This window comes from Pseudomonas akapageensis (assembly GCF_011355085.1).
GTDB lineage: Bacteria > Pseudomonadota > Gammaproteobacteria > Pseudomonadales > Pseudomonadaceae > Aquipseudomonas > Aquipseudomonas akapageensis.
Map to the genome: position 1 here is coordinate 170042 of NZ_VXCP01000002.1, position 113595 is coordinate 283636.

105 protein-coding genes and 1 tRNA gene (2 of these 106 only partly in view) are annotated in these 113595 nt (G+C 60.5%); 61 read left to right on the forward strand and 45 right to left on the reverse strand.

What is annotated here, in order from left to right; all coding sequences use genetic code 11:
• Window positions 1-97: the 5' end (the start) of a CopD family protein gene (locus F2S13_RS02660; protein WP_166358786.1), read on the reverse strand. Its footprint begins 368 nt before the window's first position; the window shows 97 of its 465 coding nt (coding positions 1-97); the start codon lies at window positions 95-97; its stop codon lies off the left edge, out of view.
• 96 nt (window positions 98-193) lie between these two features.
• Between F2S13_RS02660 and dinG the strand changes: the two genes are divergently transcribed.
• The 6 genes from dinG (at window position 194) to F2S13_RS02690 (ending at window position 8615) form a co-directional block, all read left to right on the forward strand.
• Window positions 194-2338: an ATP-dependent DNA helicase DinG gene (gene dinG, locus F2S13_RS02665; protein ID WP_166358788.1), complete on the forward strand. Its 2145-nt coding sequence runs from the start codon at window positions 194-196 to the stop codon at window positions 2336-2338.
• An 81-nt stretch (window positions 2339-2419) separates the two neighbouring features.
• Entirely contained in the window at window positions 2420-4795 is a 2376-nt protein-coding gene (locus F2S13_RS02670; protein ID WP_166358790.1) for a beta-agarase, read from the forward strand.
• A 106-nt stretch (window positions 4796-4901) separates the two neighbouring features.
• Window positions 4902-6047, forward strand: a complete 1146-nt coding sequence (locus F2S13_RS02675; RefSeq protein WP_343047041.1) for a serine hydrolase domain-containing protein — start codon at window positions 4902-4904, stop codon at window positions 6045-6047.
• Window positions 6048-6179: 132 nt separating this feature from the next.
• Window positions 6180-7202, forward strand: coding sequence for an OmpA family protein (locus F2S13_RS02680; protein WP_166358794.1), 1023 nt, complete (start codon window positions 6180-6182; stop codon window positions 7200-7202).
• An 18-nt stretch (window positions 7203-7220) separates the two neighbouring features.
• Window positions 7221-7868 carry a pyridoxamine 5'-phosphate oxidase gene (gene pdxH, locus F2S13_RS02685; protein ID WP_166358796.1) on the forward strand — a complete coding sequence of 216 codons (648 nt, stop codon included), beginning with the start codon at window positions 7221-7223 and terminating at the stop codon, window positions 7866-7868.
• A gap of 282 nt (window positions 7869-8150) precedes the next feature.
• Window positions 8151-8615, forward strand: coding sequence for an outer membrane lipoprotein (locus F2S13_RS02690; protein ID WP_166358798.1), 465 nt, complete (start codon window positions 8151-8153; stop codon window positions 8613-8615).
• 74 nt (window positions 8616-8689) lie between these two features.
• Here the strand turns inward: F2S13_RS02690 and nhaA are convergent, their stop codons facing one another.
• Window positions 8690-9871, reverse strand: a complete 1182-nt coding sequence (gene nhaA, locus F2S13_RS02695) for a Na+/H+ antiporter NhaA (RefSeq protein WP_166358800.1) — start codon at window positions 9869-9871, stop codon at window positions 8690-8692.
• 215 nt (window positions 9872-10086) lie between these two features.
• Here nhaA and F2S13_RS02700 point away from each other — a divergent pair, with 215 nt between their 5' ends.
• A complete protein-coding gene (locus tag F2S13_RS02700) occupies window positions 10087-11181 on the forward strand; it encodes a PLP-dependent cysteine synthase family protein (RefSeq protein ID WP_166358802.1) in 1095 nt (364 codons plus the stop codon).
• Window positions 11182-11220: 39 nt separating this feature from the next.
• Here F2S13_RS02700 and F2S13_RS02705 read toward each other — a convergent pair whose 3' ends face one another.
• From F2S13_RS02705 to F2S13_RS02715, 3 genes are all read right to left on the reverse strand, one after another.
• Entirely contained in the window at window positions 11221-12831 is a 1611-nt protein-coding gene (locus tag F2S13_RS02705; RefSeq protein WP_166358804.1) for an NAD(P)/FAD-dependent oxidoreductase, read from the reverse strand.
• Window positions 12832-12956: 125 nt separating this feature from the next.
• Window positions 12957-13628, reverse strand: coding sequence for a COG3650 family protein (locus F2S13_RS02710; protein ID WP_166358806.1), 672 nt, complete (start codon window positions 13626-13628; stop codon window positions 12957-12959).
• A gap of 64 nt (window positions 13629-13692) precedes the next feature.
• Window positions 13693-14292 carry a short chain dehydrogenase gene (locus tag F2S13_RS02715; RefSeq protein WP_166358808.1) on the reverse strand — a complete coding sequence of 200 codons (600 nt, stop codon included), beginning with the start codon at window positions 14290-14292 and terminating at the stop codon, window positions 13693-13695.
• A gap of 105 nt (window positions 14293-14397) precedes the next feature.
• On the opposite strand from F2S13_RS02715, the gene F2S13_RS02720 reads away from it, so the two are divergent.
• The gene (locus F2S13_RS02720) at window positions 14398-15306 is read left to right on the forward strand and encodes a LysR family transcriptional regulator (RefSeq protein WP_166358810.1); all 909 of its coding nucleotides are present in this window, start codon (window positions 14398-14400) and stop codon (window positions 15304-15306) included.
• Here the strand turns inward: F2S13_RS02720 and F2S13_RS02725 are convergent.
• The 9 genes from F2S13_RS02725 to F2S13_RS02765 all read right to left on the reverse strand — a co-directional run bounded on the left by F2S13_RS02725 (window position 15303) and on the right by F2S13_RS02765 (window position 23104).
• Entirely contained in the window at window positions 15303-15800 is a 498-nt protein-coding gene (locus F2S13_RS02725; RefSeq protein ID WP_166358812.1) for a DoxX family protein, read from the reverse strand. The two genes, F2S13_RS02720 and F2S13_RS02725, sit on opposite strands and share 4 nt — an antisense overlap.
• On the reverse strand, window positions 15797-16567 hold the full coding sequence (locus F2S13_RS02730; RefSeq protein WP_166358814.1) for an HvfC/BufC N-terminal domain-containing protein: 771 nt from the start codon (window positions 16565-16567) through the stop codon (window positions 15797-15799). Before F2S13_RS02730 ends, F2S13_RS02725 begins: the two co-directional genes overlap by 4 nt.
• Entirely contained in the window at window positions 16564-17451 is an 888-nt protein-coding gene (bufB, locus tag F2S13_RS02735) for an MNIO family bufferin maturase (RefSeq protein WP_166358816.1), read from the reverse strand. The genes F2S13_RS02730 and bufB overlap by 4 nt, the downstream gene beginning before the upstream one ends.
• Window positions 17452-17480: 29 nt before the next feature.
• The gene (locus F2S13_RS02740; RefSeq protein WP_166358818.1) at window positions 17481-17792 is read right to left on the reverse strand and encodes a BufA1 family periplasmic bufferin-type metallophore; all 312 of its coding nucleotides are present in this window, start codon (window positions 17790-17792) and stop codon (window positions 17481-17483) included.
• Window positions 17793-18106: 314 nt separating this feature from the next.
• Window positions 18107-18808, reverse strand: coding sequence for an ABC transporter ATP-binding protein (locus F2S13_RS02745; RefSeq protein WP_166358820.1), 702 nt, complete (start codon window positions 18806-18808; stop codon window positions 18107-18109).
• Window positions 18809-19576, reverse strand: a complete 768-nt coding sequence (gene livG, locus F2S13_RS02750; protein WP_166358822.1) for a high-affinity branched-chain amino acid ABC transporter ATP-binding protein LivG — start codon at window positions 19574-19576, stop codon at window positions 18809-18811.
• The gene (locus tag F2S13_RS02755) at window positions 19573-20829 is read right to left on the reverse strand and encodes a high-affinity branched-chain amino acid ABC transporter permease LivM (RefSeq protein WP_166358824.1); all 1257 of its coding nucleotides are present in this window, start codon (window positions 20827-20829) and stop codon (window positions 19573-19575) included. The genes livG and F2S13_RS02755 overlap by 4 nt, the downstream gene beginning before the upstream one ends.
• A complete protein-coding gene (gene livH / locus F2S13_RS02760; RefSeq protein WP_166358826.1) occupies window positions 20826-21749 on the reverse strand; it encodes a high-affinity branched-chain amino acid ABC transporter permease LivH in 924 nt (307 codons plus the stop codon). Before livH ends, F2S13_RS02755 begins: the two co-directional genes overlap by 4 nt.
• Before the next feature lie 227 nt (window positions 21750-21976).
• The gene (locus tag F2S13_RS02765; RefSeq protein ID WP_166358828.1) at window positions 21977-23104 is read right to left on the reverse strand and encodes a branched-chain amino acid ABC transporter substrate-binding protein; all 1128 of its coding nucleotides are present in this window, start codon (window positions 23102-23104) and stop codon (window positions 21977-21979) included.
• A gap of 334 nt (window positions 23105-23438) precedes the next feature.
• Between F2S13_RS02765 and F2S13_RS02770 the strand changes: the two genes are divergently transcribed.
• Window positions 23439-23744 carry a DUF2288 domain-containing protein gene (locus F2S13_RS02770; protein WP_166358830.1) on the forward strand — a complete coding sequence of 102 codons (306 nt, stop codon included), beginning with the start codon at window positions 23439-23441 and terminating at the stop codon, window positions 23742-23744.
• 152 nt (window positions 23745-23896) lie between these two features.
• On the opposite strand, the gene F2S13_RS02775 is transcribed toward F2S13_RS02770, so the two are convergent.
• Window positions 23897-26077: a hypothetical protein gene (locus F2S13_RS02775; RefSeq protein WP_166358832.1), complete on the reverse strand. Its 2181-nt coding sequence runs from the start codon at window positions 26075-26077 to the stop codon at window positions 23897-23899.
• 200 nt (window positions 26078-26277) lie between these two features.
• Here F2S13_RS02775 and F2S13_RS02780 point away from each other — a divergent pair, with 200 nt between their 5' ends.
• Window positions 26278-27174 (forward strand): NAD(P)-dependent oxidoreductase, encoded by an 897-nt coding sequence (locus tag F2S13_RS02780; RefSeq protein WP_166358834.1) that lies wholly within the window; start codon window positions 26278-26280, stop codon window positions 27172-27174.
• On the opposite strand, the gene F2S13_RS02785 is transcribed toward F2S13_RS02780, so the two are convergent.
• Window positions 27065-29353 (reverse strand): putative bifunctional diguanylate cyclase/phosphodiesterase, encoded by a 2289-nt coding sequence (locus F2S13_RS02785; protein WP_166358836.1) that lies wholly within the window; start codon window positions 29351-29353, stop codon window positions 27065-27067. The genes F2S13_RS02780 and F2S13_RS02785 overlap by 110 nt on opposite strands.
• Window positions 29354-29673: 320 nt before the next feature.
• Here F2S13_RS02785 and F2S13_RS02790 point away from each other — a divergent pair, with 320 nt between their 5' ends.
• Entirely contained in the window at window positions 29674-31011 is a 1338-nt protein-coding gene (locus F2S13_RS02790; RefSeq protein WP_166358838.1) for a spinster family MFS transporter, read from the forward strand.
• Window positions 31012-31143: 132 nt separating this feature from the next.
• Here F2S13_RS02790 and rapA read toward each other — a convergent pair whose 3' ends face one another.
• On the reverse strand, window positions 31144-33990 hold the full coding sequence (rapA, locus tag F2S13_RS02795; protein ID WP_166358840.1) for an RNA polymerase-associated protein RapA: 2847 nt from the start codon (window positions 33988-33990) through the stop codon (window positions 31144-31146).
• Between the two features lie 165 nt (window positions 33991-34155).
• On the opposite strand from rapA, the gene F2S13_RS02800 reads away from it, so the two are divergent.
• From F2S13_RS02800 to F2S13_RS02820, 6 genes are all read left to right on the forward strand, one after another.
• Window positions 34156-34494, forward strand: coding sequence for an aspartate-semialdehyde dehydrogenase (locus tag F2S13_RS02800; RefSeq protein WP_166358842.1), 339 nt, complete (start codon window positions 34156-34158; stop codon window positions 34492-34494).
• A 138-nt stretch (window positions 34495-34632) separates the two neighbouring features.
• Window positions 34633-34800, forward strand: coding sequence for a hypothetical protein (locus tag F2S13_RS02805; RefSeq protein ID WP_166358844.1), 168 nt, complete (start codon window positions 34633-34635; stop codon window positions 34798-34800).
• 133 nt (window positions 34801-34933) lie between these two features.
• On the forward strand, window positions 34934-35050 hold the full coding sequence (ccoM, locus tag F2S13_RS29590) for a cytochrome c oxidase subunit CcoM (protein ID WP_281354531.1): 117 nt from the start codon (window positions 34934-34936) through the stop codon (window positions 35048-35050).
• Between the two features lie 243 nt (window positions 35051-35293).
• A complete protein-coding gene (locus tag F2S13_RS02810; RefSeq protein WP_166358846.1) occupies window positions 35294-37282 on the forward strand; it encodes an FUSC family protein in 1989 nt (662 codons plus the stop codon).
• Entirely contained in the window at window positions 37269-37475 is a 207-nt protein-coding gene (locus tag F2S13_RS02815) for a DUF1656 domain-containing protein (protein WP_166358848.1), read from the forward strand. The genes F2S13_RS02810 and F2S13_RS02815 overlap by 14 nt, the downstream gene beginning before the upstream one ends.
• 11 nt (window positions 37476-37486) lie before the next feature.
• On the forward strand, window positions 37487-38341 hold the full coding sequence (locus F2S13_RS02820) for an efflux RND transporter periplasmic adaptor subunit (protein ID WP_166358850.1): 855 nt from the start codon (window positions 37487-37489) through the stop codon (window positions 38339-38341).
• Window positions 38342-38368: 27 nt separating this feature from the next.
• On the opposite strand, the gene F2S13_RS02825 is transcribed toward F2S13_RS02820, so the two are convergent.
• Together F2S13_RS02825 and F2S13_RS02830 are read right to left on the reverse strand one after the other, a co-directional pair.
• On the reverse strand, window positions 38369-39127 hold the full coding sequence (locus F2S13_RS02825) for an SDR family NAD(P)-dependent oxidoreductase (protein ID WP_166358852.1): 759 nt from the start codon (window positions 39125-39127) through the stop codon (window positions 38369-38371).
• Window positions 39128-39202: 75 nt separating this feature from the next.
• The gene (locus F2S13_RS02830; RefSeq protein ID WP_166358854.1) at window positions 39203-40120 is read right to left on the reverse strand and encodes a LysR family transcriptional regulator; all 918 of its coding nucleotides are present in this window, start codon (window positions 40118-40120) and stop codon (window positions 39203-39205) included.
• 125 nt (window positions 40121-40245) lie between these two features.
• Between F2S13_RS02830 and F2S13_RS02835 the strand changes: the two genes are divergently transcribed.
• The 7 genes from F2S13_RS02835 (at window position 40246) to F2S13_RS02865 (ending at window position 47189) form a co-directional block, all read left to right on the forward strand.
• Complete coding sequence (locus F2S13_RS02835; protein WP_166358856.1) at window positions 40246-41004, forward strand: 5-oxoprolinase subunit PxpA; 759 nt, start codon at window positions 40246-40248, stop codon at window positions 41002-41004.
• A 60-nt stretch (window positions 41005-41064) separates the two neighbouring features.
• A complete protein-coding gene (locus F2S13_RS02840; protein ID WP_166358858.1) occupies window positions 41065-41310 on the forward strand; it encodes an acetyl-CoA carboxylase in 246 nt (81 codons plus the stop codon).
• A gap of 10 nt (window positions 41311-41320) precedes the next feature.
• Entirely contained in the window at window positions 41321-42691 is a 1371-nt protein-coding gene (locus F2S13_RS02845) for an acetyl-CoA carboxylase biotin carboxylase subunit (protein WP_166358860.1), read from the forward strand.
• On the forward strand, window positions 42691-43563 hold the full coding sequence (locus F2S13_RS02850) for a 5-oxoprolinase subunit B family protein (protein ID WP_166358862.1): 873 nt from the start codon (window positions 42691-42693) through the stop codon (window positions 43561-43563). The genes F2S13_RS02845 and F2S13_RS02850 overlap by 1 nt, the downstream gene beginning before the upstream one ends.
• Entirely contained in the window at window positions 43560-44531 is a 972-nt protein-coding gene (locus F2S13_RS02855; protein ID WP_166358864.1) for a 5-oxoprolinase subunit C family protein, read from the forward strand. Before F2S13_RS02850 ends, F2S13_RS02855 begins: the two co-directional genes overlap by 4 nt.
• A gap of 113 nt (window positions 44532-44644) precedes the next feature.
• Entirely contained in the window at window positions 44645-45961 is a 1317-nt protein-coding gene (locus tag F2S13_RS02860) for a purine-cytosine permease family protein (RefSeq protein ID WP_166358866.1), read from the forward strand.
• Between the two features lie 163 nt (window positions 45962-46124).
• Window positions 46125-47189 (forward strand): MBL fold metallo-hydrolase, encoded by a 1065-nt coding sequence (locus tag F2S13_RS02865; protein WP_166358868.1) that lies wholly within the window; start codon window positions 46125-46127, stop codon window positions 47187-47189.
• Here F2S13_RS02865 and F2S13_RS02870 read toward each other — a convergent pair.
• The gene (locus tag F2S13_RS02870; RefSeq protein WP_166358870.1) at window positions 47182-48060 is read right to left on the reverse strand and encodes a formate/nitrite transporter family protein; all 879 of its coding nucleotides are present in this window, start codon (window positions 48058-48060) and stop codon (window positions 47182-47184) included. The genes F2S13_RS02865 and F2S13_RS02870 overlap by 8 nt on opposite strands.
• A 141-nt stretch (window positions 48061-48201) precedes the next feature.
• Between F2S13_RS02870 and F2S13_RS02875 the strand changes: the two genes are divergently transcribed.
• Window positions 48202-49194 (forward strand): diaminopimelate epimerase, encoded by a 993-nt coding sequence (locus tag F2S13_RS02875; protein ID WP_166358872.1) that lies wholly within the window; start codon window positions 48202-48204, stop codon window positions 49192-49194.
• Between the two features lie 199 nt (window positions 49195-49393).
• Here F2S13_RS02875 and F2S13_RS02880 read toward each other — a convergent pair whose 3' ends face one another.
• The 6 genes from F2S13_RS02880 to F2S13_RS02905 form a co-directional block, all read right to left on the reverse strand.
• The gene (locus tag F2S13_RS02880; RefSeq protein WP_166358874.1) at window positions 49394-49867 is read right to left on the reverse strand and encodes a DUF2306 domain-containing protein; all 474 of its coding nucleotides are present in this window, start codon (window positions 49865-49867) and stop codon (window positions 49394-49396) included.
• 41 nt (window positions 49868-49908) lie between these two features.
• Window positions 49909-51696, reverse strand: a complete 1788-nt coding sequence (locus F2S13_RS02885; RefSeq protein WP_166358876.1) for an acyl-CoA dehydrogenase C-terminal domain-containing protein — start codon at window positions 51694-51696, stop codon at window positions 49909-49911.
• Window positions 51697-51843: 147 nt separating this feature from the next.
• Window positions 51844-54453 carry a winged helix-turn-helix domain-containing protein gene (locus F2S13_RS02890; protein WP_166358878.1) on the reverse strand — a complete coding sequence of 870 codons (2610 nt, stop codon included), beginning with the start codon at window positions 54451-54453 and terminating at the stop codon, window positions 51844-51846.
• A gap of 203 nt (window positions 54454-54656) precedes the next feature.
• Window positions 54657-55841 carry an acetyl-CoA C-acyltransferase gene (locus tag F2S13_RS02895; RefSeq protein WP_166358880.1) on the reverse strand — a complete coding sequence of 395 codons (1185 nt, stop codon included), beginning with the start codon at window positions 55839-55841 and terminating at the stop codon, window positions 54657-54659.
• 58 nt (window positions 55842-55899) lie between these two features.
• On the reverse strand, window positions 55900-58011 hold the full coding sequence (locus F2S13_RS02900; protein WP_166358882.1) for a 3-hydroxyacyl-CoA dehydrogenase NAD-binding domain-containing protein: 2112 nt from the start codon (window positions 58009-58011) through the stop codon (window positions 55900-55902).
• A 41-nt stretch (window positions 58012-58052) separates the two neighbouring features.
• The gene (locus F2S13_RS02905; RefSeq protein ID WP_166358884.1) at window positions 58053-59855 is read right to left on the reverse strand and encodes an acyl-CoA dehydrogenase; all 1803 of its coding nucleotides are present in this window, start codon (window positions 59853-59855) and stop codon (window positions 58053-58055) included.
• A 179-nt stretch (window positions 59856-60034) separates the two neighbouring features.
• Here F2S13_RS02905 and F2S13_RS02910 point away from each other — a divergent pair, with 179 nt between their 5' ends.
• From F2S13_RS02910 to F2S13_RS02945, 8 genes are all read left to right on the forward strand, one after another.
• A complete protein-coding gene (locus F2S13_RS02910) occupies window positions 60035-61102 on the forward strand; it encodes a M4 family metallopeptidase (protein ID WP_166358885.1) in 1068 nt (355 codons plus the stop codon).
• 24 nt (window positions 61103-61126) lie between these two features.
• Window positions 61127-61426, forward strand: a complete 300-nt coding sequence (locus F2S13_RS02915; RefSeq protein WP_166358887.1) for a protealysin inhibitor emfourin — start codon at window positions 61127-61129, stop codon at window positions 61424-61426.
• A gap of 65 nt (window positions 61427-61491) precedes the next feature.
• A tRNA-Val gene (locus F2S13_RS02920) sits at window positions 61492-61568 on the forward strand.
• A 113-nt stretch (window positions 61569-61681) separates the two neighbouring features.
• Window positions 61682-62374, forward strand: a complete 693-nt coding sequence (locus F2S13_RS02925; protein ID WP_166358889.1) for a UPF0149 family protein — start codon at window positions 61682-61684, stop codon at window positions 62372-62374.
• Window positions 62375-62550: 176 nt separating this feature from the next.
• Window positions 62551-63219: a YecA/YgfB family protein gene (locus F2S13_RS02930; protein ID WP_166358891.1), complete on the forward strand. Its 669-nt coding sequence runs from the start codon at window positions 62551-62553 to the stop codon at window positions 63217-63219.
• A 148-nt stretch (window positions 63220-63367) separates the two neighbouring features.
• The gene (locus F2S13_RS02935) at window positions 63368-63607 is read left to right on the forward strand and encodes a type II toxin-antitoxin system RelB/DinJ family antitoxin (protein WP_166358893.1); all 240 of its coding nucleotides are present in this window, start codon (window positions 63368-63370) and stop codon (window positions 63605-63607) included.
• Window positions 63597-63899, forward strand: a complete 303-nt coding sequence (locus F2S13_RS02940) for a type II toxin-antitoxin system RelE family toxin (RefSeq protein WP_166358895.1) — start codon at window positions 63597-63599, stop codon at window positions 63897-63899. Before F2S13_RS02935 ends, F2S13_RS02940 begins: the two co-directional genes overlap by 11 nt.
• A 107-nt stretch (window positions 63900-64006) precedes the next feature.
• Window positions 64007-64708 (forward strand): DUF6933 domain-containing protein, encoded by a 702-nt coding sequence (locus F2S13_RS02945; RefSeq protein WP_166358897.1) that lies wholly within the window; start codon window positions 64007-64009, stop codon window positions 64706-64708.
• Between the two features lie 188 nt (window positions 64709-64896).
• Here the strand turns inward: F2S13_RS02945 and F2S13_RS02950 are convergent, their stop codons facing one another.
• Window positions 64897-65202, reverse strand: a complete 306-nt coding sequence (locus tag F2S13_RS02950) for a Rho-binding antiterminator (protein ID WP_166358899.1) — start codon at window positions 65200-65202, stop codon at window positions 64897-64899.
• Window positions 65203-65734: 532 nt separating this feature from the next.
• Between F2S13_RS02950 and F2S13_RS02955 the strand changes: the two genes are divergently transcribed.
• From F2S13_RS02955 to F2S13_RS02970, 4 genes are read left to right on the forward strand one after another with little or no spacing between them, the layout of a single operon-like run.
• On the forward strand, window positions 65735-66631 hold the full coding sequence (locus F2S13_RS02955; RefSeq protein WP_166358901.1) for a nitrilase family protein: 897 nt from the start codon (window positions 65735-65737) through the stop codon (window positions 66629-66631).
• 11 nt (window positions 66632-66642) lie between these two features.
• Window positions 66643-67866: a hypothetical protein gene (locus F2S13_RS02960; protein WP_166358903.1), complete on the forward strand. Its 1224-nt coding sequence runs from the start codon at window positions 66643-66645 to the stop codon at window positions 67864-67866.
• A 35-nt stretch (window positions 67867-67901) separates the two neighbouring features.
• Window positions 67902-68891, forward strand: coding sequence for an asparaginase (locus F2S13_RS02965; RefSeq protein ID WP_166358905.1), 990 nt, complete (start codon window positions 67902-67904; stop codon window positions 68889-68891).
• Window positions 68867-69127: a plasmid stabilization protein gene (locus tag F2S13_RS02970; RefSeq protein WP_178118972.1), complete on the forward strand. Its 261-nt coding sequence runs from the start codon at window positions 68867-68869 to the stop codon at window positions 69125-69127. Before F2S13_RS02965 ends, F2S13_RS02970 begins: the two co-directional genes overlap by 25 nt.
• Here F2S13_RS02970 and F2S13_RS02975 read toward each other — a convergent pair whose 3' ends face one another.
• Together F2S13_RS02975 and F2S13_RS02980 are read right to left on the reverse strand one after the other, a co-directional pair.
• The gene (locus F2S13_RS02975) at window positions 69128-69841 is read right to left on the reverse strand and encodes an HNH endonuclease (protein ID WP_166358907.1); all 714 of its coding nucleotides are present in this window, start codon (window positions 69839-69841) and stop codon (window positions 69128-69130) included.
• A 107-nt stretch (window positions 69842-69948) separates the two neighbouring features.
• Window positions 69949-70566: a BRO-N domain-containing protein gene (locus tag F2S13_RS02980; protein WP_166359203.1), complete on the reverse strand. Its 618-nt coding sequence runs from the start codon at window positions 70564-70566 to the stop codon at window positions 69949-69951.
• A gap of 394 nt (window positions 70567-70960) precedes the next feature.
• On the opposite strand from F2S13_RS02980, the gene F2S13_RS02985 reads away from it, so the two are divergent.
• From F2S13_RS02985 to F2S13_RS02995, 3 genes are all read left to right on the forward strand, one after another.
• On the forward strand, window positions 70961-72175 hold the full coding sequence (locus F2S13_RS02985; RefSeq protein ID WP_166358909.1) for a DNA cytosine methyltransferase: 1215 nt from the start codon (window positions 70961-70963) through the stop codon (window positions 72173-72175).
• The gene (locus F2S13_RS02990) at window positions 72172-72819 is read left to right on the forward strand and encodes an Eco29kI family restriction endonuclease (protein ID WP_166358911.1); all 648 of its coding nucleotides are present in this window, start codon (window positions 72172-72174) and stop codon (window positions 72817-72819) included. The genes F2S13_RS02985 and F2S13_RS02990 overlap by 4 nt, the downstream gene beginning before the upstream one ends.
• A 135-nt stretch (window positions 72820-72954) precedes the next feature.
• Window positions 72955-73605, forward strand: a complete 651-nt coding sequence (locus F2S13_RS02995; protein ID WP_166358913.1) for a GIY-YIG nuclease family protein — start codon at window positions 72955-72957, stop codon at window positions 73603-73605.
• 100 nt (window positions 73606-73705) lie between these two features.
• On the opposite strand, the gene F2S13_RS03000 is transcribed toward F2S13_RS02995, so the two are convergent.
• The 4 genes from F2S13_RS03000 to F2S13_RS03015 all read right to left on the reverse strand — a co-directional run bounded on the left by F2S13_RS03000 (window position 73706) and on the right by F2S13_RS03015 (window position 82199).
• Window positions 73706-74134 (reverse strand): very short patch repair endonuclease, encoded by a 429-nt coding sequence (locus F2S13_RS03000; protein WP_166358915.1) that lies wholly within the window; start codon window positions 74132-74134, stop codon window positions 73706-73708.
• A 373-nt stretch (window positions 74135-74507) separates the two neighbouring features.
• On the reverse strand, window positions 74508-77243 hold the full coding sequence (locus F2S13_RS03005) for a TrlF family AAA-like ATPase (protein ID WP_166358917.1): 2736 nt from the start codon (window positions 77241-77243) through the stop codon (window positions 74508-74510).
• 447 nt (window positions 77244-77690) lie between these two features.
• Window positions 77691-78938: a ribonucleotide-diphosphate reductase subunit beta gene (locus F2S13_RS03010; RefSeq protein ID WP_166358919.1), complete on the reverse strand. Its 1248-nt coding sequence runs from the start codon at window positions 78936-78938 to the stop codon at window positions 77691-77693.
• 381 nt (window positions 78939-79319) lie between these two features.
• Complete coding sequence (locus F2S13_RS03015) at window positions 79320-82199, reverse strand: ribonucleoside-diphosphate reductase subunit alpha (RefSeq protein WP_166358921.1); 2880 nt, start codon at window positions 82197-82199, stop codon at window positions 79320-79322.
• A gap of 704 nt (window positions 82200-82903) precedes the next feature.
• Here F2S13_RS03015 and F2S13_RS03020 point away from each other — a divergent pair.
• Genes F2S13_RS03020 through fhuF form a run of 3 tightly spaced genes read left to right on the forward strand, consistent with a single transcriptional unit; the run spans window position 82904 to window position 85902 of the window.
• The gene (locus F2S13_RS03020) at window positions 82904-83656 is read left to right on the forward strand and encodes a response regulator (RefSeq protein ID WP_166358923.1); all 753 of its coding nucleotides are present in this window, start codon (window positions 82904-82906) and stop codon (window positions 83654-83656) included.
• Entirely contained in the window at window positions 83657-85258 is a 1602-nt protein-coding gene (locus tag F2S13_RS03025; RefSeq protein ID WP_166358925.1) for an ATP-binding protein, read from the forward strand.
• Window positions 85216-85902, forward strand: coding sequence for a siderophore-iron reductase FhuF (gene fhuF, locus F2S13_RS03030; RefSeq protein WP_166359204.1), 687 nt, complete (start codon window positions 85216-85218; stop codon window positions 85900-85902). The genes F2S13_RS03025 and fhuF overlap by 43 nt, the downstream gene beginning before the upstream one ends.
• A gap of 4 nt (window positions 85903-85906) precedes the next feature.
• Here fhuF and F2S13_RS03035 read toward each other — a convergent pair whose 3' ends face one another.
• Together F2S13_RS03035 and F2S13_RS03040 are read right to left on the reverse strand one after the other, a co-directional pair.
• Window positions 85907-86611 (reverse strand): 4'-phosphopantetheinyl transferase family protein, encoded by a 705-nt coding sequence (locus tag F2S13_RS03035; protein ID WP_166358927.1) that lies wholly within the window; start codon window positions 86609-86611, stop codon window positions 85907-85909.
• A gap of 91 nt (window positions 86612-86702) precedes the next feature.
• A complete protein-coding gene (locus F2S13_RS03040; protein WP_166358929.1) occupies window positions 86703-87494 on the reverse strand; it encodes a dienelactone hydrolase family protein in 792 nt (263 codons plus the stop codon).
• A gap of 141 nt (window positions 87495-87635) precedes the next feature.
• On the opposite strand from F2S13_RS03040, the gene F2S13_RS03045 reads away from it, so the two are divergent.
• From F2S13_RS03045 to F2S13_RS03060, 4 genes are all read left to right on the forward strand, one after another.
• Entirely contained in the window at window positions 87636-88241 is a 606-nt protein-coding gene (locus F2S13_RS03045) for a hypothetical protein (protein ID WP_166358931.1), read from the forward strand.
• 117 nt (window positions 88242-88358) lie between these two features.
• Window positions 88359-89036 carry a response regulator gene (locus F2S13_RS03050; RefSeq protein ID WP_166358933.1) on the forward strand — a complete coding sequence of 226 codons (678 nt, stop codon included), beginning with the start codon at window positions 88359-88361 and terminating at the stop codon, window positions 89034-89036.
• Window positions 89033-90379: an ATP-binding protein gene (locus tag F2S13_RS03055; protein ID WP_166358935.1), complete on the forward strand. Its 1347-nt coding sequence runs from the start codon at window positions 89033-89035 to the stop codon at window positions 90377-90379. The genes F2S13_RS03050 and F2S13_RS03055 overlap by 4 nt, the downstream gene beginning before the upstream one ends.
• Window positions 90380-90669: 290 nt before the next feature.
• Entirely contained in the window at window positions 90670-91986 is a 1317-nt protein-coding gene (locus F2S13_RS03060; RefSeq protein WP_166358937.1) for a dicarboxylate/amino acid:cation symporter, read from the forward strand.
• A gap of 137 nt (window positions 91987-92123) precedes the next feature.
• Here F2S13_RS03060 and F2S13_RS03065 read toward each other — a convergent pair whose 3' ends face one another.
• On the reverse strand, window positions 92124-92618 hold the full coding sequence (locus F2S13_RS03065; protein WP_166358939.1) for a SprT family zinc-dependent metalloprotease: 495 nt from the start codon (window positions 92616-92618) through the stop codon (window positions 92124-92126).
• 129 nt (window positions 92619-92747) lie between these two features.
• Window positions 92748-93347 (reverse strand): Yip1 family protein, encoded by a 600-nt coding sequence (locus F2S13_RS03070; protein WP_166358941.1) that lies wholly within the window; start codon window positions 93345-93347, stop codon window positions 92748-92750.
• Window positions 93348-93661: 314 nt separating this feature from the next.
• On the opposite strand from F2S13_RS03070, the gene ttcA reads away from it, so the two are divergent.
• The 7 genes from ttcA to F2S13_RS03105 all read left to right on the forward strand — a co-directional run bounded on the left by ttcA (window position 93662) and on the right by F2S13_RS03105 (window position 100372).
• The gene (gene ttcA, locus F2S13_RS03075) at window positions 93662-94489 is read left to right on the forward strand and encodes a tRNA 2-thiocytidine(32) synthetase TtcA (protein ID WP_166358943.1); all 828 of its coding nucleotides are present in this window, start codon (window positions 93662-93664) and stop codon (window positions 94487-94489) included.
• Between the two features lie 120 nt (window positions 94490-94609).
• On the forward strand, window positions 94610-95230 hold the full coding sequence (locus F2S13_RS03080) for a CDP-alcohol phosphatidyltransferase family protein (protein WP_166358945.1): 621 nt from the start codon (window positions 94610-94612) through the stop codon (window positions 95228-95230).
• Window positions 95231-95242: 12 nt separating this feature from the next.
• Entirely contained in the window at window positions 95243-97000 is a 1758-nt protein-coding gene (locus tag F2S13_RS03085) for a bifunctional alpha/beta hydrolase/class I SAM-dependent methyltransferase (protein WP_166358947.1), read from the forward strand.
• Window positions 96997-98364, forward strand: coding sequence for a phosphatase PAP2/dual specificity phosphatase family protein (locus F2S13_RS03090; RefSeq protein ID WP_425500207.1), 1368 nt, complete (start codon window positions 96997-96999; stop codon window positions 98362-98364). Before F2S13_RS03085 ends, F2S13_RS03090 begins: the two co-directional genes overlap by 4 nt.
• Window positions 98354-98800 carry a hypothetical protein gene (locus F2S13_RS03095; protein WP_166358951.1) on the forward strand — a complete coding sequence of 149 codons (447 nt, stop codon included), beginning with the start codon at window positions 98354-98356 and terminating at the stop codon, window positions 98798-98800. The genes F2S13_RS03090 and F2S13_RS03095 overlap by 11 nt, the downstream gene beginning before the upstream one ends.
• A gap of 19 nt (window positions 98801-98819) precedes the next feature.
• The gene (locus F2S13_RS03100) at window positions 98820-99440 is read left to right on the forward strand and encodes a lysophospholipid acyltransferase family protein (protein ID WP_166358953.1); all 621 of its coding nucleotides are present in this window, start codon (window positions 98820-98822) and stop codon (window positions 99438-99440) included.
• Window positions 99440-100372 (forward strand): phosphatidate cytidylyltransferase, encoded by a 933-nt coding sequence (locus F2S13_RS03105; protein WP_166358955.1) that lies wholly within the window; start codon window positions 99440-99442, stop codon window positions 100370-100372. The genes F2S13_RS03100 and F2S13_RS03105 overlap by 1 nt, the downstream gene beginning before the upstream one ends.
• 13 nt (window positions 100373-100385) lie before the next feature.
• On the opposite strand, the gene F2S13_RS03110 is transcribed toward F2S13_RS03105, so the two are convergent.
• From F2S13_RS03110 to arsC, 4 genes are read right to left on the reverse strand one after another with little or no spacing between them, the layout of a single operon-like run.
• Window positions 100386-101057, reverse strand: a complete 672-nt coding sequence (locus F2S13_RS03110) for a DNA-3-methyladenine glycosylase I (RefSeq protein ID WP_166358957.1) — start codon at window positions 101055-101057, stop codon at window positions 100386-100388.
• Window positions 101058-101073: 16 nt separating this feature from the next.
• A complete protein-coding gene (locus F2S13_RS03115) occupies window positions 101074-101490 on the reverse strand; it encodes a DUF2069 domain-containing protein (protein ID WP_166358959.1) in 417 nt (138 codons plus the stop codon).
• Complete coding sequence (wrbA, locus tag F2S13_RS03120; RefSeq protein ID WP_166358961.1) at window positions 101483-102088, reverse strand: NAD(P)H:quinone oxidoreductase; 606 nt, start codon at window positions 102086-102088, stop codon at window positions 101483-101485. Before wrbA ends, F2S13_RS03115 begins: the two co-directional genes overlap by 8 nt.
• The gene (gene arsC, locus F2S13_RS03125) at window positions 102085-102438 is read right to left on the reverse strand and encodes an arsenate reductase (glutaredoxin) (RefSeq protein ID WP_166358963.1); all 354 of its coding nucleotides are present in this window, start codon (window positions 102436-102438) and stop codon (window positions 102085-102087) included. The genes wrbA and arsC overlap by 4 nt, the downstream gene beginning before the upstream one ends.
• A gap of 125 nt (window positions 102439-102563) precedes the next feature.
• On the opposite strand from arsC, the gene F2S13_RS03130 reads away from it, so the two are divergent.
• From F2S13_RS03130 to F2S13_RS03135, 3 genes are all read left to right on the forward strand, one after another.
• Complete coding sequence (locus F2S13_RS03130) at window positions 102564-103028, forward strand: TlpA disulfide reductase family protein (RefSeq protein WP_166358965.1); 465 nt, start codon at window positions 102564-102566, stop codon at window positions 103026-103028.
• 102 nt (window positions 103029-103130) lie between these two features.
• Window positions 103131-103433 carry a transposase gene (locus F2S13_RS29320; RefSeq protein WP_246237713.1) on the forward strand — a complete coding sequence of 101 codons (303 nt, stop codon included), beginning with the start codon at window positions 103131-103133 and terminating at the stop codon, window positions 103431-103433.
• Complete coding sequence (locus F2S13_RS03135; protein ID WP_246237715.1) at window positions 103430-104266, forward strand: IS3 family transposase; 837 nt, start codon at window positions 103430-103432, stop codon at window positions 104264-104266. Before F2S13_RS29320 ends, F2S13_RS03135 begins: the two co-directional genes overlap by 4 nt.
• A 118-nt stretch (window positions 104267-104384) precedes the next feature.
• Here F2S13_RS03135 and F2S13_RS03140 read toward each other — a convergent pair whose 3' ends face one another.
• The 4 genes from F2S13_RS03140 to F2S13_RS03155 form a co-directional block, all read right to left on the reverse strand.
• Entirely contained in the window at window positions 104385-104807 is a 423-nt protein-coding gene (locus tag F2S13_RS03140; protein ID WP_166358967.1) for an META domain-containing protein, read from the reverse strand.
• Window positions 104786-105223, reverse strand: a complete 438-nt coding sequence (locus F2S13_RS03145) for a hypothetical protein (protein ID WP_166358969.1) — start codon at window positions 105221-105223, stop codon at window positions 104786-104788. The genes F2S13_RS03140 and F2S13_RS03145 overlap by 22 nt, the downstream gene beginning before the upstream one ends.
• Window positions 105224-105265: 42 nt before the next feature.
• The gene (locus F2S13_RS03150) at window positions 105266-106255 is read right to left on the reverse strand and encodes a 2-hydroxyacid dehydrogenase (protein WP_166358971.1); all 990 of its coding nucleotides are present in this window, start codon (window positions 106253-106255) and stop codon (window positions 105266-105268) included.
• Between the two features lie 65 nt (window positions 106256-106320).
• Window positions 106321-109074, reverse strand: coding sequence for a response regulator (locus tag F2S13_RS03155; protein WP_166358973.1), 2754 nt, complete (start codon window positions 109072-109074; stop codon window positions 106321-106323).
• 188 nt (window positions 109075-109262) lie between these two features.
• On the opposite strand from F2S13_RS03155, the gene F2S13_RS03160 reads away from it, so the two are divergent.
• From F2S13_RS03160 to rlmD, 4 genes are all read left to right on the forward strand, one after another.
• Window positions 109263-109982 (forward strand): response regulator transcription factor, encoded by a 720-nt coding sequence (locus F2S13_RS03160; protein WP_166358975.1) that lies wholly within the window; start codon window positions 109263-109265, stop codon window positions 109980-109982.
• A gap of 1 nt (window position 109983) precedes the next feature.
• On the forward strand, window positions 109984-111348 hold the full coding sequence (locus F2S13_RS03165) for a histidine kinase sensor domain-containing protein (protein ID WP_343047105.1): 1365 nt from the start codon (window positions 109984-109986) through the stop codon (window positions 111346-111348).
• 104 nt (window positions 111349-111452) lie between these two features.
• Entirely contained in the window at window positions 111453-112355 is a 903-nt protein-coding gene (gene cysM / locus F2S13_RS03170) for a cysteine synthase CysM (protein WP_166358977.1), read from the forward strand.
• Window positions 112355-113595 carry the 5' portion of a 23S rRNA (uracil(1939)-C(5))-methyltransferase RlmD gene (gene rlmD, locus F2S13_RS03175; protein WP_166358979.1) on the forward strand. It continues 112 nt past the right edge of the window, so the window shows 1241 of its 1353 coding nt (coding positions 1-1241); it begins with the start codon at window positions 112355-112357; the stop codon falls past the right edge of the window. Before cysM ends, rlmD begins: the two co-directional genes overlap by 1 nt.

The window sequence follows — 113595 nt, forward strand, 5'->3', positions numbered from 1 at the left end:
CCGCTGGCCGCAGGATCATCCAGGCGAAGAACATGCCGCCGACCCAAATCAGGGCTGCCAGAACATGCAAGGTGTAGGGGATAGCAAAGGGGGTCATGCAGGATCTCCGTTCAGCGCTCGATTCAATAGCGGGGTATGATAGCGGCCCATCCGAAACACTGAAAATTTATCCAGGCTTGCGCGCCCCAGAATCATGATCAGTAACGAACTCAAATCCCAGATCCAGGGCGCCTATTCGCGTTTTCTCGAAGCCAAGAGCCTCAAGCCTCGCTACGGCCAGCGTTTGATGATTGCTGAAGTCGCCAAGGTGCTGGGCGATATCGAGTGCGACGATGAAGGCCGGCGCAGTGGTGATCCTGCCGTGGTTGCCGTCGAGGCCGGTACCGGTACCGGCAAGACCGTGGCCTACAGCCTGGCGGCGATTCCCGCCGCCAAGGCCGCGGGCAAGCGCCTGGTCATCGCCACGGCCACCGTCGCCCTGCAGGAGCAGATCGTCCACAAGGACCTGCCTGACCTGATACGCAACAGCGGGCTGAACTTCAGCTTTGCCCTGGCCAAGGGCCGGGGTCGCTACCTGTGCCTGTCGAAGCTCGACATTCTCCTGCAGGAAGGTCACGCACAGAGCGCCACGGCGCAGCTGTTCGAAGAGGAAGGCTTCAAGATCGAGGTGGATGAAGCCAGCCAGAAGCTGTTTACCAGCATGATCGAGAAGCTCGCCGGCAATAAGTGGGACGGCGACCGCGACAGTTGGCCCCAGGCCCTGGAAGACCAGGATTGGGCGCGCCTGACCACCGATCACAGCCAATGCACCAATCGCCATTGCCCGAACTTCCAGCAATGTGCCTTCTACAAGGCCCGTGAAGGCATGGGCAAGGTCGATGTCATCGTCACCAACCATGACATGGTCCTGGCCGACCTGGCCCTGGGCGGCGGCGCCGTGCTGCCGGACCCGCGCGACACCATGTACGTGTTCGACGAAGGCCATCACCTGCCGGACAAGGCCATCGGCCACTTCGCCCACTACACGCGCCTGCGCTCCACCGCCGACTGGCTGGAGCAAACGGCCAAGAACCTGACCAAACTGCTGGCCCAGCATCCGTTGCCGGGTGACCTTGGCAAGTTGATCGAGCAGGTTCCCGAGCTTGCCCGGGAGATCAAGACTCACCAGCAGTTCATGTTCAGCGCCTGCGAGCAATTGGCCGACTTCAAGGCCGGTGAAGACATGGAAGGCCGCGAACGCCCGCGTCATCGTTTCGTCGCAGGTGTCGTGCCCGAACACATGCGCGAGATGGGTATCGAACTGAAGAAGGGTTTTTCTCGCCTGACCGATCTTTTCACCCGTCTTACCGAATTGCTCAAGGAAGGCATGGATGGCGAGGTCAACATCGGCATCGCCAGCCATCAGGCGGAGGAGTGGTACCCACTGTTCGGCAGCTTGCTGATGCGCGCCCAGGGCAACTGGGAGCTGTGGACGGCCTTCACTGCCGAAGACCCGGAAGACAGCCCGCCCATGGCGCGCTGGTTGACCCTGGCCGAAAGCGGGGCGTTGTTCGATATCGAAGTCAACGCCAGCCCCATCCTTGCGGCCGAAATGCTGCGGCGCAATCTGTGGAACGTTGCCTACGGCGCCCTGGTGACCTCCGCGACCCTGACCGCGCTGGGCAAGTTCGACCGCTACCGCATGCGTGCCGGGCTGCCCAAGGGCGCCGTGACCACTATCGTGCCGAGCCCTTTCCATCACGCCGACGCCGGCTTGTTGCGCGTGCCGGACCTGCGCGCCGACCCCCGCGATGCCGCCGCCCATACCGCAGCCATCATCCGCGACCTGCCGGACCTGGTCGAAGGCTCCCGTGGCACCCTGGTGCTGTTTTCATCGCGCAAGCAGATGCAGGACGTATTCGACGGGCTTGACCGCGATTGGCGCAAGCAGGTCTTCATCCAGGGCAATCTGTCCAAGCAGGAAACCCTGAACAAGCACAAGGCGCGCGTCGACGGCGGCGATTCCAGCGTGCTGTTCGGCCTGGCCAGCTTCGCCGAAGGGGTCGACCTGCCTGGCGCCTATTGCGAGCATGTAGTCATTGCCAAGATCCCCTTTGCAGTGCCGGATGATCCGGTCGAGGCGGCCCTGGCCGAATGGATCGAGGCACGCGGCGGCAACCCCTTCATGGAAATTGCCGTGCCCGACGCTTCGTTGCGTCTGATCCAGGCCTGCGGTCGCCTGCTGCGCACCGAGGAAGATCGCGGCACCATCACCTTGCTTGACAGGCGAGTCGTCACGCAACGCTATGGCAAGGCTATTCTCAATGCCTTGCCGCCGTTTCGCCGGGAAATTTCCTGACGCGCCACGGCATCAATCCCTCGGGGCGTTGTCTATTCACTGCCATTTAACGCCCGAGCCATCAAGGAGAGCTGGATTCATATGATTTGCCGTTCGCTGCCCGCTGTATTCGCACTGCTTTTCGCCGCCCCGTCATGGGCGGCGCAGCAGACGCTGTTCAACTTCGTTCGCCCGGCTGATGTGGTAAAGGTGGCGACCGAGGATGCCAGCCTGCCACAGCAAAACGCGGAGCAGACGGCCGAAGGCGAAGTGTTGCGCCGGGTCGTGTTCAATCCGGTCGAGCGTCCGAGCCTGCGCCTGACGCCGCAAAATGGCGCGTGGGACTGGACTGCGGCCAGCGCCATGACATTGCGTATCCAAAGCGCGATGAACTGGGCGGTGACTGTGGATGTGACCATCCAGAGCAGCGACGGCAAGACCCTGACCAGCCGCGTCGACCTCCCGGCCGGCCCGGCGCAGACATTGCTGGTGCCATTGCGCGCCAATTCACCCTTGAGCCAGGGCATGCGTGCCGGCCCGCCCATGCCCTGGCAGCAGGAGGGGCAGCGCCTGTTGCTGGCCAGCAGTGCCGGCGAACTGGACTTGAGCAAGGTGGTTTCGGTGACCCTGTCGATGAACAAGCCGGCCGTGGCCCAGAGCATCCTGCTGGAACGCTTTGGCGTGCAGGAGGGCGATGAGCTGCAAAAAGCGGCCTACAACGCGATTGCCGATGGCTATGGCCAGTACTCGAGGGGCAAATGGCCGGAAAAGGTCGGCAGCGACGAACAGCTAAAGGCCGCGGCGAGCAAGGAGCAGCAACAACTCAAGACCTGGCTCGCCGAGCGCGCTAAACAACCGTTGGACAAGTTTGGCGGCTGGATCCTGGGCCCGGGGTTTGAGGCCAAGGGCTTCTTCCGTACCGAAAAGCGCGATGGTCGCTGGTACCTGGTCACGCCCGAAGGCCATCCTTTCTATTCGCTGGGAGTCAATGCCGTTGCAGCCGATGGCGGCAAGACCTATGTCGGCGGGCGCGAGTGGATGTTCTCGGCCCTGCCCCAGGGTGAAGATCCCTTGGCCCATTACTACGGCGAGGGTGACAACCGCGATGGCAACGGCTCCTCGAAAGACCGGGGCTATGCCAACGGTCGCTGGTACGACTTCTACGCGGCCAACCTGGCCCGCGCGTACGGCCAGCCCTGCGTGAAGCCCGAAATGCCCAAGGCAGTCGGCGCAGAGGCCGCCAAGGTCGATGCCGTACCGGCCGAAACTACCGGCGAGAAACCCGCAGTCGCGCCGTGCCCAGCACCGGCTTTCGATGCCAAGCGCTGGCAGTCCCATACCCTCGACCGTTTGTTGGCCTGGGGCTTCAATACAGTGGGTGACTGGAGCGATCCGAGCCTTGTGCCAGATACCCGGGTGCCTTACACCTTGCCGCTGTCGATCGTCGGCGATTACGCCAGTATCAGCACCGGGGCCGACTGGTGGGGCGGCATGCCGGATCCTTTCGACCCGCGCTTTGCCATGGCCACCGAGCGGGCCGTGGCCATCGCTGCCCGCGATCATCGTGATGACCCCTGGCTGGTGGGCTATTTCGCGGATAACGAACTGGCCTGGGCCGGCCCCGGCGACGATCCGAAGTCGCGCTATGCCCTGGCATATGGCACCTTGCGCCTGACCACCGATGTACCGGCCAAGCGAGCATTCCTCAAGCAGTTGCGCGACAAATATCGTAACCAGGAGGGGCTGTCCAAGGCCTGGGGGATCGACCTGCCGGCGTGGGAGCTGATGGAAGACCCGGGGTTCGAGCCGCCATTGCCGAGTGCCGAACACCCCGAGATCGAAGCCGACTTCAAATATTTCCAGCAGGTATTCGCGGAAACCTACTTCAAGACCATTTCCGATTCACTGAATTGGCACGCGCCCAATCATTTGTTGTTGGGTGGCCGTTTTGGCGTGAGCACGCCTGAAGCCGTCGACGCCTGCGCGAAGTTCTGCGATGTCCTGAGCTTCAATTTCTACACGCCCAAGCCGCAGGATGGCTACGATTTCGCCCGCTTGAAAACACTGGATAAACCTGTGCTGGTCAGCGAGTTCAATTTCGGCTCGCGTGACCGTGGGCCGTTCTGGCCGGGCATGATGGAAGTCGCCAGGGAAGAGGACCGTGGCTCCGCTTATGCGGCGTTCCTCAAGGCGGCGGTGAGCGAACCGTCGATCGTCGGCGCGCACTGGTTCCAATACCTCGACGAACCGGTGACCGGGCGTTTGCTCGATGGTGAGAACGGGCACTTTGGTCTGGTCGGGATTACCGATGTGCCGTTCCAGGGCTTTGTCGGCGCCGTGCGCAAGAGCAATCTGCAGACCGTGCAGCAGGTGGGCAAGATCGCTGCGACCGCAACGCCGGGTGGCGATATCAGCCCGGACAAGGGTACCGATGAGGAGCCTGAAGATAACGCCGACCAGGCTGGTTCAGAACAGTGAAGGGCCAGCAGTCGATTGACCGCTTGGCACGCGTCTGTTCACAAAACCTGCAAGGGCTGGAACAATGCCCGCCACTTTGAAAAATGGTAGTGCAGGGAGTCACCAGGTGCAGATTCAGGGCCATTACGAGCTTAAGTTCGAAGCCGTGCGCGAAGCCTTTGCCACGCTGTTCGATGATCCGCAAGAGCGTGGCGCCGCGTTGTGTGTCCAGATCGGCGGAGAAACCGTGCTTGATCTCTGGGCCGGTACCGCCGACAAGGACGGGAGCGAGGCATGGCACAGTGACACCATTGCCAACCTGTTCTCCTGCACCAAGACCTTTACTGCAGTCACCGCGCTGCAACTGGTCGCCGAAGGCAAGTTGCAACTGGATGTACCGGTCGCCCGCTATTGGCCAGAGTTTGCCGCGGCCGGCAAGCAAGCCATCACCTTGCGCCAGTTGCTCTGCCATCAGGCAGGCTTGCCGGCGCTGCGTGAGCTGTTGCCGGCCGAAGCCTTGTATCAATGGCAAACCATGGTCGATGCGTTGGCTGCCGAAGCTCCCTGGTGGACGCCGGGGCAAGGGCATGGCTACGCCGCCATTACCTACGGTTGGTTGCTCGGCGAATTGATCCGCCGCGCCGACGGGCGCGGTCCGGGAGAGTCGATCGTGGCCCGGGTGGCGCGGCCGCTCGGCCTTGATTTCCATGTGGGGCTGGCCGATGCAGAATTTCATCGGGTTGCCCATATCGCTCGAAGCAAGGGCAACATGGGTGATGAAGCGGCCCAGCGCCTGCTGCAGGTCACCCTGCGTGAACCTGAGGCCATGTCCACGCGCGCCTTCACCAACCCGCCATCGATCCTGACCAGTACCAACAAGCCAGAATGGCGACGCATGCAACAACCAGCCGCCAATGGGCATGGCAATGCGCGCAGCCTGGCCGGTTTCTACAGCGGCTTGCTCGATGGCAGCCTGCTGGAGGCCGAACTGCTCGATGAGCTGACCCGCGAACATAGCGTCGGCGCCGACAAGACCCTGCTGACCCAGACCCGTTTCGGCCTGGGCTGTATGCTCGATCAACCCCAGGTGCCCAATGCGACTTTCGGCCTCGGTGCCAAGGCATTTGGCCACCCGGGTGCCGGTGGTTCGGTCGGTTTTGCCGATCCCGAACATGACCTGGCCTTCGGTTTCGTGACCAACACGCTGGGTCCGTACGTCCTCATGGACCCTCGGGCGCAGAAGCTGGTGCGGGTGTTGGGAGGCTGCCTGTAATCGAATTAGTGGCCTGTGTGGGCCACTAGCCGACGACCTGCTGGAACCGACTGGTTTTTGTGTTTTCAAATCATTTACTTATGCGAGCCGCTCGGCTCGTTTTTCCGTTCATTTTCAAGGTGTGAAAGTCTGATGTCCTCACATAAATCGCTCGCTCTTGCGTTCTGCCTGGTCGCTGCAGGTTGCGCCCAGACGCCACAGCACGGTGGTGCTGGCAGTGGTCCGTCCTGGTGGCCTTTCGGTGCCGATAAAGTGGCCGACAAGGAGGTCAAGGGTGCAGCGAAGGATGGGGGCGCCAAGGCTGATGCCAAACCCGCGGCTCCCGCTCCAGCTCCCGCTCCGGTTGCCAAGGCCCAGACGGCCAAGGCTGACGACGGCAGCCGCTGGTGGTGGCCGTTCGGCGCCAAGAAAGAAACGACCAAGGCAGTGCCGATGCCCGACCCGAAAGTCACTCAGGCCTGGCTCGACAGCTATGAGCCGCGTATGCGTGAAGCGATCAAGGACAGCAAGTTCGAACTGGAGCGTCACGATAACGCGCTGATCATCATCGTTCCTGTCGATAGCTCGTTCAACCCGGATCGGCCAGCCATGCTGTTGCCAAACTCCCTCGGCCCGATCACTCGGGTAGCCAAGGTCATCGAGAGCGACCCCAAGACTGCCGTGCTGGTATTGGGCCATGGCGACTCCAGTGGCGCAGCTGCGGCTGCCCAGAAGACGAGCCAGGAGCGGGCGCAATCGGTTGCCGCGATTTTCCGCCTCAGCGGTTTGCAGCGTGATCGCATGTCGCTGCGTGGCCTGGGCTCGGACATGCCACGTGCAGCCAACGACAGCCAACAGGGCCGCGCGTTGAATCGTCGGGTAGAAATGGTGGTGACACCGCAGGACACCATGCGGGCGCTGCTGAGCAAGTACAATATGCCTGCCCCGGCGCCAGTTGCACCGGTTGCGGCCAAGCCCGAGGCGAAGGCTCCGGAGAAAACTCCGGCCAAGGCCGCCACCAAATCCACTGCCAAGGCCGCCCCGGCCAAGAAAGCCAGTACGGCGAAGAAGGCTGCTCCGACCAAGTCCACGGCTGCGAAGAAATCCACCGCACCTGCCAAGAAGGCTTCGGAAACGAAAAAAGCTGAGCCGGCTGCTGCGGCGAAGACCAACTGATAGCAAAGGAACGCTGTAATGACCCAGACCCTGGCCGCCATGCGCCGTGAATATGCCCGCGATGGCCTGACTGAAGAACAGGCCCCAGCCGAACCGTTCGAGCTGTTTCGCAAATGGTTCGAACAGGCGGTCAAGACCGAGCAGTTGCCGGTCGAGGCCAATTCCATGGTGCTGGCCACGGTGGACCAGGACGGTCGACCGCATTGCAGGGTCCTGTTGCTCAAAGGGCTGGACGACCAGGGTTTTACCTTTTTCACCAACTACGATAGTGCCAAGGGGCAGCAGTTGGCGGTCAACCCGTTTGCGGCGATGACCTTTTTCTGGCCGGCCCTGGAGCGTCAGGTGCGCATCGAAGGCCGGGTGGAAAGGGTCACGCCGCAAGAGTCCGATGCCTATTATCAGGTGCGACCGCTGGGCAGTCGCCTGGGTGCCTGGGCTTCTCCGCAGAGCCAGGTGATTGCCGATCGGGCCGAGCTCGAAGGGTTGCTCAAAAGCACCGAGCAGCGTTTCAGCGATGCGCAGCCTCATTGCCCCGAGCATTGGGGGGGCTATCGCCTGTTGCCCGAGCGCATCGAGTTCTGGCAGGGGCGCCCCAGCCGCTTGCATGATCGCCTCAACTATCGCCTACAGGACAATGTCTGGCAGCGCGAGCGCCTGGCGCCTTAATCGGCGGCCAATGAAAGGGCCAGATCCCGCTCCATCCAGCGTTTGATCCGGACAGGGAGCCCACCGCGGAACTACAGACCTGCCACGGTGGTCGCTGTTATCATGGGCGTAGTCCATATAAATCGTCGCGCATGTCGCTGGCCGATGCGGTACAGCGGCAACGTTTGCAAGATTGAAGCAGCCTGTACTAGAGCTGAATGGAAGCGAAATTTATACAGCTCGTGTCGTGACAGCTGTCAAGACGCGGAGTTTAATGAATATCTGTCTTATGGAGATGATCCAATGCGTAAATCCGTATTGCTGCTTGCGTCCTTGAGCGCAATGTCGCTGTTGTTGGGTGGCTGTGCCTCGAACCTGAGCGGTGAATCCTATTCCCGTAGCGAGGCGCGCCAAGTGCAGACCGTGCGCATGGGCACGATCGAAGCGTTGCGCCCGGTGAAAATCGAAGGCACCAAGACCCCGATCGGTGGTGGTGCGGGTGCGATCGTTGGTGGCGTGGCTGGCAGCTCTGTGGGTGGCGGCAAAGGCAGCGTCGTCGCTGCCGTCATCGGTGCCGTGGCCGGCGGCCTGGCCGGTTCTGCCGCTGAAGAAGGTTTCACCCGTACCCAGGGTGTGGAAATTACCGTGCGTGAAGATGATGGCAGCATGCGTGCCTATGTACAGCAGGTTGCGGAAAACGAAGTCTTCCGCGTTGGCGAGCGTGTACGAATCATGTCGGTCAACGGCACCAGCCGCGTAGCGCACTGATTCAACCCCGCTTCAAAACGAAAAAACCCCGACACAGCCTTGGCTGGTCGGGGTTTTTTCGTTTCAGGAGCCGGTCAGGCGGAAGCGTTTTTCCGGCTGGCCATGGCCGTGATTGCGTAGCCCAGCACGGCGGCGATGAACGAGCCGGTCAGAATACCCATGCGGTCCATGCCGGCGTACGGGCTGACGCCGGGTTCAAATGCCAGCGAACCGACGAACAGGCTCATGGTGAAGCCGATGCCGCAGAGTATCGCAACCCCCAGAACCTGCCCCCAGTTGGCGCCTGTCGGCAAGGCGGCGATGCCGATCTTGACGGCAAGCCAGGTCAGGCCGAAAACACCCAGGGCCTTGCCCACCACCAGGCCGATGGCAATCCCCATCGGAACGTGGTGGGTGAAGCTCTCCAGGGTGACCCCGGCCAGCGAAACCCCGGCGTTGGCGAAGGCGAACAGCGGCAGGATGCCAAAGGCCACCCAGGGGTGCAGGGCATGCTCCAGATTCAAGAGGGGGGAAGGTTCGGCATTGCGGGTGCGCAACGGGATGCACAGGGCCAGTGTCACGCCAGCCAGCGTCGCATGCACGCCACTCTTGAGCACGCAGACCCACAGGATCAGGCCGATGATCATGTAGGGGCCGAGCTTGACCACGCCCAACCGGTTCATCGCCACCAGCGCGACCAGGCAGGCCGCGGCCAACATCAACGACAGGCTCGACAGCTCGCCCGAGTAGAACACGGCAATGACAATGATCGCCCCCAGGTCATCGATAATGGCCAGGGTCATGAGAAACAGTTTGAGCGAGGTCGGTACACGCTTGCCCAACAGGGCCAGTACACCCAGGGCGAAAGCGATATCGGTCGCCATCGGAATGGCCCAGCCGGCTACCGCTGGCGGGTTGTCCTTGTTCAGCGCCCAGTAGATCAGGGCCGGCACGACCATGCCACCAATGGCCGCCGCGCCCGGGAGGATCACCTGCGCTGGTTTGGACAGATGGCCATCGACCAGCTCGCGCTTGACCTCGAGGCCAATCAGCAGGAAGAACAGGGCCATCAGGCCGTCGTTGATCCAGAGCAACAGTGGCTTGGCAATTTTCAGCGCGCCAACCTGGGTCACGACCGGGGTATCGAGCAGGCCGTTGTAAAGGAACGACAGCGGTGAGTTGTTGATAATCAGGGCAAGGGCCGCAGCTGCAATCAATAACAGACCGCTGGCAGCTTCCAACTGAAAGAAACGTGTGAAAGTGCTACGCAGAGGCAAGTTCGCTCTCCATCCATTGAGTTGAGGAGGACACCCTAACCCGTACCGTTAGTTGTTAAAACAAAAGTTATATTCTATTTTGTTATAAGCGGGTAAATGAGCTTCCGACGCGAAGAGCCTAGCAGTTGGGCGGGATATTGGTGGCTGACTGTGCCTGTGTCGGTTGTAGGAATTTTCCTAAACTGGTTGTTTGGCACTCAACGGATATTTTCATCATGGGCGAAAACCGCAAGTGGGCGCTTGAAGCGATCCGCATCATCGAAGCAGATTTCCAGCGCAGTGCCGACACGCACCTCATTCCCTTGCCGTTATCGGGCTTCCCCGGTATCGAGTTGTATTTCAAGGATGAGTCCAGTCATCCCACCGGCAGTCTCAAGCATCGCCTGGCGCGCTCGCTGTTCCTGTATGCCCTGTGCAATGGCTGGCTGCGCCCCGGTGCGCCGATTATTGAAGCGTCCAGCGGCTCGACGGCGATCTCCGAGGCGTACTTCGCCCGCTTGTTGGGCCTGCCATTCATTGCCGTGATGCCAGCGACCACCTCCAAAGAGAAGATTGCCCAGATCGCCTTTTACGGTGGCCAGAGCCATCTGGTCGAAGATCCAACGCAGATCTATGCCGAATCCGAACGCCTGGCCCGGGAAAGCGGCGGCCACTTCATGGATCAGTTCACCTACGCCGAACGCGCCACCGACTGGCGGGCGAACAACAACATCGCCGAATCGATCTTCTCCCAACTGCGCCTGGAGCGGCATGCCGAGCCCAGTTGGCTGGTCTCTAGCCCCGGAACCGGTGGCACCACGGCCACCCTGGGGCGTTACGTGCGCTACCGACAGCACTTTACCCGCGTGCTGTGTGCCGACGCCGAGCGTTCGGTTTTCTTTGACTACTACCAGAGCGGCGATGCCAATCTGAGCCTGGACTGCGGCTCGCGCATAGAGGGCATAGGCCGGCCACGGGTAGAGGCTTCGTTCTTGCCGCGCGTGATCGATGCGATGGTCAAAGTGCCCGATGCCTTGTCGCTGGCGGCCATGCATTACCTGGCAGGGCGCCTGGGGCGGCGGGTCGGCGGGTCGAGCGGGACGAACCTGATCGGCGCGCTGATGGCGGCGCAGCAGATGAAAGAGGCAGGGGAGAGTGGATCGATCGTGGCGATCCTCTGCGATGGAGGGGATCGCTATGCCACGACCTATTACGAGCCAGGCTGGCTGCAGGCCCAGGGATATCAGCTGGATCCGTTGATAGCCCGGGTCAAGGCCTGCGCGGAACAAGGCGATCCTTTGCCTGAAACGGTGTTGCGCGCGGGTATCTGAGCTGGGATCGGCACAGCCCCTGGCTGTGCCGATCGGCGATCAGTCCTTGAGGCCGAGCATGCTGCAGGCCACGGCTTCGGCGATGCGAATGCCATCGACCCCGGCCGAGAGAATCCCGCCGGCATAGCCTGCACCTTCGCCGGCCGGAAACAGTCCCTTGACGTTCAGGCTCTGCAGCGTTTCGTCGCGGGTAATGCGCAGCGGCGATGAAGTCCGGGTTTCGATGCCGGTCAGCACGGCGTCGTGCTGACCGAAACCGCGGATCTGCTTGTCGAAGGCCGGCAGGGCCTCGCGGATGGCCTGGATGGCGTAGTCCGGCAAGGCCAGCGCCAGATCACCCAGGGCGACACCGGGTTTGTAGGACGGCTCGACACTGCCCAGTTCAGTGGAAGGCTTGCCGGCCACGAAGTCGCCGACCAACTGCGCCGGCGCTTCGTAGTTGCTGCCGCCCAGCACATAGGCGTGGGATTCGAGGCGTTCCTGCAGTTCGATCCCGGCCAGCGGACCGCCCGGGTAATCTTCGGGTGTGATTCCGACGACAATCCCCGAGTTGGCGTTGCGCTCGTTACGCGAATACTGGCTCATGCCGTTGGTCACGACCCGGCCAGGCTCGGAGGTGGCCGCGACCACGGTACCGCCCGGGCACATGCAGAAGCTGTAGACCGAACGACCGTTGCTGGCATGGTGCACCAGTTTGTAATCGGCGGCGCCGAGTTTCGGGTGGCCGGCGTATTTGCCCAGGCGTGCCTTGTCGATCAACCCCTGCGGGTGCTCGATACGAAAGCCGATGGAGAAGGGCTTGGCTTCCATGAACACGCCGCGACCGTGCAGCATGCGGAAGGTATCGCGAGCGCTGTGGCCCAGTGCCAGGACCACATGGCGCGAGGCGATCTGTTCGCCGTTTTCCAGGACCACACCCTGCAGCTGGCCGTCTTCGATCAGTACATCGGTGACCTTTTGCTGGAAGCGGATCTCACCGCCCAGGGCCTGGATCTCGTGGCGCATGGTCTCGACCATGCCGGTCAGGCGGAATGTACCGATGTGCGGCTTGCTGACGTAGAGAATTTCTTCCGGGGCGCCGGCCTTGACGAACTCGTGCAGCACCTTGCGGCCGTGGTGCTTCGGATCCTTGATCTGGCTGTACAGCTTGCCGTCGGAGAAGGTGCCGGCGCCGCCTTCGCCGAACTGCACGTTCGACTCCGGGTTGAGCACGTTCTTGCGCCACAGACCCCAGGTGTCCTTGGTGCGCTGGCGAACTTCGGTGCCGCGTTCGAGGATGATCGGTTTGAAGCCCATCTGCGCCAGCAGCAAGCCGGCAAAAATCCCGCAGGGGCCGAATCCGACCACTACCGGGCGCTCGGTCAGGCCTTCCGGAGCATGGCCGACAACCTTGTAGCTGACGTCCGGCGCCTGGTTGACGTTGCGATCTTCGCTGAACTTGCGCAGCAGCGCGGCTTCATCGCGCACGCTCAAATCGATGGTGTAGATGAAGTGCAGTTCGCTCGACTTCTTGCGCGCATCGTAGCTGCGCTTGAACAGGGTGAATTCCAGCAGTTCATCATCGGCAATCCCCAGGCGTTGCACGATGGCAGGCCGCAGGGCTTCGTCAGGATGATCCAGTGGCAACTTCAGTTCAGTGATTCGTAACATGACAGGGTCCAATATCCGGGCCACAGGGGCGCCCCGGCAGCTTTACACGAACCGGCAATTATAAGCTGTAAACCCTGTCTGCCGTCAGGATAAAAACGCGCGGCGCTGATGGTCGGTCGGCGTCCTCACTCGTTGCGCGAGCCGCCGTAGTAGGCACAACCGCGCTGGGTCTGGCCGTTGACCCGCAGTTCGGCACTCAGGTGCTGCACGCTGCCAGTGACGCTGTCGACACAGCGTTGGGGGGCGACCCACAGTTCGATGCGCTGGTCGTTGGCTTCGCTGGTCAGGTTGAAGCGCCCGTCGGGCAACTGTTCTTCCAGATAAGGCAAGGCCAAAGGCTGCTGGCCTTCACGTTCCAGGACCATGCCCATGCCGCTGACTTTCAGGTTCCAGTTCGGCGCGTGGCCGCTGGCGCGCAGGGTCAGGCGCTTGAAGTTGGGGTCTTCGCAGGCATTGGTCGAGCGCTCGATGCGATAGACCTGTTGCAGGTTGAGCTGGCCATCGTTGCCGCCGGACTTGCTCGCGGAAAAACTGCCGAGCAGGTCGACGAAGATCGTGCCGGGCTTGCTGGCCTGGGCCGAGGCTTCCTGCAACACGCCGGTGTTGCCACTGTCATTGACCACGAAGCGCCGTTGTTCCTGGCACGGCTGGAACAACAGGTGACCGCCTTCGCCCTTGAGTACACCCTGCATGCGGGTCATGCCGGCGGTGGAATTCGTCGGTTTATCGGCGAACATCTGGCAGCCGGTGAACAAGGGCAGCAAGGCAACGAGCAGTAGGGAACGGGCAGCGCGCATCAAATGGTCTCCTGAGAAGTGTCGCCACGTTACTCAGGCTGCCCGCCGATCACAAGGGTGTCGTTCAGCCAACCCGGTAGGTTTGACCGGTTTGAAGGCCCTCCACGCTCTTGGCATAGGCAAGCGCCACATCGGCTGCCGGGACCGGCTTGAACCCGCGGAAATACGGCGCGTAGCTGCCCATTGCCTCAACCAGCACGTTCGGGCTCACTGAGTTGACGCGCAGGCCGCGTGGCAATTCGATCGCAGCGGCGCGAACGAAACTGTCCAGGGCGCCGTTGACGAGCGCAGCCGAACTGCCGCTGCGAATGGGATCATGGCTGAGAACACCGGTGGTCAAGGTAAAGGACGCGCCGTCATTGGCGAATTCGCGGCCGATCAGCAGCAGGTTGACCTGGCCCATGAGCTTGTCCTGCAGGCCCAGTGCAAAGTCTTTCTCGGTCATGTTCTCCAGTGGGGCGAAGGTCACGTTACCTGCTGCGCAGACCAGTGCATCGAACTTGCCGGTTTGTTCGAACAGCCGGCGAATCGAGGCGCTATCGCTGATATCGACGTGGAAGTCGCCGCTGGTGCGTCCGATGCGCACGATCTCGTGACGTGGCGCCAGTTCTTCGGCTACCGCCGAACCGATGGTGCCGTTGGCGCCGATCAACAGGATTTTCATTGAGCCATTCCTCAAGTAAGCGGGGTGAGCCATCAGTTTAGGATGGTTTTTTATTGGGATAAGCGTACTAATGGGCAACCTTTGGTTTTCGTTTGGAAACAATCCATGAGCGAACTGGACGACCTGGCGGCCTTTGCGGTGTTGATGGAGGCAGGCAGCTTCACCCTCGCTGCGCAGCAATTGGGCTGGAGCAAGGGCCAGCTGTCCAAGCGCATCAGTCATCTGGAAGCCAGTCATTCGGTGCAATTGCTGCATCGCACGACCCGCCGCCTCAGCTTGACGGCAGCCGGCGCGGCACTTTTACCCCAGGCCCAGGCGCTGGTCTTGCAGGTAGAGCGTGCACGCCAGGCGCTGGCCCGGCTCAAGGACGAGTTGGCCGGCCCCGTGCGCATGACCGTGCCCGTCTCGCTGGGTGAGGCTTTCTTTGAAGGGTTGCTGCTGGAGTTTTCCGTCGAGCATCCGGAAATCCAGATCGAACTGGAGCTCAACAACGCGTACCGGGACTTGCTGCGCGATGGCTTCGATCTGGCAATTCGCTCGAACGTGGCCAATGACGAGCGGCTGGTGGCCAGGCCCCTGTTAGCCATGCAGGAGGTCACCTGCGCCAGCCCCGCCTACCTCGCGCAGTACGGAGAACCGCTTACCCCGATGGACCTTGCAGAACACCGTTGCCTGCTCAACAGCCACTACAGCGGACGGGAAGAGTGGCTGTACCACCAGAGCCATGAGTTGCTGCGCGTTCGAGTCTCGGGGACGTTCGCCAGCAATCATTACAGTCTGCTGAAGAAAGCTGCTCTCGTAGGCGCCGGGATCGTTCGCCTGCCGTCCTACATGTTGCCCGCCGAGGTTGGCGATGGGCGCTTGAAGTGGCTGCTGCGGGACTATCAGACCCGCAGCACGCCGATGTTCCTGGTTCACCCCTATCAGGGCGGCATGCCCAAACGAGTTCAGGTGTTGGCCGACTATCTGGTGAGCGGGTTTCATCGCAGCACCCAGGTGCTGGAAAATCTTTAGCGTCGGGCTATCAAGTGATCGATTGAAATCACACCCGGTCCACGGGCCATCAGGTACAACAGAACGGCAGCCCAGGTGCCATGAGTGGGGTAGGCATCGGGATAGACGAATGTCTGGATGACCAGGGTCATGCCGAGCAACGCCAGTGCAGAGAAACGCGTCGCCAGGCCAATCAGAATCAGGACCGGGAAAACGTGCTCGGCAAAGGCCGACAGGTGCGCTGCCAGTTCTGGCGACAGCAAGGGGACGTGATACTCGTTCTTGAAAAGGTAAGTGGTCGAATCGGCCAGGCGCGGCGCGCCAAATTCAAACGTGCCACCGATCAGGTCGACGGCAAAACCCTCCACCTTGGTCTGTCCGGATTTCCAGAACACCGCCGCAATGGAAAAGCGAGCGATGAACGCAATCAGGCTATGGGGTATCGCCTCGAACAGCGCGAGGGTGCGTTTGACGATACAGGTGGGGTGGATGCGGGTCTCAATCTGGGTAGTCATGGTCTGGCCTTTTCTTCTGTGAGCAGTTGGGTAATGACGTTTTTGCTGATCAGCAGGGCCAGGCACTGGCCCAAATCGAAGCTGGAGCTGGCGTGCCCCTCCAGGTGGGCAGCTCGGCCCAGGGGCAAGCCGGCCTGCAGGGCCTGAATGAAAGCGCACGTGCCGGTATCCAGTGCCAACAGCTCGACTTCCAGGCCGCAGCGCAGCACCAAGGCGCGCTCGGGCAGACAGGGGTCGACCTTCGTGATGTCACCTCCCGGCTGGTGCGCCTCCCAGAGAGAACACACGGCGTAGTCAGACGGCAGAATGGAAAGGCTGGGGTGCAAGCCAAGGCGCAGCTCGGCCAGCTCCTCGGGCTGTGCCATCAATTCGGCAAGTAGTTCGAGACTGACCGCCTGGCTGTCGCAGGCGTGATAGGCGCGTACGCATAGCCGCTCCAGGCGTGCGACGTCGGCAAGGTAAGGCAGGCCGGCTGCCGGTGTGAAGGTTTCGATAAAGGCGGCGAAGTCTTCGCCATAGTCCACCAGCGAGCGCGACCGGGGCGGATGAGCCTGCACGAATGTCAGGGCCATGGCGTTGAAGAACGCTTCGCCAACCAATTGCGCCACCACCGGGTAGCTGTCGGCCAGGGCGTCCAGCATTGAGCTGAACACGTTGTTGCGGTAGATCGTAAAGCGGCTTGCAGGCGATGGACTGCTGAAGATCTCGGGGAGCCTGGTGTACGAACGGTCGAACAGGGCTGAGGTAAATTCGCCTTGCAGGCTCATGACTGCACCTCGCAAGCCTCGATCAGATCTTGTGCCAGGCGCGCTTGGGCCAGAAGAAAGTGCATGGGCGGTAGATCATTGTCCCACTCGATCAGCGTCGGCACTGGCCCGACGCGCTGGAGTAGCAGGCGGTACAGGGCCCAGACCGCGTCGTCGATGGGGGTCGAGTGGCTGTCGATGAGCAGGCGCTGGCCGGTGTCGTCGGCATCTTCGCTGAAACCTGCCAGGTGCACTTGCCCCACTGCCTGCAGGGGCAGGGCGTCGAGATACGCCAGCGGATCACTGCCGTGATTGATGCATGTGACATAGACGTTGTTGACGTCGAGCAGCAGGCCGCAACCGGTCCGGTGTACGACCTGGCAGATAAAGTCGGTTTCATCCAGGGTCGAGGCCCTGAACTGCAGATAGGTGGCTGGATTTTCCAGCAGCAGGGGCCGCCCCAGTGTGTCCTGCACTTGTTCTATATGGGCGCAGACACGATTCAGCGTGGGCACATCGTAGGCGAGCGGCAGCAAATCATTGAGAAACAGCGGGCCATGGCTGGACCAGGCCAGGTGCTCGGAAAATACCTGCGGCGGGTGTCGCTCCAGCAGGCGTTTCAGGCGTAGCAGGTGGTCGTGGTCCAGTGCGGATTCTGCGCCGATGGACAACCCGACCCCATGTATAGAAAGTGGATATTTTTCGCGAAGCAAACCCAGGTAGTGATGAAAGGGTCCACCCTCGACCATGTAGTTTTCGGCATGGATCTCAAGAAAACCAATGTCCGGGCATGTGTCGAGCAGGCTGCGAAAATGTTCGGGCTTGAGCCCCAGCCCGACACGGGCTGGTAGCTGGCAAGCGGCCTGAGCGGGTCGATGCAGGGTGGGAGCGGCTGGATGGGGCATGATCGCGTCTCAGGCCAGACTGGGGAGGATCAGGACTTGGCCTTGAAGGCAGCCATTTGCCCGAAGCCGGTAGGCGAGGTGGTGCTCGCGGTTTTTTCGCAGGTGCCCTTGGGGACCAGCTTCCAGGCATCGGCCTGGTGATCCATTTTCGACGTGCCGGCACAACTGGTGCCTGCGCCTGCAGCGCAGTCGTTTTTACCCTTCATGGCAACGCCAAAGCATTTTTCCATGTCGTCGGCGGCCTGGGCCGCGGGGATCACGCTCAAGCTCAGGGCCGAGCCCAGGGCCAGTGCCAGGGCAGCGGTGGAGAGGGACAGGCCGAGGGTGTTTTTGCTGTTCATGGTAGTGCTCCGGTGGTCAGTTCAGGATGGGCGCGACACGGGGAATGTGTCGCTTGCCTGCATGACTAGAGAGCGATCTGGTTTATCTGTTACAGGAGGGGGGGAATTTATTTATGCTCGGCATACCTCGATTGGCGTAGCCGCTGCCGCGAGGCTGCGCTGGAGACCCGCAGGGGCTCCCCGGCGATCTTGAGATCCTGCGCCTGCTTCGCAGGCGAGCGCAGCCTGCGGCAGCGGCTACAGGTTCCGCGTTCCGATTTAGATTGGCGGAGCAAAAAAAAACGGCCCGAAGGCCGTTTTTTCAAAGCGTGGCATCAACCACCCAGATAGGCATCGCGTACCTTCGGATCGTTGAGCAGCGCTTCGCCGGTGCCCTGCATGACCACGCGACCGTTCTCCAGCACGTAGGCACGGTCGGCGATTTTCAGGGCCTGGTTGGCGTTTTGCTCGACCAGGAACACGGTCACCCCATCACGGCGCAGCTGTTCGATGATGTCGAAAATCTGCTGGATGATGATCGGTGCCAGACCCAGCGACGGCTCGTCGAGCAGCAGCAGCTTGGGCTTGCTCATCAGCGCACGGCCGATGGCGAGCATCTGCTGTTCGCCGCCGGACATGGTGCCGCCGCGCTGGTTGAAACGCTCCTTGAGGCGCGGGAACAACTGCAGGACCTTGTCCATCTGTTCCTGATAGTCGCCCTTGGCGGTGAAGAAGCCGCCCATGGACAGGTTCTCTTCGACAGTCAGGCGGGCGAACACCCGGCGGCCTTCCGGCACGACGGCAATGCTCTTGCGCATGATCTGTGCCGAGTCGAGCCCGACCAGCTCTTCGCCCATGTAGCGGATATGGCCGCTGTGGGCGCGAGGCGAACCGCAGAGGGTCATCAGCAGGGTGGACTTGCCGGCACCGTTGGCACCGATCAGGGTGACGATTTCGCCCTGGCGGATTTCGACGTTGACGCCGTGCAACGCCTGGATCTTGCCGTAGAAGGTGGAAACGTTTTCGAACTGCAGCATTTACGCTTCCCCCAGGTAGGCTTTGATCACTTCAGGGTTATCCCGGATCTGCTCCGGCGTGCCGTTGGCCAGAGGGGTGCCCTGGTTGATCACGAAGATGTGGTCGGAGATGCTCATGACCAGTTTCATGTCGTGTTCGATCAGCAGCACGGTCACGTCATGCTCTTCGCGCAGGGTGCCGATCAGCGCCTTGAGGTCTTCGGTTTCCCGCGGGTTGAGGCCGGCGGCCGGTTCGTCGAGCATGAGGATCCGCGGACGGGTCATCATGCAGCGGGCGATCTCCAGGCGACGCTGTTGGCCGTAGGCCAGGGTGCCGGCGGGACGGTTGGCGAATTCCTTGAGATTGACCTTTTCCAGCCAGAACTCGGCAAATTCCATGGCCTCGCGCTCGCTGCGGCGAAACGCCGGCGTCTTGAACAGGCCTGACAGGAAGTTGGTGTTCAGGTGGCGGTGCTGGGCAATCAGCAGGTTTTCCACGGCGGTCATTTCCTTGAACAACCGCACGTTCTGGAAGGTCCGCACCACGCCTTTGCCGGCGATCTTGTGGCCGGGCAGGCCTTCGATCGCTTCGCCGTTGAGCTGGATGCTGCCGGCGGTGGGTTTGTAGAACCCGGTCAGGCAGTTGAACACGGTGGTCTTGCCGGCGCCGTTAGGGCCGATCATCGACACCACCTGTTTCTCTTTCACGCTCAGGGCGACGTTGTTGACCGCCAGCAAGCCGCCAAAGCGCATGCTCAGGCCATTTACTTTGAGAATCTCTCTGCTCATTTACGCAGCTCCATGTGAGGACGTTGCATGGGCAGCAGACCTTGTGGACGCCAGATCATCATCAGCACCATCAAGGCGCCGAACATCAACATGCGGTATTCGCTGAAGTCACGCATCAGCTCGGGCAGCAGGATCATCACGACCGCCGCCAGGACCACGCCCAACTGCGAGCCCATGCCGCCCAGCACCACGATGGCGAGGATGGTGGCCGACTCGATGAAGGTGAACGACTCCGGTGTGACCAGCCCTTGACGCGCAGCGAAGAAGCTACCGGCGAAACCGGCGAAGCAGGCACCCAGGGTGAAGGCCGACAGCTTGATCACGGTCGGGTTCAGGCCCAGGGCACGGCAGGCGATTTCGTCTTCGCGCAAGGCTTCCCAGGCACGCCCGATCGGCATGCGCAGCAGGCGGTTGATCACGAACAGGGCGAACAGCGCCAGCAACAGTGCAACCAGGTAGAGGAAAACGACCTTGCTGACCGGGTTGTAGGTCAGGCCGAAGAACTCGTGGAAGGTCTGCATGCCTTCGGCGGCCGTTCTGTCGAAGCTCAGGCCGAACAGCGTTGGCTTGGGAATGTTGCTGATGCCGTTCGGTCCGCCAGTGAGGCCGGTCAGATTGCGCAGGAACAGACGGATGATTTCGCCGAAGCCCAGGGTCACGATCGCGAGGTAGTCGCCACGCAGACGCAGCACCGGGAAGCCGAGCAGGAAGCCGAATGTCGCAGCCATCAGTCCGGCGATGGGCAGGCAGATCCAGAAACTCAGACCGTAGTAGTGCGAGAGCAGGGCATAGCTGTAGGCGCCGACGGCGTAGAAACCGACGTAGCCCAGATCGAGCAGGCCGGCCAGGCCGACCACGATGTTCAGGCCCAGGCCGAGCAACACGTAGATCAGGATCAGCGTGGCGATGTCCACCGCACCGCGGGAGCCGAAGAACGGCCACACCAGCGCGACGACGATCAAGCCCATGATGACCCAGCGCTGGGTTTTGGGCAGGGTCATGAAGTGGCTGACCTTGGGCGAAACCAGAGGGCCTCTCTGCCCGGACCGCATCAGGTTGTTCCACTGGTTGTCGAACAACACGCGCAGGAACATCAGCACCGAGCAACCGGCAATGATGGCCAGCGTTGTAGGACTGGCACCTTCCACGACGAGGCTGATGCCGGCGATGGACAGTTTCAGGCCGAGTACCGGGTAAGCGACTGCCCATACCAGCAGGGCGCTGAACAGCGCCTGTTTAAGATTGCGAGTCATACTTTCTCAACCTCCGGGCGGCCCAGCAGGCCGGTTGGCCGGAACAACAACACCAGAACGAGAAGGCCGAAAGCCACCACGTCTTTGTATTGATCACCGAAGATATCGGCGCCGAAGGCTTCGGCCACCCCCAGCACCAACCCGCCGAGCATGGCGCCCGGAATGCTGCCGATGCCGCCCAGAACTGCCGCGGTGAAGGCCTTGAGGCCCACCAGGAAACCGGCGTTAGGGTTGATCACGCCGTACTGCATGCTCAGCAGCACGGCCGCCACGGCCGCCAGGGCGGCACCGATGACGAAGGTCAGGGCGATGATGTTGTTGGTGTTGATGCCCAGCAGGTTGGCCATCTTGATGTCTTCGGCACAGGCCCGGCAGGCTCGCCCAAGACGTGAGCGCGAGATGAACAGGGTGAGACAGAGCATCACCACCAGGGTCACCACGAACACCAGAATTTGCATGTATGAGATCAGCACTTCATGTGCGCCACCCGGACCAAAGGTAAAGCTACCCGGGATCAGGTTGGGGATCGATTTGTCCTTGGAATCCTGCGACAGCAGCACGGTGTTTTGCAGGAAAATCGACATGCCGATTGCCGAGATCAATGGAATCAGGCGGTTACTGCCCCGCAGAGGGCGGTAGGCGATTCGTTCGATACTGTAGCCATAGGCACTGGTGACAACGATGGTCGCCAGAAAAGCGGCGGTCATCAACAGCGGCAGAGAATGGATACCCAGCATGGCCAGTCCGGCAAGGACAATGAAAGCCACGTAGGAACCGATCATGTAGACCTCGCCATGGGCGAAGTTGATCATTCCAATGATGCCGTAAACCATTGTGTAGCCAATGGCTATCAAGGCATAGGTGCTGCCAATGGTCATCCCATTAACCAGCTGTTGGAAGAAGTGATAGATCTCAGGCATTACAACGCTCCTAAAAACCTGATACGCATTTCACTGGTGGAGTCATGTCCCAGCCCGTGGTGTGTGGTCTGTGGCCACCTTCGCACGAGCGTTTGCCAGCGAACCGCTGGTGACGGTTTTAAGATTTTCAGGTAAGTCAGATCCCGGATCGCGGGACCCTGACCCATTAACCTCGTAAAACAAAGCCCACTGCTTGCGCAGTGGGCTCTATTACTCATGGAACCTGCTTACTGAGGCGAAACTTCAGTCTTTGGTTTACCGAAATGCCACTGATAGACCACGAACTTGAAGTCCTTCAGGTCGCCCTTGTCGTCGAACGACAGGTCGCCAGTTGGGGTCTTGAAGGTGCCTTTGTGAATGGCTTCAGCCACCTTGGCGGTGTCTTCGCTCTTGGCGGCCTTGATGCCTTCGGCGATCACTTCGACTGCCGAGTAGGCCGGGAACACGAACGGACCGGTCGGGTCCTGCTTCTTGGCGGCGAACGCGTCAACCAGTGCCTTGTTGGCTGGGTCCTGGTCGAAGGATTTCGGCAGGGTCACCAGCAGGCCTTCGGATGCGTCCTGGGCGATCTGCGAGATGGAGTCGTTACCGACGCCTTCAGGCCCCATGAACTTGGCGTTCAGGCCTTTTTCCTTGGACTGGCGCAGGATCAGGCCCAGCTCCGGGTGGTAGCCGCCGTAGTAGACGAAGTCGACGTTGTTCTGCTTCAGCTTCTGGATGATCGAGGAGAAGTCCTTGTCACCGGCGTTGAGGCCTTCGAACACGGCAACCTTGACGCCTTTGCCTTCGAGGGTTTTCTTCACGGCGGTGGCGATGCCTTCACCGTATTGCTGTTTGTCATGCAGCACAGCAACGATTTTCGGTTTTACGTGATCGGCGATGTAGTTGCCGGCGGCAGGGCCCTGGGCGCTGTCCAGACCGATGGTGCGGAACACCATCTTGTAACCACGGGTGGTGATGTCCGGGCTGGTGGCAGCCGGGGTGATCATGATCACGCCTTCGTCTTCGTAGATGTCCGAAGCCGGTTGAGTGGAGCTCGAGCACAGGTGACCAACAACGAATTTCACGCCATCGTTGACCACTTTGTTGGCGACGGCCACGGCTTGTTTAGGGTCGCACGCGTCGTCGTATTCCTTGGCTTCGAGCATCTTGCCGTCGACGCCGCCCTTGGCGTTGATCTGCTCGATGGCCATCTTGGCGCCGATGAACTGCATGTCGCCGTACTGAGTGACCGGACCGGTTTTCGGGCCGGCGATGCCGATCTTGATGGTGTCGGCTGCGAACGAATGGCTGGCAACCCCGGCCAGTACCATTGCGGCAAACAGCTTGGAAATCTGCTTAGTAGCCTTGTTCATTAGTGCTCCAATCATCTGTTGTAGTTTTTATAGTCCTGGCGACCAAGGCTACAGGACCGGATCAGCAATACCACACCTATCCCGGTCATCCCCCCGGTAACTGTACCGGTACAGTGTAGAGCGCCGATTTATCGCTTGAAAAGCTGGCGGCCGGGGGCAAAACACATAGGCGTCGCTTAATTGACAGAAAGATACAAAAAAGCGGCAGGTATTGCACTGATCAGGGTGCAATCCTTGGCTTTTACGAACCGCTCGATCAATCACTTATTTGAAACCGGGTTTTTCTGCAAAAATAGGGACCAAAGAAAGCGTCAGATTATTTTTGGTGAAACCCATGACAGAACAACCTAGCACCCTCTATGCCAAACTGCTCGGCGAAACTGCAGTCACTACCTGGGAATCGGTGCAGCGCTTTTTTGCCCGCAGTGCCCTATTGTGGGTCGAACCCAGTCTGGATCTGATCGAGGTGGCACAGGCCGTCGCCGAGAACCGCCATGAGCAATTCGTTGCCTGGCAGGCCGCCGGGGCCGTGGGCAAGCTGTCTGATACGAAGGCGGCAGAGCTGAACGAGCATCGTCCGGAAATTTGGGCAGTGGTGGTTTCGCCCTGGGTCCTGATTCAGGTCAGGGAGAAATCCTGAGTATTTGCACCATCATGGTGCGCCAAACTATTGTCCATAACAGTCATGGTGCGTGACTGGAAAGTCAATAAGTGGTGCTCGGTAACAGTCAAGTTTACAAAGAGCGCGAGCGGTAACAGTTTGATCAACTAGTCAACGCTCGCGGGGCTCTTTCAATAGTCGGTTTTTCCGGTGTGGCTGTTCAACGAAATGACCTTGGTCTTGCCGATCCGGTGACGGTAGATCTCGCGCAGGTACTTCACCGCTTTTTTGACGCATTCGCGCGACAGGCGAATATCGTTGATCGACACGAACTTGCTCTTGTCATTGATCAGCTCGCGGTATTTCTTCTCGTACATCGGTTTGATCGCATACCAGTTGGTATCGAGGATCTTGGCCGGGTTCTCGAATTCATTGAGCAGTTCGTCGATACGATCTTCATCGAAGTCTTCGCCGATGATGAAGTCCAGGATCGAGTTGTCCAGCGTATCGTCGAACCGGTACGGAGGACGGGCAAAGCAACGCTTGATGAAGGCCACGATCAGTGTCAGGAAATCATCGGACAGGCACGGGCTCTTGGCGATCAGGGTCGTCAGCGACAGGTTGGCCGAGGCACCGATCACCAGCGCATAGCGTTTGAGCGTGGTGTTGGGGAACAGGCTGTTGAGGTGGGTCTTGAGCCGGTTCAAGTCCATGTACGACAGCTTGTAATCCTTGGGCAGGGAAACGATCGACACCACCGAAGAGCAATTCTTGAAGAAGTGCAGGTCATGCAGGGCCGCGGCGTCGTAGCCCGAGGCCTTGTATTGCTCCAGGGCTGCGCGGTAGCGCGTGGACTCGATCGGCAGCAGGCTGATGCCTTCGATGGCCTGGGTGACCTTGTTGAAGTGCGGCAGATCGATGGAGCGGAAGAACAGATCGTCGATGTTGAGTGCCGGCTGCTCCTTTTCGAACACTTTGAACTTGTCCGAGACCTGCGCCGGCTGTTCCGGTACGACAGATTCCGCATAGGCGATGGCTACCGGTCCGGCCAGGCTCATGAACAGGTCGTTGGCGTCCAGGCGGATGGTTTCGCCGATATCAATGCCGGCACGACGGAAATAGTTCTGGTCGTAGTCGGTGGTCACCGCCTGCGCGGTCAGGATGTTGAAGATCTGTTGCGAGATGTACTGGTTGGCGTGCTTTTCCATCGCATTGACATCAATATTCTGGATGTTGCCGTCATCGCTTTCTTCGGCGTAGCGCATGATGTCGTTGGAAATCAGCATCATCGCGTTCCAGGGGCGAATGCGGCCCATGACGCTGGCTTCGCTACTGTCTTCGTTGTCGAAGTTGTAAGAAAAGTCCCATTCTTCAGACAGATATTTGCACAGAAGCCGACCGGCGTTGATGTGCAGGGCTTCGGACATTTCACTGCGATGATCGGAAATATTCGGCAGTACGCAGATGCCACTGGTGAAAATCGGCTCGAAAACAAACGAGTGCCCACTCTTGCTGTCATTCTCGTCGGCAGGCTTTGTGTCGAATGTCTTGTTCATGTACGAGTACTGCTGAGCCAGGCCGAACTCCGAAGCCATGCCTGAACCGGTACCGCCACCGGCGCTGAAAATATAGAAATACAGCCGTGACTGGTTGGCCTTGATCCCGCAGGAGTCGATCAGATAGGAATGGATCAGCTTCCAGTCGGCGCTGGAGAAGCGCTGGGTTTCCTTGTTCAGGATAATCTTGGCCAGGTATTGGCCAAGGATCGGCGCGTTACCGGCGCCGCCGGCATGGACTTCCGACAGGTCCATGATTTTCATTTTGCTGTAGTCGTTGATAAAGCCGCTTTTCTCGCCTTTGCGCGAGAAGCGGATGCGCCCGGCGATATCCTTGTCCAGGTCGCCCAGCATGACCAGTGGCTCGACCAGAAAGACCGGCTTGCTCGCCTTGTTCTGCACCAGGCGCAGATTGTTGCGGATCCACCGCGCCGGGCTGTAGTCCCTTTCGGTGATGCGGTCTTCGTTGTTGAATTCGTTGAGGTAGAACTTGCGGGCGTTGTACACCAGTTCTGCCACATCCAGCGCAATGTTCGAACCGCAGCGGCCCAGACCGATCAGGCAGACCGATGGAAATTGCTGGTCGCGGCGCAGTTCGCCGGTATCTTCCAGGTGGGCGGCATGCGGGAACACCAGGTCGCGCAGACCGTCGAGATTGTCGAGGATGCGCTGGATATCGGGTTCGGTGTAATACAGGTATTGCTGCGGGTTGAGCGGACGTGCGCTGTAGAGTCCTTTCGAGCCTGTAGGTTGGTGCATGGCAGAGGACAGAATCAACTCGGATACCGCGTTGGCAGGATTATTCTTGGAGGTCATTTTGCGCCATGTGCCTGGACTGGATGGCCGACCGAATGGATATCATCAAGCCATCACTTTGTGGGATTCGCGACTTTACAGCGCGTGTTTCGCTTGAGCGATAGGGTTCCACCCTAGTGGTATATAAGGGGATGCCTTGCCAAGCCTATGTAATAAATCGTCCAATCGAGCCGGTTCTTTAATTCACAAAGGAGCTTTTGATGAGCGCTGCGTTGCCTTCGCTGGCTTTTGCCGGTATCGGATTGATGGGGTTGCCCATGTGTCGTCGATTGTTGGCGGCCGGTTATCCGCTGACGGTATGGAACCGTTCACCGGACAAGTGCGCGGAGCTGGTGGCGGCCGGTGCACGTCAGGTCCACAGTCCCGCCGAACTGTGCCAGGCGGCTGACGTGGTGCTGTTGTGCCTGGCCGATACCGCGGTGGTACGTGATGTGGTTTTCGGCCCGCAAGGTGTGGTCGAAGGTGCCCGTGCCGGGCAACTGTTGATCGATCTGTCCAGCCTGGAACCTACCGCTACCCGTGAAATGGCGGCGCAACTGGCGACGCAAAAGGGCATGCACTGGCTCGATGCACCGGTTTCCGGCGGTACGCCGGGTGCCGAAGCCGGCACCCTGGCGATCATGGTGGGCGGCGAAGCGGCGGACGTGGCGCGGGCCCGGCCGATCCTGTTGGCGTTGGGCCAGCGTGTGACGCACATGGGCGGCGTGGGGGCAGGGCAGGTGACCAAGGCCTGCAATCAGATGATCGTGGCCTGCAACGCGCTGGTGATTGCCGAAGTGGTCGCTCTGGCAGAACAGGCGGGCGTCGATGCGAGCTTGATCGCCGAAGCGCTCGCCGGTGGTTTCGCCGACTCAAGACCCTTGCAGATTCTGGCGCCGCAAATGGCCGAGAGCCGTTTCGAACCGGTCAAATGGCATGTCCGTACCCTGTTGAAGGATCTGGACACTGCCGTGAAGTTCTCCCGTGAACAGGGTTCGGCCACGCCGATCAGCGGACTGGCTGCGCAATTGATGCGACTGCATGGTAGCCAGGGTTTCCTGCAAAAAGATCCCGCGACATTGATCCATCTGTACCGTGGCCAGGATAAAACCGAGTGAAGTCGAGGCGTTCGACGCTTGTGCTGCGGTTGAGCAGATCGAGGATCGGCCGCAGGTGACGCAACGGAGCTGGCCTGCTGAGCAGGTAGCCCTGGACAAAGTCGCAGCCGTGTTGCTTGAGAAACGCATATTGCTCGGAGGTCTCGACTCCCTCGGTCACCACCTGCAGGTGCAGGGTGTGCGCCATGACGATGATCGCCTGGACAATATTCATGTCTTGCGGTGACTTGGGAATGTCCTGGATAAAGGAGCGATCGATCTTCAGGGTGTCGAGGGGCAGGCGTTTAAGGTAGGCGAGCGAGGAGTAGCCGGTTCCGAAGTCATCGATCGACAGCGAAACGCCCAGGGCACGGATTCTGGACAGCAGCTTTGCTGTGGTGTTGATGTTGCCCATCAGGGCATTTTCGGTGACTTCCAGTTCCAGCCGATGAGGTTCAACGCCGGCCGAACGCAGGGCGTCATGAACTTCATCGGGAAGTTCTTCGCGACACAGGTTCAGCGCTGAGCAGTTCACAGTGATTTTCAATTGCTCGCAGCCGATGTGACTCAGAAAACTCAGGTCCTGACAGGCGCGACGCAGGACCCAGGTGTCGAGTTTGACGATCAGGCCGTTGGCTTCGGCGACCCCGATGAAACGGTCCGGGCTGAGCAGGCCATGTTGTGGATGCTCCCAGCGGATCAGGGCTTCGAGTTTGGCCACCTGGCCGGTATGCAGGTCGTAGATGGGCTGGTAGTACAGCTCCAGGCCTGTATCTTCGACCAGCGCCGAGCGCAATTCTTCTTCGAGCTGCAATTCCAGGGTGGCACGGGCCTTGAGGTTGGAGTTGAAGAAATTCAGGTTGTTGCGGCCACTGCCCTTGGATTGGTAAAGCGCAAGGTCGGCGTTTTTCAGCAGCTCATCGCAGGTCGTTCCGTCATCGGGGAAAACGCTGATGCCGATGCTGGTGGTCATGACCATATGCCGTCCAACCAGGACGATGGGTTCCTTCATCTTCTGCATGATGCGTTGAGCCATGTGCTGGGCTTCCTCTCGGTTGCTCAGGCTGAAGAGGATGCAGAACTCGTCACCGCCGAAACGGGCGACCACATCGTCATGGCTGCGTGTTGCACTTTTGATGATGCCGGCAATGATCTGCAGCAGTTCGTCACCGGCGTCGTGACCAAGGCTGTCGTTGATGCGCTTGAAATGATCGATGTCCAGGAACATCACGGCGAGCATGCCTTTGCTGGCGCTACGCTCGGCCAGTTTCTCGGCGAAGACCTGATTGAAGCCGCGGCGATTGATCAGGTTGGTCAGCGCGTCGTAGTGGGCGACCTGTTGTAGCGACATCCGCGCCTGGTCCAATTGGCTGAGCAAGGCGTTGACACGCTGAAGGTCGTGCTCCTTGCATTGCAGTTTTTTGTCGGCCAGGGCTGCGCTGATACTGCTGGCGATGATCAGCAAGGTGATGCAGGCAATGGTCAGGCTCAGTTGCAGGCTGTTATCGGTCTTCGTCAGCTCAAGTGCGCTGCCGGCGGGCAAGACCAGTGTCAGGGCTGACATCCCGGTGAAATGCATGCTGACAATCCCGCCCCCCATGAGCAGGCTGGCAAAGTATTTGAGCAACTGATGGAACATGCCGCCGCCATTGCGAAAGTGCCGCGCCAGATACAGGGCGGCAAGGCTGGCGACGATCGCGATAAGGATCGACAGCACGAACAGGTCAGGATGGTAGTACTGGACAGCGTCCGATTGCATGGCCGACATGCCGGTGTAATGCATTCCGGCGATGCCCAGACCGATGCACGTGGATGCTTGCAGATACTTGATGGGCCGCATTTCTGCCTGGCTGAGCGTGTTCATCGCGAGTATGGCGGCGATCAGCGTGATCAGCAGCGAGGCGCCGGTGACAGGCAGGTCGTAATGGGTTTCCAGCGGCGCTTCGAACGCCAGCATGCTGATGAAGTGCATCGCCCAGATGCCGCCCGCCAGGCAAAAGGCCCCGAGCAGCCGCCATTGGCGTTGTGCATTGGCGCTTTCGACATGACTGACGCGTTCGGCGATGTTCAGCATGGCAAAGCTGCCGGCACAGGCAACCAGATAGGCCAGCAACACCAGCAAAGGGTCATGCCTGCAATCCAGGAGGATCTGACCGTTGGGTGGAAGTTCGGCGAGAATATGTAACCCAAGCCAGACCATAGTGCGCCCTTTGCTAGCTATTCACGGGTCTCGTCTCTGGTGGAGGTGTGGACGAGTCTTGGCAGTATAGGAGGTGGCTGGGCGATCGCCTGGGTGGTGGCACGGTGATACCAAACCATTCGTTATCAGCTTGATAGCCAAGCGCGATAAGACATGCCCTGCGCTGCCTTCGATTGGCTGGTATCAGGCTGGCGAATGATCGCAGACAGTTCCTGCAGGGCCTTCTAGATTCAAGCGCAAGGGCTCGGCAGCATCAGGGATGAGTAGCGTGTCTCGGGTGGTCTGTTGGGGGTTCGAATAACAATAAAAGAGAGCTACCCATGCAGAAATCGACCCAAGCGGCAAACGCCTGGCGCATTTTGTTCCTGTTGTTTCTGGCCAATCTGTTCAACTTCTTCGACCGAACCATCCCGGCCATCATCATTGAGCCAATCAGGATGGAGTGGCACCTCAGCGACTTTCAGCTAGGCATTATCGGCACCGCTTTTACCATCGTTTATGCCATGGCCGGCCTGCCTCTGGGGCGCATGGCCGATACAGGCTCGCGCAGCCGCCTGATGGGCTGGGGCCTGGCGGTGTGGAGCGCGTTGACGGCGGTCAATGGCCTGGTCGGGAGCTTCTGGAGCTTCCTGCTGGTGCGCATGGGTGTAGGCATAGGCGAGGCCAGCTACGGGCCGGCAGCCAATTCTCTGATCGGGGATCTGTTTCCGGCCCATCGCCGGGCGCGGGCCATGGGAATTTTCATGTTGGGCCTGCCCCTGGGGCTGCTCCTGGCGTTTTTCACGATCGGCTCGATGGTTCAGGCCTTCGGCAGCTGGCGTGCGCCTTTTTTCATTGCGGCGGTGCCGGGGCTGCTGCTGGCGGTGTTCATGTTTTTCATTCGTGAGCCGGCGCGCGGCGCGGCGGAAACCGTGGCGGTCGCTCAAACGCCGATCGACCGTCCGTTGCGCCGGGTGCTGATGATTCCGACCTTCGGCTGGTTGACGCTGGCGGGGCTTACCTTCAACTTTGCGTCCTACGCCTGCAACTCTTTCATGGTGCCGATGTTGCAGCGCTACTTCCTGTTGCCCTTGCAGGAGGCCGCTGTGGCGACCGGTGTGATCGTCGGATTGACCGGCCTGGTCGGGCTGACACTGGGCGGCTGGATTGCCGACAGGATCCATCAGCGCGTGGCCAGTGGCCGCCTGCTGTTCGCGGCGGTGAGCATGCTGGTGGCAACAGTGTCTACTGCCTGTGCCTTGCATGCCGGACGGATTGAAATCGGTGTGTTCGTGGTGCTGTTCAGCATCGGTTGGTTGTTTGCCTACAACTTCTATACCTGCGTTTACACCGCCATTCAGGATGTGGTGCAGCCCCGTCTACGGGCCACGGCCATGGCCTTGTACTTTGCCGGGCTGTATTTGCTTGGAGGTGGGCTGGGGCCGGTGGTGGTGGGTTTGCTGTCGGATCATTTCGCCCAGACGGCCATGCTTGAAGCGGGGGCGGGGCAGATGACCGAAGCGTTCAAGGCGGTCGGATTGCATGACGCCATGTACCTGATTCCGGTGGCGCTGCTGCTGACCCTGGTGTTTTTGCTGCAGGCGTCGCGGTGTTTCAGCCAGGATGCGCAGCGGATGCGGGAGGGGATGGTGGTGGATGGGGTGCCGGCGTTGGCTTGAATGCGACCGCTGCGCGGTCGATCGCGGGCAAGCCCGCTCCCACAGGGTATACCGGTACGCATACATACCCTGTGGGAGCTGGCTTGCCAGCGATGAGGCCCTTCCATGCGACGAAGGGCCTCAGCATTTCAATCAACCTGCAACCAACACCCGAATCGCTTCCAAGCGCAATGCAGCCTTGTCCAGCATCGCCAAACCATCGGCACGCTGCTTGCGCAGTGCCTCGATCTCACTGTCGCGCACGGTCGGGTTGACCGCTTGCAAAGCCGTCAAACGTGCCAGCTCTTCATCGGTTTCCGCGGTCAGGCGACGCTGCGCCTCGGCAACGCGCTCGGCGTGGCGCGGGGCAATCTTGGCTTCGCCGGCGTTGATCCGTGGCGTCAGCACATCGCGCTGGGCCTGGATGAACTTGTTGGCGCTGGCCTTGGGCACGCTTTCCAGCTGGTCGTTGAGGGTCTCGAAAGACACCCGGGCCGCCAGGTCATTGCCGTTGGTGTCGAGCAGGCAGCGCAAGGCGGCCGGTGGCAGGTAACGGCCCAGTTGCAGGGCGCGCGGGGCGACCACTTCACTGACGTAGAGCAGCTCCAGCAAAACAGTGCCGGGCTTGAGTGCCTTGTTCTTGATCAGCGCCACGGCGGTGTTGCCCATCGAACCGGACAACACCAGGTCCATGCCACCCTGGACCATCGGGTGTTCCCAGGTGATGAACTGCATGTCTTCGCGCGACAACGCCTGATTGCGGTCGTAGGTGATGGTCACGCCTTCGTCATCGCCCAGCGGGAAGCTGGCGTCGAGCATCTTCTCGCTCGGCTTGAGGATCAGGGCGTTTTCCGAATGGTCTTCGCTGTCGATGCCGAAAGCGTCGAACAGGGTCTCCATGTAGATCGGCAGGGTGAACTGATCGTCCTGCTCGAGAATTTCCTCGACCAGCGCCTGACCTTCGCCAGCGCCACCGGAGTTCAACTCCAGCAGGCGGTCGCGGCCGGTGTGCAGCTCGGCTTCCAGGCGTTCGCGCTCGGCACGGGCCTCATCGACCAGGCTTTGCCATTCGTCGTCATCGCCGCTTTCGAGCATCGGCAGCAGGCGTGGGCCGAACTGATGCTGCAGAGCGTTGCCGGTCGGGCAGGTGTTGAGGAAGGCATTGAGCGCCTGGTGGTACCACTGGAACAGGCGCTCTTGCGGGCTGCTCTGCAGGTACGGCACGTGCAGCTCGATGGTGTGCTTCTGGCCGATCCGGTCGAGACGGCCGATACGTTGTTCCAGCAGGTCCGGGTGCGACGGCAGGTCGAACAGTACCAGGTGATGGGAGAACTGGAAGTTGCGGCCTTCACTGCCGATTTCCGAGCAGATCAGCACCTGGGCGCCGAACTCTTCATCGGCGAAGTAGGCGGCCGCGCGGTCACGTTCCAGGATGCTCATGCCTTCGTGGAAAACCGTGGCCGGAATGCCGGAACGCACGCGCAGGGCGTCCTCCAGGTCCATGGCGGTTTCGGCGTGGGCACAGATGACCAGCACCTTGACGCGCTTGAGCATCTTCAGGGTATCGATCAGCCATTCCACGCGCGGGTCGAAACGCCACCAGCGCTCTTCATCGCTGTTGTCGGCCTGGGACTGGAAGCTGACTTCCGGGTATAGCTCGGCATGTTCGCCCAGCGGCAGTTCCAGGTATTCATCGGGGCAAGGCAGCGGGTACGGGTGCAACTTGCGTTCCGGGAAGCCCTGGACCGCGGCGCGGGTGTTGCGGAACAGCACGCGACCGGTACCATGACGGTCCAGAAGCTCGCGAATCAGACGGGCGCTGGCCTGGGTATCGCCGTCGCTGACGGCACCCAGCAGGGCCTCGCCTTCATCGCCGAGGAAACCCTGGATGGTCGCATGGGCCTTGGGCGAGAGCCGGCCCTGGTCGAGCAGTTCCTGCACGGCTTCAGCCACCGGGCGATAGTTCTCGCTCTCGGCGCGGAAGGCGGCCAGGTCGTGGAAACGGTTCGGGTCGAGCAGGCGCAGGCGCGCAAAGTGGCTGTCCTGGCCCAGTTGTTCCGGGGTCGCGGTGAGCAGCAGGACGCCGGGAATGATCTCGGCCAATTGCTCGACCAGCGCGTATTCGGGGCTGACCTTTTCTTCGTGCCAGACCAGGTGGTGCGCTTCGTCGACCACCATCAGATCCCAGCCGGCCGCGAACAGCGCATCCTGGGCCTTTTCGTCTTCGGTCAGCCACTCCAGGGCCACCAGTGCCAGTTGCGCGTCTTCGAAGGGGTTGCCGGCATCGCTTTCGATAAAGCGCTCGGCATCGAACAGGGCGACCTGCAGGTTGAAACGCCGACGCATTTCCACCAGCCACTGGTGCTGGAGGTTTTCCGGTACCAGGATCAATACGCGATTGGCCCGGCCCGACAGCAGTTGGCGATGGATCACCAGGCCTGCTTCGATGGTCTTGCCCAGCCCCACTTCGTCGGCCAGCAATACCCGTGGCGCGATGCGGTCGGCGACTTCACGGGCAATGTGCAACTGGTGCGCGATCGGTTGGGCGCGCACGCCGCCCAGGCCCCACAGGGAGGACTGCAACTGGCGGCTGGTGTGTTCCAGGGTGTTGTAGCGCAGCGAGAACCAGGCCAGCGGGTCGATCTGGCCGGCGAACAGACGGTCGCTGGCCAGGCGGAACTGAATGAAGTTCGACAGCTGGGTTTCCGGCAGGGTGCAGATTTCGTTGTGGCCATTGAGGCCGTGATAGACCAGCAAGCCGTCGATGTCTTCGACTTCGCGTACGGTCATCTTCCAGTTTTCGAAGTGGGTGATCACATCACCCGGCGAAAAGCGAACCCGTGTCAGCGGTGCGTTGCGCAGTGCGTACTGGCGGGTATCGCCAGTGGCCGGATAGAGCACGGTCAACAAGCGACCGTCCTGTGCCAGAACGGTACCCAGACCTAGCTCAGCTTCGCTGTCACTAATCCAGCGTTGCCCCGGTTGATACTGCTGCGCCATGCTGCCTGTCTCCCGCCATGAAAAAGCCGACTATGTTAACGGATCGGGAACGCAAGGGCCAAAGACTCCGCTAAAAACCACCTATATTTAAGCAAATGCCTGCAGACCCAGGGCTCAAGTCGTACTGCACCCCGCCGACATCAAGGCGACAGGAGAACGCCCACTATGTTTCCGCCGCTCATCCCGCTCAGTGCACAACCGATTACCTCGCAACACGACCCGGTCAAACCGACCCCGGACATCGCCCCCGTGGTGCCGGCACAACCGAGCTCCAGCGAGGGTTCGGTCGACCTCAAGCAGCGCGATGCCGAGCAGGCCGCCTTGTTGCTGCGCGAGGAACAGCGCCGTCAACAACGCCGTCGGCAGTTGGCGCAGGCCGAATATGACGATGAGCAGTTTCTGGCCTTGCCGGGCGATGAGGTCAACGCCGATAAAACCGTGCCGGTGGCACCCTTGATCGACGACGAGCCACGCCAGGGGCTATGGGTCGATATCCAAGTGTAGGGCAGGGCAGTTCACCGCGCCGGTGTGACATCGTGAATCAATCGGCACTGGTCAGCCCGCCCTTCAGCCCGCATTATTGACAGGACTTACCGCCAGCCTGTGCTGGCAGAATTGGACCAGACCCCGATGTGCCCGACCATGAGCCAAGACGACAAACTGATCGACCTCAACGCCGAGCGCGCCAAGCGTGTGCATGACCTCAACGAAAAACGCCTCAACGAAGTCCGCCAGGCCTTCGAGCAGGCGATGCCGTTGACCAAGGCCAAGGCCAGGAAAAAACCGAAGAACAAACCCAAGAAACGCTGAAAAATTGATGCAGGTCAATTCTGCATCCATCCTTCGCGCCCAGCCCTGAGCGCTATTGATCTCGGTCAATTTTCTCCCCGACGGCGTTCGCTACAGTGGCTCCATCAAACAGGAGCAAGCGAAGGAGCCCGTCATGTTTTTAGATAATGTGGTTATCGCTGGAGTGATTACAGTCGGCCTGATGCTGCTGTTCTTCACTGGCCTGGGAGTTTTCATCTGGAAGGATTCGCACAAGCGCAAGCAAGGCTGATCCTTTCGATTCAACGAGCACGCAAGGCATTTTGGGCGACTTTATAGTCGCCCATTTTTTTTGGGCACCACTCGTTCCCACGCTCCGCGTGGGAATGCCGTGCCAGACGCTCTGCGTCGCCATGCACGAATGTGACGCGGAGCGTCTCTGGATGCATTCCCACGCAGAGCGTGGGAACGAGGTGTGCCCCCCCTCTCTCTCATCCCGACTATCTTTAAAGAACCGCTTTTAAAGGTTCGCTCTGTGCCCATCACCCTGCAGGCCCTGCTTGCGCCGAATAAAATGGCCCTTCAGTTCGCCATCAAGACCCTGCTGGGTGGCGGCCTGGCGTTGTGGCTGGCCTTGCGCTGGGGGCTGGAGCAGCCGTCCTGGGCGTTGATGACGGCCTTCATCGTCGCCCAGCCGCTGTCGGGCATGGTGGTGCAGAAAGGCCTGGCCCGGTTGCTCGGGACCCTGGTCGGTACCGTCATGTCGGTGGTGTTCATCGGCGTGTTCGCCCAGACGCCGTGGCTCTTTCTTTTGGCCCTGGCCTTGTGGCTGGCGCTGTGCACCGCCTGTTCGACCCTGTTGCGCAGTGCCTGGTCCTATTCCTTCGTGCTGGCGGGCTATACGGTGGCGATCATTGCCTTGCCGGCGGTCAATCACCCATTGATCGTCTTTGACCAGGCGGTGGCGCGCTGCACCGAGATCTGCCTGGGCATCGTCTGTGCCACGGTCACCAGCGCCTTGCTCTGGCCCATGCGGGTGGAGCGGCAGTTGGCCGACCAGGCTCGCCAGGCCTGGCTCAATGGCCTGCAGGCCGCCAGTGCGACGCTGATCGGGGAAGAGCAGGGGCGCAAGGGCTTGCTGGAAATACTCGGACGGATCGTGGCGGTCGATGCCCAGCGCGAACATGCCTGGTTCGAAGGCAGCCTGGGTCGCGAGCGCGCCCGTGCCATTCGCGGGCTCAGTCAAAAGCTGCTGATCCTGTTGCGTATTGCCCGTTCGGTGCGGCGCCAATGGCAGCAACTCGATGCGGACCAGGCCCGGCATCTGATGCCCTGGTTGCATGAAACCCAGGCCGCACTGGAACACGCGGATTCGCCGAGCCTGCTGCTTTTGCGTCAGCGTGTCTGGGACGCTGCGCAAGCTGACAGCATCAGTTCCACCGAACATTACTGCCTGGCACGCCTGGCCTTGCTGCTCGATAACGCGATGGCCGCGACCCAGGCCTTGCGAGCGGTCGAGGAGGGCAAGGCGCCGGCCGACGTGCCGAACAGCCTGGCGGTGCACCGGGATGTACCGCTGGCCTTGCTGTTCGGCTCGCGCAGTGCACTGGCCTTCCTGGCAATGGCCGGGTTCTGGCTGGAGACGGCCTGGGTCGCCGCGCCCGGCGGTTTGATCCTGACGTGCGTGGTGTGCAGCTTGTTCGCCAGCCGCGAGAACGGCGCACAAATCGGCATGAGCTTTTTGCGCGGTATTCTTCTGGCGCTGCCGGTGGCCTTTTTTGTCGGACAGATCGTACTGCCGCAATGGAGTAGTTTTGCCATGCTCAGCCTGGCCATGGGGGTCCCCCTGTTCTTCGCTGCGCTGGGCATGGCCAATCCGCGCATCGGCGCCACGGCCACGTCCTTCTGCCTGCATTTCATTGTGCTGGTGGCGCCCCTGAACACCATGGCCTTCAGTGTTTCAACCTTTTTGAACAGCGGCCTGGCCATGCTGGTCGGCGTCGGGGCGGCGGTACTGGCATTCAAGTTGCTGGTATTGCATCACCCGGCCTGGCACGGGCGACGGCTGCGGGCCGCCACCCAGAGTGACCTTGTGCGCCTGACGCGCCGCGATCTGCGCGGCGCCGAAACCTGGTTTGGCGGGCGCATGGCTGATCGGTTGTTGCAGTTGGCGCGCAACTACTCGGCACTGCCCGAGGCCGAACGCAGCCATTGGGACGATGGTTTGCACGGCCTGGATATCGGCGATGAGTTGTTGCACCTGCGCCTGTGCCTGGCGGTTGCCCAGGTGCCGTTGCAAACGCCCCAGCGCGACTATTTTCAACAACTGGAAACGGTGCTGGCACAGGGACCTTCCGGCAATCGGGCCGATAGGCTGGAGGCGCCGAGCGAGGCATTCATCAAAAGCTTGCAGGCGCAGCCGACCAGCGATGCCCTGCGCCTGGCCCAGGGGGCCGTCCTGCAACTGCAGCACAGCTGGCGGGCATGGTGTCGTCGACAGGAGGAGCTCCATGGGGTTGCGTGAGTGGGCGCTGGGCGGGGTTCTGCTCAGCCCGTTTCTGGTCTATGTACTATTGGCCCTGCTGCTGACCGCCGGCGTGCGCCTGTTGCTGCGCCTGACATCCTTGAGCCGCTGGATCTGGCACGAGGCGTTGTTCGACTGCGCGTTGTTCGTTTGTATTCTTTCGCTTGTCACCAGCATGCTGGGGCCCTTGTAAGGAGTTTGACCATGCGTGCCTTCGTACGTGTCCTCGTGACGCTCTGCCTGGTGGCCGTCGCCGTGTATGCCGGTGTCCACTTGTGGCAGTACTACATGCTGACGCCCTGGACGCGGGATGCGCGTATTCGTGCCGATGTCACCATCATTGCGCCGGATGTGTCCGGGTGGGTGCGCGAACTCAAGGTCCAGGACAACCAGGCGGTCAAGGCCGGTGACCTGCTGCTGTCGATCGATCGTGACCGCTTCGAAGCCGCGCTGGAAAAAGCCAATGCCGTGGTCGAGACCCGCCAGCAGCAGTTGCACCTGCGCGAGGAGGAAGCCTCACGCCGTGCCCAGCTCGGGCCCCAGGCGATCAGCACCGAGTTGCGCGAGAATGCTCAGATTACCGCCGCTGTGGCTCGGGCCGAATTGCGCGAGGCCAAGGCCGAGGCTGCAGTCGCCCAGCTCAACCTGGCCCGTAGCCAGGTGCATGCGCCACGCAGCGGCCATGTCACCAACCTGCGCCTGGCCCAGGGCAATTTCGTCAATGCCGGGCAGCCGGTGATGGCCCTGGTCGACGACTCGACCTTTTACGTGCAGGCCTATTTCGAGGAAACCAAGTTGCCGCGCATCCAGGTCGGCGACAAGGTCAAGGTCTGGTTGATGAGCGCGGGCGAGCCGATGGACGGCGAGGTGCAAAGCATCAGCCGCGGCATCACCGACCGTAACACCACGCCCGACTCGCAGTTGCTGGCTGAAGTCGAGCCGACCTTCAACTGGGTGCGCCTGGCCCAGCGTATTCCGGTCAGGATCAAGCTCGACAAGGTACCGGCGGACGTCACCTTGAGTGCCGGGATGACCGCCAGTGTGCAGGTGCAGGAATAGGAATGGGCCGCTCCCACAAGCGGTCCCCTACAGAAACATCCCGCCCGACACTTCCACCCGCTGGCCATTGATCCAGCGGCCTTCGTCGGCCAACAGCAGCGAAATCGCGCCACCGATATCATCCGGCAAGCCAACCCGACCCAGAGCGGTATTGCCGGCGATGAATTCGTTGACCTCGGGATTGTCGCGCACCACGCCACCGCCAAAGTCGGTCTCGATCGCACCGGGGGCCAGGACGTTGACACTGATACCGCGGGCACCCAGCTCCTTGGCCTGATAACGGGTCAGCACTTCCATGGCACCTTTCATCGCGGCGTAGGCGGCATAGCCGGGCAGGGCGAAGCGGGTCAGGCCGGTGGAAATGTTGAGGATGCGACCGTTGTCGTTGATCAGCGGCAACAGACGCTGAGTCAGGAAAAACGGGCCCTTGAGCTGGATGTTCACCAGTTGGTCGAACTGCTCTTCGCTGGTTTCACTGAAGCTCGCATGAATGCCGATCCCGGCGTTGTTCACCAGAAAGTCGAAACGTGGCTGATTGAAGACTGTCTGCAAGGTCCTGGACACTTCACCGGCGAAGTCGTCGAAGGTTTCGCTCCTGCTGATATCCAACTGCAGCATCACCGCCCGCACCTTGGCTTTTTTCAGCGACTTGACCAGCTCCTGGGCCTCATCGGCCTTGCTGTTGTAGGTACCGATAATGTCGACGCCATGGGCGGCCAGGTGTTGCGCGGTGTTCTTGCCCAGCCCGCGGCTGGCGCCAGTGATAAGTGCGATTTTACGAGTCATTGCCTGATCCTCATGCCGATAGATCGGTCGCCGCTGTACGAGCGTAGCAAACGGCGGGCATGGCTGACGTGCAACTCAGCGCCGTGCCGACAATTGCTGTGGGGTCAGGAAGGCATCATGGAAATAATCCCGGAATGCCTGCATGGCGGGGGTGAAGGCATGTTCGCGGTGCCAGGCCAGGCCCACGCTCATGGGCGTGACCGGATCGGTCAGGCCCACGGTCTCGATGCGTTTACCCTCCAATGACCAGGGCCGGTGCACCAGGTCCGACAGTATTGCCACGCCACTGCCATTGGCGACCATGCTGCGCACCGCTTCCACCGAACTGGTGCGCACCCGCACCGAGGGCTGTTGCCCGGCCTGTTCCCAATAGCGCATGGCACTCTGCTCGGCTTCATCGACCGTGAGCAGGATGTAGGGCTCGCGCGCCACATCGGCCAGCGTGACCGCAGAACGTTCGCACAGCGGGTGGTGGCTGGGCAGCCAGAGCCGGCGTTCGGAGTTGAACAGGGTTTCGGAAACAATGTCGGGGTGGGTCAGGTTGGCCGTGAGCACCACGGCCATGTCGTATCGATTTTCCAGCAGCCCTTGCTCGATGGCCTGACGCTCCTGTTCGTGGACTTCGATACTGACATCCGGGTGCCAATGATCCAGGCGCTGTAAATGGTGCGGCAAGAAATAGCCGATCACCGTGTAACTGGCTGCCACACGTAGCAGGCCGCTGGCGCGAAAGTCCGGCAAGGGACTGTTCAGGGCATCGTCGACACTGCGCAGGATCACATAGGCGCGGTTGAGAAAGTGCCGCCCGGCATCGGTCAACGTCATGCCTTGGGCCGAGCGCGAAAACAGGAGCGTGCCGAGCAGGGCTTCGAGCTCCTTGATCGCGGTGGTGACCGCCGACTGGGAGATGTTCAGGTGGATGGCGGCCTGGGAAATCTGGCCGATCTCGGCAGTGGCGACGAAATAGCGGACCTGGCGCAGGGTAAGAGACATGGAAATCCTGAAGGCTATTGATATCTGTTTTTCAGAACGAGAGCTATCTGATAATAGATCTTCCCAAGGGGGTTGGGGGATTCTAATTTAGGTTCCACGCACCAATGACGTGGAGACAACCACCAATGCAAGCAGTCGATTTCAACTCGGACATGGGCGAAGGCTTTGGCCCCTGGACCATCGGCGACGGTGTTGACGAGCAACTGATGGGCTTCATCAGCACCGCCAACATCGCCACCGGTTTTCATGCCGGCGACCCCAGCACCATGCGCCGTACCGTTGAGCAGGCCAAGCGCCTGGGCGTGGCCATCGGTGCCCACCCGGGGTTTCGCGACCTGGTCGGTTTCGGTCGGCGGCATATCAATGCGCCGGCTCAGGAACTGGTCGACGACATGCTCTATCAACTCGGCGCCCTGCGCGAGATTGCCCGGGTCCAGGGTCTGAACCTGCAACACATCAAGCCCCACGGTGCGCTGTACATGCACCTGGCGCGTGACGAGGCCGCCGCCCGGCTGCTCGTCGAAACCCTGCACCGCCTGGACCCGGCGCTGCTGCTCTATTGCATGCCCAATTCGGCCACCTGGCGGGTTGCCACGGAAATCGGCCATCCGGTGATCCGCGAGTTCTACGCCGACCGCGACTACGACCGCAGCGGCTCGATCGTCTTCACCCGCCATGTCGGTGCACTGGATCCGGCCAAGGTTGCCGCCAAGGTGCTGCGTGCCTGCCAGCAGGGCAAGGTGCAGACCGTGGAAGGCGATGACATCGACATCGAGTTCGATTCGATCTGCCTGCACAGCGACACCCCCGGTGCCCTGGCATTGGTCGAGGCGACCCGCGCGGCGCTGGACCAGGCGGGCATCAAGGTGCGCGCGCCTCTTTGAACCACTGATTGACCAACTTTTTTCGCCTGCCTTTCTACAACTATTCCAAGAGGAACTGACATGGCTGAGCAAACCGTATTTACCCCACTGCCGGGTACCTTCTACCGCCGCGCCACGCCGGATTCGCCACCTTTCGTCGAAGTCGGCGCGCAGGTGACCAGCGATACCGTGATCGGCCTGATCGAAGTCATGAAGCAGTTTTCCGAGCTGACGGCCGGTGTTGCCGGCACCGTGAGCGCGTTTCTGGTGGAAGACGGTGACCCGGTCGAGCCCGGGCAAATCGTTGCCACCCTCGATTGCCAGTGAGGGGCCGCACATGAGCCAGGCAATCAAGAAATTACTGGTGGCCAACCGTGGCGAAATCGCCGTGCGCATCATCCGCGCCGCCAAGGCCCTGGGCATACCGACGGTCGCCGCCTGCAGCGAGGCCGATGTCGATTCGATGGCCGCGCGGCTGGCCGATGAAGTCCAGGTGCTGGGCCCGGCCCGCGCCGATCGCAGCTACCTCAATACCCAGGCCCTGCTCGACGCCCTGCAGGCCAGTGGCGCCAACGCCGTGCATCCTGGTTATGGCTTTCTCTCGGAGAACGCCGACTTCGCCGATGCCGTGCAGGCAGCCGGCGCGATTTGGGTCGGGCCCAGCGGCCAGACCATTCGCCGCATGGGCGACAAGGCCGAAGCCCGGCGCACGGCTCAAGAGGCTGGTGTACCGGTGGTACCGGGTTCGCCCGGTGAACTGCAGGATGTGCAGGCTGCCCTGGCGGCGGCCGAGTCCGTCGGCTATCCACTGCTGATCAAGGCCAGTGCCGGAGGCGGCGGGCGTGGCATTCGCCTGGCGCAGAATGCCCAGGAGCTGGCTGAAGAATTCCCCCGCGCTCAACGTGAAGCCCAGGCAGCCTTCGGCAATGGCGGTGTTTACCTGGAGCGCTTTATCCGTCAGGCCCGGCACATCGAAGTGCAGGTACTGGGTGACGGTCAACACGCCGTTCACCTGTTCGAACGCGAATGCTCACTGCAGCGCCGGCGCCAGAAGATTTTCGAAGAGGCACCGTCGCCCGTCCTCAACCCGGCTCAGCGGGAGGCCCTGTGCGGCAGCGCGGTGCGCCTGACCGAGGCGCTGGGTTACAAAGGCGCCGGCACCCTGGAGTACCTGTTCGACGATGTCAGCGGTGAGTTCTTCTTCATCGAGATGAACACCCGGATCCAGGTCGAACACCCCATCAGCGAGATGATTACCGGTATCGATCTGGTCCAGGCCATGTTGCGCATTGCCGGTGGCGAGCCGCTGGGACTGAAGCAGAGCGATATCGTGCTGCAAGGCGCGGCACTGGAAATGCGCCTGAATGCCGAAGATCCGGCCCGGGACTTTTTCCCAAGCCCAGGCCTGGTCGAGCAACTGAGCTGGCCGCAAGGGGAGGGGGTGCGGGTCGACAGTCATCTGTTCGCCGGTTACCGCGTACCGCCGTACTATGATTCGCTGCTGGCCAAACTGATCGTCCATGGCAGTGATCGCAACCAGGCGCTGGCCCGGGCCCGCGAAGCGGTGGCCGCCACTATCCTGACCGGCATGGTGACCACCTTGCCCTTGCACGCCGAACTGCTCGAGCAACCCTGGCTGCAGAGCGCCGCGTTCAATACCGGCACCCTGGAAACCTGGTTGGCCGAGCGCCGCAGCGGAGAAAAGTGATGAGCCAGCCCATTCGTTACAGCTTCGGTGCCGACGAGCACCTGTTTGCCGAAGTCTCCGACAGCATGTCGCTGGAGGCTTTCTTTCGCGGCATGGCCATCACCCGTGCCCTGGAAAAGCTCGAGCTTGAAGGCGTGCTCGACATCTGCCTGGCCAATGCCTCCTTCCAGGTCCGTTTCGACCCGGATCGCATTGCCCCGCAGGCACTGCTCGAGGCCGTGAAAGCCGTCGAGGAAAAGGCCGTTGCCGAACGCCGGATCCAGACTCGAATCATCGAAGTGCCAGTACTGTACAACGACCCCTGGACCCACGAGACCCTGATGCGTTTTCGCGACCGTCACCAGGACCCGTCGGCCACCGACCTGGAATACGCCGCACGCATCAACGGCCTGGCCGATGTCGAAGCGTTCATCCAGGCCCACAGCGGCGCCCCCTGGTTCGTATCCATGGTCGGTTTCGTCGCCGGCCTGCCCTTCATGTTCCAGATGGTCGAGCGCGAACGGCAGCTGCAAGTGCCCAAGTACCTGCGCCCGCGCACCGACACGCCCAAGCTGACCCTGGGCCATGGCGGCTGTTTCGGTTGTATCTATTCGGTACGTGGCGCTGGTGGCTACCAGATGTTCGGCGTCACCCCGGCGCCGATCTACGACCCGGCGCAGAGCCTGGCCTACCTGAAGGAGCACATGGTGTTCTTCCGGCCGGGTGACATCGTGCAGTTCAAGCCGATCGATCGGGCCAGTTATGACCAGGCCGTGGCCGAGGTCGAAGCCGGTACGTTCGACCTGCGCATTCGTCCGGTGGAGTTTTCGCTGGACGCGTTTCTGGCCGACCCGCAGGGCTATCCCAAGACGTTGCAGGAGGTGCTGGCATGATCAAGGTACTCAAACCCGGCCTGGCCACCTCGGTCCAGGACCTTGGCCGCGAAGGCTACTACCACCTCGGCATTCCGCCCTCGGGGGCGCTGGATCAGTACGCACTGAGCGCCGCCAATTGCCTGGTCGGCAACCCGGCAGGCGCAGCGGCACTGGAGTGCACCCTGCTGGGGCCTGAACTGGAGTTCACCGTCGATGCCCTGGTGGCCGTCAGCGGCGCGCACATGGCGGCGCGCCTGGACGGTGTGCAGATGCCCCATGACACCGCCTTTGCGGTATGCGCCGGGCAAGTGCTGCGCTTCGATTTTCCGAAGATCGGTGCCCGTACCTACATCGCGGTCGCCGGCGGCATCGATGTGCCGCTGGTGCTGGGCAGTCGCTCGACTTACGCCCTTGGCGCCCTGGGTGGTTACCAAGGACGGCGACTGGCGGCCGGCGATGAGCTGCCGATCGGTGAGCCGAGCGGGCAGGGCAAGGTCGGTGCGAGCCTGCCGATGGCACTGCGCCAGGCGCTGGGTGGCGAGATCGAGCTGCGGGTGGTTCCGGGGCTGTATTACGACCGTCTGCTGCCGACGGCGGCCAAAAGCTTCTTCGCCGAACCCTGGACAGTCGGTTCCGAAGCAGACCGTATCGGCTATCGCTTCAAGGGTGGCAGTGCGCTGCAGTTCCAGCCCCGCGAACAGCCGTTCGGCGCTGGCTCAGATCCCTCGAACATCGTCGACAGCTGCTACCCGATCGGTTCGATCCAGGTGCCGGCAGGCCTGGAGCCGATAGTGCTGCACCGTGACGCGGTGTCCGGTGGCTACGCAATGATCGGCACGGTGATCAGCGCCGACCTTGACCTGATCGGTCAGATGCAGCCGAACCAGAAGGCGCACTTCGTTGAAGTCAGCCTCGAAGATGCATTGCTGGCCCGCCAGCACTACAAGAAAAAGCTCAAACGCATGAGCGAACTGTTCCTGTCCTGAGCCTGTTCTTCCCATTGCGCGGGCAAGTCCTTGCCCGCACGCCATCGCAGTGTTTCGGTGCGCTGGCGGCTGCCCGCGTTTTTGCTTTCTCATTCGCTTTGGAGTTCATGCAAATGGCAGGTCTTTCGCAATCTCGTAACGCCGACCATGATCCAGCCAGTGTTCCGGTGCCTGTGTCCGGCCGTATGGGCCGGTTGTCGCTGACCATGGCCTGGTGGGCGGTGTGCAGTGCCATGTTTTATATCGTTGTCGGTGCTTCACTCGGCCTTGCCTACGGCACGGCCAATGCCTTGATCGGCATGCTGCTTTCAGTGGTTTGTTATGGCTTGATCAACGCAGTCATCAGCCGTTACGCCATCCGCACCGGCGAGTCGGTGGCGCTGTTCTCCCGGCGCTTGTTCGGCAACAGTGGTGCTTGTCTGGCGACCCTGATCTTCTTCACCACGGCGATTTACTACGCAGTGTTCGAAGGCTCGGTCATCGCAGTGGCCGTCAACCACCTGTATCCCGAGGTGGCCTATCCGCTGGCCGCACTGATCGTGGTGCTGTACAGCGTGCCGCTGATCCTGGGCAGCGTGCAGCGCTGGCTGGACAAGTTCAATGGCGTGCTGCTGCCGATCTACCTGGGCGGTCTGCTGCTGGCAGTGGGGCTGTCGATCGCGCGCTATGGCTACCAGCCGCAATGGCTGGAGTTCGGCCCGCAAACGCCGGTGGCCCATGGTTGGTGGCACTGCTTCACAGCCTACATGGGCGTCTGGGTGCTGATGCTGTTCACCTTCGACTATGCGCGCTTCGGCAAGCCGGAAGATGCCGAGTATCACGGTCGCTGGAACTTCGGCATGCCGTTCTACCTGGTGACCTTCCTGCTCAATGGCGCGGCAGGGATCTACCTGGTCAGCAGCATTCCCCATGAAGGCGCGCTGAACGAAGTCTCGGTGGTCATGGCAATCCTGCAGTTGATGGGCGTGGGCGGGCTGCTGTTCGTGTGGGCCACGCAAACGCGGATCAATACAGCCAACTATTACCTGGCAACCCTGAACATGCAGGCGTTCTTCGCCCGTTTCGGGCTGCGCCTGTCGTACCTGGTCTGGGCCGTGGTGGTGGGGGCGATCGTTTATGCACTGATGCTTGCCGACGTCTTTGCCTACCTGCTCAAGGCCCTGGGTTATCAAGGGATCTTTGTGGTGGCCTGGGTCGGGGTGGCGCTGGCGCAGATCATGGGCGGTCGCGCGGATGCGTCAGTGCGCGACGTGAACTTCAATCCAGTCGGGCTGCTGGCATGGTTCGGTGGCACCGCCTTGGGGTTGGGCTTGATGATGGCCGACGGTGTGCTGGCGAGTTTTTCCGCACCCTTGACCGGTCTGCTGGCCTTCGCGCTGCAGTGGGGGCTGTCCCAGGGCGCGCGGCAGCGGGTGGCGGCTGCCGGTTGATATCAGACAGGCGGTAGCCATTTCAGGGGGGGCGCAGCGCTGATCATCATTTGTCATGATTAATGGCTTTGCTTGGTCAAGGGTAGGGGTATTCTGGAAAATATCCGCAAAATTATCTCGGGGCTGTACGAATGCTACCCTGATTTCCGGAGTATTTTTACTGATGGCTCAATCATCCTTGCCTGCAGAAAGCGCCCTGGCGCCCCCCGCTTCTCGGCATTACGAGGGGCGCTATCACAACCTGACCGTGCTGCCGCAAGACGGGCTGCTGAAAAAACTGCGCATCGGCTTCAAGTTCCTGTTTCTGAGCCGGCCGGCCGACACCCGCCCGGCGGCCCCCGTTCCCGTGCAGCGCCTGACCCGCGAGCAGTTGCTGGATGCACCGGACAACAGCCTCTGGCGCCTGGGGCATTCAACGGTATTGTTGAAACTGGGCAATGACTTCTTCATCACCGATCCGGTGTTCGTCGAGCGCGCCTCGCCCGTGCAATGGGCCGGCCCGAAGCGTTTTCACCAACCCCCCCTGAGCGTCGATGAGTTGCCAGCGCTCAAGGCGGTCATCCTGTCCCATGACCATTACGATCATCTCGACGAACAGACGGTCGTGCAACTGGCCGCCAAGACCGAATTCTTCCTCACGCCATTGGGCGTAGGCGACACCTTGATTCGTTGGGGAGTACCGGCCGAGAAAGTGCGTCAGCTGGACTGGTGGCAAACCACCGAAATCGATGGCGCCCGATTCGCCGCCACGCCGTCGCAGCACTTTTCCGGTCGCGGTTTGTTCGACAGCAACAGCACGCTGTGGGCGTCCTGGGTCATCATTGCAGACAACCTGCGTGTGTTTTTCAGTGGCGACAGTGGCTATTTCGACGGCTTCAAGCAGATCGGCGAGCAATACGGTCCCTTCGACCTGACGTTGATGGAGACCGGCGCCTACAACGTCAACTGGCCCAGCGTACACATGCAGCCCGAGCAAAGCCTGCAGGCGCATATCGATGTGCGCGGGCGCTGGCTGCTGCCGATTCATAATGGGACCTTCGATCTGTCGACGCACAGCTGGCATGAGCCTTTCGACCGCATTGCCGCGTTGGCATCGTCTCAAGGCATACCCCTCAGTACCCCACAGATGGGCGAACGGGTGAGCCTGCTGCAACCACATGCGGGGCAGCACTGGTGGTTGGCGCCTGTGCTGCAGCCGGCGCCATTGGCTGCACCACCGGCTATTTAGTCTTCTGCCTGTCGGCTCGCCCAGCCTCGTTTTTCTCGGGCGGCTTGCCTGTATCGCTACGAATCTGCGCGTGGCTGATCAGCGCGAAAATAAAGCTGCCGCCAACGATATTGCCGACCAGTGTCGGCCCGGCGAAGTGCAGCCAGAACTCCTGCCAACTCGCTTCCCCGGCCCAGACCAGGTAGGAGACGTCCACCGAACCTACGACGATATGGGTGAAGTCGCCCAACGCCATCAGGTAGGTGATCAGGATGATGATCCACATCTTGGCGCTTTCCATCGACGGGATCATCCAGACCATGGTGGCGATCATCCAGCCCGAGACGATGCCTTTGGAAAACATCTGTTTGACGTCGTTCTCCATGACCTTGCGGCCGATATCGAGAAAGGCCGCGTCGGTCTTGCTGTCGAAAATCGGCAGGTGCAGCATCACGTACGACACCAGCAAGGTCCCGGCCAGATTGCCCACCAGCACGACCCCCCACAAGCGCAGCAGTCGAGCAAAATTGCTCAGGGTCGGCTTGGTCATCACCGGCAGCACGGCGGTCAGGGTGTTCTCGGTAAACAACTGCTGGCGCGCCAGAATCACCGCCAGAAACCCCGCGCAGTAGCCCAGGCTGGCAATCACCTTGCCGGTTTCCGCGTCTGGCAGGCGCGAATTGAACAAACCCATCGCCATGAGTGACAGACCCATGGTCAACCCGGCCGCCAACGCCGACCACCAAAGCGCCGCAACACTGCGTTCGAGCTCGGTATCACCCTGGGTGCGGATGATCTCGTGCAACACCGCCGCCCGCGGCGGCTGATTCTTGCTGACTTCCTGCTGTTCATCCGCCGACAGGCCGGGGGTCTTGCCTTCGTCGTTGTTCATGAGGGTCCCTGAGCGTGACTGTACGCGCTTCATTGTAGAGACTGTGCAAGGACCGGATTGGTTGCGTAGCCGCAGCATCACACGCAAAGTGTGGGAACGATTCATGTCGCCTGGCAGTTCAAATTCCCCATCGAGAGATCAATGACCACCCTCTACGACGCACGCGGCAATATCTACGCCGTGATCTCACCCCAACAATTACGCACGATGGGCATTGTCCTGCCCGAGACCGCAGAGCAGGCTGCCCTGACCCGAACGCAATGGGCTCAACGCGCCATCGCCGCGTGCTGCGACTGGCCTGAAGGCACCAGGCCGCAAGGTGCCAAGGCTCACCGCAGCGATGGCCTGCTGGTGGGCCCCTTCCAGGACAAAGCCCCCTTCGACCTGTTGATCGTCAACACCGATGGCAGCTTCGCCGAGCGCAGCGGCAATGGCCTGACCATTTTTGCCCAGGCGCTTACCGATCAAGGACTGACCGTTGCGAATGAAGGCTTTGCGCTGCGTGTCCATCATGACAAAAGCGATTCGCCTTCACCGGTTTCCACCCAACTCGAACCTGCGGTGCTCAATGGCACCCAGGGCTTCTGGCTTGATCTGGGCACGCCAGGCTTCGGTCCCGATGCCGTGGGTGCCCGGAACGGGCGGGTGACGGAGTCCGGACCGACGAGCCATGTACATCGCCTGAGCCAACTCGATCCGCGCTGGAACCGCAGTGTATTCGTGCGCATTGGCAATCCGCATTGCGTCAGCCTGCTTGCCGACCCGAATGAATTGCCTGATATGCAGCAGTTGCGCACGCATCCACTGGATGAAGGGTTGACCCGTATCGCCTTCGCCAGCGATGGCGGGTCAGGGGAGGGCGATCCATGTCCTGGCGGAGTGAACCTGCAGTGGGCTGCGCTTGAAAGTGAAGGGTTGATCGCAGCAAGGGTATTCGAGCGCGGTGAAGGGCCTACGGAATCGTCGGGCACCAGCGCCAGTGCCGTGGCCTGCGCTGCCTGGTTGACCGGCCTGGTGAAGGCGGGAACGGTGCAGGTGCGCATGCCGGGTGGGACGGCGCCGGTTCGTTTGCAGGAAAGCGAGGGGCGGCTTGAACGGGTAAACCTGTTCGGTACCGCGAAACGGATACTGTAATGCAAAGAGATGCGTTTTTTGTGGGAGCTGGCTTGCCAGCGATGCAGTCGCCTCGGTCTTTCTGATCCTGTGCGGTGATGCTATCGCTGGCAAGCCAGCTCCCACAAGGGATCAGCGCTCGGCATTTCATTTGTGGACCTGGATAGGCCCCCCTGTGGGAGCTGGCTTGCCAGCGATGACGTCCGTGCAGGCAATACAGTTAACGCCTGGGCCGCCGCCCCAGTGCCACCTCCCGCGTCACCCAGGCTATCAGCGGTGAACCCATCAAGGTCGGTACCAGCCACGGCCATGGCGTGGCGAAGCCGCTGATCCCGGTTATGGTCACCCAATTGATCACCAGCAGTGCCGTGCACAGGGCGATGTAAGAACCGCCCTGACCGGCCAGATGCAGCTTCAACCAACCCTTCCAGCGCATTTTCGCCGCCAGGTAACCCATCAACGCCAAAGCGTAAGAGCCGATGGCTACCCACAACAACCAGCCAATGCGCTGCCAGCTCAACACCGCCAGGGCTGCGGCGGTGATGCAGACCCCGAGCATGACCCAGTGATAGCACTCGCCGGCAAAGGTATGCACCCCGGGGCGTTTGCGCGCCTGCATGGCCAGCGGCCCGAGCAGCAACCCGATGCCGCCCAGGAGGATGTGCGCCACCAGAAAAGGGGTTGTCACCGTCATGTTCGCCTCCGCTGGCCGTGAGTTGAACCAGCGTAGGCCAATTACCGGGAGAACGCCGCGTCCGGAATCGCCATCAGGTTGCCGCTGCCGCTTCTGATCATCGCGACGTGTTGATCGGCGCGTGGCAGCAACCGTTGAAAATAGAATCGGGCCGTCTCGCGCTTGCCGATGTAGAAGTCGTGCTCACTGCTGCCGGCGGCCAATTGACGTTCGGCCTGGGTCGCGGCGCGTAGCCAGTGGTATCCGAGCAGGACATAGCCGGACTGCATCAGGTAGTCGAAGGCGCTGGCACCGACCAGGTTACTGTCGTTGTGGCGTTGATCCAGCACCCAACCCGTCAGTTCGCGCCATTGCCCCACATAACGGCTCAGTTGCTGCGCCAGTGCCGGCGGGACGTTGTCCTCCAGGCAAAAGCCTTCGATCTCGGCAAACAGATTTTCCAGCTCGCGACCTTCGTCTGCCAGGACCTTGCGGTTCAGCAGGTCGATCCCCTGAATGGTGTTGGTGCCTTCGTAGATGGCGGTGATACGCACATCGCGAGAGATCTGCTCCATGCCGGCCTCGCGGATAAAGCCATGGCCGCCGAACACTTGCACGCCAAGCTGCGCCGCTTCGATGCCGGTTTCAGTGAGAAAGCCTTTGGCGATCGGGGTCAGTAATGCCAGGCGGCGCATGGCGGCCTCGCGGACCGATTCACTCAGGCCATGGTGAAGAAGGTCGACCTGTCGAGCACAGGCCAGGTTCAGCATGCGCCCACCTTCGGCGAAGGCTTTCTGGGTCAGCAACATACGTCGCACATCGGGGTGGTTGATGATCGGGTCGGCGGCCAGTTCCGGTCTCTGCGGCGGCACCGCACGCATCTGCAGACGCTCGCGGGCATAACGCAACGCGCCCTGGAACGAGGCTTCGGCATGGCCTTGCCCTTGCTGGGCGACTGCCAGGCGCGACTCGTTGATAAAGGTGAACATGGCGTTCAGGCCACGGTTGGCGGTGCCCAGCAGATAGCCGGTGGAACCGTCGAAATTGATCACGCAGGTGGCGTTGCCGTGAATGCCCATCTTGTGCTCGATCGAACCACAGCTCACCCCGTTGGCCGGGCCTGCACTGTCATCGTCATTGAGCAGGCGCTTGGGCACGGCGAACAGGGAGATACCCTTGACGCCGGCCGGTGCCCCCTCAATGCGCGCCAGGACCAGGTGCAGGATGTTGTCGGTCATATCGTGGTCGCCAGCAGAAATGAACATCTTGCTGCCGGTGATCCGGTAACTGCCGTCGCTCATCACCTCGGCGCGGGTGCGCAGCAGGCCCAGGTCCGAACCGCAATGGGCTTCGGTGAGGCACATGGTGCCGGTCATGCGCCCAGCGATCAGCGCCGGCAAAAAGCGCTGCTTGAGTGATTCGTCGCCATGGGCATAGAGCGTGCTGACAGCACCGCTGGTGAGGTTGATGTACATGTTCCAGGCGTGGTTGGCGCTGAACAGCATGTCATTGACCACGCTGCCCATCGATGGCGGGAGCCCTTGCCCGCCATAAGCCTGGGGCTTCTCCAGGGCGAGCCAGCCGTTGTCGGCAAACTGGCGGAACGCTTCGCTGAAACCGGGTGGCGTGCTGACCCGGCCGTCCTGCCATTGGCAACCCTGGATATCGCCCACCGCGTTCAACGGCGCCACTGCCTGCTCGGCGAACCTGGCTGCTTGCTCGGTGATGGCGTCCAGCATCGAGGCGTCAATGGCCTCGCAGCCTTCGAGCTGCTGATAGTGGCTGGCAAAGTCGTTCAGTTCATGGATGACGAATTGCAAGTCGCGCAGGGGAGCCTGGTAGCTGGGCATGGTGAGGTCCTGGACATGATGGAAAGTAGCAGCGTGCAGGGAAAAGATTTCACGCTGAGTGCATGGCTGGTTTTTTAGCAATTACAGGCAGCCGTGCGCTTCCAACTGCAGGTGGATTTGCAGGTGGAAGGTGGGTGGAGGGGTAGCTCAGTCCAGCAGTTTGAGTTCTCGGGTCACTTGCAGGGCGGTTTCGCGGTCGCTTGCGTCGAGCTTGCGGAACAGATTGTTGATGTGGGTTTTCACCGTGCTGAGGCTGATATAGAGCCCGTCGGCAATCTGCTGGTTGCCCTGGCCGCTGGCCATGCGCCGCAGTACATCCTGTTCGCGACGGGTCAGCGGCTCGAGCAGCAAGTGGGTTTCGCGGGCGCTTTGCGGCGCTGGCGCGCGCAGGATCTGACTGAGTTGTTCGCGCATTGCCAACGGCGCTTCGAGGCCCAGTTGGCGACGGGTTTGCGGCGTCAGCAGTTGGCGCAACGGTTCGCCCAGGTCGCGACATTCCGGTTGCAACAACTGGCCCAGGCCATGGGTGCAGGCCGACTGCAATACCTGCTCCAGACAGGCGAAGGCGGCGTTGCGATCGCCCTGGTCCTGATGCAGGGTGGCCTGCAGTATGTTCAGATCAAATTGCAGTCGTTGGTTCTCTTCGGCAGCGGCCTGCTCCTGGAGCCTGCTGCTGATCTGCAGGGCAACACTGTGCTGCCCCAGATGGCGCTGGACCCAGGCATAAGCCAGCCATTCTTCCGGCATCAGCGCCTCCTCATAGTGGCGGCGACACCAGTGCCATTCCTCCAGCCAATCGAGGATGAAGGCCTGGTCGTGTTGATGCACCGCCAGGCGCACACGCCAGGCGCTGCTCTGGCGATACAACGCAAACAGCTGGAACTGGCGGGCCAGGCGCCGGGCTTCGTCGAGGCGGGAAGCGGCTTGAGCCAGATCGCCCTGAGCAAGGTGCAGGCAGGCCTGGTAGTGGAAGACCCAGGGCAGGCCGGCGCAGTGGGGGAAGTCGAGGGCGATCGCCTCGGCCTGGTTCAAGTGGTGGGCGGCCTGGTCGAGGCGATTGTTTTGCACCAGCACCAAACCCTGGCCGAGATGATGGAACAGGTCGTAAAAGCTGCGTGAGGCGCTGCTTGGCAGATGTTGGGCAAGACCGAGAAAACGCTCACCGGCCTGGCTCACCTGACCCTGAGCCAGCTCGATAAGGCCCATCAGCATGTGCAGGCTATTGGTGTAACCACTAAAGCCCAGGGCCAGCAATTCACTCAGGGCCTGTTGGGCATCAATACGCGCCTTGCGCAACTGGCCGAGGGCAAACAGGCAACTGGCGCGGTTGAAGGTCAATACCGCCGTGGCCGCGTTGACCTGGGGGAAACGTTGCAGGGCCGTCTCGATCAGCCCCAGGCCATGACTGAAATTGCCACCGAGCACGGCCAGGCGGCTGCGCAGAAAGGCCAGCGTCTGGTGCACCCGTTCAGGATGGCGCTCCGGTACCTCATCGCGCTGCAGCAGCCGTTGCAGTTGTTGCAGGCAGTCGCGTGCACGCGCGATGTCGTTGGTCACGATGACCGTACTGGTCTGGGTCATGGCCAGGGTAAAATGGTCGGCGCCGCTTTGACCCGGTATATCGGAGAGGAAGTCGACGATCGCATTGACCCGACCTTCGCGCAGCAGATCGAAACTGTAGCGTTCGATGGCTGCCAGGAGTGCGTTGAAATCCTTGGCCCGGCCCAGTTGGTAAACCGCCTCGGTATAGCACTGTTGCTCGATCAGCCAGGCGGCGGCCTGGCGGTGCAGTTCGAACAGGCGATCTGGCGCGTGACGGTACAGGCGCTGATAAAGCGTGCGCCGAAACACCGGGTGATAGCTGTAGGGCAGGCGTTCGCCTTGTCGCTGCTCGACGAACAGGTCCTGGCGTTGCAGTTGGCCGATCAGTTGCGCGGCATGCGTGTTGCCGCTGAGGTGTGTCGCAAGGGTAGCGTCGAAGGCGTTGACCACCGAGGTGCGTTCCAGAAAGGTCAGCAGCGCGGGAGGCAGGCGACGCAGCACTTGCTCGTCGAAGAACTGGGTAGTGTGCTCGACTGCTTGCCGTTCGTCATGGGCGCCGAGCCCGAACAGAACACCACTGATCCAGCCCTCGTTGCTGGCGCGCAATTGATAGATTGCATCGCTGCCCAGCGTCATCCCTCGGGCCTCGGCGAGATCGCGGGTTTCCGAACTGTCCAGTGCCAGGCTGTTGGCTTCAAGCATGTGCAGGCGCTGGTTGCGCCGCAAATGGCCGAAGGCAAGCGCCGGCAGCCCTTCACAGGTGCCGATGACATGCAGATTGGCCGGGGCGAACAGCAGCAGCTCGTCCAGGTAACGGCAACTGGCCTGGGCCCGCAGCAGGTGCAGGTCATCGAAAATCAGGGTGAAGCGTTCACGGCGTTGCTCCAGATGCTCGACGATCGCAGCCCACAGCGCAGGTTCGTCGGCAGCATCAGGCACGGGCAACTGCAGGGCGCGCAGCAGATGGGCGAGCAGGCTCTGCGCCTGGTTGTCACTGGCGTCGCAGCGGTACCAGGCGCAGTGGCCGTTCAGGCTGGCGGCGTATTGGGTCAGCAGGGTGCTCTTGCCATAGCCCAGTGGCGCACTGATAAGGGTCAGCAGACAGCCTTGCTGCGCCGCATCCTGCAGGCGTTGCAGCAGTTTGGGGCGAGCGATGGCGTTTGCAGGCAATGGTGCAGGACGCAGTTTGGTGGCGTTGATGGCCGTTTTTTTCATGCGCTGCGTGCTATTCCCAGGACAGTTTCAATTGCCGACACCTTATATGCAGTGCGGTGGGTCAGACAATCCGCGTCGTCTGCATCGCTGGCAAGCCAGCTCCCACAGGTCTCCCACAGGTCTTCACTGTCATGCTTGTATCTGTGGGAGCTGGCTTGCCAGCGATGGGGCCATGACGGCCAGCCCAGTCAAAAGGTGTGTCATTACAGCACTTCAAACAACCCAGCCGCCCCCATACCGCCGCCGACACACATGGTCACCACCACATATTTCACGCCACGACGTTTACCTTCAAGCAGCGCATGCCCGACCATCCGTGCACCGCTCATGCCGTAGGGGTGACCGATGGCGATGGCGCCGCCGTTGACGTTGAGTTTATCCGGATCGATGCCCAGGGTGTCGCGGCAGTACAGGACCTGGCAGGCGAAGGCTTCATTGAGCTCCCACAGACCGATGTCATCCACCCGCAGGCCATGCTGCTTGAGCAGTTTGGGCACCGCCAACACCGGGCCGATACCCATTTCCTCCGGGGCCAGGCCGGCCACGGCGATGCCGCAATAGCGGCCGATCGGCGCCAGGTTGCGTTGTTCGGCCAGGCGCGCATCCATCAGCACACAGGCGCTGGCGCCGTCGGACAGTTGGCTGGCGTTGCCGGCGGTGATGCAGCCACCTTCGATCACCGGCTTGAGTTTGACCAGGTCATCGAGCACGGTTTGCGGGCGGTTGCCTTCGTCCTGGGTCAGGGTGACCTGTTCGTAGCTGACAGCACCCGTGGCCTTGTCGACCACTTGCTTGGTGGCAGTCACCGGCACGATCTCATCGGCGAACAAACCGGCCTGCTGGGCGGCGGCGGTGCGCAACTGCGATTGCAGGGCATAGGCGTCCTGGGCTTCGCGGCTGATGTTGTAGCGTTCGGCCACGATCTCGGCGGTTTGCAGCATCGGCATATAGGCATGCACGGCGTTGCGCATCACCAGCTCGTCGCGCTCGGCCATGGCCCATTCCATGTTGCGGTTTTGCACCAGGCTGATGTGTTCCTGGCCGGCGCCGATGGTGACCTGCATGCCGTCGACCATGATCTGCTTGGCTGCCGTGGCGATGGCCATCAGGCCCGAGGCGCACTGGCGGTCCAGGGTCTGGCCGCTGACACTGTAGGGCAGGCCGCTGGCGAGTGCCGCCATGCGCCCCAGGTTCCAGCCAGCGGTGCCGCTGGGCATGGCGGTGCCCATGATCAGGTCGTCGATTTCAGCGGCTTCGATACCGGCGCGGGTGACCGCGGCACGAATGGCGTGGCTGGCCATGCTCGGCGACTTGAGGTTGTTGAAGGCACCGCGAAAGGCTTTGGCGATGGGCGTGCGGGCGGTGGAGAGGATGACGGCTTCTTTCATGTCGAGTTTCCGATAGAGGTTGTGGACGGCCGCCGCGATGGCAGCGGCCGCGCAAGAATCAGTGCTTGGCGATGCGACGCTGGCCGGCGGCGACCAGGCGTTGCAGCAGCGGCGCCGGCTGGAACCACATCCGGCCGTAGTCACCGAGCGCCTCGCGGTAGTGCTCGATGGCCGCCAGCACCTTGTCCAGGCCAAGCTGCTCGGCATAGTGCAGCGGGCCGCCGCGCCAGGCCGGGAAGCCGTAGCCGTTGATCCACACCAGGTCGATGTCGCTGCTGCGCAAGGCAATGCCCTCGTCGAGCAGCTGGATGCCCTCGTTGATCAGCATGAACAGACAGCGGTCGTGGATTTCCTGCTCGCTGATCGGGCGACGAGTGATGTTCAATTTGGCCGCGACCTTTTCAGCCAGTGCCAGTACCTCCGGGGCCTCCTGGCGATCACGGCCCTCATAGGTGTAGAAGCCGCGGGCATTCTTCTGGCCGTAGCGACCCAGCGCGTACAGCTCGTCGGCGATCTTGCAGTAGCTCGGGTCGTGTGCAATCACTTCGCGGCGCGATTCGCGAACCAGGAAGCTGACGTCAATGCCAGCCAGGTCATGCATGGCCATCACGCCCATGGCCAGGCCCAGGTCGGTCAGCACCTTGTCGATCTGTGCCGGTGTGGCGCCTTCGAGCAGCAGGCGATGGGCTTCACGGGAGTAGGGTTCGAGCATGCGGTTGCCGATAAAGCCGAAGCACACGCCCGACACCACCGGGATCTTGCCGATGCGTTTGCCGACCTTCAGGGTGGTGGCCAGCACGTCCGGGGCGGTGGCCTTGCCGCGCACCACTTCGAGCAGGCGCATGACATTGGCCGGGCTGAAGAAGTGCAGGCCGATCACGTCTTGCGGGCGGCGGGTGACGGCGGCGATGGCGTCGACATCCAGGGTCGAGGTGTTGCTGGCCAGGATCGCGCCCGGCTTGCACACCTCATCCAGGGTGCGGAACACCTGCTGCTTGATCGGCAGGCTTTCGAAGACGGCTTCGATCACCAGGTCGCAGTCAGCGATGTCGGCGTACTCCAGGGTGCCGGTGAGCAAGGCCATGCGCTGCTCCAGCTGGGCCTGGGTCAGCTTGCCGCGCTTGATGCTGATTTCGTAGTTGTTGCGGATCTGGGTCAGGCCACGGTCGAGGGCCTCGGGCTTGAGCTCCAGCAGCCGCACCGGGATTCCGGCGTTGGCGAAGTTCATGGCAATGCCGCCACCCATGGTGCCGGCGCCGATCACGGCGACCTTGTCGATCGCGCGGATCGGCGTGCTGGCGTCCACGCCCGGCACCTTGCCGACTTCACGTTCGGCGAAGAACACATGGCGCAGCGCCTGGGACTGGCTCGAGGCTTCGGCTTGCTTGAACAGTGCCTTTTCTTCAGCCAGGCCTGCTTCGAGCGACAGTGTGCAACTGGCCTCGACGGCGGCCAATACCAGGAACGGGGCCAGTTGGCCTTTCCAGCGGCGCTCGTTGGCGGTGCGGTACTGGGCGAAGAAATCGGCTGCCAGTTCACTGGCCGGGTTTGGCATCGGCCAGGCCGGGCGTGCCGGGGCGACGTCTGCGACCAGGTCGCGAGCGAACTGGCGAGCATCATCAAGCAGGCTTTCGGGGCTCTTGGCCAAACGATCGACTACACCCAGTTCCTTGGCGCGTGTGGCAACGATGGGTTGACCGGAAGCAATCATCTCCAGAGCCGCTTGCGCACCGATCAATCGCGGCAGGCGCTGGGTCCCCCCGGCGCCAGGCAGCAGGCCCAGGCTGATTTCCGGCAGGCCGACACGGGCGAGGGGCTCGGCGATGCGGTAACCGCAGGCCAGGGCCAGCTCCAGGCCGCCGCCCAGGGCGAACTTGCCGATGGCCGCGATCAGCGGCTTGTCCAGTTGAGTCAGGCGGACCAGCAGATCGGGCAGGGACGGCTCGGCATGGGAGGCAGCGCTGCCGAACTCGCTGATATCAGCCCCGGCGCTGAAGGCCAGGCCTTCGCCGTGGAGGATGATGGCGCGCACGGCAGGATTGGCGGCGGCGTCTTCGCAGGCTTGCAGCAAGGCCACGCGCAGCGGCTGGCCGAGGGCGTTGACCGGGGCACTGGCCAGGCCGATCAGGGCCAGGTCGTTTTCGATACGGGTGTGGATCAAGGTGCTCATAGAGGTTCCTTGGAGTAGCGCTGTAGGGGAGGGCGACCGGTTCAGAACCAGGCGTCCTGCATGTCGAAGCAGACGCGATTTCCGGCCTGCAGCAAGTTCGCCTGGGCCGGCAGCGGGGCCAGTTCCCAGTCCATGAAGTAGCGCGCCGCCTGCAATTTGCCGCGATAGAAATCGGCCTCGCTGCCCTTGGCACCGGCAGTCAGGGCGCGGCTGGCCAGCGTGGCCTGGCGCAGCCACAGCCAGCCGACCACGACGCGGCCGAACAGATCCAGATAAGTCGTGGCGTTGGACAGCCCAAGGTCGGCATTGGCCGCGATCTGGCCCTGCAAGGCCATGGTCACCTGCTCGAGAATCCCCAGGCCATCGCCCAGCGCGGCCTGCAGGGGTTCGAGCGTCCCATCGCCACGGGCACTGTCGAGCGTGGCGCGGGCCCGATCAAGGAACAGCCGGTAGCCATCGCCGCCACGCGGACCCAGTTTGCGCCCGAGCAGGTCGAGGCCATGGATGCCTTCGGTGCCTTCATGGATGGGGTTCAGGCGGTTGTCGCGGTAGTACTGCTCCAGCGGGTACTCGCGGGTATAGCCGGCGCCGCCGAGTACCTGGATGCCAATGTCCGAGGCGATAAGGCCGTAGCGGGACGGGTAGGATTTGACCATCGGCGTGAGCAGATCCAGCAGCTCGGCGGCATCGCGACGCTCTGCTTCGCAGGGCGCACTGTGGGCATCCTCGACCAGGCTGCTGGCGTACAGGCACAGCGCCAGACTGCCTTCGGCGTAAACCTTCTGCTGCAACAGCATGCGCCGCACATCGGCATGCTGGATGATCTGTACCTGCGGCGCCAGCGGGTCCTTGTTGCTGGGCAGGCGCCCCTGGGGGCGCTCGCGGGCGTAGGTCAGGGCATGCAGGTAACTCTGGTACGCCAGGCTGGCCGCGCCCAGGCCGACGCCGATGCGTGCCTCGTTCATCATCTGGAACATGTAGCCCAGGCCCTTGTGCGCCTCGCCGACCAGATAACCGACCGCGCCCTCGTGCTCGCCGAAACTCAGCACGGTGGAGGTGGTGTTGCGATAGCCCATCTTGTGCAGCAGACCGGCCAGCGCCACATCATTGCGCACACCGATGCTGCCATCGGCCTCGACCAGGAACTTGGGTACCAGGAACAGTGAAATCCCCTTGACCCCGGCCGGTGCACCTTCGATGCGGGCCAGCACCATGTGCACGATGTTCTCGGTCATCTCGTGGTCGCCGCCAGAGATGAACATCTTCTGCCCGAACACCCGATACGTACCGTCGGCCATGGGGCGGGCGCTGGTGCGCAAGTCCCCCAGGGCCGAGCCCTGGCCGGCTTCGGTCAGCGCCATGGTGCCGCTGAAACGGCCTTCCAGCATGGGCGCGAGAAAGCGCGCCTGCAGCTCGGTGCTGGCAAAACTCTTCACCAGATTGGTGGCGCCGATGCTGAGGAAGGGATATGCGACCGAGGCGATATTGGCTGCGTTGAAATACGCCATACAGGCGCGCAACACCACTTCAGGCAGCTGCAACCCGCCATCGGCGTAATCATGGTGCGCTGCCAGAAAGCCCGCCTGGGCAAAGGCATCCCAGGCCGCCTTGGTTTCCGGGATCAGCGTTACTCGCTCGCCATCGAAGGTCGGCTCGTTGGCGTCGCCCTTGTGGTTGTGCGGGGCAAAGTAATCGGCGGCCAGCTGGCGGGCGGTATCGAGCGTGGCATCGAATACGGCGCGATCATGCTCGGCATAGCGCGGGCGCTGGAGCAGCGCTTGGGTGTCGAGCAGTTCGTAGAGCTGGAAGCTCAGTTCACGCTCATTGAGCAATTGGTCGGTCATGGAATGTCTCGTCAGGGGACGCTATGCGAGACGTTTTAACAAGCCAGGTGGGCGCGGCGCGTCCAACCCGGGGTGGATTTACGGGTGGAAAAACCACTGTGAGGTGGAGACGGGAGGAAGGGGTGGCCCTTTGGTGATTGGCTACGCTGTGTGCATACCCCGCCCAAGGAGGGTCGACCATGTGCACGCGCAACCCGCTGCATTGCATCATTCCGCCCTACATCACCGAGCGCCTCGCCCAGTCCGACGACCCGCAGGTGCGTTCGCAGGCCATCGCCAACCTCAAGGCCGATGCCGGCTACCGTGCCACCCGCGAAAGCGCCCAGGCCATTGCAACTCTGCTGGCCACGCTGTCACCCGGCCAGACGCGCCACCGCCTGGTCTACACCGCCAACGACAGTGGCCAACTGCCCGGCGACCTGGCCCGCGCCGAAGGGCAGGGCCCCAGCGGTGATGCGGCGGTGGATGAAGCCTACGACGGTGCGGGCATTACTTATGACTTCTACGACCAGTTGTTCCAGCGCAACTCACTGGACGGCAAAGGCATGGCCCTGATCTCCACCGTGCACATGAAGAAGTTCGACTTCCGCACCAAGACCTACGTGCCCCTGGACAATGCTTTCTGGAACGGCACGCAAATGGCCTATGGCGACGGTGCCGGGCTATGGTCGCAACGCTTCACCCGCTCGCTGGATGTCATCGGCCATGAACTGACCCACGGCGTGCAAACCTTTACCAGCAACCTCACGTATTACGGCCAGTCCGGCGCACTGAACGAACATTTCTCCGACGTTTTCGGCGTCCTGGTGCGGCAATGGCATCTGAATGAACCCGCCAGCAGCGCCAGCTGGCTGATCGGCGCCGACGTGTTGATACCCGCGCCCACCCGCCGTGGCATCCGCGACATGGAATTCCCCGGCACCGCCTTTGCCAATGACCCTTACCTGGGCGACGACCCACAACCCGACCACATGTCAAAACTTGTCACAGGATCAGGGGATAATGGCGGGGTGCATTACAATTCAGGCATTCCCAACCGCGCCTTCGTCCTGGTGGCCAAGGCCCTTGGCGGCAATGCCTGGGACGTGGCCGGGCGGATCTGGTACGAAACCCTGCTTCAGCTCAATGCCCACAGTCAGTTCCAGGACTGCGCCGAAATCAGTGTCCAGATCGCCGGCGCCCGCTATGGCGCGCAAGCCAAAAAAGCCGTGAAGGCGGCATGGAAGAAAGTCGGGATCAGCCTGTAGCCAGCTCTTTTGCGAGGTCAGCTCATGAAAATCCAGTTCCAGGAAACCGGAGGATTCGTCGGCACCGTCAAAGTCTGCCAACTGGACACGGACGCCCTGGCGCACGATGAAGCACAAACCGTCAAACGCCTGGTGCGCGAAAGCGGCATCAAGGTGTCCGGCAGGCACTGCGACGAAATGGGCCGGGATTGCCAGCAATACGAAATCATCATTGATGACGGACGTGAGATATCAGTGACTTACGACGACGGTAACGTTCCGGAGTCGGCATGGGGACTGGTTGGCTACCTGAAAGACCGCGCCAGCCCCAAGCGTCGCGGCTGATTTGCGAAAGCATGCAACACAAAGTTGACACCTTTGCGCAATTCCGTAAAATGCCGCCTCACAGCAGGCACGTAGCTCAGTTGGTTAGAGCACCACCTTGACATGGTGGGGGTCGTTGGTTCGAGTCCAATCGCGCCTACCAAACAAAATCCGCTCTGCTGGGCGGTGTGAAGAAGGGCGATCCGAGAGGGTCGCCCTTTTTTGTTGCCTGATATTCTCTATTGGCACAGCAGACCAATCAAACGAGCACTCCCCATGGCCTACACCATCAGCAACCAACCGCTGACCCTCGCCCAGTTCGACTTCATCCAGGACCAACTGGACAAGCACGCCGGGGAAACCTCCATCCGCAGCATCTCGGAACTCGACGGCTACTTCACCGCCATCATCTCCTACATCGAAGACATCCATTTCAACGACTGGTACGCCGCCTTCTGGGGAGGCGCCGAGCACCTGCCGAAGTGGAAAAGCGAACAGACCTACCAGCGTTTCTTCGACCTGCTGATCCAGCACATGAACCAGATCGCCACAATGCTAGTGGACTACCCGGATGCCTACTCGCCGATCTTCAACCAGGCCGAAGATCGGGAAGGCCTCGACGTGGAAGACTGGTGCCTGGGCTATCAGCGCGGGGTCAATGTCGCCGGCGGCTGGGCGGACTTGCCCGAACACGAGAAGGGCTTGCTCGGCCTGATCACCATGCACACGCTCGGTCTGGATGTCATTTCCAAAGGCAAGGAAGACCCGGAGCAGGCGTTCAGCTCCGAAGAAGCCTTCATAGAAGTCATCAAGGTCGCCGCCGTGGGCCTGCATCAGTATTGGGCGCAACAGCGTACCGCTTCGCAAGCGATCACCCACGAGCCCGTGCGCGCCGAGCCCAAAGTAGGCCGCAACGACCCTTGCCCATGCGGCAGTGGAAAGAAGTACAAGCAGTGCTGCATGCGCTGACACGGCTCACCTTCTCACCACCCCCCTCGTCCCCACGCTCTGCGTGGGGATGCATCCGCAGACGCTCTGCGTCGTCACCACCGTGCAGCGCGTCAGTTCAACCTTTCTTTTCAATACCGCGCAATGCTGCGAATGCGTAAAATCCCCCCGACATTTCACAAACAGGCCCCACCGACATGCAAATTTCAGATTTCGAACCCCTGGATAACGAAGAATTGCAGAAGGTGGACGACGTGCTCATGAAGCACGGCAACGACGACGCCATCCAGAACGCCTCCGAGCTTGACGGCTTCTTCACCGCCATCGTCTCCGGCCCGGTCATGGTCATGCCCAGCCAATGGATGCCAGCTGTCTGGGGCGGCAAAGACAAAGAGCCCAAGTGGAGCAACCCCGCCCAGGCCGACCGCTTCTACAAACTGCTCATGCGCCACCTCAACTCCCTCGCTGCCGAGCTGATGGAATCCCCGGAAACCTTCGAAGCCGTGTTCCTGGAAAACCGTGAAAGCGGCAACGGCGAAATGATCGTCGACGAGTGGTGCATCGGCTACATGCGTGGCGTGGCATTGGTTGGCGGCTGGCAGGGCTTGCCGGCAGAGCAGGCTGCCCAGCTGGAAGCGATTGCCCTGCATGGCAAACAAGAGAACTTCGAACGGGTTGAAGCACTGACCCCCGACGAACTTCAGGCTTCGATCGATGCCATCGAGCCTGCGGTATTGGCGTTGCATGCCTACTACCTGGTGCAGCGTACGCCGCAGACTGTTCGCACTCGGGATGAGCGGGTAGGGCGCAATGATCCTTGCCCGTGTGGGAGTGGGAAGAAGTTCAAGCAGTGCTGTTTGCACTGATCCAATGCGAGAAATAGTGTCAGCACTGCTGACACTATTGGCCAATAGAAGCCCTTGGGTGGCAGGTGATCCCGCGAACATTCTGTTTGCATAAAGGGCGAGGGGGTGGCATTGTAATGACGAGTGTCTTTACAGTGAGGATCCAGCCATGGCTTCCATCAATATCCGTATCGACGACGAACTCAAAGCCCGCGCTTACCGCGAGCTGGAACGGCTCGGCGTCACGCCTTCAGAACTCATGCGTCAGGCTTTGCAGTATGTGGCTGAGCGCGGCCAGTTGCCGTTTCGCCCGGTGTTGATGACCGAGGACGATGAGGCCTTGATCGCCACCGTGCGCGAGCGTCTGTCAGCCCCGCAGCGCGTGAAGGTTACGCTGGATGATCTATAGCCTTGAATTCGATGTGCGAGCATTGAAAGAATGGCACAAGTTAGGAGATACCGTCCGCCAGCAGCTCAAGAAAAAACTAGCTGAGATTTTGCTCAATCCGCGTATTGAAGCCAACCGTCTACACGCATTACCGGACTGCTACAAGATCAAGCTGCGCAGTAGCGGCTATCGGTTGGTGTACCAGGTGCTTGATCATGAGGTGGTGGTGTTTGTCGTGGCGGTTGATCGACGTGAGCGTGAGCAGGTTTATCGCAAGGCTGCCGAACGCTTCAAACAGGTCCCCGGTAAGTAGCGAAAAAGTCTCAGCACTGCTGAGACTTTTGCCTATGGCCCGATGAAAAAACTGAAGGCTTATCAAGCTCGTCATCGTTGCTCGAACCACGGATCAAGGTATAGCTAATGCTGATCTTCAACTGCACACAAGCCGCCACCGACTTCTTCACTCGCGTGCAGAAGGGCAAGAAAATCACACCCGTGCAAACCCCGCCCTTTGCGCGAATAGAAGACGATGCCGCCGCGATGGCCCGGGACGGCATTGATGTCGCGCAAGCGGATCAGTGGCTGCTCCATGCCGCAGTCATAAGGCGCAAGCACGTGCTGGTCGCCATCCATGTCGACACTCGCTACATGATGTTCTTCAGCGACATGAAGAAAGCCAATGTCGAAGCCTTCCTGAACGATTTTTGCTCGCGCTGGATGGAAGGAATGCTCGGTCTTGCCATGCGTGACGGTGTGCTCGACTGGGTCGAAATGCCTACCGCGGGTGAGCAGTTCATGGCTCATACCAGCGAGTTCGTCCTGTTCAAGCGTGGTGAGCGCAGTGCGCAGGGCCATATCAACGAAGCGCTGTGGATGTTCGAGGACACCGTCCATGCAACGGGATGTTTGCCACCCGATGAGTTTGCAGTTGCGAGTTTCGATAACAAGATGAATGCCACGCCGCGGACCGGCAAAGCCCTCAAGGGCAAGTATTTCTACCCAGAAGAGGAAATGCTTGCTTGCTGGTTACAGAAATTCTGCGGGGTTACCGATGCGGGTGTGGCCAGGTTCAGGGAGCAGCGGTCAGCGTTGTGGCGGGAACGTTACCAAGCGTCGCACTAGTACCCCTGCGCCACATTTCTTTGAAGATTTTCAGGTCCGTAGGGTGAGTTTGTGTCACCACTGGTGTCACTTTTTTGTTGCGGAGTTCTGGGCAATTGTCTCACCAGTGGTGAGACTTTCTCATCGCTGCGTTACGCTTCGTGAGCCAGGAATCGCGGGGACGGGCAGACGTGAGCCATCCACCTCAATCAAATTGCACAACTCCCACCCGCCAACTCCACCCGTCCAAAACTCGCCCCAGCGCCCAACGGCGTAATGGCCAACAACCGATCAAGCCGCACCTCCAACGCCCCGTCCGCACCTTCCAGGCACAGAAACTCTTCCTTGGTCGCAGACGTACGCGTGGTCACCGCCTTGGCCTCGAAGTCAGCCCCATCAACCAGTTCGACCTTCAAGCGATAACCATGCAGGCAGGCGATCTCCAGGTAGTCGTACAGGTCGCAGTTCATCGGCTGATACGCCTGCTGGGGTGGAGTCGTTTGGGGCTTGGTCATGACTGTCTCCTTATTTCAAACCGAGCGAGCGCTGGGCGAAGTTCAAAGGCAACGTCGTGCGTCCATTCAAACCGAGCACAATTCAATGGCGGGTTTTAAATGAAAGACCATCCAGAATATAAACCCAAACCTTAAATCATACGCCGACCGAGTTGAGTCGGATAATTACCTCCTCGTTCCCGCGCTCCGCGTGGGAATGCATCCAGAGACGCTCTGCGTCGTGCTCTTTAGGTCGACGCAGAGCGTCTGGCACGGCATTCCCACGCAGAGCGTGGGAACGAGATAGAGGTGACCCTTTTAACGGCTGCCGAAGGCTGCGGCTACATGGCTGCGGCTTGCCCCGAAGATAGCGCTTGCCCAGTGAGGGGCAAGACGGTATCTACAGCAGCCCACCGATTGCCCACTCAATCACTCCTTCAGAAATTACTCACTCCTTTCTCGGAAGCCGCCGGCTCCCTCATCCCAATGAATAGCTTGTTATATGGAAACCACCCATCCGGGTTATCCATAACAAAAACAAGGTCTCCCATTCATGCCACAACCCGCCGAAGCCATCAGCCCTGTCCGCATCGCCGTCGTGCAATTCGACCCACAAGCCGGCCTGGAAAACTGCAAACACAACCTCTCCCATACCCTGCACCTGGCCAAGGAAGCCGCCGAAAACGGCGCCAACCTGATCGTCCTTCCCGAACTGGCCAACACCGGCTACGCCTTCAAAACCCGCAAAGAAGCCTTCGACCACGCCGAGTTCGTGCCCAACGGCCCAAGCGTGGAGGCCTGGCTGGAATTCGCCCGCCAACACCAGGTGTACCTGGCCGCCGGCCTGGCCGAACGCGACGGCATGAAAATATATGACACAGCCGTACTGGTAGGGCCGGAGGGTTTCATCGGGCGGTATCGCAAAACCCACCTCTGGAATCAGGAAAAGCTCTGGTTCTCGACCGGTGACCTGGGGCTGCCGGTATTCGACACCCCCATAGGCCGCATTGGCCTGCTCATCTGCTGGGATATCTGGTTTCCTGAAGCCCCCCGCCTGCTCGCATTGCAGGGCGCAGACATCATCTGCAGCCTGAACAACTGGGTCTGGACGCCTCCGCCATTGTTCGACGCAACCGGCAAGTGCATGGCGTCCTACCTCACCATCACCGCCGCCCACGTCAACAACGTCTTCATCGCCGCCGCCAACTGCATCGGGACCGACCGCGGCGAGCGCTTCCTGGGCTGTTCCTTGATCGCCGGCACCAACGGCTGGCCCATCAGCGAAGTGGCCTCGGCCGAGGAGCAAACCATCCTCTACGCCGACGTCGATCTCACTTGCGCACGTACCGCACCCATCTGGAACAGCCTCAACGACTTGCCCAGGGACCGCCGCACTGACCTGTACGGCGCCATGCTCGGCTATGACATGCACCCGCCACTGGCGCGTTGAGGAGGTGGGTCATGAACAACCCGATCAACAAGTCATCGCCCCAGGCATTTGATGCGTCGTCCGATATCATCATCGTGACCCTTGTCCTGGTCACTGCACTCTGCATCTTCGGTGTGACCTCGTTCACCGGCGCCTCCTCGCCAACGGCCTGGTGGCCAAGCTATGCCGACATGATGGACAGCCTCCATCACCCCTTCGCCTGGTGGCGCTGGGTGCTGGGTGATATCAGCGAAGTTGCCTTCTACAAACACGAGTTCGCCTCCATCGGCCTGCTAGCCGGCGCCGGCATTGCGTGGTGGGCGAATCGCACCGGCAAGGCGTGGCAAGGGTTCGCGATTTGTTATGGAACCGGATTGTGGCCCTGGGTGATCACCAGCTCCTTGCTGGGGCTGGTACTCAGCAATCTGCTCTGGGGCTGGACCCTCTTCGAAGGGGACTGGCAGCCGACATTCGTCGCCTTCGTGTCCTTGCCGGCCGCCATGGTGTTGCTGTACGGGCGGGGCTGGCGGGTCGCGATCAATGGGGCAATCATGGGGGCAGTATTGGTTACCCCGTGGTGCCTGCTGATCGTCAATGGGTTGTGCAAACCGTTGGGTCTACCGGTCGTAATCGGTAATGTTTCCGGCATGGCAATCGCCAGTGTCCTGGCATTTATCCTGTGCCGGTGGATACCCGCCCTGGTAACGACGCCAAGCCTGCACGGGGCATCGAAAGACGCACCACAGACAAGCGCCGAACCCACCTCGAATGCCCCAACGAACTACGGCATCGCCTGGACACTGCGGCGAATCCTCGCTGACTTCTCCGAAGCCCCATTTTTCGGCAACGAACTGGCCAGCCTCGGTTTGCTGCTCGGTGCATTGCTCGCCTACGCGCTCAACCCGGCCAGCCCGGCCTACGGCTCAGGCTGGCTGCTGGAAATGATCGCCGCCCAGGCACTGGCCTCGGCCATTGGCGTGATCGTCTGGCGCCGCCAATGGATCAAACTCGGCTGGTACCCCACCTACATCCCCATCGTCTCCGTCGCCCCTGCCGCCGTGCTGACCCTCGGCGGCAGCTTCCCCGTCATCGCCCTGAGCGCCCCCCTCGGCGCCCTGATCGCACCGCCACTGGCCGCCGCCATCAGCCGCCGCTTGCCTGACTGGGTGCATGGCTACGTCGGCAATGTGATCTCCATGGCCATCAGCACGGTGTTCATCATTCCCTTTATTGGCTTGATCGTGGGGAGCTTCTGAATGCCCGCCCATTTGACGACAGACAGGACACCGACATGACCCTGCCCAAACTGTCCATCGGTGCCCTTGGAGGCACCGTCAGCATGCAAGCGAAAAGTGCAGGCGAAGGTGTGACGCCTGCGGTAACTGGGGAGGCGATGCTTGCCTCGCTGCCGGAATTGACTGAGCTCGCGTTGATCAACGTGGAGACGCTTTGCCTGTTGCCCAGCGCCTCGCTGGACTTCGAGCAACTGCTGAGCGTATTGCGCTGGGCGAAGGCGCAGGTCGAGCAGGGAGCCACTGGCGTGGTGCTGACCCAAGGCACCGACACGCTTGAGGAAAGCGCTTACTTTCTGGACCTGCTCTGGGATCTGGATGCGCCGCTGGTGATGACGGGCGCCATGCGCTCGGCCTCACAGGTTGGTGCCGACGGGCCGGCCAATTTGATGGCGGCGATCAAGGTGGCGTTGGATAAGAACAGCCGCCGGCGTGGGGTGCAGGTTGTGATGAACGACCAGGTTCATGCGGCGGCTTGGGTGCGGAAGTCTGATGCGTTGGCGGTGGATGCGTTTACGTCGCCGTTGTTTGGTCCGGTTGGGGTGATGGTGGAAGGGCGGGTTCAGTATCTGAGCGAGCCGCCACTTGAGCGAATGACATTGCCTTATCCCGGCAAGACACATCATCGGGTGGCATTACTGGAAGCTGTATTGGGTGCAGATATTCAGTTGCTCGAACAGATCGTCAGGCTGGGTTATGACGGACTGGTGATCGCCGGGTTTGGTGCCGGTCATGTGGCTGCGCAATGGGCCGAGCGTATTGGGCGAATTGCGGAAAAGCTGCCGGTGGTGATTGCTTCGCGTACGGGCTCGGGAACGACAGCGCAGCACTCGTATGGCTTTGTGGGTGGGGAGATGGATTTGCAGGGTAGGGGAGCTGTGATGGCTGGGTTTCTCTGCCCGCGGAAGAGTCGGATTCTGCTTTGGTTGTTGATCGGGTGTGGGATGCAGCGGAAGGTCAGAGAGTGTTTCTCAAACGTCCCGCTGTAGGTCGCATTAATTTCGACGATCAACTCGAAGCGCGATTAGGCAATCGGGCAGCGTTGCTTGGTCGTACCATGAAGGAAGAGGCTCTCGACAATTTACGTTCGGCATTGTCGATCGAGCCTTTCATGGCAGGCTCTTTAGTCGATGCTATCCGAGCCCGCATAGTCCCTTTGAGCGGCATAAAGCTGGAGAATGCACCTCGCGACCCCTTGCGTGATCCGGTGGATTTGGGTGAATAACTATTCTCGCACCAGCCGCAGATTTTTTTCGTACAGCGAATGCGTGAATGTCTCGGAGTCATCCGCCAAGTGACAGCGCCTATGGCAGTTTGGGCAAAGTGCGACAGCATTGCTGGTGCAGTCACTGCCTTTAGCCTTCAGCGGGCGAACATGATGGACTTCGAGAAACGGTCTGCCGTCAGCTAATTTGAATGGAGCCGGGTCGCCACAGCCTTCGCAGATCCCCTTGGCATTTTGTAGTATCCAAGCCTTAACCAAAGGATCTCTTAGAAAAACCGAAGCCTCTCGGAGGGAGCGAATTGGTTTTTTGATGCCCGCCGGAGTACTGCTGAGCTCCAACAGCATCAGCTTGGCGACTTTAGCTTCAAGAACTTCCTCGCTTTCAGTAGCCTCATAATCATCGACAACCAACGCACCACCGGCCTGCAAAAAGCCCATGATGGTGGCTTTGGTCTGCGTTCCGACGTTGCCTCTAGGGGGATACCCTTTGATCCACTCCAGGCATAGCTCAGCCAGCACGGCCGAGATATTTTGCATCCGAAACTCAACCGATCCAGGAGAGCGGCTTGCAAGCTGGCCATCACGCAGTTGGCGATTGAACTGAGCTTTGTTGAGCGGTTGACCACTTCGCTCTAACTCCAGCATTTCGAGGTAGATCGTCACGGAGGCAGCAAGCTCTGCATCTGTCCACTTCTCATTTCCTTGTGTAGTCATCTCTATCCCGATGCTGAAAGATCGGGGAGACAATACTTGTAGGAAATTTCTCTGTCTAGCGAAGGGTCAGCACTTGGATGGCCCAAGAAAAAAGCATGATCACACTGCTAGCGAAGCAAGCCGGAATGGAACAATCGAGAGGGGACCCGCCACCAGGACCGCTTGCCCTCGCTTGAGCTCCTCTGGCCCATATGGGGATGAGCTAATACCTCAGGCAAATCTCGCAACCTGATCCACGGCTCGTTCTGCCAATGGAGCATGCTCACGGACAGATCTGCCCATTTCAGTAAGCTGAGACTGGGAGCATGCGTGTTTAGGTCCGCGTGCTCGTCGCGCATCACCGCGATGACCTCGTTGGTCAGCCATTGACGAAGGCTGCGGTTTTCTGGGGTGTAGTGGTGCACCAGCGTGGTGTAGGCCGCTGATTCGTTGATCATCACGGTCGGCTGGTAGATGCCATTACGCAAGAGGGTAAGGGTTCGGGTTTGATCTGTGTCGAGCTTACGAAGGGCATGGGACTCGAGATAGCGGCCGAGCAAGCGGCCCAGATCACGGGCGCTGAACCAAGCTTGGGATTCGAGCCAGATGGCGTGGAGCGGGCGGTTGTAGCGGGTGAAGATGATGGGAGTGAAGTGGTTGGAGGCGGCTGCATCTGCTGAAGATGCGGTGTGTATCGGTGGGGATTCGGGGCACCTTCGAGCTGAAGGTTGGTATGGGGTCGGCATTTCCATGTACCTCTGTCGCTTCTTAGGGCGTTATGGGTGTCGGGAGCTAAGAAACCCACACAGAAGGCCGGACATATTTCCCTTTCGGGTCTTGTATTCGTCCACTCCCGACATAGCAGAGATTTTTTGCGCGCACATTCATACCGTAAGCACAAAAAGCCACATCTGTCGGGAGCGGTCAAGCCGCTGTGTTATGCGTTTCTTAGGCGCGTTGGTAGGGTAGGTATCGCAATCAAGTGGGTCAATGATGGGCCTTGTAGGTACTTTCCGAAATTGCAGATTGGTTTGTTTAGGAGGCCCGTTTTCCGCTGAGGGGTAGGAAAGAAGGGATGCGAAAAAGTCTCAAATTTGCTAGAGTGCTGTACATTATTACAGTATTTTTTGGGGCGATTCGATGAGGTCAGTGGAGCTATTTGCCGGCGCCGGGGGGCTAGCCATGGGTTGTGAGCTCGCGGGCTTTGAACACTTGGCGGTTGTTGAGTGGGATAAATGGGCATGTGACACGGTTAGAGAGAACCAAAGGCGTGGCTACCCACTGCTGGCTAGTTGGAGTTTGCATGAGGGGGATGTTAGATCATTTGACTGGAGTTCGATTCCTCAAGACATTGAGCTTTTAGCTGGTGGTCCTCCTTGCCAGCCGTTTTCTATTGGAGGTAAGCATAAAGCGCAGGCCGATAATCGCGATATGTTTCCTGCCACTGTCGAAGTGATCCGGCGGCTCAAGCCGAAAGCGTTCATTGTGGAAAACGTCAAGGGCCTTACCAGGGCGACCTTTGCCAATTACTTTCACTATATTCAACTTCAATTGGAGTTTCCTGAACTGCCTCCTATAGGTGATGAGGATTGGATTGACCATCTGAAGCGCCTTCAAGTTGAAAAAACTTCGGGAAAAAGTAAGGGGTTCGGGTTCACATACAATGTCGTCCCCACTCTAGTGAATGCTGCTGACTACGGGGTTCCACAAAAACGGGAACGGGTGTTTCTGGTAGGCTTTCGCGATGATCTCGGAGTCGAGTGGTCGTTTCCGGAGGCCACCCACAGCTACGATGCATTACTGCACGATCAATGGGTGACAGGCAATTATTGGCGACGTCATGGGTTGCGTATGCCTGATGTACCAGCGAAGCTCGCGACTCGCGTAGCGAAGCTCAAGCAGTTGAAAACGCAGTTGAGGTCGCTTCCTTGGCGTACTGTAAGGGATGCAATTTATGATCTACCTGACCCCGAGTCACACGGGGCTTTGAAGGTACCAAATCATCTTTTTCAACCAGGTGCGAGATCCTATCCAGGGCATACTGGTAGTCCTTTGGATCTACCCGCTAAGACGCTGAAAGCTGGGGGGCATGGGGTCCCTGGGGGGGAAAATATGCTTGTGCGTGAGGACGGTAGCGTTCGCTATTTCACGATACGTGAGAGCGCACGGATTCAAACATTCCCCGATGGATATAGATTCCACGGCAGTTGGTCGGAAACTATGCGTCAGCTTGGGAACGCAGTTCCTGTTATGCTTGGGCAGCGCGTGGCCTCCAGTGTTGCTGAGAAGCTGGCGATAGCAGAGCTGAGCAGATTAGCTACGGTGAAGATAGGCAAGGGAAGGGAAATTGCGTGACCGGCAACGTTATTCCATTTAATCCATTGGATAAGAAAAATCTGGGTGCGAGCGTCGCTGAGGCGCTATTGACCAAAGAGGCTCACCCGCTGGGTGATTTGCCGGTGTTTGAAGGGGCAGGGATCTATGCAATCTATTACACTGGTAATTTCGCTCCTTATGCTCAGATCAAACGACTTAATAATGATGAAAAGTTCCTGTTGCCTATCTATGTAGGCAAGGCTGTTCCTGCAGGAGCAAGAATGGGGGCGAGTGTACTCTCGGCTGGTAAAGTGCTGTGCAAGCGCCTCAAGGAGCACGCCGAGAGCATAAAGTCGGCAGACAACTTAGATATTAATGATTTTTATTGCCGATTTTTAGTGGTAGATGATATTTGGATCCCGCTTGGGGAGTCCCTGATCATTTCGCGATTCACTCCAGTGTGGAATTCGTTGATTGACGGATTTGGTAACCATAATCCAGGTAAAGGGCGGCATGCCGGGATGCGCCCAAGATGGGACGTTTTACATCCGGGACGTGAGTGGGCTATGCGGTTGGCCGATCGACCAGAAACAAAAGATCAAATAGCTCAAGATGCCGAAACATACCTCCGAGTTTTGCCTGCATGTTTGTCTGGGCAGTTCATCGAGGCCGAAGGCGAGTGAATCGTCTGCTTAAAACCAATTTTCACGGCTCAGAGGTTTAGGTGTCTGATTCTCGGAAATAAGTTGTATAAACTTATTTGAATTGGTGAGTTTTTTGCAGGGCGTCTGTAGGTGGATCTGGGGAGCGTTCGGCAAATGGTTTTTTTTAAGGAGTTGGAGTTTGATCTCCCTTCTGCATTATTGAAAGAGTTGGTCGCTCTGTTTGATCAGATGGAGTCGGGGCCGTTGAATGATGTTGCCGTCGAAACCGTATCGGAGGATCAGGGAGTTTACCAATTACTATTTCGTGGGGAGTTGGTATATATAGGTAAAACCGATGCTGACGCCGGTTTGCGTCAGAGATTGCTGCGGCATTCAAAAAAAATCCGATCTCGTATGAATCTTGATCAGAGTGAGGTTAGTTTCAAGGTTGTGCGGGTTTATGTTTTTACCGCAATGGATCTTGAGGAGCTCCTTATTAAGCACTACAAGTCTTCTAGTATTCCTCTTTCATGGAATTTTAGCGGGTTTGGTTCAAATGATCCTGGTCGAAATAGAGATAAGTCGAAAGTCAAAGCTAGTCACTTTGATAGGCTTTATCCAATTGATCTTAATGTTGAAGTATGTGTGCTTCAGCAAGAAAGCAGTTATAGTGTTGCTGAGGTGCTTAAGCAGATGAAGGAACAGTTGGCCTATACGGTTAGATTTCAAGGTCAGGGGGAGCGTTCAAAAAAGCCCCATCAAGATCTGGTGGAGAGGAAGGTCGTTCTTCGTAAAGAGGCGGACAGTGTTTTAAGTATTCTGTAACAGGTTAATACTGTTTTGGGAGATGAATGGCAAGTTGTCGCGTTGCCGGGTTATGTTATTGTCTATAAAGATCGGGAGCACTATCCACACGGAAAAGTTATTAAATCTGATCCTTAGGGATTTCTCCGAGAAAGGATAAAAGCCGTTGTTTGAGTGAGTGCAAGTCTTTCAGTTCGCATTCCCAGACCACCAGTGTTTCCCATCCCGCCTCGTGGAGCTTGACTAAGGTAGATTCGTCGCGAGCTTTGTTGCCCTCGAGTTTGGCCACCCAGAACTCCTGATTGGATTTGGGGATTCTGGCCAGAGCGCATCCATCATGTCGATGCCAGAAGCAACCATGCACGAAAATAACCTTGCGCTTTCTGGAAAAAGTTATGTCGGGTGTTCCGGGAAGCTTTGCGTTGTGTAGGCGATAGCGAAATCCTAAGCCGTGCAGTAGACGCCTAACCACCATCTCAGGGCGAGTATCTTTTCCTTTGACCAAAGACATAATTCGGCTACGTTCTTTTTTTATAACGTTGTCAGTCATTGGTTACCACCGTGTTTACTCTGGTACTGGGGCCGTGAGGTCGGGTGATGTTTTAAAGCGCTCGGGCTCGAGTAGCTTGAGCGAAGTCTTCCGGATATGGGCCGAAAGCACTTTACCGCAACTGATTCGACACCCACCTGCGGCATTTAATGTACCCACTGACACAGCTTGACGATGGGTACATTAAATGTCATTCCGCCCCTCGGATTTTACAGAGGCTTCGACAAAAAAAGACACCAAAACTGTCGCATTTAGGCCCGAATAAATGTCGTTCGGGAGCTTTTTGACAGCAATAGATGTTATTTCTCAAAAAGCCCCTGAGGCCGTAACGATCAGCTTCACTGTCATCGCTTTTCAGGAAAATGGCAGTTTCTTATTTCAGGTTATACCGAAGCTCTCGATTCAAGAATGCCTCGTCACCACCTTCTAGAATTCGACGAACTGCTTTATTTGTCGCCCCGGCCTCCAGGCTGCCAGAGGTGTATTTCAGCACTCCGTTTTCATTCTCTGCAACGACCACTTGTTCAGCGTCCGCGTTGACGACGAGGTTGGCGTTGTGAGTCACGAGGATGACCTGTCGAAACTGCTTAATGCCGCGGAAAATTTCAACCAGCTCTTCGATGATAAACTCGTTGTCGAGATCGTCTTCCGGCTGATCGAAGATCAGCGGTTGAGTGAACGCTTGGGTCGCGAGTTTCAAGCACAGGTAAACCGTTCCCTTTTGGCCAACCGACAGACGTTCGAGGGGACGACCTCCATACGAAATCACTGGCTCAACACGGAGAAATACGGACCGCTGAGCAACATTGTAAAACAAGGACGCAAGGTCGCCAGAAATGTAGCCCTCATCCTCTACACGATGGAGACGTTCCTGCATAAATTGCAAGAACGAGGTGGAGTCGGTGATCTGGAAGGTTTCCCGAATTCGATCCTCGGTGGAAAGTTCGGCGGTTGCCCGGAACGATCTTAAGTTTAAGACATCCTTCAGCTTCGCAAGGAACAACGCCTGATCGAAAATTATACGGCCTTCAAGGGTGATTTGCCGATCTGAAAGAATTCTCTTCATCAAGTCCTTCTGCTCCGGAGTCCAATCCGGGTGGCCCTGCTGAACGGCTTTCCATCTAGCTTCAATTGCCTCTTTCTGGCGGGTTATCTCTGCCTCAATCAATGCGGGTATCGCTGCTCTTTTAACGATCGCCTCGTCGAGTTCCCTCTGTTTCTCCTGAATTGTCGCGAGCTTGGACCTAAGCATCTCGATGGTACTTCGGTAAGACTCCGCGTTCTGTAGCAGCCCTGTAAGGTCTCCAGAATAAACCAAGGCGAAGTCAGCGCGAATCTTGGCGTTGTCTTCTTCGCGCGAGGTAATCTCGGCAACTGCCTGTTCTATGAGCAGGCGAATGGCCTCCAATTGTGTCGTGATTTCAAGCAGCGGAATACTCCGATCGATGATTGTCGCCTTCGGATCGAATACCGTCTTAAACGTCTCCAGCTCCTCTTTCAACAGAGCGAGACGTCGGATCTTATCTTGGGCTCCTGAGACCTTCGACACATTGGCAGTGAAACGCTCAAGCTTCTCCTTATTTGTTTCAGTCGTAATCGAGTCAAGCAGGCTCTGGCTTCTGGATATTTGAGACTCAATGCTTACCCGATCATAAATCAACTCGCCTTTTTCGTTCGTCTGCTGGAACCATTCCTTTTGGTTATTGACCATGGTGAGAATTTCGCGGGTCTTGGCGTCCACTTCACTGTTGAACGTCAGGCCTTGAATGCCGAGCATCTGCTTGATCTCTTCACCGACAGTTCCGGTCGTAACCTTCGTCTTCACCTCATTCTGTGAAATATAGACAAAGGGAAGTTCAGCACCTTCTTTTGCATGGTGCGTCGCTGTGCTCGTGAGATCTTTGTTGAAAACAACCGAGAAATGCTCGCTTAGAACATACGGTGAAGTCTTGGAGGCTGGGCCGAACGCCTTTCCAAGATAATCCACCAAACAACTTTTTCCTGTCCCTCGCCCACCAATTACACAGACAAGATCACCATTCAACACAAGCTCAGGCTCCGTGCCAAAGCGAGGATTTTCATACAGCGGATTATCGGGAAAGGGAGAAAGCTCTTGAGCGATTGAAACCGACCTCACAAAGGGCTTTATGTAGCTCGCACCGGGACTCAACTCCTGCACTCGCACCCGAGCGGTCGGTTCAAAGATGATCTGCCGTAGGCCCTCAAAGGTTGGGTCTGCCTTGATCCATGTTTTCCTGGTTCTAGTTTCGGCACGCCACGTTTTGAAGGAGGCAATCGAGTGACCGTCACTACCTGAGACGCAAGGTTTTGGCCTGCCTCCTATAGTTTTTATGAAGTCATCAATGAAGGCTTCATTCGCTGGTGTTTTTCGGCAGGCGAACAGGTCGATGTTTTCTTGATCGCGATCCTCAACTATGTCCGTCAACTGCATGAAATAGAGATCCTCGGACGGCTGGACCTTCCAATCGATCTTTATCATCCCACCGTAGCAGTCATACGGAACCATTACTAGGCGGTGATCTTCGGGGATGGTTTTCAGGGCGGCTTCGAATGATGCCTTGGTTATCTCCGCCGTTTCTGCCCCTAGTCGAGCAAGCGCAACCGGATTGTCCATGTACCCCTCTGGAGCACCGTGCTTCCTCGCTTTGGCCCCGTCTAGTCGACGGGCATACTCGATGAGAGCTTCGTCAGATAGTGGGCGATCGATTAGTCTTAGCCGAAGTTGCGCCTTGAAGTCGTTAAGCTGCTGGTCTGTGAGCTTATCCGATAGAATTACATGGATATTTAGGCGGTGCTTCGATGCTGATTCGATTCGTAGCTCGATTGCTGGAAAAACCGTTTTGTGGATTACTTCACCAGACTTATGTGCATTCCGAAGTTCAAGATAGCCGTCGAAGGTCCAGTAGTCGTTTATGGCGTACACCGCCACATCACTTTCATTGATGTTGGAAATGATTTGAGTAATTGCAGTGGCTTTTTCTGCCGCCGACATGCTGGAAAAACTTCCTCCTTTATAGTTATAGGAGGCAGGGGTATGGATGTGGAGATCCCACAGCCGCCATTCTGATCCTTTTGGAAAAGTGTGCACTCTTCGACTTCCTCGTCTTCAATTTCTTGCAGCACCTCATAGGTGAGTGCTGAGTTCTTGCATTAATATTGGCATCCTGACGCTCGGTTACATACCTACACACTAGTGCCAATCGCCTGGCACTCGGCATTCCTACGTCCGATGATTACTTTGAATATCTGTTTTTGCCTATTCAGCTGCCCGACACCAATGGTTATCACGTAGCTGTCAGCCAGTAAAAAACCCGGCACTGAGGCCGGGTTTTTAATCAGCGAGCGACAATAACTCGCCCACTTGCGACACTTAATGTGCCCATCGATAAAGCGGCTTCAGTCACCGGCTTGTACGTGATTTGCGCTCCGCTCGATGAACCCACAAGAAGGCTCCATCGCATCACCCGTAAGCTCGCCTGTTTCAGGCTCTGATGAGACGATTTCAACTTTTAGTGCGACTCTACGCAAGCCAGAATCAATCCCAGCTCAAAGCCCCACCCGTCTGATACTCAATAACCCGAGTCTCAAAGAAGTTCTTCTCCTTCTTCAGGTCCATAATCTCACTCATCCAAGGGAACGGGTTCGTAGTCCCTGGGTATTCCTCTTTCAACCCAATCTGCGACAACCGACGGTTCGCGATGAACTTCAGGTAGTCCTCCATCATCGCCGCATTCATGCCCAACACGCCACGAGGCATGGTGTCACGCGCGTATTCGATCTCCAGCTGCGTGCCTTGCAGAATCATCTGCGACGCTTCTTCCTTCAGCTCGGCGTCCCACAGGTGCGGGTTTTCGATCTTGATCTGGTTGATCACGTCGATGCCGAAGTTCAGGTGCATGGATTCGTCGCGCAGGATGTATTGGAACTGTTCTGCGACGCCGGTCATTTTGTTGCGGCGGCCCATGGAGAGGATCTGGGTGAAGCCGCAGTAGAAGAAGATGCCTTCCAGAACGCAGTAGTAGGCGATCAGGTTGCGCAGCAGCTCTTTGTCGGTCTCGACGGTGCCGGTGTTGAATTCAGGGTCGGAGATGGCGCGGGTGTATTTGAGGCCCCAGGCGGCTTTTTTCGCGACCGATGGGATCTCGTGGTACATGTTGAAGATTTCGCCTTCATCCATACCCAGCGATTCGATGCAGTACTGGTAGGCGTGGGTGTGGATCGCTTCTTCGAAGGCCTGGCGCAGGATGTACTGGCGGCACTCCGGGTTGGTGATCAGGCGGTACACGGCCAGGGCCAGGTTGTTGGCAACCAGGGAGTCGGCGGTGGAGAAGAAGCCCAGGTTGCGCATGACGATGCGGCGTTCGTCGTCGGTCAGGCCTTCCGGGTTTTTCCAGAGGGCGATGTCGGCGGTCATGTTGACTTCTTGCGGCATCCAGTGGTTGGCGCAGCCGTCGAGGTATTTCTGCCAGGCCCAGTCGTATTTGAAGGGTACGAGTTGGTTCAGGTCGGCGCGGCAGTTGATCATGCGCTTTTCGTCGACGGCGACGCGGGCGGCGGAGCCTTCGAGCTCGGCCAGGCCTTCGGCGATGTCGAGTTTGTCCAGGGCGGCCTTGGCGCGGGCTACGGCAGCGGAGTCGCTGGCGGTGACGGCGCGGGCTTCGCGGGCGGCTTCGCCACCGGCGTTGTCGAGTTTGTCCATGGCCGCTTCGGCGGCGTGGCCGGCGTTGGCGCCTTTGGCGGGTTGTTCGCCGTCTTCTTTATCGAATTCGTCCCAGCTCAGCATGATCTGTCTCCTGCGTGAGGGCCACCTTGTTCAGGGGCCGGTTGGATCTTTGGAATGCGTTGGTTGCGTTACGGTACTGCACGCAAAAAACATGGGAATTCTTGGAGGGTATTGTCCCTCTGTTTTGGTGCTGGGGTGATCTTGAGATCGACCCCTCACCCTAGCCCTCTCCGCTCTTTATAAAAGAAGGGGAGAGGGAACTGGAGCGGTGGGGTTCCAGCTTTTTCGTACATTCACAGCAGTTGTAGCGCGAGTCTGAGTGAGCGCCCGCTAGGCGCCGGGTTGCTTGGACCCCGGAGCGTACTTTAAGTACGTGAGGAGTCCGAGCGGCCCGGCAACAACGCGGGAGCCGCTCAGAATCGTGCGGCGCCCACTAACAACTTACTGGCAGGCTTCGCAATCCGGCTCGTCAATGGCGCAGGCTTTTGGCACTGGAGCCGGGCCGGCGGCCTGGATTGGGGCGCTGTCGCCGCCGCTGGAGACCGCGTTGAGCTTGCCGGTGTTGATGGTCGACTTCTCGGTGCTGGTCGCGGCCAGGGCACGGAGGTAGTAGGTGGTTTTCAGGCCACGGTACCAGGCCATGCGGTAGGTCACGTCCAGTTTCTTGCCCGAGGCGCCGGCGATGTACAGGTTCAGGGACTGAGCCTGGTCGATCCACTTCTGGCGACGGCTGGCGGCGTCGACGATCCACTTGGTTTCCACTTCGAAGGCGGTCGCGTAGAGGTCTTTGAGCTCTTGCGGGATGCGCTCGATTTGCTGCACCGAACCGTCGTAGTACTTCAGGTCGTTGATCATGACCGAGTCCCACAGGCCACGGGCCTTGAGGTCGTGGACCAGGTACGGGTTGATCACGGTGAATTCGCCCGACAGGTTCGATTTCACGTAGAGGTTCTGGTAGGTCGGTTCGATCGACTGGGATACGCCGGTGATGTTGGCGATGGTCGCGGTCGGTGCGATGGCCATGATGTTCGAGTTACGAATGCCTTTCTGCACGCGAGCGCGGACCGGTGCCCAGTCCAGGGTTTCGTTCAGGTCGACGTCGATGTACTTCTGGCCACGTTGTTCGATCAGGATCTGTTGCGAATCCAGCGGCAGGATGCCTTTGGACCACAGCGAACCCTGGAAGGTCTCGTAGGCGCCGCGCTCGTCGGCCAGGTCGCAGGAGGCCTGGATGGCGAAGTAGCTGACCGCTTCCATGGACTTGTCGGCGAACTCGACGGCAGCGTCGGAACCGTAAGGAATGTGCTGCAGGTACAGCGCATCCTGGAAGCCCATGATGCCCAGGCCCACCGGACGGTGCTTGAAGTTCGAGTTACGCGCTTGCGGCACCGAGTAGTAGTTGATGTCGATCACGTTGTCGAGCATGCGCACGGCAGTGTTGACGGTGCGTTGCAGCTTGGCGGTGTCGAGCTTGCCGCCCACGATGTGGTTCGGCAGGTTGATCGAGCCCAGGTTGCAGACGGCGATCTCGTCCTTGTTGGTGTTCAAGGTGATCTCGGTGCACAGGTTCGAGCTGTGGACCACGCCCACGTGCTGCTGCGGGCTGCGCAGGTTGCACGGGTCCTTGAAGGTCAGCCATGGGTGGCCGGTTTCGAACAGCATCGACAGCATCTTGCGCCACAGGTCTTTGGCCTGGATGGTCTTGAACACCTTGATCTTGTTGTACTCGGTCAGGGCTTCGTAGTACTCGTAGCGCTCTTCGAAGGCCTTGCCGGTCAGGTCGTGCAGGTCTGGCACTTCCGATGGCGAGAACAGGGTCCACTTGCCGTCGTCGAAGACGCGCTTCATGAACAGGTCAGGGATCCAGTTGGCGGTGTTCATGTCGTGGGTACGACGACGGTCATCACCGGTGTTCTTGCGCAGCTCGATGAATTCTTCGATGTCCAGGTGCCAGGTTTCCAGGTAGGCACAGACTGCGCCTTTGCGCTTGCCACCCTGGTTAACGGCGACGGCGGTGTCGTTGACCACTTTCAGGAACGGTACGACGCCCTGGGACTTGCCGTTGGTGCCCTTGATGTACGAACCCAGTGCACGGACCGGGGTCCAGTCGTTGCCCAGGCCGCCAGCGAATTTGGACAGCATGGCGTTGTCGTGGATCGCGTGGTAGATGCCCGACAGGTCATCCGGCACGGTGGTCAGGTAGCAGCTCGACAGCTGTGGACGCAGGGTACCGGCGTTGAACAGGGTCGGGGTCGAAGCCATGTAGTCGAAGGACGACAACAGGTTGTAGAACTCGATGGCACGGGCTTCTTTGTCTTTCTCTTCGATCGCCAGGCCCATGGCCACGCGCATGAAGAAGATCTGCGGCAGTTCGAAACGCACGCCATCCTTGTGGATGAAGTAACGGTCGTAGAGGGTCTGCAGGCCCAGGTAGGTGAACTGCTGGTCGCGTTCGTGCTCGATGGCCTTGCCCAGTTTTTCCAGGTCGAAGGTGGCCAGCACCGGGTTCAGCAGCTCGTACTCGATACCTTTGGCGACGTAGGCAGGCAGCGCCTTGGCGTACACATCGGCCATTTCGTGGTGGGTGGCGCTGTCGGCCACGTTCAGGAAGCTCAGGCCTTCGGCACGCAGGGTGTCCATCAGCAGGCGGGCGGTGACGAACGAGTAGTTCGGCTCACGCTCGACCAGGGTACGGGCGGTCATCACCAGGGCGGTGTTGACGTCTTTCAGGGCTACGCCGTCGTACAGGTTCTTCAGGGTTTCGCGCTGGATCAGCTCGCCATCGACTTCGGCCAGGCCTTCGCAGGCTTCGCTGATGATGGTGTTCAGGCGGCCCATGTCCAGCGGCGCGAGGCTGCCGTCGGCGCGGGTGATGCGGATGCTTGGGTGCGGCTGCGCCGGCTGCTCGGTGGTGGAGCGGGTGGCGCGTTCCTTGGCACGTTGATCGCGGTAGATCACGTAGTCACGGGCGACTTTCTGCTCGCCGGCGCGCATCAGGGCCAGTTCGACCTGGTCCTGGATTTCTTCGATGTGGATGGTGCCGCCCGAAGGCATGCGACGCTTGAAGGTGGCGGTGACTTGTTCGGTCAGGCGGGCGACGGTGTCGTGAATGCGCGACGAGGCGGCAGCGGTGCCGCCTTCAACTGCGAGGAACGCTTTGGTGATAGCGACGGTGATCTTGTCATCGGTGTAGGCAACGACAGTGCCGTTACGCTTGATCACGCGCAATTGGCCAGGCGCGGTGGCAGCCAGATCCAGGTTCGAATCTGCAGCCTGCGGCGCGTTGGCCTGCGGGTTCTCGCGAGTTGTGTCGGTTTGCATGGGTGTCTCCGCGTTCTCTATGTTTGTTTAGGCACGCCAGGCGTGCCTGCCGTTCCGTCCAGACGCACTACAACCGGCCATCCACAATGGGGCCGGGCATAACAACTTCGGGACAGATCAGGAGTGGGCTTGTACGTGCCGCTCCCTGGCCGAAGGTCAAAGAATTTGAATCGTCGATCCAAAAACTGTTCTAAATCGGTCGCCCTCCGCTGGAGCGGTTTGGCTGCTGAATTCGTGTTTGGTTCAAACGAAAAAAGCACTGGAAAAAGGCTTGAGTTTATCGTTTGACTTGTGCTTGGTTTTTTGTGCAAAACCCAACATGTAGTGTTTTGCCGCGCTTGAGATACAAGATAATGCGGTATCAGGGGTATTGCAAGGTGGGCGCCTGTGGATAACTTGTGGGTAAAGTGTGAGTGAAAATGTTGAAACTCACGTAGGCCGCATCACAGCTGCATCAGACCCTTTTCACGCTTTTTTTTGCTCGCCGAAGGCGCTGGCGGCAATTTTTGAGGGCGCGAACCCTATCACAAAAAACGGTCTTTACCGACGGCAATTGGCAGGTTGTGTGCGGGTTGACCTGACTGGGTAGAATGCAAGGGCAAAGTGGTGGTTATCGTCGTAGTATTCATGGCAAATGTTGCCTTTTTTGTTTGGCAACAGGCATTGAGCCTTTTAATAACAACAGTGCACAACAGAGGTACCCCGTGGAGCAAGAAGCCTGGCAGGTATTGATTGTCGAGGACGACCAGCGACTGGCTGAGTTGACCCGCGACTACCTGGAAAACAATGGCTTTAATGTCGCCATCGAAAGTAATGGCGCCCTGGCCGCGGCACGGATCATTGCCGAGCAGCCGGACCTGGTGATCCTCGACCTGATGCTGCCCGGCGAAGACGGCCTGAGCATCTGCCGCAAGGTGCGTGACCGGTTTTCCGGGCCGATCCTGATGCTGACGGCGCGCACCGACGACCTGGACCAGATCCAGGGCCTGGACATCGGCGCCGATGATTACGTGTGCAAGCCGGTGCGCCCGCGCCTGTTGCTGGCGCGCATCAATGCCCTGTTGCGGCGCAGCGAGACCAGTGAGGCGGCCGAAGCAGCCGAGGGCGAGCGCGAACGCCTGCAATTCGGCCCGCTGGTGGTCGATAACACCCTGCGCGAGGCCTGGCTGGCGGACAGCAGTATCGAGCTGACCAGTGCCGAGTTCGATCTGTTGTGGCTGCTGGTGGCCAATGCCGGGCGCATCCTGTCGCGCGAAGAAATCTTCATCGCACTGCGTGGCGTCGGTTATGACGGCCAGGACCGCTCCATAGATGTACGCATTTCGCGCATTCGCCCGAAAATCGGCGACGACCCGATTCATCCACGCATGATCAAGACCATTCGCAGCAAGGGCTACCTGTTCGTCCGCGAGGCGGCCGAGGCCATGGGCCGCATCGAGCCCGGGCAGCCTTACTGAATGAATTCGATCTTTCTGCGCATTTACGGTGGCATGCTCGCCGCCCTGGTGATGGTCGCGGTATTGGGCGTGCTCAGCCTGCATTTGCTCAATGAGGTGCGCAGCGGCCAGTACCGCGAGCGTCTGGCCCACGGCACCTTTACCCTGATGGCCGACAATCTGGCGAACATGACCGAGGTCGAGCGCAAGCGCTCCCTGGTGATCTGGGAACGCTTGCTCGGCATTCCGCTGGGGTTGCAGACCTTCGAAGAGGCGAACCTGGAGAACGGCCAGCGCAGCCGACTGGCGCGCGGCCAGGTGTTGGTGGAACAGACCGGCCCCCATGCGGCCAAGGTGCTGCGCCAGGTCGGTACGGAACACCTGTTGCTGACCGGCGAAGTGCAGCAGATCAGCGAGCAGCTGGCGCGGGCGACTATCTATTTGCTGGTCGATGAACTGGTGCGCTACCCGGTCAGCGAGCAGCCCCGGCGGCTTGAGGAGCTAAAAAAGAGCAAGGGCTTCGGCTTTGAACTGCGCCTGGTGACCCTGGACAACGCCGACATGGACGAAGACCAGCGTCGCCGCGTCGATGAGGGCGACACGGTGATGGCGCTGGGCAAGGGCGGCGATTCGATCCGGGTGTTCGCCGGTATGGTCGAAACGCCCTGGGTGCTGGAAATCGGCCCGCTGTATCAGATGAATCCCTATCCACCGCAGATGTTGATATTGATCGCGATGCTGGGCCTGTGCCTGATCGGCTTGATCGTTTACCTGCTGGTTCGCCGCTTGGAGCGGCGCCTGCTCGGGCTTGAGTCAGCTGCCACGCGCATCGCCCAGGGCAGCCTCGACACCCGTGTGCCGGCCGGCGATGCCGACTCGATAGGGCGGCTGGCGGCGGCATTCAATGGCATGACGGAAAACCTGCAGCGCTCGCTGATGATTCAGCGCGAGCTGGTGCGGGCGGTGTCCCACGAGCTGCGCACACCCGTGGCGCGCTTGCGCTTTGGCCTGGAAATGATCGAATCGGCCAGCAATGACAAGGCCCGGGAGAAATACCTGGCGGGCATGGATGGCGACATTCAGGAGCTCGACAAGCTGGTGGACGAGATGCTCACCTATGCGCGTCTGGAGCAGGGCGCACCGGCGCTGCATTTTCAACGGATCGATCTGGACGCCATGATCGACCAGATCATTTCCGAGCTGGCGCCACTGCGCGCCGACGTGGCGGTGTTTCGTGGCGCCTGCCATGGCGGCGAAGAGGGCGCCTGGGTCGAGGCTGAGCCGCGTTACCTGCATCGGGCGCTGCAGAATCTGGTGAGCAACGCCATGCGCCATGCCGAATCCCAGGTGCGCCTGAGCTATCAGCTGGGGCTGCAACGCTGCCGGGTCGATGTCGAAGACGATGGGCCGGGCGTGCCGGAAAGGGACTGGGACAAGCTGTTCACTCCTTTCATGCGCCTGGACGACAGCCGTACCCGGGCCTCGGGCGGGCATGGGCTGGGCTTGTCTATCGTGCGGCGGATCATCCATTGGCATGACGGCCGCGCTTCGATCAGCAAGAGCGAAGCCCTGGGTGGCGCCTGCTTCAGCCTGGCCTGGCCGCGCTATCAGGAAAAGAAATGAGCGACTGGGACCTGGGGCCGGCTGCCGATCTGGTCGAAGGTCTGCTGACCCCGGACGACCCGCGACCGACGTTGATCTTGCCGGAGCTGTTGCAGCCAGCGCGGCTCGATCGCGTGTTGCTGCAGATCTATGGGCCGAAGTTGATGCCGAGCCAGTTGCCGGTGCTGGTATCCCAGTGGTCCAAGTACTACTTCATGCAGTTCTGGCCGGCGCTGCTGGTGCCGGGGCTGATGCATGGCTGGCGGTTGCCGCTGGGCTTTGACGAGGTGGCGGTTGCGCTGGATTACCGCGGCTTGCCGGTTGCGCTCAAGCCACTGGCCAGCGGAGCGGCCGGGGATGTTGAGCTGACGCCTGTGATCGAGGCCAACCTGCGACCGGTCATCGATGCGCTGAGTGCCTATGGTGGTGTCTCGGCGGCAGTCTTGTGGGGCAATGCCGGGGATTTTCTGGAGCAGTGCATCACGGCGGTGGAGACGCGGCTGGGCGCTGAGCTACTGCCGGCCCGGCGTCTTTTCGACGCTCCCGGCCCGCTGCAGGGTGCGGTGCACTATCTCGAGGATGGCCGCCGGCGGCGCCGCAGTTGCTGCCTGAGTTACAAGGTCGAATGGGTTGGGCATTGCGAGCATTGCCCTCTTTGTCCATGAGGCTTCAGACGCTGACCAGGCTCAGCAGGCGCTGACCCTCGACGCAGAATTGCGCCTGCAATTCGCACCCGTGTCGCCACTCGCTCGACAGGTCGGTGAGCAAGCGCAAGCGCGCGCTGCCATCGTCTGACCATTCGAGCAGTTCGGCGTGTTCGAAATAGAAGCGTTGCTGCACGATCGGGTAGAGCGCCTTGAACAGGCTTTCCTTCAGGGAAAAGGTCAAGGTGACAGTCAGGGCTACACGGTCGGCAGCCATGCGCTGCAGTTCATCCGGTATCAGGATTTCCCCGGCCAGGCGCTGGGCGCGCTCTTCGCTGAGCAGGGTTTCCATGTCCAGGCCCAGGCCTCGATGATCGCTCTGGTGTGCCACGATCGCGGCTGCCCAGCCGGTGCCATGGGTGATCGAGCCGCTGATGCCGACAGGCCAGATCGGTGCACGGTCTTCGCCTGTGGTCGGGGCGTACTCGCGCCCGTCGAGTCGGCGCAGGGCTTCGCGAGCGCAGATGCGTCCGGCCAGGAACTCGGCCTGGCGCTTGGCGACCGAGCGTTGCAGGCTGGGTGTCTGCTCGATGCCGCTGCGCTGGAAGTCATCGCTGGCAAGGCGGGTGGAGTCGAATCCGCAGCTGACCAGGACTGCGCCGGGTAGAGGCTGGGGCAGGGGCCAGTGGGTTTGCAGGGCGGTGCAGCAGGTGGGGAGAGGCTGGTTCATGCAAACCATTTTGCCGTGTCGAGATCCCCGTTGGATAGCCCCACACCTCCTCGTTCCCACGCGGAGCGTGGGAACGAGGGGGTGACGTACGTTATTTGAATACCTTCGCCAAAAACGCCTTCATATCCTCCCACGAACTCTTGTCGGCACTCTCGTTGTAACCAATATCCGGCCCACCGTGTTCGCCATGGCTGAGCCGGTCGGAGTCCGGATTGGTAAAGCCATGCTTGGCGCCTTCGATGCTGACGAACTCATATGCGGCATTGGCATCGGCCATTTCCTGCTTGAAGGCCGCCACGTTCTGCGGGGTGACCATGCTGTCGCTGCCACCGTGCTCCACCAGGATCGGCGCCACGACGCTGCCCCGGGTCGCCGGTGTCTGGGTCGCCAGCGGGCCGTGGAAGCTCACGACGCCGGCCAGTGGCACGCCACGGCGGGCTGCGTCCAACACCACCTTGCCGCCGAAGCAGTAGCCAATGGCGGCGATCTTCTGTGGATCGGTCGGTGGGAGTTGCTTGAGTGCCGCCACCCCGGCATCGAAGCGCCTGGCCGCGGCATCCGAGTCTTTGGTCGCGGTCTGCAAGAAGCCCATGGCGTCCTGCGGGTGTTCGGTGTTCTTGCCCTGGCCATACATGTCGATGGCCATGGCGCTGTAGCCCAATGCAGCGAGTTCGCGGGCGCGGCGTTTGACATAGTCGTTCAGGCCCCACCACTCATGCACCACGATCACGCCGGGGCGTGCGCCGGTGAAGCTGTCGTCATAGGCGTGATAGCCGATCAGGTCGATGCCGTCAGGGCCCGGATAGTGAACCACCTGGGTCTTGATCTCGGCCTGGGCCAAGGCGCTGGCGGCGATCAGGACAAGTGCGAGCAAAAAACGCATGGTCGATCCTCCAATCAGAGTCACTTTCGCCCAGTCCATTTGGTTCAGCCTGGGTTCAGTTGGGGTTCAGGAACGGTTCAGGGGGCGTTGCTTAACCTAGCGACGTACCCAACAACAGCGCCTGGCGCGGAGATGAACCTTATGAAAGCAATCAACAAACTGATTCTAGCAATGGCTGTACTCGGTGCCGCCACCGTTGCACAAGCCTCTGACAGCACCTTTGCCGGCCTTACTTATGGTCAGACCAGCGACAAGGTCAAGAAGTCCAACCAGCTCAACACCAATCTGCAAAATCCCAATGCCAACGGCATTATCAACAAGGAAAATACCTGGGGTCTGCGCCTGGGCCAACAGAACGATGAGCGCCGTTACTACGCGACCTACGACAATGCGTCCGGCAGCCATAATGGCTTGAAACTGCGTCAGGAAAACCTGCTGGGCAGCTACGACTTGTTCATGCCTGTCACTGCCAGCACCAAGCTGTTCGGTGGCGGCAGCCTGGGTGTGACCAAGTTGAGCCAGGAGTCTTCCGGCTACAGCCGCGATACCAATACAGGTTACGCCGTCGGTGCTCAGGTGGGGGTGTTGCAGAAGATCTCGCAGAGTGCTTCGGTGGAACTGGGTTATCGTTACCTGCGCAGCAACGCCAGTACCGAAGTGACCGAACACGGCGGCGGCAGCAAGCTGGGTTCACTGCAGCTCAACAGCAGTGCCCAGACCTATCTGTCGGCCAACTACGCGTTCTAAGGTAGTGTCAATCGTGCACCGAACCCGCAAGCCGGAGGGCTGCAGGTTCGGTGCAGTGTTGCTGTATCAGGGATTTGTCTCGACAGGTTGTCGAGGCATGGGGCATTGGAGAATGCAATGAAATTGCTGGTGGTAGAAGATGAAGCGCTGTTGCGTCATCACTTACACAGCCGATTGACGGAAAGCGGGCATGTGGTCGAAGCGGTGGCCAATGCCATCGATGCGCTGTACCAAGCCGATCAGTTCAATCATGACCTGGCGGTAATCGACCTGGGTCTGCCGGGCATGGGCGGCCTGGATCTGATCCGGCAGCTGCGTACCCAGGGCAAGACCTTTCCCATTCTGATTCTTACGGCCCGGGGCAATTGGCAGGACAAGGTCGAAGGCCTGGCCAGTGGCGCCGACGACTATGTGGTCAAGCCTTTTCAGTTCGAAGAGCTGGAGGCGCGCCTCAATGCGTTGCTGCGCCGCTCGAGTGGCTTCACCCAGTCGACCATCGTCGCCGGGCCGCTGTTGCTCGACCTCAATCGCAAACAGGCCTTGCTCGACGATGAGGTCCTGGGGTTGACCGCGTATGAATACCGGATTCTGGAGTTCCTGATGCGCCACCATCAGCAGGTGGTCGCCAAGGATCGCCTCATGGAGCAGCTTTACCCCGACGATGACGAGCGCGATCCCAACGTCATCGAAGTGCTGGTGGGGCGTCTGCGCCGCAAGCTTGAAGGTACGAATGGGTTCAAGCCAATCGACACGGTGCGTGGCCTGGGTTACCTGTTCACCGAGCGCTGCCGATGATTCGATCGCTGCGCGTACGCTTGATGCTGGCGGCAACGGTGCTCGCCCTGCTGTTCATGCTCGGCATGCTGCCGGCATTGCAGGGCGCTTTCAGCCTGGCGTTGCAGGAGTCGATCGAGAAGCGCCTGGCCTCGGATGTGACGACGCTGATTTCGGCCGCGCGGGTAGAAGACGGCAGCCTGCAAATGCCGACATTACTGCCCGATGAGCAGTTCGACCTGCCGGATGGTCGTCTGCTCGGCTACATCTATAACCGCCAGGGCACACTGGTCTGGCGCTCGCGGGCAACGGTCGAAGAAAACATCAATTACACCCCGCGTTACGACGGCCGTGGCAATGAGTTCGCGCGTATCCGCCAGGCCGATGGCGAAGAGTTCTTTGTCTATGACGTGGAAGTCAAATTGCTGGGAGGCAAGACCGCGGCCTTCAGTATTGTCGCGTTGCAGCCGGTGCGCGAGTACCAGATGACCCTGTCCGGCCTGCGCGAGAAACTCTACCTGGGTTTCGGTGCCGCCTTGCTCGTCCTGTTGTTGCTGCTTTGGGCCGGGATGACCTGGGGCTTGCGTTCATTGCGGCAAATGAGTCTGGAGCTCGATCAGGTCGAGGCGGGTACTCGCCAGGGCCTGAGTGAAGAACATCCTCGCGAATTGTTGCGCCTGACCGGCTCTCTCAACCGCCTGCTGCGCAGCGAACGCGAGCAGCGCGGCCGCTACCGGGACTCGCTGGGCGATCTGGCCCACAGCCTGAAAACCCCGCTGGCCGTTTTGCAAGGAGTCACTGAAACCATCGCTCAGCGCCCGCAAGACAAGGAGCAGGCGCGTATTCTGCAAACCCAGATCGAACGCATGAGCCAACAGATCGGCTATCAGCTGCAGCGCGCCAGCCTGCGCAAAAGCGGACTGGTGCGCTATCGGGTCGAATTGCAGCCGGTCGTCGACAGCCTGTGCAATACCCTGGAGAAGGTTTACCGGGACAAACAGGTCAAGGTCAGCTTCGACATTCCGAACCAGGGTCAAGTGCCGATGGAGCAAGGCGCCTTGCTGGAAATGCTCGGTAACTTGCTGGAAAACGCCTATCGCCTGTGCCTTGGCGAAATCCACATCAGTCTGCAACGGCTGCCCGAAGGCATCGAACTCTGTGTCGAAGACGATGGCCCAGGCGTGCCGCACAGCCAGCGCGCGCGCATCCTCGAACGTGGCGAACGGCTGGATCGACAGAATCCGGGGCAGGGCATTGGCCTGGCGGTGGTCAAGGACATCATAGAAAGCTATGACGCCCAGCTGACCCTGGGCGATTCGCCCTTGGGTGGCGCAGCCTTTCGCGTGCTTTTTCGCGCGACCTGATCCCACCTGATCAGGCGGATACCCGCCATTGCCTCCGGTTTTATCCATGCTATGGGCGGAAATCCGCCAAGCCTGCTGGCCGCCGAACACCTCGCAGGCGGCCTGAAAGCGCCGCAGTCCGCGACCTCCAGCACCTTCCGACAAAGTGGCACGCGCCTTGCGATAGGAGACTGCAGACCTGCCTGTCGCAGCTCAAAAAAACAAATCCCTCCGGGTACAGGAGGGTTCGCGTGTTAGGTGTCGACTGCATCAAGACATTGATGCCCGGCGATACACTTGAGGAATTTGCCATGACGACTCGTAAGCCACTGTACAAATCGCTGTATTTCCAGGTGATCGTCGCGATCACCATCGGTATTTTGCTGGGCCATTTCTATCCCGAGACCGGCGTGGCGCTCAAGCCACTGGGCGACGGGTTCGTCAAGCTGATCAAGATGGTCATCGCCCCGATCATTTTCTGTACGGTGGTCAGCGGCATCGCCGGCATGCAGAACATGAAGTCGGTCGGCAAGACCGGCGGCTATGCGCTGCTGTACTTTGAAATCGTCTCGACCATTGCCCTGATCATCGGCTTGATCGTGGTCAACGTGGTCCAGCCAGGCGCTGGCATGCACATCGATGTCACCACCCTGAACGCCAGCAGCGTCGCAGCCTATGCCGCCGCCGGTGCGCAACAGACCACCGTGGGCTTCCTGCTCAACGTCATCCCGACGACCGTGGTCGGTGCCTTCGCCAATGGCGATATTCTTCAGGTGCTGATGTTCTCGGTGATCTTCGGTTTCGCCCTGCATCGCCTGGGTGCCTATGGCAAACCGGTGCTGGACCTGATCGATCGCTTCGCCCATGTGATGTTCAACATCATCAACATGATCATGAAGCTCGCGCCGATCGGTGCCTTTGGCGCCATGGCCTTCACCATCGGTCAGTATGGTGTGGGTTCGCTGGTTCAGCTGGGTCAACTGATGCTGTGCTTCTATATCACTTGCGTGGTGTTCATCCTCGTGGTGCTGGGCGGGATCGCCCGTGCGCATGGCTTCAGCGTCGTCAAATTGATTCGCTACATCCGTGAAGAGCTGCTGATCGTGCTCGGGACTTCCTCTTCGGAATCGGCCCTGCCGCGCATGTTGGTGAAAATGGAGCGTCTGGGCGCGAAGAAGTCGGTAGTAGGCCTGGTCATCCCGACCGGTTACTCGTTCAACCTCGACGGTACGTCCATCTACCTGACCATGGCCGCCGTGTTCATCGCCCAGGCGACCGACACCACCATGGACATCACCCATCAGATCACCCTGTTGCTGGTGTTGCTGGTTGCTTCCAAAGGCGCCGCGGGTGTATCCGGTAGTGGTTTCATCGTGTTGGCGGCGACCCTGTCCGCCGTGGGCCACCTGCCGGTTGCCGGCCTGGCGCTGATCCTGGGTATCGACCGCTTCATGTCCGAAGCACGTGCCCTGACCAACCTGATCGGCAATGGCGTAGCCACCCTGGTCGTGGCCAAGTGGGTCAAGGAGCTGGATGAGGACAAGCTGCAGGCTGAGCTGGCTTCGGGGGGGACGTCGATTTCTGATGAGCGTCCGACTGATGATTTGTTGGTGGCTGAAGTTCGCTGATAGCAGGTTCGGCCTCATCGCGGGCAAGCCCGCTCCCACAGGGGCAGGCAACACACATCTCCTGTGGGAGCGGGCTTGCCCGCGAAGCGATCGAAAGCCTTACACAAAAACCCATCCCCGGATGGGTTTTTTAATGCCTACTCAACCCGTGTCTCGCCACTGAACACCAGGGTACTGCGACACCGCCGACACAAATACCGCCGCCCCTTGCGCACCAACCCATGGCGCTGGGCCGAAAACGGGAAATCACTACCCGCACACGGGCAGCGATAGATATACCGCGTCACGCTGCGCCGCTTGACTGCATAGTTGTGGCAACGATGGGGCGGCAGCTCATACACCCCGCGCATGATCAGTTGCCATTCTTCGCCATGGGGCTGGATGCTGTCGCCAAACAGCTGATGGGCCACCAGGTGTGCCACCTCGTGGGCCACGGTCTGCTTGAGGAAGTCTTCGCTGTTTTCGCGGTACAGCTGCGGGTTGAAACGCAGCAGGTTCTCGTGCAGATGGGCGACGCCGGCTTTCTGGCCGCGCAGTTTGAGGCTGACTTGCGGGCGCTTGAAAGGGCGTTTGAAAAAGGCTTCGGCTTGCTGGAAACAGGTTTCGACGCGGGAATTGAGTAGCTCGGGCATTGATGATGACACTCCAGATTCGGCGATTATGCCGCAACCCCGATGGCCTGCCGAGACGTTTGCCGCCCAATGGTCATGCACACAGTATCAGGCCGCCTTGCGGCGGCCCGATGTTCACAGCCCTAGTCTCTAGTTAGTGTAGACAGGCCCTACGCCCAGCCCCCAGACGATCACCGTGAAGGCCATGATGGCCACCAGAACCACCAGCCCGACGGCCAGCACGGAACTGGAGAACAGGAAGCCTTCATCGGAGGGAATGTTCATGAATGTCGGCAGGCCGACATACAGCAGGTACACCGTGTAGCAAATCGCGGCGGTACCTACGATCATCCCCAGCCAGAGGTGTGGGTAGAGCGCCGCCAGACCCCCGACGAACAGCGGGGTGGCGGTATAGGTTGCAAATGCGATGCAGCGGGCCATGCTTGGGTTGGCGTCGTAGGTGCGTGCCATCCAGTGAATGAACGCCCCCATGACCGCAACACCGCCGAGCATGGCAAGGTAGGACATGACCGTCATCCAGATCGCACTTTCCTGCGTCAGCATGACCGGTGCGCGATTACCGATGACCCAGCCGACCTGGGTGGTACCGATGAACGCTGATACCGCCGGGATAGCCGCCAGTATCAGGGTATGGGTGAGATACATGTGGCTGATGCTTTCCTCCTCGCCACGTATTTCTCTCCATTCTTGATCGGGATGGGTGAAAAGCCCCAGAACGTGGTGGATCATGCCAGTCACTCCTTTCGTCGTCGCCATCGCCCCCCAGTGGAGCGCTTACGGGCCAACAGGCCGAAGTAAGAATCAGGCCAGACTATTTTGAATGGCCGTACGCCCAGTATAGGAAAGGACTTTGCGGAAATTACCCGGGCTTTTAGAGCAAATCGCGCTGACAACGTCTGCTGTAAGCACCTTGTAATCTTTACCTGCACCGATCGGGTGCATCGCAGGTCAGTTGTCCGTTGGCAGCGCTGAAGCCTTCGCCTGGGCGAACTTTGTGCGTAAAATAGCCGGCTTTTCGTCACACCTCGCGGATTTCAAGCGCTATGGGCACCCTTTCGGTCAATCAGAACAAACTGCAGAAACGCCTTCGCCGGCTGGCCGGTGAAGCCGTCACCGACTACAACATGATCGAGGACGGCGACAAGGTCATGGTCTGCCTGTCGGGCGGCAAAGACAGCTACACCATGCTCGATGTTCTGCTGCACCTGCAAAAGGTGGCGCCGATCAAGTTCGAAATCGTCGCGGTGAACATGGACCAGAAGCAGCCGGGCTTCCCCGAGCACGTGCTGCCGGCCTACCTCAAGGAACTGGGCATCGAGTACCACATCGTCGAGAAAGACACCTACTCGGTGGTCAAGGAACTGATCCCGGAAGGCAAGACCACCTGTTCGCTGTGCTCGCGCCTGCGTCGTGGCACGCTGTACACCTTCGCCGATGAAATCGGCGCGACCAAGATGGCCCTGGGTCACCACCGCGATGACATCGTCGAGACCTTCTTCCTTAATATGTTCTTCAACGGCTCGCTCAAGGCCATGCCACCCAAGCTGCGCGCCGACGACGGTCGCAACGTGGTGATCCGCCCGCTGGCCTACTGCTCCGAGAAGGACATCCAGGCCTATTCGGACTTCAAGGAATTCCCGATCATCCCGTGCAACCTCTGCGGCTCCCAGGAAAACCTGCAGCGCCAGGTGGTCAAGGACATGCTGGTGGAGTGGGAGCGCAAGTCGCCAGGCCGTACCGAGAGCATCTTCCGCGGCCTGCAGAACGTGGTGCCGTCGCAACTGGCCGACCGCAACCTGTTCGACTTCGTCAACCTGCGCATCGACGAGAACGCCACCCCGCGTTTCCTCGATGTGCTGAACATCGGCTGATCGACCGCAGGGTTGCCCTTGTAAAATCCTGATAGAAAATGGCCCGTCCCTGAGCCAGCCATAAAGGCGTGATTGCACCATACTGCAATCGCGTCTTCATTCGGGCAGGACGGGTCGACCTTGATTTCCATCTATCAACTCAAGCCACGCTTCCAGAATCTGCTGCGCCCCCTGGTGCGGCGCTGGTACGAGCGCGGGGTGACGGCCAACCAGGTCACCCTGGGCGCGTGCCTCGGCTCGCTGCTGGTGGGCGCGCTGGTCGCCGGATTTGCCAGCACCGCCTGGATGTTCGCCTTGATCCCCCTGTGGATGCTCCTGCGCATGGCGTTCAATGCCATCGACGGCATGCTGGCGCGTGAATTCGGCCAGCAATCGCAACTCGGCGCCTACCTCAACGAATTGACCGATGTCATTGCCGACACCGCGTTGATCCTGCCTTTCGCCTTTATCGCCGGCGTCAGCCCCTGGCCAGTCGCCGGGGTCATCCTGCTTGCCATGCTCAGTGAATACACCGGTGTGTTGGGGCCGATGGTGGGGGCTTCGAGGCGTTATGACGGCCCCATGGGCAAAAGCGACCGTGCCTTTTGCCTGGGTGTGTTGGCTATTGCCGTGGCGGCTGGCTGGATCACCGCCTTGTGGATCGAGGTGGTGTTGCTGGTGATCTGCGCGTTGTTGCTCTACACCCTATTCAATCGTGTCCGTCAGGGCCTGGCCGAGGCGGCAGGCAACAGTCAGCCATAAGGAGAGAGCTGGATGCGCCAAGCACAGGAATGCCGCTTCAATACCCATGATGGCGTAGCACTTTATTATCGATATTGGCCTGCCAGCGATCAGCCGGCGCCTGCACAGCGGCGTGGCGTGCTGTTGTTTCACCGGGGGCACGAGCATTCCGGGCGCATTGCCCACCTGGTCGATGAACTGGACATGCCCGATGTCGAGTTCTTTGCCTGGGACGCCCGCGGGCATGGGCAATCCCCTGGCGCGCGTGGCGACAGTCCGAGTTTTGCCGCCAGCGTTCGCGATGTGCAGACCTTTATCGACCACCTGCAAACCGAACATGACCTGGCCCAGGAGCAACTGGCGGTGATCGCGCAAAGCGTCGGCGCGGTGCTGGTGGCGACCTGGGCCCACGACTATGCGCCGAGCATTCGCGCGCTGGTGCTGGCCTCGCCGGCCTTCAAGGTCAAGCTCTACGTTCCCTTCGCCCGTTCGGGGTTGGGTTTGATGCGCAAGCTGCGGGGCAACTTTTTCGTCAACAGCTATGTGAAAGCCGGATTTCTCAGCCATGACCCGGAGCGCATTGCCTCGTACGACAGTGATCCGCTGATCACCAGGGCCATCTCGGTGAACGTATTGCTGGGGCTGTACGAGGCAGCCGATCGCGTAGTGGCCGATGCCGAGGCCATCCGGGTTCCCACCCAATTGCTGATTTCGGGTTCCGACTTCGTCGTGCATCGCGGCCCTCAGGAACGTTTCTTCGAGCGCCTGGGCACCCAGCGTAAAGAGAAGCACATCCTCCCCGGTTTCTTTCACGACACCCTCGGCGAGCGCGACCGTCACCTGGCCGTTCAGCGCGCCCGGCGCTTCATCCTGCAGAACTTCGAACAGCCAACACCCCAGTCGTCATTGCTCGATGCCGATCGCATCGGCTCCACCTGTGCCGAGTCCGAAACCCTGGCGGCACCCCTGCCGCACAATTCATTGGGCGACTTGTACTGGCGTGCGACCCGAGCCGGGATGCGATTGGGCAGCCGGGTTTCGGCCGGGGTCAAACTGGGCTTCGAAACCGGCTTCGACTCCGGCAGCACCCTGGATTACGTCTACCGTAACCAGCCCACCGGGCACACGGCAGTCGGCAAAATGATCGATAGCAACTATTTGCAGTCGATCGGCTGGCGCGGCATTCGCCAGCGCAAACTGCATGTCGAAGAACTGCTGCGCCTGGCCATGGCCCGGCTGCGCGAGCAGGGCAGGGCCGTGCACATCGTCGACATCGCTGCCGGCCACGGGCGTTACATTCTCGAGGCGCTGCAGGGTGTCGAACCGTTGCCCGAATCGATCCTGCTGCGTGACTACAGCGATATCAATGTGCGCGATGGCACTGCCTTGATCGAGGAAAAAGGGCTTGGTCACATCGCCCGTTTCGTCAAGGGCGACGCCTTCGACCGGGCCGACCTGGCCAGTTTGTCACCCCGGCCGAGCCTGGCGGTGGTGTCTGGCTTGTATGAGCTGTTCTCCGATAACCGGCAAGTCGGCCAATCCCTGGCCGGGCTTGGCGATGCCTGCGAGCCGGGCGGTTATCTGATCTACACCGGGCAACCCTGGCATCCGCAACTGCAATTGATTGCCCGGGCCCTGACCAGCCATCGCGAAGGACAGGCCTGGGTCATGCGCCGCCGTAGTCAGGTCGAAATGGATCAACTGGTGCAGGCAGCGGGCTTTCGCAAGATCACCCAGCGCATCGACGAGTGGGGGATCTTCAGCGTGTCCCTGGCTCAGCGGGTCGAATGATGAAAACGGCAGCGCTGGCCCGCGAGCCCGGCCTGTGGAAACACGCTGTGCTCTGGCTGCTGGTGTTGGCACCGTTCTTTTTCGCCAGTTACGGCTTTGCTACCTGGTACACGGCCCGGCGCGCCGAAGTGCCCAGCCTGGTCTTTGCCTGGGAAGCGCATATGCCGTTCTGGGCCTGGACCATCGTGCCCTATTGGTCGATCGACCTGCTGTACGGTTTTTCCCTGTTGCTGTGCCTGAGTCGTCGTGAACTCAACTATCACGCCTTGCGCCTGCTCAGCGCCCAGCTGATTGCAGTCAGCTGCTTTCTGCTCTGGCCCTTGCGCTTTACCTTCGAACGCCCGGAAATGAGCGGGGTGTTCGGCTGGCTGTTCGAGGTGCTGGCCGGCTTCGACAAGCCTTTCAACCAGGCGCCGTCGTTGCATATCGCGCTGTTGGTGGTGCTGTGGGTTTGTTACAGCCGGCATAGCCGGGGTGTGTGGCGCGTATTGGTGCATTCGTGGTTCGCCTTGATCGGTATTTCCGTACTCACCACCTGGCAACATCATTTCATTGACCTGCCCACCGGCGCGTTGGCGGGCTGGTTCTGTGTCTGGCTCTGGCCGGATGATCGGCCCAGCCCCTTGCTCAGCGGGCGCCTGACATCTGATTCCAGGCGCCTGCGACTGGCGCTGTATTACGGGGTGGGCGCGGTGTTCTGCAGCTTGCCGGCATTCATGCTGGGCGGCGCCTGGCTATGGTTGCTGTGGCCGGGGGTGGCCTTGCTGATGGTCGCCTTGAACTATCTCTATTTCGGTGCGGCGGGTTTTCAGAAGCAGGCCGACGGCCGCTTGAGCGCCGCTGCCACCTGGCTCTTTGCCCCTTATCTGGCGGCGGCCTGGCTCAATTCACGCTGGTGGACTCGCCGCCAGCCAGAGCCGGACCGGGTTTGCGCCGATGTCTGGCTGGGGCGCATGCCGGCGCGACAGCAGCTGCAAAAGGGGCCTTTCAAGGCTGTGGTCGACCTGTGCGCGGAGCTGCCCCTCGATGCCCGCGAATACCCCTATCGTTCGATCGCCTTGCTGGACCTGTGCGTGCCCAGTGCCCAAAACTGCCTGCGAGCGGCCAAGGCCATCGAAGCCTTGCGTGCCCACGGCCCCTTGCTGGTCTGTTGTGCGCTGGGTTATTCGCGCAGCGCAACAGCGGTGAGTGCCTGGCTCTTGCACAGCGGTCGGGCGAGCAGTGTCGAACTGGCTGTCGCCCGGGTCACGGCTGCGCGCCCTACGGTCGTCCTGCACCCGGCGCATCGGCAGGCACTGGAGGCGATGCAGCGCCTCGATGAACCTGCGCCCCCATCAACCTTGAAGGACCTCCATGCCCACTGAAATGGAGCTGAAGATTGTCGCCGCGCTACTTCGCCGTGGTCGCACGCTTGATCTACTCTCACAGGCGCTGACACTGCTGGCGCTGACCTTCGGCCTGGCGCAGTTGTTGACGAGCGCTATTGTTCCTCTTAATTCGGGGCTGGTTGCGGTAGTGGTGGTATTGGGGCTCTGGCAGCTTTATTGGGCGCTCAGGGTAGGGCTGGATGCCGAGTTGTTCGAACTGATGGCTGCCGATGCGGGGCAGTTGGCCGAGCGCACCCAGGCGTTGGACCAGGCCTTGATACGACTGAATTTTCAACAAGACGAGCGCGCGGGACGCGCCTGGCCCGAACGTCAGCAGGGAGCACTACGGCTGTTGCGGTATCAGGCTTTGCTGGTCGGTGCGCAGGTAGTGGTGCTGTTGGCCGGCATCCTGATTTTTCCTTGGCTTGGATAACAATAAAAAAGGCGCGTTCATGTTCGAGTCCCTGGTTGCCCTGGGTATTACCGTCGCTGCACGAACCATTACCGGTGCGCGCAGCCTTTGGCTGGGCAGCAGCCCGCAAGCGGTGCAGCGCATCTACTTTGCCAATCACAGCAGTCACGGCGACTTCGTGCTGTTGTGGGCCTCCCTGCCACCCGCGCTGCGTCGCAATACGCGACCGGTGGCGGGCGCCGATTACTGGCAGAAAAGCCCGATCCGCCGTTACATCATCAACCGAGTATTCAACGGCGTACTGATCGACCGCGACTCGAGCGACCCCGCCTATGACCCGCTGCAGCCGATGCTCAAAGCGCTCGAGGCCGGGGACTCATTGATCATTTTTCCCGAGGGTACGCGCAACCTGGAGGATGGCTTGCTGCCGTTCAAGAGCGGGATCTATCACCTGGCCTGGCGCTGCCGGCAGGTCGAACTGATTCCGGTCTGGATCGCCAACCTCAACCGGGTCATGCCCAAGGGCAGGGTCCTGCCGTTACCGCTGTTGTGCACGACCAGTTTCGGCGCGCCCCTGCAACTGGAATACGGTGAAAGCAAAGAAGACTTTCTTTCTCGCAGCCGCGAAGCGCTGCTGGCCCTCGACCCAGAGCAGCACTAATGGACAAGCAGACGCAGATGTTATTCGCCGGTATCGGCGCCATCCTGATCCTGGCCTCGGTGATCGGTCGGGTGCTCAAGTGGCGTTCGGGCGGTACCCCCAACCCGGTCATCGACAACCTCAACGCCCGGATCAACGCCTGGTGGGTGATGGTCCTGGTGATCGGCATCGCTTTCTGGCTGGGACAGTGGGCGGTGATCCTGCTGTTTTACGCGGTGTCCTTCTACGCCTTGCGCGAATTCCTGACCCTGACGCCGACCCGCCGCAGCGACTACCCCGCGTTGGTGGCAGCCTTCTACCTGGCGCTGCCGTTGCAGTACCTGTTGATTGCCGCGGACTGGTACGGGCTGTTCTCGATTTTCATCCCGGTCTATGTATTCCTGCTGTTGCCGATCCTGGCATCGCTGGGTGGCGACACCACGCGTTTCCTCGAGCGTGCTTCGAAAGTACAGTGGGGGTTGATGATCGCAGTGTTCTGCGTGTCCTTCGTGCCGGCCTTGCTGACCCTGGATATCGCCGGTTTCGAGGGGCGCAATCTGTTGTTGATCGCCTACCTGGTGATCGTCGTGCAGCTGTCGGACGTGTTGCAGTACGTCTGTGGCAAGTTGTTCGGCAAGCGCAAGATCGCCCCCAACCTGTCGCCGTCGAAAACCGTCGAAGGTTTCGTCGGCGGGGTCGCCCTGGCGTCGTTGATTGGCGGCTGCCTGTGGTTCATTACCCCATTCAATTTCTGGCAGTCGATGTTGATCGCTCTGCTGATCAATCTCCTGGGCTTTGCTGGTGGCATTGTCATGTCCGCGATCAAGCGCGATCGCGGCGTCAAGGACTGGGGGCACATGATCGAGGGGCACGGTGGGATGCTCGATCGGCTGGACTCGGTCTGCTTCGCCGCGCCGATCTTTTTCCACCTGGTGCGTTTCTGGTGGGCGTGAGCCGCCCACCTGCTTAATGGTTGACGGTGAATGCCAGCATGGTCGAGAGCTGGCACAACGGCCGGCCGCTTTCGGCGTGCCACTGGTTGAACGCCGCTTGCACCAGGGCACGGTCGCGCTGGCTGGTGGGTACCTTGTCGATGATCTTTTGCGCATTGAGCGCAGCGACCATGTCATCGGTAGGAATGAAGGTGTCCTTGCCGATCATGCGCAGGAAGCGCGGAGCCGACAGCCCGCCGAGCTGGTTGCCGTGCTTGGCCAGGTACTGCCACAAGCCGACGATGTCATCGACTGGCCAGTCGGCGATGAATGCGCCGAAGCTGCCCTGTTCGCGGGCTACGTCCAGGATCATCTGGGCATTGCGCGGCACGCTCTTGAGTTTGCCCAGGTGACGGATGATGCGCTCATCCTGCATCAGTCGCTCCAGATGCTCGGCACCCATCAGCACGACCTTTTCCGGGTCGAAGCCGAAGAAGACCTCTTCGAACGCCGGCCATTTCGCATCGACCAGGCTGTGTTTCAAGCCGGCGCGAAAGACCCGCAGCGCGAGCATGGACAGGTAGCGGTCGGCACTGATGTCACGCAGCGCAGCTGGCGTCTTCGGCACGGGCAGCCGCGCCTCGAGGGCCGCCGCCGAACCGAAGCGGTTCAGGCAGTATTCGTACAGCCATTTGTAATCTTGCATGCCCGCTTCCTTGTCGTTATGCCAGGTCTTCGCCGGTCAGTTTGCGGTCAGTCTGGAACTTCCAGCGGACAAAGAGCAGTGCACTGACGAACAACGCCAGGCTGAGCAGCACTTCCATCCAGCCGAACACCGAACGCGATGGGTCGAACGCCGCCAGTACGCCCTTGATGAAATACAGGTTGACCACAAAGCAGGCCCAGGCGTGCGCACGGGCGTTACCGAGCAGGATGCCCGGCAGGAGCAGGGCCAGTGGGACCAGTTCGATGGCCAGGATCACGCCGGTGCGGGCGCCATGCAGGTCGGCGAACTGCAGGTTGTTGACGGTCAGCAGCAGGATCAGGGCAAAGAAGAAGACCAGGCTCAGCACCCGGCTGAGGCGCAGGCGTGGTGCCAGCCACTCCAGGGAGGGCAGGACTTTCGGCTTTTTAGCCACGCGAGTTCTCCAGCAGTTTGGCGGTGGTGGCCAAGCGCTGGCCGAGGGCGCGGCACAGCGCGATTTCGTGTTCGTCCAGGCTGCGTTTGCCGTCTGCACCGGCGTGGTGGCTGGCGCCGTACGGCGTGCCGCCGCCGCGGGTATCGAGCAGGGCCGACTCGCTATAGGGCAAGCCCATGATCAGCATGCCGTGGTGCATCAAGGGCAGCAGCATGGACAGCAGGGTCGATTCCTGGCCGCCATGCAGGCTGGCGGTGGAGGTGAAGGCGGCTGCCGGTTTGCCGACCAGGCCGCCGCTCAGCCAGAGGCTGCTGGTGCCGTCGACGAAGTATTTGAGGGGCGCCGCCATGTTGCCGAAGCGGGTCGGGCTGCCCAGGGCCAGGCCCGAACAATGGCGCAGGTCATCGAGGCTGGCATACAACGCACCCTGTTCCGGAATGTCTGGGGCGACTGCTTCGCATTCGGTGGAGATGGCCGGCACCGTGCGCACCCGCGCCTCGAGCCCGGCCAGCTCGACACCCCGGGCAATTTGCCGGGCCATTTCGCTGGTCGAGCCGTGCCGGCTGTAATACAGGATCAGGATGTAAGGGTTGCTCACGCCAGGATCTCCAGCACTTTCTCGGGCGGACGGCCGATCACGGCCTTGTCGCCGGCGACCAGGATGGGCCGCTCGATCAGCTTGGGATTGGCGACCATGGCGGCGATCAGTTGCTCGTCGCTCAGCGCGGGGTTGGCCAGATCCAGGCTTTTGTATTCTTCTTCGCCGGTGCGCAGCAGCTGGCGGGCGCTGATGCCGAGCTTGCCCAGCAGATTCTGCAAGGTGGCGGCATCGGGTGGGGTTTCCAGGTAACGCACCACGGTCGGGTTCAGGCCGCGGGCCTCGAGCAGTTCCAGCGCGCCACGGGATTTCGAGCAGCGCGGATTGTGATAAAGCGTCAGGTCGGTCATGTTCGGGTCGCATGTTGCGTAAGGTGGCGGCTATTCTAACCGTGCTGGGGCCGTGTCTGAACCGTACGAAGTCATTGCTCGCAGCAAAATTGCATTTTGCTTGAACCCATCAGAAGGATTGACCCATGACAAGGCGTTTCGCGGCAGCAATGGCTATCACTGCGAGCCTGCTGCTCGGCGGTTGTGGCGCAGATTACGGACTCGACCAGCACGGACGGACGGTTTCAGCCGAGCGCCTGGACAATCACTGGGTCGTGGTCAACTACTGGGCTGAGTGGTGTGGGCCGTGTCGCACGGAGATCCCAGAGCTCAACGCCTTCGCCAAACAGTGGGAAGGGAAGGGGGTGACGGTCGTCGGGGTCAATTTCGACGCCTTGCAGGGCGAAGAGCTGAAAAAGGCCAGCGAGACCCTGGGCATCGGTTTCACGGTATTGGCCGAAGACCCGGCCGAGCGGTTGGAACTGCCGCATAACGAGGCGTTGCCGGTGACTTATATCATCGATGACAAGGGCAAGCTGCGTGAGCAGTTGGTCGGGGAGCAGACAGCGGCGGGGTTGTCGGCGAAGCTTGTGGCGTTGAAGGGGGCTTAGGCAGATCCGAGGGCCTCATCGCTGGCAAGCTGAACTGGCCTAATGTTTTTGGACACCTCAATCGGGCGCTATGATGGCGCCCAAATACGAGGTGTTTTGGGTATGCGTAACTCTTATTCAAATGAATTCAAGCTCAAGGCGGTAGCCATGGTGCTGGACGAGGGGCAGTCGGTTCCCGAGGTCTGCGCCAGCTTGAGTATCGGTCCTACCGCGTTACGCCGTTGGGTTGAACAGGTTCGCCAAGAACGCTTGGGCTCGCCCCCGGTGGCAGCAAAAGCAATCACCCCGGAGCAAAGGGAGATCCAGGAACTCAAGGCCCTGCTCAAGCAAAAAGACCGGGACATCGAAATCCTAAAAAAGGCCAGTGCTCTCCTGCTTTTGGACTCCAAAGATCATTCTCGTTGATCAGTGAGCTGGGCGAGCAATACGGCGTTAACGATTGTTGTCGTGCGCTTGGGGTCAACCGCAGTAGCTATTACGCCTGGCGTCAGCGCCAAGGCAAGGTGAGCCCAGAGCGAGAGGCGCTCAAGGCTGTGCTGGTCAAACACCATAAGGAGTCCCGTGGGGCTGCTGGGGCGCGCATGCTTTCCAAAGAGCTTCAGGAAAATGGACATCGCGTAGGGCGGCATATGGCCCGCAGCTTGATGAGAGAAGCCGGCATTGCCAGTCGCCAGCGCCGACGTCATAAATACAAGTCTTCTGGTGTGGAGTCGCTGGTGGCGCCGCACCTGCTCAAGCGCAAGTTTGAAGTGACGGCGATCAACGAGGTTTGGTGTGGCGACGTGACGTACATCAAGGTCGGTAGGCGCTGGATGTATTTCGCCGCCGTGCTGGATCTGTTCGCCCGCCGGATCGTGGGCTGGTCGTTTTCGATGATTTCGGATGCCACGTTGACCTGTGAGGCCCTGCGGATGGCATCTGAGCTACGAGGTCGGCCCAAGGGCGTATTGTTTCACTCTGACCAGGGATGCCAGTACACCAGCCACAAGTTCAGGAATGAGTTGTTGGCCCAGGGCTGCAGACAGAGCATGAGTCGTAAAGGCGAGTGCTGGGACAATGCTCCGATGGAGCGTTTCTTTGGAAGCCTCAAATCAGAATGGGTGCCTGAAGACGGCTATAGCTCAGAGCAAGAAGCCCGGGCGGATGTGCAGCGTTTCGTGATTCGCTACAACAACACCAGGCTCCACAGCTACAACGACTATAAGTCGCCGGTAGCTGCAGAGAAACTGGCAGCATGAAAACCTAAACTGGTGTCCAAAACTACTTGACCAGTTCAAGCCAGCTCCCACAGAGGTATGTGATCAGACACAAATCCCTGTGGGAGCGGGCTTGCCCGCGATGAGGCCGGCCCTGCAATCATCCTTCCTCAGGCCAAAACCGCAAAGGCTTGCCCTGATCCGGCCAGAACCGCACCTGCTCGATAGGCGACACGTCCCAGCGTTGCACGGTTTCCAGCGCCTTGAGGAACCGCTGCTCCTGTTCCATCAAGGCCGGCACGCAGAGTTTGCGGGTGCTGCCGACCTTGCCGAAGGTCAGGGTATTGCCCTGCAGCGTGTACGACGCAAACCAGTGGTTGCAGCCGGCATTGCCGTAGGCGCGGCCGTCATCGGCCAGGGTCAGGGTCAGATGGCTGTAGTCCATCAGCGGACGTTCGCCGATCCACTCCAGCACATAGGTGCGTTCCTGCTCCAGTTTCATCGGTTGCTCGGCGCAGCCCAGCAAGGTGCTGCCCAGCAGACCGATCAACAGCGTACGTTTCACGGGCGATTCTCCCGGCATTTCGGGCACTGGTGTTTCTCACCCGCGGTGGTCCAGCCCAGCTCGGCAATGCGCGCGACGGCTGCAGGCTTTTGTGCCTTGGTGCCGAGTTTGGCATCCACGGCGAACTCAAAGTCCAGTTCGGCCTTGCAGCTGTCGCAATTGACCTGCCACTGATGGATCGCCAGCTCGGCGAAGACCGGGCCGCGAGCGACCGCGACCCATTGGCCGGGTGGATTGATCAGGTGACGGACCTTTTCCACGGTCAGGCGCATGGACAGGGTTTTGCTGCCCTTGAGGGTGACCAGCAGAACGTCGTCATTATGAATCGAGCCGCCGTTGCCGGTAACTTGATAGCGTCCCGGCGCCAGGGCGCGGCATTCGATCAGGGTGTGATGGGGGTTGAGCAGGCTGTAGCGAAAATCGTGTTCGACCATGGGTCCTCCAAATCTGCGCAATATGCTATCACGCTCGTCTGTTCAACCCTCGACCAGATTCTGCGGTTTACCTACCGCCCAGCGGGCAATATTGTCCAGGGTGGTGCTGGCGATGGCGCCGAGGGCTTCTTGAGTCAGAAACGCCTGGTGGGCGGTGACGATGACGTTCGGGAATGTCAGCAGCCGGGCGAGCACATCGTCTTGCAGTGGCAGGTCGGAGCGGTCTTCGAAAAACAGCTGTGCCTCTTCTTCATAGACATCCAGGCCCAGATAGCCCAGTTGCCCGTTCTTGAGCGCGTCGATGAGCGCCGGGGTGTCCACGAGCGCGCCACGTCCGGTGTTGATCAGCATGGCGCCGGGTTGCATGTGGGCCAGCGAGTCGCGATTGATCAGGTGCTTGCTCTCGGCCGTCAACGGGCAGTGCAGGCTGATGATCTGCGCCTGTTCGAGCAGTTCCGGCAGGCTCAGGTAGCGGGCACCCAGGGCTTCGACCTGCGGGTTGGGCAAGGGATCGTAGGCCAGTAGCCGGCAACCGAAGCCAGCCATGATCCTGGCGAACGTCGCGCCGATCTGGCCGGTACCGACCACGCCGACCGTTTTGTCGACCAGATCGAAGCCGGTCAGGCCGTGCAGGGTGAAATCGCCCTCGCGGGTGCGGTTGTAGGCGCGGTGCAGGCGGCGGTTGAGGGCCAGGATCAAGGCAACCGCATGTTCGGCCACGGCATGGGGCGAATAGGCCGGCACCCGCACCACGCTCAGGCCCAGACGCTTGGCGACGGCCAGGTCGACATGGTTGTAGCCGGCCGAGCGCAGCGCGATCAGCCGGGTACCGCCGGCGGCCAGGCGCTCGAGTACCGGCGCGCTCAGGTCATCATTGATAAAGGCACAGACCACGTCGTATTGCTCGGCCAGGGCGGCGGTGTCCAGGCTCAGGCGCGCATTCTGGAAGTGCAGTTCAATACCCGTCGGCGGGTTCGCTGCGAGGAAACTGTCTCGATCGTACTGCTGGCTGCTGAAGAGGATGGTTCGCATGGCGGCTTCCTTATTCAAGTCCAATGCAGTTTAGCGAGGGCAAGGGATTGCACCCTTGCCCTGGATCAGGCGCCGACGCGGGCCTGTGCTGCCAGACGAACAATGGCCTGGTCCAGATCGTCGAGGGCGGCATGGGCGTGCGGGTCATCCTGCTTGAGCAGGGTTTCACTGCGCTGGCAGGCCGCTCGCAGCTGTGGCACGCCGCAATAGCGGGTGGCGCCATGCAGGCGATGAACCCGTTCGATGGTTGCGGTCCGGTCGTGGGCCTCGCGTGCCGCACGGATGGCTTCACGGTCAGCGTCCAGCGAGGCCAGCAACATGGCCAGCATGTCGGTGGCAAGGTCGGGTTTGCCGGCGGCCAGGCGCAGGCCTTCTTCCGGGTCCAGTACCAGCAACTCGCTGTGCAACGGCTGCGCTTCGCCGGCGCGTTCGTTGCGTTGGCTGCGCAGGATCAGGCCGGTCCATTTCAATACGACCTGGGCCAGCTGCCGCTCACTGATGGGCTTGGTCAGGTAGTCATCCATGCCGCTCTGCAGCAGGGCACGCTTTTCGTTGGCCATGGCGTGGGCGGTCAATGCCACGATCGGCAGCGCCGTTCCTGGCTGGCTGCTTTCCCAGAGGCGGATCCTTTCGGTGGTTTCGCGGCCATCCATGCCGGGCATCTGCACATCCATCAGCACCAGGTCGAACGTATCGTTCTGCACGGCCTTGATGGCACTGTAGCCACTGTCCACGGCCAGCACCCTGGCGCCCATGTCTTCGAGCAGGGTCTGTACCAGCAGCAGGTTGGCCGGATTGTCGTCGACACAAAGCACATGTGGGGGGCGGTTGGGGGGGATTTCGCTGCCCTGGTTGGCGACACGCTTGGGGTTGATCAGTTCGAGCAGGCTGCGCCGCAGTCTGCGCGTGCAGGCGGGTTTGGCCTGCAGTTGGCTGTGGGCATTCGGGACGCTGGGGTGGAAGAGGTTCAGTTCCGAGGTCGGACACAGCACCAACACCCGGCAGCCAATCTGTTCCAGTCCATGGATATGCTGGCCGAGGCGTTCGGGCGATATGCCGTAGACCGTGACGCCGAGCACTGCCAGGTCGATCGGGCTGCCGGCTTCATGCGCCGCAGCGACGGCCTTGTACAATTGATCGATGGAAGAAAAGGCGCTGACTTCCAGGCCGCAATCTTCGAGCTGGTGTTGCAGTGCCTGACAGGCCAGCTCATGCCCATCGACGATGGCGATGCGGCGGCCCAGCAGGGGCAGGGCGGGAAGGTCCTCATCATCGTCGCGGGCCTTGGGCAGGCTCAGGCTGATCCAGAATTGCGAGCCTTCGCCCGGCGTGCTGTCGACGCCGATTTCACCGCCCATCTGCTCGATCAATCGCTTGGAGATCACCAGGCCCAGGCCAGTGCCTCCCGGTTGCCGGGACAAGGAATTGTCAGCCTGGCTGAAAGCCTGGAACAGCGCCCGGACATCCTGGGTGGAGAGGCCGATGCCGGTGTCCTGCACGCTGATGCGCAGTTGTACGCTGTCTTCGTTCTCGTCTTCGAGCATGGCCCGGGCGACGATGGTGCCTTCGCGGGTGAACTTGATTGCATTGCTGACCAGGTTGGTCAGGATCTGCTTGAGCCGCAGCGGGTCGCCGATCAGCGACAGCGGCGTGTCCCGGTAGACCAGGCTGACCAGCTCCAACTGCTTGGCATGGGCAGCAGGGGCGAGGATGGTCAGGGTGTCCTGCAACAGGTCGCGCAGGTTGAAGGGAATGCTGTCGAGCACCAGCTTGCCGGCTTCGATCTTGGAGAAGTCGAGAATCTCGTTGATGATGCCCAGCAGGCTGTCGGCGGATTTTTCGATGGTGCCCAGGTAATCGAGTTGGCGCGGCGTCAGTTCACCTTTCTGCAGCAGATGGGTGAAGCCGAGGATGCCATTGAGCGGAGTGCGGATCTCGTGGCTCATGTTGGCCAGGAATTCCGACTTGATGCGGCTGGCCTCCAGGGCCTCTTTGCGCGCCAGGTCCAGTTCGATGTTCTGGATCTCGATGGTTTCCAGGTTCTGGCGTACGTCTTCGGTGGCCTGATCGATGCTGTGTTGCAATTCTTCCTGGGCGTTCTGCAGGGTGCCGGCCATGCGGTTGATGCCGGCGGCCAGTTCATCGAGCTCAGGGCTGCCGAGCGAGGGCAGGCGTTTTTCCAGATTGCCGTCCTTGAGCTGGGTCACCGCTTCCTTGATCTGGCTGATCGGCCCATTGATCGAGCGGCTCATGCGCATGGCCAGCAGGGCGGTGGCGACCAGGCCGAGGCCGATCAGCAGCAGGCTGGCGAACAGACTGCGATAGCCGCGAAGCAGGGTGCCGTCGTGGGACAGTTCCAGTTCCACCCAGCCGAGCAGTCGGTCGGTTTCCTCGGGCACCGAATCGCCGTTCAGGTCACGGTGGTAGCCGAACACGGGCATCAGGTAGCGGGTGGCGTCGCTGCCACTGCGTTGCAGCAGATGCAACAGGTCGCCGGTGGGGGGCTGGTTGAGCATGCTCGGGCCGGCATGGGCCAGCCCGTTGCGATCGGGTGTCAGGAACGAGACGGCACGCACGTCTGCCTGCTCCAGGGTCTGGGCGGCGATACGTTCGAGCAGCGGAGCGTCCTTGCGCACCAGGGCAGGGGCCACCAGTGGTGCGAGCTGTTCGGCGATCATTTCGCCGCGCTGCAACAGTTGAGCGTGCAACTCCATTTGCTGAAGCCAGGTGAAGTAACCACCCAGGACCAGTGCCATCAGGCTGGCCGGCACCAAGGCGAGCACCATCACACGGCCTTTGATACCCAGTTTATTCAACACGCCACTCTCCTGCGCCGGACCGCTCTGTGCCCGGCAACTGCCAAGAATTCCCGCGAAGCGGGCCATGCCGGGAAATTACCGCGACTTGGATCCTAATGCACCTCTTGTATCGACTTTTGTCGGCTTGAGTTGCCCGCCGGTAGGCTTATCCTCAATAATCAGTGATTGAGAATTGCTAGCAGACGCCAATGACTCCCGTATACCTTAGCACTCCCAATATCCTCGCCATCGAAGACGACCCGGTGCTCGGTGCCTATGTGCACGATCAACTGGGGCGCTGCGGCTTCCAGGTCACCTGGTGCCAGGACGGCCGCGATGGGTTGGATGTGGCCCGGCGCGAGCATTTCGATGTGGTGCTGATGGATATTCTGCTACCGGGCATGAACGGCCTGGACGTGCTGGCCGGATTGCGCGAACGCAGCGCCACGCCGGTGATTCTCATGTCGGCGCTGGGCGCCGAAGCCGATCGCATCACGGGCTTTCAGCGCGGTGCCGACGACTATCTGCCCAAGCCATTCAGCATGGCCGAGCTGCAAGTGCGGATTGAGGCCATCCTGCGCCGGGTAGCACTGGAGCGGCGGCACCTGCAACCCGCGCGAGCAGAGGGGGCAGGCCTGAACTTCGATGAGCAGGCCTGCGACGTCAGTTACGAGGGGCGATGGGCCGGCCTTACCCCCAGCGAGTACCGGCTGCTGGAAACACTCAATCGAAGCAGCGAGGAGGTGTTGAGCAAACCCTTCCTTTATCAACAGGTGTTGCAACGCGGCTACGTCCAGCATGACCGCAGCCTGGACATGCATGTCAGCCAGATTCGCCGCAAGCTCAAGGCTATCGACTACCACGAGCGGCAGGTGCGTACCGTCTGGGGCAAGGGTTATGTGCTGAGCACTGCCGAGCAGGAAGCCTGAAGTGCCCGGCAAGCATTCGCTGTTCTGGAAGCTGGCCATTCTGTTGGTAGGCTTCTGCCTGCTGATGGTCTGGTTGAGCTGGTCCTGGGGCCGCTATATGGAAAAGCAGAATGCATTTCTTTCCAAAGAAGCGCGGAGCACCCTGACAGCCTATGCAGCCGAGGCCGAACGGGCCTGGATCAAGGGCCGGGAAGCTGGAGTAGACGCCTGGCTGCAGGAGACAGGGCGCCGCGAGTCGGGATGGGTCGGGGTGATCGGGCGCGACTTGCAGTCGTTGAGCAGCTACCCCCTGAGTGGGCAGGAAAGCCAGCACATGACTTTCCTGCGTGGCCTGGACTGGCCGATGAGCAAGCGCCAGCGTGGCACGCCCTGGATCAGGGTACCCTTTCCCAATGAACCCGCGCTGGGCAGCCTGGTGATCGAGCTGCCCCATCGCTTTGTGCCCGGGCGCTACACCGTGCACTGGCGGATGATCACCAATGTCATCATTCCCGGGCTGTTTACCCTGCTGTTGTGTGTGGGCCTGTACCGGATGCTGATCATGCCGCTCAATCAGCTGCGCGAACAGGCCAATGCCTGGCGCGGTGATCAGTTGGCCACGCGCATTCCACCGGCGACAACCAGTCGCCAGGATGAACTCGGTGAGCTGGGCCGGGCGTTCGATCACATGTCCGAGCGCTTGCAAAGCACGGTGGCCCTGCAACAACAACTGTTGCGCGACTTGTCCCATGAATTGCGCACGCCTTTGAGCCGGCTTCGGGTTGCCTGCGACAGTGACCTTGATGTGCAGCAGCTGCGCGAACGCCTGGGGCGGGAAGTGGATGGCATGCAGCGGCTGGTCGAAGACACCTTGCAATTGGCCTGGCTCGACACCGAGCGCGTTGCGCCGGCCAAGGAGCCCATCCAGATCCAGGCCCTGTGGGAAATGCTGGTCGAGAATGCGTGTTTCGAAACCGGTTGGCCTGTGGAACAACTGCGCTGCGACCTGGACCCATCCTGCTGGGTCTGGGGCAACCTCAATGGCCTGGCCCAGGCCCTGGAGAATATTCTGCGCAACGCCATCCGCCATTCGCCGCCCCAGGGCATCGTCAGTCTGCAGGGCCACCGCATTGGCGAAGACTGGTACCTCTGGCTCGAAGATCAGGGCGGCGGTGTTGCCGAGGCCGAGCTGGAGCGTATTTTCGATCCCTTTACCCGGCTCGATGGCTCGCGCCCGGGCGATGGTGGCTTCGGCCTGGGGCTGAGTATCGCCCGCAATGCCTTGCAAGTGCAGGGCGGCCGTCTCTGGGCGCAGAACACCCGCGAAGGCTTGCGCCTGAACATGCGCTTGCCGGTGGCGAGAATAAACAACTCGGCATTGGTTTGAGTGGCTTATAGCGTTCAGCCATAAACGCCGCACTTTGCGTGATATGGGCTCGCGACTTTTGCCGGTATGATAGACGCCCCCGCAGTCCGGATTGCGAATACGCCATGACCCTGCAGTACCCAACCATCGCCGATTGCATCGGCAACACGCCACTGGTTCGCCTGCAACGGCTGGCCGGTGACAGCAGCAACACCATCCTTCTCAAGCTCGAAGGCAACAACCCGGCAGGTTCGGTGAAGGACCGGCCGGCATTGTCGATGATCAGCCGTGCCGAAGCGCGTGGGCAGATCAAGCCGGGCGATACCCTGATCGAAGCGACCTCGGGCAACACCGGGATTGCCTTGGCCATGGCGGCGGCGATCAAGGGTTACAAGATGATCCTGATCATGCCGGACAATTCCACCGCCGAACGCAAGTCGGCGATGACCGCCTATGGCGCCGAGCTGATTCTGGTCAGCAAGGAAGAGGGCATGGAAGGCGCTCGTGACCTGGCCGAGCGGATGTTGGCGGAAGGTCGTGGCAAGGTCCTCGACCAGTTCGGCAACGTCGACAATCCCGAAGCGCATTACCTCGGTACCGGCCCGGAAATCTGGCGCCAGACCGAAGGCACCATCACCCATTTCGTCAGCTCCATGGGCACGACCGGCACCATCATGGGCGTCTCGCGCTACCTCAAGGAGCAGAACCCGGCGGTGCAGATCGTCGGCCTGCAACCGATGGAAGGCTCGGCGATTCCGGGTATCCGTCGCTGGCCCGAGGAATACCTGCCGAAGATCTTCGACGCCACGCGCGTCGACCGTGTGATGGACATGGCCCAGGCCGAAGCCGAAGACACCATGCGCCGTCTGGCCCGTGAAGAAGGCATCTTCTGCGGCGTGTCCTCCGGTGGCGCCGTGGCGGGGGCGTTGCGTCTCTCCCGTGAAGTGGAAAATGCAGTGATCGTGGCGATCATTTGCGACCGTGGCGACCGTTACCTGTCGACCGGCATTTTCGATGCGACCAACTGATGGCCAAGCGTAATACCGGCCTGCGCTTCCAGCCTGCGGGTGGAAGCCGGGCGCCGCAGATTCCTGTGGGCAAGAAGCAGCGCCTGGTCATCGAACGACTGGCCAGCGATGGACGCGGCATCGCCTTTTTCGAGGGGCGAACCTGGTTCGTCGCCGGTGCCCTTGCCGGCGAGGACGTCGAGTCGCGGGTCCTCAATGCCCATGGCAAGGTGGTCGAAGCACGCGTGGAGCGTATTTTCCAGGCCAGCAGCCTGCGCCGCCCGGCACCCTGTCCACACGCAGGTACCTGCGGTGGTTGCAGCGTGCAGCACCTGGCCCATGCCGATCAACTTGCCCTGAAACAGCGCATGCTCGCCGAGCAATTATCGCGGGTGGCCAATATCGAGCCCCAACAGTGGGCCGACCCCCTGGTTGGCCCCGAGTTTGGGTATCGCCGCCGGGCCCGGATCGCGGTGCGTTGGGATGCCAAGGCAAAGAAGCTTGAGGTGGGTTTTCGCGCCGCAGCCAGCCAGGACATCGTTGCCATCGACGATTGCATGGTCCTGGTACAACCCTTGCAGCCGATCATGCGGCAATTGCCGGGAATGTTGCGCCGCTTCAGCAAGCCCCAGGTCCTGGGGCATGTGGAGTTGTTCAGCGGTACGTCCCTGGCCGTGTTGGTGCGGCATACCGCGCCGTTGGCCGATGCTGACCGGCAAGTGCTCGAAGCGTTTTGCAGCGAACACTCAGCCCAGCTCTGGCTGCATGGCGAGGGTGAGCCGCAACCGGTGGTGGCCGAGCAGAAACTCGGTTTTGCCCTGGAACCCTGGGGGCTGGAACTGGCCTACCGTCCAGGTGACTTCGTGCAGGTAAATGCTGCCGTGAATACGGCGATGATTGCCCAGGCCCTCGACTGGCTGGCACCCACGGCCGATGAGCGAGTACTGGACCTGTTCTGCGGCCTGGGCAATTTTGCCTTGCCGCTGGCGCAACGCTCCCGTGAAGTGGTGGCGGTCGAAGGCGTGGCGACCATGGTCGAGCGGGCAGCGGCCAATGCGGCCAGCAATAATTTGCATAATGCGCAGTTTTTTCACGCCGATTTATCCCAGCCTCTGGTAGCGTCTGGCTGGGCCGCTCAGGGCTTTTCTGCGGTACTCTTGGATCCACCACGCGATGGTGCATTCGAGGTGGTACGCAAGATTTCCGCCCTGGGTGCCAAACGATTGGTGTATGTGTCCTGCAACCCGGCAACCCTGGCCCG

What these genes read in the sequence shown, in the direction of transcription:
- dinG (WP_166358788.1), top strand. Translation starts at nt 194, where the DNA reads ATGATCAGTAACGAACTCAAATCCCAGATCCAGGGCGCCTATTCGCGT.
- F2S13_RS02670 (WP_166358790.1), top strand. Translation starts at nt 2,420, where the DNA reads ATGATTTGCCGTTCGCTGCCCGCTGTATTCGCACTGCTTTTCGCCGCC.
- F2S13_RS02680 (WP_166358794.1), top strand. Translation starts at nt 6,180, where the DNA reads ATGTCCTCACATAAATCGCTCGCTCTTGCGTTCTGCCTGGTCGCTGCA.
- pdxH (WP_166358796.1), top strand. Translation starts at nt 7,221, where the DNA reads ATGACCCAGACCCTGGCCGCCATGCGCCGTGAATATGCCCGCGATGGC.
- F2S13_RS02690 (WP_166358798.1), top strand. Translation starts at nt 8,151, where the DNA reads ATGCGTAAATCCGTATTGCTGCTTGCGTCCTTGAGCGCAATGTCGCTG.
- F2S13_RS02700 (WP_166358802.1), top strand. Translation starts at nt 10,087, where the DNA reads ATGGGCGAAAACCGCAAGTGGGCGCTTGAAGCGATCCGCATCATCGAA.
- F2S13_RS02705 (WP_166358804.1), bottom strand. Translation starts at nt 12,831, where the DNA reads ATGTTACGAATCACTGAACTGAAGTTGCCACTGGATCATCCTGACGAA.
- F2S13_RS02710 (WP_166358806.1), bottom strand. Translation starts at nt 13,628, where the DNA reads ATGCGCGCTGCCCGTTCCCTACTGCTCGTTGCCTTGCTGCCCTTGTTC.
- F2S13_RS02715 (WP_166358808.1), bottom strand. Translation starts at nt 14,292, where the DNA reads ATGAAAATCCTGTTGATCGGCGCCAACGGCACCATCGGTTCGGCGGTA.
- F2S13_RS02720 (WP_166358810.1), top strand. Translation starts at nt 14,398, where the DNA reads ATGAGCGAACTGGACGACCTGGCGGCCTTTGCGGTGTTGATGGAGGCA.
- F2S13_RS02725 (WP_166358812.1), bottom strand. Translation starts at nt 15,800, where the DNA reads ATGACTACCCAGATTGAGACCCGCATCCACCCCACCTGTATCGTCAAA.
- F2S13_RS02730 (WP_166358814.1), bottom strand. Translation starts at nt 16,567, where the DNA reads ATGAGCCTGCAAGGCGAATTTACCTCAGCCCTGTTCGACCGTTCGTAC.
- bufB (WP_166358816.1), bottom strand. Translation starts at nt 17,451, where the DNA reads ATGCCCCATCCAGCCGCTCCCACCCTGCATCGACCCGCTCAGGCCGCT.
- F2S13_RS02740 (WP_166358818.1), bottom strand. Translation starts at nt 17,792, where the DNA reads ATGAACAGCAAAAACACCCTCGGCCTGTCCCTCTCCACCGCTGCCCTG.
- F2S13_RS02745 (WP_166358820.1), bottom strand. Translation starts at nt 18,808, where the DNA reads ATGCTGCAGTTCGAAAACGTTTCCACCTTCTACGGCAAGATCCAGGCG.
- livG (WP_166358822.1), bottom strand. Translation starts at nt 19,576, where the DNA reads ATGAGCAGAGAGATTCTCAAAGTAAATGGCCTGAGCATGCGCTTTGGC.
- F2S13_RS02755 (WP_166358824.1), bottom strand. Translation starts at nt 20,829, where the DNA reads ATGACTCGCAATCTTAAACAGGCGCTGTTCAGCGCCCTGCTGGTATGG.
- livH (WP_166358826.1), bottom strand. Translation starts at nt 21,749, where the DNA reads ATGCCTGAGATCTATCACTTCTTCCAACAGCTGGTTAATGGGATGACC.
- F2S13_RS02765 (WP_166358828.1), bottom strand. Translation starts at nt 23,104, where the DNA reads ATGAACAAGGCTACTAAGCAGATTTCCAAGCTGTTTGCCGCAATGGTA.
- F2S13_RS02770 (WP_166358830.1), top strand. Translation starts at nt 23,439, where the DNA reads ATGACAGAACAACCTAGCACCCTCTATGCCAAACTGCTCGGCGAAACT.
- F2S13_RS02775 (WP_166358832.1), bottom strand. Translation starts at nt 26,077, where the DNA reads ATGACCTCCAAGAATAATCCTGCCAACGCGGTATCCGAGTTGATTCTG.
- F2S13_RS02780 (WP_166358834.1), top strand. Translation starts at nt 26,278, where the DNA reads ATGAGCGCTGCGTTGCCTTCGCTGGCTTTTGCCGGTATCGGATTGATG.
- F2S13_RS02785 (WP_166358836.1), bottom strand. Translation starts at nt 29,353, where the DNA reads ATGGTCTGGCTTGGGTTACATATTCTCGCCGAACTTCCACCCAACGGT.
- F2S13_RS02790 (WP_166358838.1), top strand. Translation starts at nt 29,674, where the DNA reads ATGCAGAAATCGACCCAAGCGGCAAACGCCTGGCGCATTTTGTTCCTG.
- rapA (WP_166358840.1), bottom strand. Translation starts at nt 33,990, where the DNA reads ATGGCGCAGCAGTATCAACCGGGGCAACGCTGGATTAGTGACAGCGAA.
- F2S13_RS02800 (WP_166358842.1), top strand. Translation starts at nt 34,156, where the DNA reads ATGTTTCCGCCGCTCATCCCGCTCAGTGCACAACCGATTACCTCGCAA.
- F2S13_RS02805 (WP_166358844.1), top strand. Translation starts at nt 34,633, where the DNA reads ATGAGCCAAGACGACAAACTGATCGACCTCAACGCCGAGCGCGCCAAG.
- ccoM (WP_281354531.1), top strand. Translation starts at nt 34,934, where the DNA reads ATGTTTTTAGATAATGTGGTTATCGCTGGAGTGATTACAGTCGGCCTG.
- F2S13_RS02815 (WP_166358848.1), top strand. Translation starts at nt 37,269, where the DNA reads ATGGGGTTGCGTGAGTGGGCGCTGGGCGGGGTTCTGCTCAGCCCGTTT.
- F2S13_RS02820 (WP_166358850.1), top strand. Translation starts at nt 37,487, where the DNA reads ATGCGTGCCTTCGTACGTGTCCTCGTGACGCTCTGCCTGGTGGCCGTC.
- F2S13_RS02825 (WP_166358852.1), bottom strand. Translation starts at nt 39,127, where the DNA reads ATGACTCGTAAAATCGCACTTATCACTGGCGCCAGCCGCGGGCTGGGC.
- F2S13_RS02830 (WP_166358854.1), bottom strand. Translation starts at nt 40,120, where the DNA reads ATGTCTCTTACCCTGCGCCAGGTCCGCTATTTCGTCGCCACTGCCGAG.
- F2S13_RS02835 (WP_166358856.1), top strand. Translation starts at nt 40,246, where the DNA reads ATGCAAGCAGTCGATTTCAACTCGGACATGGGCGAAGGCTTTGGCCCC.
- F2S13_RS02840 (WP_166358858.1), top strand. Translation starts at nt 41,065, where the DNA reads ATGGCTGAGCAAACCGTATTTACCCCACTGCCGGGTACCTTCTACCGC.
- F2S13_RS02845 (WP_166358860.1), top strand. Translation starts at nt 41,321, where the DNA reads ATGAGCCAGGCAATCAAGAAATTACTGGTGGCCAACCGTGGCGAAATC.
- F2S13_RS02850 (WP_166358862.1), top strand. Translation starts at nt 42,691, where the DNA reads ATGAGCCAGCCCATTCGTTACAGCTTCGGTGCCGACGAGCACCTGTTT.
- F2S13_RS02855 (WP_166358864.1), top strand. Translation starts at nt 43,560, where the DNA reads ATGATCAAGGTACTCAAACCCGGCCTGGCCACCTCGGTCCAGGACCTT.
- F2S13_RS02860 (WP_166358866.1), top strand. Translation starts at nt 44,645, where the DNA reads ATGGCAGGTCTTTCGCAATCTCGTAACGCCGACCATGATCCAGCCAGT.
- F2S13_RS02865 (WP_166358868.1), top strand. Translation starts at nt 46,125, where the DNA reads ATGGCTCAATCATCCTTGCCTGCAGAAAGCGCCCTGGCGCCCCCCGCT.
- F2S13_RS02870 (WP_166358870.1), bottom strand. Translation starts at nt 48,060, where the DNA reads ATGAACAACGACGAAGGCAAGACCCCCGGCCTGTCGGCGGATGAACAG.
- F2S13_RS02875 (WP_166358872.1), top strand. Translation starts at nt 48,202, where the DNA reads ATGACCACCCTCTACGACGCACGCGGCAATATCTACGCCGTGATCTCA.
- F2S13_RS02880 (WP_166358874.1), bottom strand. Translation starts at nt 49,867, where the DNA reads ATGACGGTGACAACCCCTTTTCTGGTGGCGCACATCCTCCTGGGCGGC.
- F2S13_RS02885 (WP_166358876.1), bottom strand. Translation starts at nt 51,696, where the DNA reads ATGCCCAGCTACCAGGCTCCCCTGCGCGACTTGCAATTCGTCATCCAT.
- F2S13_RS02890 (WP_166358878.1), bottom strand. Translation starts at nt 54,453, where the DNA reads ATGAAAAAAACGGCCATCAACGCCACCAAACTGCGTCCTGCACCATTG.
- F2S13_RS02895 (WP_166358880.1), bottom strand. Translation starts at nt 55,841, where the DNA reads ATGAAAGAAGCCGTCATCCTCTCCACCGCCCGCACGCCCATCGCCAAA.
- F2S13_RS02900 (WP_166358882.1), bottom strand. Translation starts at nt 58,011, where the DNA reads ATGAGCACCTTGATCCACACCCGTATCGAAAACGACCTGGCCCTGATC.
- F2S13_RS02905 (WP_166358884.1), bottom strand. Translation starts at nt 59,855, where the DNA reads ATGACCGACCAATTGCTCAATGAGCGTGAACTGAGCTTCCAGCTCTAC.
- F2S13_RS02910 (WP_166358885.1), top strand. Translation starts at nt 60,035, where the DNA reads ATGTGCACGCGCAACCCGCTGCATTGCATCATTCCGCCCTACATCACC.
- F2S13_RS02915 (WP_166358887.1), top strand. Translation starts at nt 61,127, where the DNA reads ATGAAAATCCAGTTCCAGGAAACCGGAGGATTCGTCGGCACCGTCAAA.
- F2S13_RS02925 (WP_166358889.1), top strand. Translation starts at nt 61,682, where the DNA reads ATGGCCTACACCATCAGCAACCAACCGCTGACCCTCGCCCAGTTCGAC.
- F2S13_RS02930 (WP_166358891.1), top strand. Translation starts at nt 62,551, where the DNA reads ATGCAAATTTCAGATTTCGAACCCCTGGATAACGAAGAATTGCAGAAG.
- F2S13_RS02935 (WP_166358893.1), top strand. Translation starts at nt 63,368, where the DNA reads ATGGCTTCCATCAATATCCGTATCGACGACGAACTCAAAGCCCGCGCT.
- F2S13_RS02940 (WP_166358895.1), top strand. Translation starts at nt 63,597, where the DNA reads ATGATCTATAGCCTTGAATTCGATGTGCGAGCATTGAAAGAATGGCAC.
- F2S13_RS02945 (WP_166358897.1), top strand. Translation starts at nt 64,007, where the DNA reads ATGCTGATCTTCAACTGCACACAAGCCGCCACCGACTTCTTCACTCGC.
- F2S13_RS02950 (WP_166358899.1), bottom strand. Translation starts at nt 65,202, where the DNA reads ATGACCAAGCCCCAAACGACTCCACCCCAGCAGGCGTATCAGCCGATG.
- F2S13_RS02955 (WP_166358901.1), top strand. Translation starts at nt 65,735, where the DNA reads ATGCCACAACCCGCCGAAGCCATCAGCCCTGTCCGCATCGCCGTCGTG.
- F2S13_RS02960 (WP_166358903.1), top strand. Translation starts at nt 66,643, where the DNA reads ATGAACAACCCGATCAACAAGTCATCGCCCCAGGCATTTGATGCGTCG.
- F2S13_RS02965 (WP_166358905.1), top strand. Translation starts at nt 67,902, where the DNA reads ATGACCCTGCCCAAACTGTCCATCGGTGCCCTTGGAGGCACCGTCAGC.
- F2S13_RS02975 (WP_166358907.1), bottom strand. Translation starts at nt 69,841, where the DNA reads ATGACTACACAAGGAAATGAGAAGTGGACAGATGCAGAGCTTGCTGCC.
- F2S13_RS02980 (WP_166359203.1), bottom strand. Translation starts at nt 70,566, where the DNA reads ATGCCGACCCCATACCAACCTTCAGCTCGAAGGTGCCCCGAATCCCCA.
- F2S13_RS02985 (WP_166358909.1), top strand. Translation starts at nt 70,961, where the DNA reads ATGAGGTCAGTGGAGCTATTTGCCGGCGCCGGGGGGCTAGCCATGGGT.
- F2S13_RS02995 (WP_166358913.1), top strand. Translation starts at nt 72,955, where the DNA reads ATGGTTTTTTTTAAGGAGTTGGAGTTTGATCTCCCTTCTGCATTATTG.
- F2S13_RS03000 (WP_166358915.1), bottom strand. Translation starts at nt 74,134, where the DNA reads ATGACTGACAACGTTATAAAAAAAGAACGTAGCCGAATTATGTCTTTG.
- F2S13_RS03010 (WP_166358919.1), bottom strand. Translation starts at nt 78,938, where the DNA reads ATGCTGAGCTGGGACGAATTCGATAAAGAAGACGGCGAACAACCCGCC.
- F2S13_RS03015 (WP_166358921.1), bottom strand. Translation starts at nt 82,199, where the DNA reads ATGCAAACCGACACAACTCGCGAGAACCCGCAGGCCAACGCGCCGCAG.
- F2S13_RS03025 (WP_166358925.1), top strand. Translation starts at nt 83,657, where the DNA reads ATGAATTCGATCTTTCTGCGCATTTACGGTGGCATGCTCGCCGCCCTG.
- F2S13_RS03035 (WP_166358927.1), bottom strand. Translation starts at nt 86,611, where the DNA reads ATGAACCAGCCTCTCCCCACCTGCTGCACCGCCCTGCAAACCCACTGG.
- F2S13_RS03040 (WP_166358929.1), bottom strand. Translation starts at nt 87,494, where the DNA reads ATGCGTTTTTTGCTCGCACTTGTCCTGATCGCCGCCAGCGCCTTGGCC.
- F2S13_RS03045 (WP_166358931.1), top strand. Translation starts at nt 87,636, where the DNA reads ATGAAAGCAATCAACAAACTGATTCTAGCAATGGCTGTACTCGGTGCC.
- F2S13_RS03050 (WP_166358933.1), top strand. Translation starts at nt 88,359, where the DNA reads ATGAAATTGCTGGTGGTAGAAGATGAAGCGCTGTTGCGTCATCACTTA.
- F2S13_RS03055 (WP_166358935.1), top strand. Translation starts at nt 89,033, where the DNA reads ATGATTCGATCGCTGCGCGTACGCTTGATGCTGGCGGCAACGGTGCTC.
- F2S13_RS03060 (WP_166358937.1), top strand. Translation starts at nt 90,670, where the DNA reads ATGACGACTCGTAAGCCACTGTACAAATCGCTGTATTTCCAGGTGATC.
- F2S13_RS03065 (WP_166358939.1), bottom strand. Translation starts at nt 92,618, where the DNA reads ATGCCCGAGCTACTCAATTCCCGCGTCGAAACCTGTTTCCAGCAAGCC.
- F2S13_RS03070 (WP_166358941.1), bottom strand. Translation starts at nt 93,347, where the DNA reads ATGATCCACCACGTTCTGGGGCTTTTCACCCATCCCGATCAAGAATGG.
- ttcA (WP_166358943.1), top strand. Translation starts at nt 93,662, where the DNA reads ATGGGCACCCTTTCGGTCAATCAGAACAAACTGCAGAAACGCCTTCGC.
- F2S13_RS03085 (WP_166358947.1), top strand. Translation starts at nt 95,243, where the DNA reads ATGCGCCAAGCACAGGAATGCCGCTTCAATACCCATGATGGCGTAGCA.
- F2S13_RS03090 (WP_425500207.1), top strand. Translation starts at nt 96,997, where the DNA reads ATGATGAAAACGGCAGCGCTGGCCCGCGAGCCCGGCCTGTGGAAACAC.
- F2S13_RS03095 (WP_166358951.1), top strand. Translation starts at nt 98,354, where the DNA reads ATGCCCACTGAAATGGAGCTGAAGATTGTCGCCGCGCTACTTCGCCGT.
- F2S13_RS03100 (WP_166358953.1), top strand. Translation starts at nt 98,820, where the DNA reads ATGTTCGAGTCCCTGGTTGCCCTGGGTATTACCGTCGCTGCACGAACC.
- F2S13_RS03105 (WP_166358955.1), top strand. Translation starts at nt 99,440, where the DNA reads ATGGACAAGCAGACGCAGATGTTATTCGCCGGTATCGGCGCCATCCTG.
- F2S13_RS03110 (WP_166358957.1), bottom strand. Translation starts at nt 101,057, where the DNA reads ATGCAAGATTACAAATGGCTGTACGAATACTGCCTGAACCGCTTCGGT.
- arsC (WP_166358963.1), bottom strand. Translation starts at nt 102,438, where the DNA reads ATGACCGACCTGACGCTTTATCACAATCCGCGCTGCTCGAAATCCCGT.
- F2S13_RS03130 (WP_166358965.1), top strand. Translation starts at nt 102,564, where the DNA reads ATGACAAGGCGTTTCGCGGCAGCAATGGCTATCACTGCGAGCCTGCTG.
- F2S13_RS29320 (WP_246237713.1), top strand. Translation starts at nt 103,131, where the DNA reads ATGCGTAACTCTTATTCAAATGAATTCAAGCTCAAGGCGGTAGCCATG.
- F2S13_RS03140 (WP_166358967.1), bottom strand. Translation starts at nt 104,807, where the DNA reads ATGCCGGGAGAATCGCCCGTGAAACGTACGCTGTTGATCGGTCTGCTG.
- F2S13_RS03145 (WP_166358969.1), bottom strand. Translation starts at nt 105,223, where the DNA reads ATGGTCGAACACGATTTTCGCTACAGCCTGCTCAACCCCCATCACACC.
- F2S13_RS03150 (WP_166358971.1), bottom strand. Translation starts at nt 106,255, where the DNA reads ATGCGAACCATCCTCTTCAGCAGCCAGCAGTACGATCGAGACAGTTTC.
- F2S13_RS03160 (WP_166358975.1), top strand. Translation starts at nt 109,263, where the DNA reads ATGACTCCCGTATACCTTAGCACTCCCAATATCCTCGCCATCGAAGAC.
- cysM (WP_166358977.1), top strand. Translation starts at nt 111,453, where the DNA reads ATGACCCTGCAGTACCCAACCATCGCCGATTGCATCGGCAACACGCCA.